This is a genomic window from Paenibacillus athensensis, assembly GCF_004514475.2.
GTDB classification, from domain to species: Bacteria; Bacillota; Bacilli; order Paenibacillales; family NBRC-103111; genus Paenibacillus_AL; species Paenibacillus_AL athensensis.
Map to the genome: position 1 here is coordinate 57,672 of NZ_MYFO02000009.1, position 115,343 is coordinate 173,014.

General features: G+C 58.4%; 89 protein-coding genes (2 of these 89 cut by a window edge). 68 read left to right on the forward strand and 21 right to left on the reverse strand.

Annotated elements, in window-relative coordinates; all coding sequences use genetic code 11:
- Positions 1-1,336, forward strand: the 3' portion of a protein-coding gene (locus B5M42_RS16635; RefSeq protein ID WP_134754043.1) for a fibronectin type III domain-containing protein. Its footprint begins 395 nt before the window's first position; only the last 1,336 of its 1,731 coding nucleotides appear in the window; the start codon falls outside the window, past its left edge; its stop codon occupies positions 1,334-1,336.
- 211 nt (positions 1,337-1,547) lie between these two features.
- On the opposite strand, the gene B5M42_RS16640 is transcribed toward B5M42_RS16635, so the two are convergent.
- The 3 genes from B5M42_RS16640 to B5M42_RS16650 all read right to left on the reverse strand — a co-directional run bounded on the left by B5M42_RS16640 (position 1,548) and on the right by B5M42_RS16650 (position 6,435).
- A complete protein-coding gene (locus B5M42_RS16640; RefSeq protein WP_407946128.1) occupies positions 1,548-4,106 on the reverse strand; it encodes a GDYXXLXY domain-containing protein in 2,559 nt (852 codons plus the stop codon).
- A 155-nt stretch (positions 4,107-4,261) separates the two neighbouring features.
- Positions 4,262-5,878 carry a cellulase family glycosylhydrolase gene (locus B5M42_RS16645; protein ID WP_134754047.1) on the reverse strand — a complete coding sequence of 539 codons (1,617 nt, stop codon included), beginning with the start codon at positions 5,876-5,878 and terminating at the stop codon, positions 4,262-4,264.
- Positions 5,879-6,144: 266 nt separating this feature from the next.
- Complete coding sequence (locus B5M42_RS16650; RefSeq protein WP_134754049.1) at positions 6,145-6,435, reverse strand: hypothetical protein; 291 nt, start codon at positions 6,433-6,435, stop codon at positions 6,145-6,147.
- Here B5M42_RS16650 and B5M42_RS16655 point away from each other — a divergent pair.
- The gene (locus tag B5M42_RS16655; protein WP_134754051.1) at positions 6,406-7,419 is read left to right on the forward strand and encodes a LacI family DNA-binding transcriptional regulator; all 1,014 of its coding nucleotides are present in this window, start codon (positions 6,406-6,408) and stop codon (positions 7,417-7,419) included. The two genes, B5M42_RS16650 and B5M42_RS16655, sit on opposite strands and share 30 nt — an antisense overlap.
- A gap of 156 nt (positions 7,420-7,575) precedes the next feature.
- Here the strand turns inward: B5M42_RS16655 and B5M42_RS16660 are convergent, their stop codons facing one another.
- From B5M42_RS16660 to deoB, 4 genes are read right to left on the reverse strand one after another with little or no spacing between them, the layout of a single operon-like run.
- Positions 7,576-8,877 carry a pyrimidine-nucleoside phosphorylase gene (locus tag B5M42_RS16660; RefSeq protein WP_134754053.1) on the reverse strand — a complete coding sequence of 434 codons (1,302 nt, stop codon included), beginning with the start codon at positions 8,875-8,877 and terminating at the stop codon, positions 7,576-7,578.
- 1 nt (position 8,878) lies between these two features.
- Positions 8,879-9,703, reverse strand: a complete 825-nt coding sequence (locus B5M42_RS16665) for a purine-nucleoside phosphorylase (protein ID WP_134754055.1) — start codon at positions 9,701-9,703, stop codon at positions 8,879-8,881.
- A gap of 22 nt (positions 9,704-9,725) precedes the next feature.
- Positions 9,726-10,541 (reverse strand): purine-nucleoside phosphorylase, encoded by an 816-nt coding sequence (locus B5M42_RS16670; protein ID WP_230632969.1) that lies wholly within the window; start codon positions 10,539-10,541, stop codon positions 9,726-9,728.
- A gap of 25 nt (positions 10,542-10,566) precedes the next feature.
- Positions 10,567-11,742, reverse strand: coding sequence for a phosphopentomutase (deoB, locus tag B5M42_RS16675; RefSeq protein WP_134754059.1), 1,176 nt, complete (start codon positions 11,740-11,742; stop codon positions 10,567-10,569).
- A gap of 697 nt (positions 11,743-12,439) precedes the next feature.
- Between deoB and B5M42_RS16680 the strand changes: the two genes are divergently transcribed.
- From B5M42_RS16680 to B5M42_RS16810, 27 genes are all read left to right on the forward strand, one after another.
- Positions 12,440-19,429 (forward strand): S-layer homology domain-containing protein, encoded by a 6,990-nt coding sequence (locus B5M42_RS16680; RefSeq protein ID WP_230632956.1) that lies wholly within the window; start codon positions 12,440-12,442, stop codon positions 19,427-19,429.
- Positions 19,430-19,517: 88 nt separating this feature from the next.
- Positions 19,518-20,732: a HupE/UreJ family protein gene (locus B5M42_RS16685; protein ID WP_134754063.1), complete on the forward strand. Its 1,215-nt coding sequence runs from the start codon at positions 19,518-19,520 to the stop codon at positions 20,730-20,732.
- A gap of 31 nt (positions 20,733-20,763) precedes the next feature.
- Positions 20,764-21,870, forward strand: a complete 1,107-nt coding sequence (locus tag B5M42_RS16690) for a permease (RefSeq protein ID WP_134754065.1) — start codon at positions 20,764-20,766, stop codon at positions 21,868-21,870.
- 35 nt (positions 21,871-21,905) lie between these two features.
- The gene (locus B5M42_RS16695; RefSeq protein ID WP_167690006.1) at positions 21,906-22,865 is read left to right on the forward strand and encodes a TIGR03943 family putative permease subunit; all 960 of its coding nucleotides are present in this window, start codon (positions 21,906-21,908) and stop codon (positions 22,863-22,865) included.
- A 36-nt stretch (positions 22,866-22,901) separates the two neighbouring features.
- Positions 22,902-23,759 carry a cupredoxin domain-containing protein gene (locus B5M42_RS16700; RefSeq protein WP_134754069.1) on the forward strand — a complete coding sequence of 286 codons (858 nt, stop codon included), beginning with the start codon at positions 22,902-22,904 and terminating at the stop codon, positions 23,757-23,759.
- A gap of 390 nt (positions 23,760-24,149) precedes the next feature.
- Entirely contained in the window at positions 24,150-25,202 is a 1,053-nt protein-coding gene (locus tag B5M42_RS16705; protein ID WP_134754071.1) for a BMP family ABC transporter substrate-binding protein, read from the forward strand.
- A gap of 100 nt (positions 25,203-25,302) precedes the next feature.
- On the forward strand, positions 25,303-26,844 hold the full coding sequence (locus B5M42_RS16710; RefSeq protein ID WP_134754073.1) for an ABC transporter ATP-binding protein: 1,542 nt from the start codon (positions 25,303-25,305) through the stop codon (positions 26,842-26,844).
- Positions 26,841-27,911, forward strand: coding sequence for an ABC transporter permease (locus B5M42_RS16715; protein ID WP_134754075.1), 1,071 nt, complete (start codon positions 26,841-26,843; stop codon positions 27,909-27,911). Before B5M42_RS16710 ends, B5M42_RS16715 begins: the two co-directional genes overlap by 4 nt.
- Positions 27,912-27,913: 2 nt before the next feature.
- Complete coding sequence (locus tag B5M42_RS16720) at positions 27,914-28,879, forward strand: ABC transporter permease (RefSeq protein WP_134754077.1); 966 nt, start codon at positions 27,914-27,916, stop codon at positions 28,877-28,879.
- A gap of 10 nt (positions 28,880-28,889) precedes the next feature.
- A complete protein-coding gene (locus B5M42_RS16725) occupies positions 28,890-29,297 on the forward strand; it encodes a cytidine deaminase (protein WP_134754078.1) in 408 nt (135 codons plus the stop codon).
- Positions 29,297-29,470: a XapX domain-containing protein gene (locus B5M42_RS16730; RefSeq protein ID WP_407946129.1), complete on the forward strand. Its 174-nt coding sequence runs from the start codon at positions 29,297-29,299 to the stop codon at positions 29,468-29,470. Before B5M42_RS16725 ends, B5M42_RS16730 begins: the two co-directional genes overlap by 1 nt.
- A gap of 101 nt (positions 29,471-29,571) precedes the next feature.
- On the forward strand, positions 29,572-30,516 hold the full coding sequence (locus B5M42_RS16735; RefSeq protein WP_134754080.1) for a sugar-binding transcriptional regulator: 945 nt from the start codon (positions 29,572-29,574) through the stop codon (positions 30,514-30,516).
- Positions 30,517-30,529: 13 nt separating this feature from the next.
- Positions 30,530-31,168 (forward strand): phosphate propanoyltransferase, encoded by a 639-nt coding sequence (gene pduL, locus B5M42_RS16740; RefSeq protein ID WP_134754082.1) that lies wholly within the window; start codon positions 30,530-30,532, stop codon positions 31,166-31,168.
- 16 nt (positions 31,169-31,184) lie between these two features.
- Positions 31,185-31,949: a hypothetical protein gene (locus B5M42_RS16745; RefSeq protein WP_134754084.1), complete on the forward strand. Its 765-nt coding sequence runs from the start codon at positions 31,185-31,187 to the stop codon at positions 31,947-31,949.
- Complete coding sequence (locus B5M42_RS16750) at positions 31,946-32,248, forward strand: EutN/CcmL family microcompartment protein (protein ID WP_134754086.1); 303 nt, start codon at positions 31,946-31,948, stop codon at positions 32,246-32,248. The genes B5M42_RS16745 and B5M42_RS16750 overlap by 4 nt, the downstream gene beginning before the upstream one ends.
- Complete coding sequence (locus B5M42_RS16755) at positions 32,245-33,687, forward strand: aldehyde dehydrogenase family protein (protein ID WP_230632957.1); 1,443 nt, start codon at positions 32,245-32,247, stop codon at positions 33,685-33,687. Before B5M42_RS16750 ends, B5M42_RS16755 begins: the two co-directional genes overlap by 4 nt.
- A 137-nt stretch (positions 33,688-33,824) precedes the next feature.
- A complete protein-coding gene (locus B5M42_RS16760; protein ID WP_134754122.1) occupies positions 33,825-34,106 on the forward strand; it encodes a BMC domain-containing protein in 282 nt (93 codons plus the stop codon).
- 32 nt (positions 34,107-34,138) lie between these two features.
- Complete coding sequence (gene tpiA, locus B5M42_RS16765) at positions 34,139-34,984, forward strand: triose-phosphate isomerase (protein WP_134754090.1); 846 nt, start codon at positions 34,139-34,141, stop codon at positions 34,982-34,984.
- A 5-nt stretch (positions 34,985-34,989) separates the two neighbouring features.
- Positions 34,990-35,481 (forward strand): ribose 5-phosphate isomerase B, encoded by a 492-nt coding sequence (gene rpiB / locus B5M42_RS16770; protein ID WP_134754092.1) that lies wholly within the window; start codon positions 34,990-34,992, stop codon positions 35,479-35,481.
- Positions 35,463-35,735, forward strand: a complete 273-nt coding sequence (locus B5M42_RS16775) for a EutN/CcmL family microcompartment protein (RefSeq protein WP_134754094.1) — start codon at positions 35,463-35,465, stop codon at positions 35,733-35,735. Before rpiB ends, B5M42_RS16775 begins: the two co-directional genes overlap by 19 nt.
- 16 nt (positions 35,736-35,751) lie before the next feature.
- A complete protein-coding gene (locus B5M42_RS16780; RefSeq protein ID WP_134754096.1) occupies positions 35,752-36,030 on the forward strand; it encodes a BMC domain-containing protein in 279 nt (92 codons plus the stop codon).
- Between the two features lie 3 nt (positions 36,031-36,033).
- Positions 36,034-36,312, forward strand: a complete 279-nt coding sequence (locus tag B5M42_RS16785) for a EutN/CcmL family microcompartment protein (RefSeq protein ID WP_134754098.1) — start codon at positions 36,034-36,036, stop codon at positions 36,310-36,312.
- 181 nt (positions 36,313-36,493) lie between these two features.
- Positions 36,494-37,141, forward strand: a complete 648-nt coding sequence (deoC, locus tag B5M42_RS16790; protein ID WP_230632971.1) for a deoxyribose-phosphate aldolase — start codon at positions 36,494-36,496, stop codon at positions 37,139-37,141.
- A gap of 159 nt (positions 37,142-37,300) precedes the next feature.
- The gene (glpX, locus tag B5M42_RS16795; RefSeq protein WP_134754102.1) at positions 37,301-38,278 is read left to right on the forward strand and encodes a class II fructose-bisphosphatase; all 978 of its coding nucleotides are present in this window, start codon (positions 37,301-37,303) and stop codon (positions 38,276-38,278) included.
- A 275-nt stretch (positions 38,279-38,553) separates the two neighbouring features.
- Entirely contained in the window at positions 38,554-39,411 is an 858-nt protein-coding gene (locus tag B5M42_RS16800) for a hypothetical protein (protein WP_134754104.1), read from the forward strand.
- 52 nt (positions 39,412-39,463) lie between these two features.
- Positions 39,464-40,282 (forward strand): hypothetical protein, encoded by an 819-nt coding sequence (locus B5M42_RS16805; RefSeq protein ID WP_134754106.1) that lies wholly within the window; start codon positions 39,464-39,466, stop codon positions 40,280-40,282.
- A 65-nt stretch (positions 40,283-40,347) separates the two neighbouring features.
- Positions 40,348-40,653: a hypothetical protein gene (locus B5M42_RS16810; RefSeq protein WP_134754108.1), complete on the forward strand. Its 306-nt coding sequence runs from the start codon at positions 40,348-40,350 to the stop codon at positions 40,651-40,653.
- A gap of 200 nt (positions 40,654-40,853) precedes the next feature.
- On the opposite strand, the gene B5M42_RS16815 is transcribed toward B5M42_RS16810, so the two are convergent.
- Genes B5M42_RS16815 through B5M42_RS16825 form a run of 3 tightly spaced genes read right to left on the reverse strand, consistent with a single transcriptional unit; the run spans position 40,854 to position 45,548 of the window.
- Complete coding sequence (locus tag B5M42_RS16815) at positions 40,854-41,519, reverse strand: response regulator transcription factor (RefSeq protein ID WP_134754110.1); 666 nt, start codon at positions 41,517-41,519, stop codon at positions 40,854-40,856.
- 4 nt (positions 41,520-41,523) lie between these two features.
- On the reverse strand, positions 41,524-44,955 hold the full coding sequence (locus tag B5M42_RS16820; protein ID WP_230632958.1) for an ATP-binding protein: 3,432 nt from the start codon (positions 44,953-44,955) through the stop codon (positions 41,524-41,526).
- Positions 44,934-45,548 carry a hypothetical protein gene (locus tag B5M42_RS16825; RefSeq protein ID WP_134757112.1) on the reverse strand — a complete coding sequence of 205 codons (615 nt, stop codon included), beginning with the start codon at positions 45,546-45,548 and terminating at the stop codon, positions 44,934-44,936. The genes B5M42_RS16820 and B5M42_RS16825 overlap by 22 nt, the downstream gene beginning before the upstream one ends.
- A gap of 290 nt (positions 45,549-45,838) precedes the next feature.
- Here B5M42_RS16825 and purM point away from each other — a divergent pair, with 290 nt between their 5' ends.
- The gene (gene purM, locus B5M42_RS16830; RefSeq protein WP_134757110.1) at positions 45,839-46,876 is read left to right on the forward strand and encodes a phosphoribosylformylglycinamidine cyclo-ligase; all 1,038 of its coding nucleotides are present in this window, start codon (positions 45,839-45,841) and stop codon (positions 46,874-46,876) included.
- Positions 46,877-47,001: 125 nt separating this feature from the next.
- On the opposite strand, the gene B5M42_RS25595 is transcribed toward purM, so the two are convergent.
- From B5M42_RS25595 to B5M42_RS16855, 3 genes are all read right to left on the reverse strand, one after another.
- Entirely contained in the window at positions 47,002-50,070 is a 3,069-nt protein-coding gene (locus B5M42_RS25595) for an EAL domain-containing protein (protein ID WP_134757108.1), read from the reverse strand.
- Positions 50,071-50,245: 175 nt separating this feature from the next.
- Positions 50,246-50,707 carry a GNAT family N-acetyltransferase gene (locus B5M42_RS16850; protein ID WP_134757106.1) on the reverse strand — a complete coding sequence of 154 codons (462 nt, stop codon included), beginning with the start codon at positions 50,705-50,707 and terminating at the stop codon, positions 50,246-50,248.
- A 274-nt stretch (positions 50,708-50,981) separates the two neighbouring features.
- Complete coding sequence (locus B5M42_RS16855; protein WP_134757104.1) at positions 50,982-51,953, reverse strand: helix-turn-helix domain-containing protein; 972 nt, start codon at positions 51,951-51,953, stop codon at positions 50,982-50,984.
- Between the two features lie 184 nt (positions 51,954-52,137).
- On the opposite strand from B5M42_RS16855, the gene B5M42_RS16860 reads away from it, so the two are divergent.
- The 5 genes from B5M42_RS16860 (at position 52,138) to B5M42_RS16880 (ending at position 58,950) form a co-directional block, all read left to right on the forward strand.
- The gene (locus B5M42_RS16860) at positions 52,138-52,875 is read left to right on the forward strand and encodes a ThuA domain-containing protein (protein ID WP_134757102.1); all 738 of its coding nucleotides are present in this window, start codon (positions 52,138-52,140) and stop codon (positions 52,873-52,875) included.
- Between the two features lie 211 nt (positions 52,876-53,086).
- On the forward strand, positions 53,087-54,220 hold the full coding sequence (locus tag B5M42_RS16865; protein WP_134757100.1) for a hypothetical protein: 1,134 nt from the start codon (positions 53,087-53,089) through the stop codon (positions 54,218-54,220).
- Positions 54,221-55,642 (forward strand): MBOAT family O-acyltransferase, encoded by a 1,422-nt coding sequence (locus B5M42_RS16870; protein ID WP_134757098.1) that lies wholly within the window; start codon positions 54,221-54,223, stop codon positions 55,640-55,642.
- A gap of 301 nt (positions 55,643-55,943) precedes the next feature.
- Positions 55,944-57,698: a copper amine oxidase N-terminal domain-containing protein gene (locus B5M42_RS16875; protein WP_167690296.1), complete on the forward strand. Its 1,755-nt coding sequence runs from the start codon at positions 55,944-55,946 to the stop codon at positions 57,696-57,698.
- A 433-nt stretch (positions 57,699-58,131) separates the two neighbouring features.
- Complete coding sequence (locus B5M42_RS16880; RefSeq protein ID WP_134757094.1) at positions 58,132-58,950, forward strand: FkbM family methyltransferase; 819 nt, start codon at positions 58,132-58,134, stop codon at positions 58,948-58,950.
- Here B5M42_RS16880 and B5M42_RS16885 read toward each other — a convergent pair.
- Positions 58,940-59,656, reverse strand: coding sequence for a DUF2652 domain-containing protein (locus B5M42_RS16885; protein WP_167690293.1), 717 nt, complete (start codon positions 59,654-59,656; stop codon positions 58,940-58,942). The two genes, B5M42_RS16880 and B5M42_RS16885, sit on opposite strands and share 11 nt — an antisense overlap.
- 142 nt (positions 59,657-59,798) lie before the next feature.
- On the opposite strand from B5M42_RS16885, the gene B5M42_RS16890 reads away from it, so the two are divergent.
- The 19 genes from B5M42_RS16890 to B5M42_RS16975 all read left to right on the forward strand — a co-directional run bounded on the left by B5M42_RS16890 (position 59,799) and on the right by B5M42_RS16975 (position 88,381).
- A complete protein-coding gene (locus B5M42_RS16890) occupies positions 59,799-61,994 on the forward strand; it encodes an ATP-binding protein (protein WP_134757090.1) in 2,196 nt (731 codons plus the stop codon).
- A 186-nt stretch (positions 61,995-62,180) separates the two neighbouring features.
- Entirely contained in the window at positions 62,181-62,732 is a 552-nt protein-coding gene (locus B5M42_RS16895; protein WP_329959324.1) for a DUF4255 domain-containing protein, read from the forward strand.
- A gap of 12 nt (positions 62,733-62,744) precedes the next feature.
- The gene (locus B5M42_RS16900; RefSeq protein ID WP_134757086.1) at positions 62,745-63,554 is read left to right on the forward strand and encodes a hypothetical protein; all 810 of its coding nucleotides are present in this window, start codon (positions 62,745-62,747) and stop codon (positions 63,552-63,554) included.
- Positions 63,555-63,718: 164 nt separating this feature from the next.
- The gene (locus B5M42_RS16905) at positions 63,719-65,449 is read left to right on the forward strand and encodes a phage tail sheath family protein (protein WP_134757084.1); all 1,731 of its coding nucleotides are present in this window, start codon (positions 63,719-63,721) and stop codon (positions 65,447-65,449) included.
- 80 nt (positions 65,450-65,529) lie between these two features.
- The gene (locus B5M42_RS16910; RefSeq protein ID WP_134757082.1) at positions 65,530-65,964 is read left to right on the forward strand and encodes a phage tail protein; all 435 of its coding nucleotides are present in this window, start codon (positions 65,530-65,532) and stop codon (positions 65,962-65,964) included.
- 95 nt (positions 65,965-66,059) lie between these two features.
- Complete coding sequence (locus tag B5M42_RS16915; RefSeq protein ID WP_134757080.1) at positions 66,060-66,437, forward strand: phage tail assembly protein; 378 nt, start codon at positions 66,060-66,062, stop codon at positions 66,435-66,437.
- A gap of 20 nt (positions 66,438-66,457) precedes the next feature.
- Positions 66,458-66,628 carry a DUF6760 family protein gene (locus B5M42_RS25600; RefSeq protein ID WP_329959325.1) on the forward strand — a complete coding sequence of 57 codons (171 nt, stop codon included), beginning with the start codon at positions 66,458-66,460 and terminating at the stop codon, positions 66,626-66,628.
- Positions 66,629-66,646: 18 nt separating this feature from the next.
- A complete protein-coding gene (locus B5M42_RS16920; protein WP_230632960.1) occupies positions 66,647-67,135 on the forward strand; it encodes a phage tail protein in 489 nt (162 codons plus the stop codon).
- A gap of 17 nt (positions 67,136-67,152) precedes the next feature.
- On the forward strand, positions 67,153-74,598 hold the full coding sequence (locus B5M42_RS16925; protein WP_134757077.1) for a hypothetical protein: 7,446 nt from the start codon (positions 67,153-67,155) through the stop codon (positions 74,596-74,598).
- A gap of 177 nt (positions 74,599-74,775) precedes the next feature.
- Positions 74,776-75,402, forward strand: coding sequence for a CIS tube protein (locus B5M42_RS16930; RefSeq protein ID WP_134757316.1), 627 nt, complete (start codon positions 74,776-74,778; stop codon positions 75,400-75,402).
- 5 nt (positions 75,403-75,407) lie between these two features.
- Entirely contained in the window at positions 75,408-76,499 is a 1,092-nt protein-coding gene (locus B5M42_RS16935; RefSeq protein WP_230632961.1) for a phage late control D family protein, read from the forward strand.
- A complete protein-coding gene (locus tag B5M42_RS16940; protein ID WP_230632962.1) occupies positions 76,496-77,227 on the forward strand; it encodes a phage baseplate assembly protein V in 732 nt (243 codons plus the stop codon). The genes B5M42_RS16935 and B5M42_RS16940 overlap by 4 nt, the downstream gene beginning before the upstream one ends.
- A 21-nt stretch (positions 77,228-77,248) precedes the next feature.
- The gene (locus B5M42_RS16945; protein ID WP_134757318.1) at positions 77,249-77,650 is read left to right on the forward strand and encodes a GPW/gp25 family protein; all 402 of its coding nucleotides are present in this window, start codon (positions 77,249-77,251) and stop codon (positions 77,648-77,650) included.
- Between the two features lie 78 nt (positions 77,651-77,728).
- A complete protein-coding gene (locus tag B5M42_RS16950; RefSeq protein WP_134757319.1) occupies positions 77,729-80,800 on the forward strand; it encodes a baseplate J/gp47 family protein in 3,072 nt (1,023 codons plus the stop codon).
- A gap of 63 nt (positions 80,801-80,863) precedes the next feature.
- A complete protein-coding gene (locus tag B5M42_RS16955; RefSeq protein ID WP_134757321.1) occupies positions 80,864-83,104 on the forward strand; it encodes a putative baseplate assembly protein in 2,241 nt (746 codons plus the stop codon).
- Between the two features lie 39 nt (positions 83,105-83,143).
- Entirely contained in the window at positions 83,144-85,264 is a 2,121-nt protein-coding gene (locus B5M42_RS16960) for a phage tail protein (protein WP_134757323.1), read from the forward strand.
- Positions 85,265-85,296: 32 nt separating this feature from the next.
- Positions 85,297-86,994, forward strand: coding sequence for a hypothetical protein (locus tag B5M42_RS16965; RefSeq protein ID WP_134757325.1), 1,698 nt, complete (start codon positions 85,297-85,299; stop codon positions 86,992-86,994).
- A gap of 343 nt (positions 86,995-87,337) precedes the next feature.
- The gene (locus B5M42_RS16970) at positions 87,338-88,036 is read left to right on the forward strand and encodes a pirin family protein (protein WP_134757327.1); all 699 of its coding nucleotides are present in this window, start codon (positions 87,338-87,340) and stop codon (positions 88,034-88,036) included.
- Positions 88,037-88,048: 12 nt separating this feature from the next.
- Positions 88,049-88,381 (forward strand): hypothetical protein, encoded by a 333-nt coding sequence (locus B5M42_RS16975; protein ID WP_134757329.1) that lies wholly within the window; start codon positions 88,049-88,051, stop codon positions 88,379-88,381.
- A gap of 212 nt (positions 88,382-88,593) precedes the next feature.
- On the opposite strand, the gene B5M42_RS16980 is transcribed toward B5M42_RS16975, so the two are convergent.
- Positions 88,594-89,166, reverse strand: coding sequence for a GNAT family N-acetyltransferase (locus B5M42_RS16980; RefSeq protein WP_167690326.1), 573 nt, complete (start codon positions 89,164-89,166; stop codon positions 88,594-88,596).
- 333 nt (positions 89,167-89,499) lie between these two features.
- On the opposite strand from B5M42_RS16980, the gene B5M42_RS16985 reads away from it, so the two are divergent.
- Genes B5M42_RS16985 through B5M42_RS16995 form a run of 3 tightly spaced genes read left to right on the forward strand, consistent with a single transcriptional unit; the run spans position 89,500 to position 93,186 of the window.
- Positions 89,500-90,870 (forward strand): aspartate aminotransferase family protein, encoded by a 1,371-nt coding sequence (locus B5M42_RS16985; protein ID WP_134757333.1) that lies wholly within the window; start codon positions 89,500-89,502, stop codon positions 90,868-90,870.
- Entirely contained in the window at positions 90,867-92,549 is a 1,683-nt protein-coding gene (locus tag B5M42_RS16990; protein WP_209280796.1) for a pyridoxal phosphate-dependent decarboxylase family protein, read from the forward strand. Before B5M42_RS16985 ends, B5M42_RS16990 begins: the two co-directional genes overlap by 4 nt.
- Positions 92,539-93,186, forward strand: coding sequence for a YczE/YyaS/YitT family protein (locus B5M42_RS16995; RefSeq protein ID WP_134757335.1), 648 nt, complete (start codon positions 92,539-92,541; stop codon positions 93,184-93,186). Before B5M42_RS16990 ends, B5M42_RS16995 begins: the two co-directional genes overlap by 11 nt.
- A 463-nt stretch (positions 93,187-93,649) precedes the next feature.
- On the opposite strand, the gene B5M42_RS17000 is transcribed toward B5M42_RS16995, so the two are convergent.
- Both B5M42_RS17000 and B5M42_RS17005 read right to left on the reverse strand, forming a co-directional pair.
- Positions 93,650-95,383: an MORN repeat-containing protein gene (locus tag B5M42_RS17000; RefSeq protein WP_134757337.1), complete on the reverse strand. Its 1,734-nt coding sequence runs from the start codon at positions 95,381-95,383 to the stop codon at positions 93,650-93,652.
- A 112-nt stretch (positions 95,384-95,495) separates the two neighbouring features.
- Positions 95,496-95,882 carry a DUF4280 domain-containing protein gene (locus tag B5M42_RS17005; RefSeq protein ID WP_134757339.1) on the reverse strand — a complete coding sequence of 129 codons (387 nt, stop codon included), beginning with the start codon at positions 95,880-95,882 and terminating at the stop codon, positions 95,496-95,498.
- Between the two features lie 176 nt (positions 95,883-96,058).
- Here B5M42_RS17005 and B5M42_RS17010 point away from each other — a divergent pair, with 176 nt between their 5' ends.
- From B5M42_RS17010 to B5M42_RS17045, 8 genes are all read left to right on the forward strand, one after another.
- Complete coding sequence (locus B5M42_RS17010) at positions 96,059-100,180, forward strand: stalk domain-containing protein (RefSeq protein ID WP_230632963.1); 4,122 nt, start codon at positions 96,059-96,061, stop codon at positions 100,178-100,180.
- 29 nt (positions 100,181-100,209) lie between these two features.
- Complete coding sequence (locus tag B5M42_RS17015; RefSeq protein ID WP_134757691.1) at positions 100,210-102,969, forward strand: HAMP domain-containing protein; 2,760 nt, start codon at positions 100,210-100,212, stop codon at positions 102,967-102,969.
- Between the two features lie 20 nt (positions 102,970-102,989).
- Complete coding sequence (locus B5M42_RS17020) at positions 102,990-103,529, forward strand: GNAT family N-acetyltransferase (protein ID WP_167690361.1); 540 nt, start codon at positions 102,990-102,992, stop codon at positions 103,527-103,529.
- 15 nt (positions 103,530-103,544) lie between these two features.
- Entirely contained in the window at positions 103,545-106,589 is a 3,045-nt protein-coding gene (locus tag B5M42_RS17025) for an MFS transporter (protein WP_134757688.1), read from the forward strand.
- Between the two features lie 117 nt (positions 106,590-106,706).
- Positions 106,707-107,150, forward strand: coding sequence for an ATP-binding protein (locus B5M42_RS17030; RefSeq protein ID WP_134757686.1), 444 nt, complete (start codon positions 106,707-106,709; stop codon positions 107,148-107,150).
- Positions 107,147-107,482, forward strand: a complete 336-nt coding sequence (locus tag B5M42_RS17035; protein ID WP_134757684.1) for an STAS domain-containing protein — start codon at positions 107,147-107,149, stop codon at positions 107,480-107,482. The genes B5M42_RS17030 and B5M42_RS17035 overlap by 4 nt, the downstream gene beginning before the upstream one ends.
- Before the next feature lie 54 nt (positions 107,483-107,536).
- Entirely contained in the window at positions 107,537-108,913 is a 1,377-nt protein-coding gene (locus B5M42_RS17040; RefSeq protein WP_134757682.1) for a PP2C family protein-serine/threonine phosphatase, read from the forward strand.
- Between the two features lie 239 nt (positions 108,914-109,152).
- Positions 109,153-110,331 carry an eCIS core domain-containing protein gene (locus tag B5M42_RS17045; RefSeq protein ID WP_230632964.1) on the forward strand — a complete coding sequence of 393 codons (1,179 nt, stop codon included), beginning with the start codon at positions 109,153-109,155 and terminating at the stop codon, positions 110,329-110,331.
- An 88-nt stretch (positions 110,332-110,419) separates the two neighbouring features.
- Here B5M42_RS17045 and B5M42_RS17050 read toward each other — a convergent pair whose 3' ends face one another.
- Positions 110,420-111,403, reverse strand: coding sequence for a bile acid:sodium symporter family protein (locus tag B5M42_RS17050; protein WP_134757678.1), 984 nt, complete (start codon positions 111,401-111,403; stop codon positions 110,420-110,422).
- A 169-nt stretch (positions 111,404-111,572) separates the two neighbouring features.
- Here B5M42_RS17050 and lplT point away from each other — a divergent pair, with 169 nt between their 5' ends.
- The gene (lplT, locus tag B5M42_RS17055; protein WP_134757676.1) at positions 111,573-112,790 is read left to right on the forward strand and encodes a lysophospholipid transporter LplT; all 1,218 of its coding nucleotides are present in this window, start codon (positions 111,573-111,575) and stop codon (positions 112,788-112,790) included.
- Positions 112,791-112,952: 162 nt separating this feature from the next.
- On the forward strand, positions 112,953-113,195 hold the full coding sequence (locus B5M42_RS17060; RefSeq protein ID WP_134757674.1) for a hypothetical protein: 243 nt from the start codon (positions 112,953-112,955) through the stop codon (positions 113,193-113,195).
- Positions 113,196-113,258: 63 nt separating this feature from the next.
- Here B5M42_RS17060 and B5M42_RS17065 read toward each other — a convergent pair whose 3' ends face one another.
- The 3 genes from B5M42_RS17065 to B5M42_RS17075 are packed head-to-tail and all read right to left on the reverse strand — an operon-like array spanning position 113,259 to position 114,489.
- Positions 113,259-113,834 carry a hypothetical protein gene (locus B5M42_RS17065; protein ID WP_134757672.1) on the reverse strand — a complete coding sequence of 192 codons (576 nt, stop codon included), beginning with the start codon at positions 113,832-113,834 and terminating at the stop codon, positions 113,259-113,261.
- Between the two features lie 16 nt (positions 113,835-113,850).
- Positions 113,851-114,150: a cobalamin B12-binding domain-containing protein gene (locus B5M42_RS17070; protein ID WP_134757670.1), complete on the reverse strand. Its 300-nt coding sequence runs from the start codon at positions 114,148-114,150 to the stop codon at positions 113,851-113,853.
- A 45-nt stretch (positions 114,151-114,195) separates the two neighbouring features.
- On the reverse strand, positions 114,196-114,489 hold the full coding sequence (locus B5M42_RS17075) for a B12-binding domain-containing protein (protein ID WP_134757668.1): 294 nt from the start codon (positions 114,487-114,489) through the stop codon (positions 114,196-114,198).
- A 115-nt stretch (positions 114,490-114,604) separates the two neighbouring features.
- Here B5M42_RS17075 and B5M42_RS17080 point away from each other — a divergent pair, with 115 nt between their 5' ends.
- A protein-coding gene (locus tag B5M42_RS17080; RefSeq protein ID WP_134757666.1) for a CheR family methyltransferase crosses the window boundary here: on the forward strand, positions 114,605-115,343 show its start. It continues 2,888 nt past the right edge of the window; 739 of the gene's 3,627 nt are visible here — the first part of the coding sequence; its start codon is at positions 114,605-114,607; its stop codon lies beyond the right edge, outside the window.

A 115,343-nucleotide genomic window follows, 5' to 3' on the forward strand; every position in this document is an offset into this window, starting at 1 on the left:
GGTCGGCAGTGTCACCGGCACGTCGTATACGAACACGGGCCTGAGCGCCGGTACGACATATTCGTACACGGTCAAAGCCAAGGACGCGGCAGGCAACGTATCGGCGGCCAGCGCTTCGGTCAGCGCCACGACGAATACGACGGGCGGCAGCGACACGCAGGCGCCTTCCGTACCGGGCGGCGTCACGGTAACCGGCACAACAACGTCCAGCGTATCGTTGTCGTGGTCGGCTTCGACAGACAATGTCGGCGTGACGGGCTACAACGTCTATAACGGCTCGACATTGGCCGTCAGCGTAACAGGTACAACGGCTACCGTCAGCGGTCTGGCGTCTGGCACGACCTATTCGTTCACCGTCAAAGCAAAGGATGCCGCAGGCAACTTGTCCGGCGCCAGCTCCGCCGTCAGCGCAACCACGAACACGACGGGCGGCGGCGGATTGCCCAAGCATACGCTGACCGGCTACTGGCACAACTTCGTCAACGGTTCGACAAACCTCAAGCTGAGCGCAGTGCCAAGCAATTATGATATTATCGTCGTCGCCTTCGCCGACATGGATCCGAGCAAGCCGGGCGGCGTTACGTTTAACGTGGACTCCGGTCTTTCGTCGGCGCTGGGCGGCTACACGAACGCCAACCTGATCAGCGATATTCAAGCCAAGCACGCGCAAGGCAAAAAAGTCATCATTTCCATCGGCGGTCAAAACGGCAACGTCAACCTTGGTAGCGCTTCCCCGAACGTGACGAACTTTGTCAACAGCATGTACGGCCTGATTACGCAGTTCGGCTTTGACGGCATCGACATCGATCTGGAGAACGGCCTGAACGTCGCCAACCTGTCCAACGCCGTACGCCAGCTCCAGCAAAAAGTCGGCTCCGGCTTCATCCTGACGATGGCGCCGCAAACGATCGATATGCAAAGCTCCGGCACGTCATACATGCAGCTGTACAACAACCTCAAGGATATTACGACTGTCATCAACGTTCAGTACTACAACTCCGGTTGTATGCTTGGCCGCGACGGCAAATGTTATTCGCAGGGCACCGTTGATTTCCTCACGGCGCTTTCCGACCTGACGCTGCAATGGGTTGCGCCTTCGCAGCTCGGCCTCGGCTTGCCGGCGGTTCCTTCCGCGGCAGGCGGCGGTTATGTGAGCCCGACCGTCGTCAACAACGCGCTGTCATGTCTGGCCAATGGCACAAGCTGCGGCTCCTACAAGCCGGTTGCCAAATACCCTTCGTTCCGCGGCGCTATGACGTGGTCGGTCAACTGGGATGCGACAAGCAGCTACAACTTTGCCAACACGGTCAAACCGTTCCTGAACTCGATGCCTTGATCGGCATCATAACAAAGGGCTGTTCCTGTCCGAAAGCTAGATAATCAATCAGGCAGGCATTCCGGCAAAAAAAATGAAAAGATGCTTCCGCAACCCCGATCCTAACGGGGCTGGAAGCATCTTTTTTCGTCATGCGCACAAGTCTTGGCGCGAATTTCAAAATCCTGTAGCAACGTGTGCTTCGCCCGCTACGAGCAGGGCTCGCGAGCCCTCACTGCTTCAGCAGGCGTACCACCAGCGCGTCGCCGGATGCCGAGACGTTCACCTCGGCAAACCGCGCATCGCGCTGCACATCGCCGCCGGTGCCCTCGGGCACGAAAAACGTCTCGATCCCGAAGCGGAACCCGGCGTAGCCGGTCCAGCGGCCATTGATCCGCACCTCACCAGGCGCAAGCGCCTCGTCGGTGCGGTACAGCCGCTGGAACCGCCAGACGCCGCCGCTATCGGGAGCGAGCACCAGCGCCGCCCGCGGCTTCAGGTCCAGCGCCGCTCGCGCCGACTCGGGCAGCTGCGCAGGCTCCGTGATGTCATAGCGCAGCTGCACATAATCGCCCTGGAGCAGCGAGCGCGGGTCCAGCGGCGCAAGCTCCAGCTTGATTCGCTGCCCGTGGCTCAGCTGCCATTCGCTGCCGGCGATTTGCGCCGCCAGAAACACCAGCTGCAGCGCGGTCAGCCCCGCTGCAGCCCACAGCCGCCGGCGGGCGTGCTTTGCCGCCCCGGCCGCGCTTGCGGCCGCGCTGTTCGCACCCGTGGCCGCATTGGCCGCGCCATTCACGCCTGCTGCGCCCATCGCGTCCATCGCGCCCGTCCAGCCGCCCGCGCCGCTATCGCCGTCTGCTGCCGCAACTCCAGCGGCCGCGCCACCGCCAACGCCGCCATCGGCCGCGCTGTCGCCACCGTCGCCGCGCGCAGCCCGCCGCGCATACCGCCGCTCCAGCCATGCCGTAGCGAGCCAGATAAGCAGGCCCAGCGCAGCAAGGCTGAAGGACTTGTGCAGCAGCTTCCACACCGTTTCATAATATTTGTACACGAGAAACGCGATCCACAAAATCAGGCTGCTCGTATAGATCGCCCTCTGACGGTAAACGTGGCTGATAAACAGCGCCGCCGTTGACACAGCCAGAAAAGCGAAATTGCAGGCGTAATACGCCGCACCCTCCACAGCAAACGTCAGGGCAAAAAAGCTCAGCAGCCAGCCCGGATACACGCAAATCAACAACGGCTTGCGCAGCGATTCCGGCATGCGCTTGAAGGCAGCGCTCAGCGCCAGCAGACCGAGAATCAGCCCCGTGACGGCAAGTCGGGTAGCTGCGCTGCGCACGGGCAACAGCTCATGGACCGTTTGCCACAGCAGCAGCTCGCCGGCCACACAATAATAACAGCGCTGCAAGAGGCCCGCGTTATACCAGCAGCCGACGGCGATCATGGCAAGCAGAATGAGCAGCGCCGGCAGCGAGTAGGAAGCGTGGTCCAGCAGCAGCGCCGACTGCGAGCCAACGATCAGGCTGATCGTCGCCAGCGTATAACGCACGACCGGATTCAAGTGACGGGCCGCAATCATCGCCGCCAGCACGACAATGCCAAGAAAGACGAGAATGTTGCGCGGATCATCGATATTCAGCACCACAACCAGCAGACCGATCAGGCTGGCAGTGCCGATGACGGTGCCGACGGCGATGGCCGCTGCCGTCAGCACGCGGGCTACCCAGCCAAAGTACACGGAGCGTTCGGCTGAAGCTTTGCGCTCGCCGCCCTTTTCTCGCGGATCGACTTCCTGCTCCGCGACTGCTTCCTGCACAGGCGGCCGGCCCTCCGCTTCGTCCTGTCCGCCTGCAAAGCGCAGGATGTACTTGAGGAACAGCACATTGCCGGCGATGAACAGCGCGACGAACAACAAACTGAACAGCATGAACGCTTCGTTGGCATAATGAAACAGCAGCTCGCCGTACTTGACGACGGCAAAGACCGATACGCCGATGCCGCTGAGCAGCAGATAAAGCTTGTTGCGCGTCCGGTGAAAGTGCCAGATGCCCGCCGCCAGCAGCGCCACGAGCGGGAAATTGAACAGCCAGCCGTAGGCTTCATTCATAAAAGAAATGCTGATCTGCAGCAGAAGCGCGTGCACCGTGATGAACGCCAGACAGCGCACGACCGGGGAATTCGGCCGCCGCAGCGCCGTTAGCGTGTACAAGGCGGCATTCCACGCCGCCAGGCCAAGCAAAATGCCGATCCGCTCCAGCTCCGTATAGGAGAAGCTGCCGTCGGACGGGAAGAAATAAAACATGTAAGCGCACAACGCCAGCAGCCAAGCCAGCACGTCAAAGGGCTGCCAGCGGGTCAGCGCCGCGAACAGCACAGCCGGCACGAACCAGACCGCAAACAGGCCGTAGCTGTCGGCGTGCGAATTGTAAATTTGTCCGACTAGCGCAACGCCAACCCCGAACAACAGGCAGCTGGACAATAACGCCAGACGGCTGAGAAATTGCCGGCCCGGTCTGCGGGCCAGCCAGACTGACGCGCCGTACAGGGCAGCAATCAGCACAAAAACGGGGAAGAGCTTGGCGAACCGGCCCATCACCCCCCAATTGGAAGCATAAAAGTAAACGATGGCCGCAAGCAGCGAACCGGCTCCGAGCGCATAGCCCAGTTGAACGTTCGTTTTCATCGGTCGTTCCTCCTTTTCAGACAAAGCCGATACGTCCTCTATTGTACCGCAACGGCATTGGCTGAAGAGTACTATTTTACCATAGTACCCGGATAGAGCCGGCAATCACGCCGCTCTTTGTCATTTGTACCCGCGCTGCGGAATGGCTGAATCACTGCTGCGCCCGCCGGACACAAGACTGCATTCATGCGAAAAAGGCCCCGGCCGTTCTCACGGCGCGGGACCTCGGCTTGCCTATAAGCTTGCCAACCTCCTGCTGTTTAAGGCGCGGAAGAAAGCGTGAATTTCTCCCAGCCGCTGATGCTGGTGCGGTTGGCGATCAGCGTAGGCGCGCCGGTGTTCAGATCGGCACAAACATATTGACCGTTGGCTACAGCTTGGAACGAAACGGTGCCGTCGCTGTTATTGATCCGGTTGAATTTCTCCCAACCTGCGATGCCTTGAGCGCGGGCAATCAGCTTGCCGCCCTGATTGAGATCCGCGGTCACGTATTTATTGTTGGCTATCGAAAGGAAGGAAACCGTATTGTCGGCATTCGTGACGACGATGAATTTCTCCCAGGCCTGCACGGAGGTGCGGTCGGCAATCAGCGGATTGTTGCCGTAGTTATCGGCGCTGACGTAGTTGTTGTTGGCTGCCGCTTTGAGGCTGGAGGTGCCGGCCAGCGCGCCGTAGGCTTTAACGATTTTTTGCAGGTTGGTATTGGCTTGGAAGTAGTTGGTCGAGAATTTCGTCAGCTTGGAGGAAATCGTCGCCGAGCTGTCGCTGTTCAGGTTCGGGAACGGGTTGGAGTTGTTGTTGTACAAGCCCCAGTTGCCGCCGCCGGTCACTTTGTAAGACCAGTTGGTCCAGGACACGTTGAGGGCGTCGAGACCGGACAAATATTTTTCCCACAAATCATTAAATTCGAACAAGGTGAACTCGCCGGCAAAGACAGGCACGTTCCAGTTATTTTGATGCCAGACGATATCGGCGAACCAGGTGTTGATGCTGTTGCTTTGGCTGTTATAGTCGTTGGAATTCCAGTCGTAGTTATGCAGCTCGTAAACGACATTCGTCCAGCCGTACGTCGACGGGGATACGATATTGTTCCAGTAGCCGAACGCTTCGACATAAATCATATGCTCGGCGTCGATGGCGCGGACTGCTTTGTACAAGCGATCGTAGAATTGGCTGATCGACAGGTTGCCATTGTTGCTGACGGGCTCGTTCAAAAGATCGTAGCCGGCAATCGTCGGGTTGCCGTTGTAATGCGTCGCCAGGCGCTGCCAGATTTGCACCGTCCAGTTCTGGTAGGTCGTGTTCGACCAGATTTCGTTGGCGCCTTCCCGGCCGCCGCTTTGCCAGCCGTCGTCATTGCCCGGCACGCCGTGCAGATCAAGCAGCACATAGATGCCGCGCTGCTGCGCTTGCGTCACCAGCCAGTCGAGCTTGCGGAACGCTACGGAATCGGGCTTCATCGAACCGTCGCGATTCATCAGGTTTTCCCAGTAGATCGGCACGCGAACGAGGTTCAGTCCGAGGTTTTTGATATTGTCCAGATCGCTGGATTGAATCCAGATATCCTGGAAGCCGGCGTAGATGCTGTCGGTCGTTCCCGAGCCGAAGCGGTTCAGCAACGTGCCGCGGGCTGTCCATTCGTCCGTTGCGCCGAGCGGAGACATCCAGTTCTCCTCCAGCAGCCAGCCGCCGAGATTCGTGCCGTGCAGGCTGACGACGCTGCCGGCTCCCTTGTTGTTTTTGATCAGAGTACCGTTGGTTTTCAGAAAATCGGACGCGCCGATGGCAGCGCTGGCCGTGCCGGGTTTGGCGACGAGCGCCCATGCCGACAGCAGGCAGACAGCCAGCAGCAGCGAGAGCAGTTTGGTCAATTTCATTATGAATTCCTCCTTGAAATGAGAGATATGAGTTGCGGCACAATGAGGGCGCCCAAGCCGGGCGCAGTAAAGCGATTTCCGTCAATCGGTCGGTCGGTTGCGGCATCCGTGGGACGCCTAAATGTATGCGCTTACATTTTGTGCGATTTGCAAATTTCGGAGCTCGTTCCCCTCCTTTCATGGATTTCGTTTCTGAAATGAAATCGATTTTATTTTCAAGCGCAGCTACCCCTTGTTGATTTTTTCGGAGTTCACCGAGCTCATTATTATTGTAATCCCATATTTTGCGCTTTGGCTAGACGGCCATTTTTCAGGTTTATTTGTACGTTTTTTCGATTTTTACTTGAAAATGGATTCCGACGAAATCCAGCAAAAAGCGCATTTTTTTCAGCAAAATGAAGGAAATTTCTTCTAAAGTAATCAATTTTTAAGCGAAAATTACGAAAATTATTGAAATCGATTTCTAAATCGAATACATTACTAATAGAAGCATGCTGCAGATCCTGTTGATGACGAGGTTGATATTGATGAGTATTCGCATAGCCGACGTAGCGCAAAAAGCTGGCGTCTCCCAAGCGACGGTATCCCGGGTGCTGAACGGCAGCGACACGGTCACGGCGCGCACCCGGTCGAAGGTGATGAAGGTGATCCACGAGCTGGATTATCAGCCGAACGCAGCCGCTAAAAATTTGCGCTCACAAAAAACGATGACGATTGGCGTGATTGTCCCGGACGTGAACAACGCCTATTACGCCGAGGTTATTAAAGGCATCGCCAACGTGGCGTATGCGCGCAAGTACAAAATTATTATTTGCGACACGGAAAACAATAAGGACAAGGAATTCGAGTTCGTCAATTTGCTGATGAACCGGACGATTGACGGCCTGGTGATGGTGACGCCGAATTTGCTGGAGGATGAAATCAAGCAGGTCGCCGCCAAGGGTTATTCGCTGGCCGTGATCGGCAAGGATATTCAGCACGAGCGGATTCCGTGCGCTTTTACAAACAACGTGAAATTTTCGATAGAGGTGATCCGTCATCTCGTGGAGCGGGGGCATCGCGACATTGTGTTCCTGAGCGGTTACGCGGATGCGGTGGACAGCATGGAGCGCCTGGAGGGCTACATGAAGGGGCTAAAGGAGCACGAGCTGCCGTTCCGGCCGGAGTATGTCGAAGACGGCAATTTCAGTGAAGAGGGCGGCTATGATGCGATCAAGCGCCTGATGGACAGCGGTCTGCCCTTTACTGCCGTGTATGCCGCGAATGATGAAATGGCGCTGGGCGTGTATAAGGCGTGCAAGGAGCGGGGGGTGCGCATCCCCGAGGATTTGGCCGTCGTCGGCGTCGATAACAACCGCATCGGCAGCTATATTCTGCCGGGGCTGAGTACGGTCGATCAGCCCAAGTATGAGATGGGCGCGGTCATCGTCGAAAAGCTGATCGATTTGATGAATACCGAAGATGGCCCTGGACAACGGATTTTTGAAATCCCCTCGCAGCTTATTATTCGCGGTTCCTCCGACTATCGCCGTGGGGAGTAGCATCGGTTTGCCGGGACAGATAGGGCCGGTATGTGCGTACTTGGGTTTTCGAAAAAAAAAGGTCGCGCGCGGGCGCTCGTAAGCCCCGGCTCGGCCTTTTTATTTTATTTGAAAAACGGTCGGCTTGCGAAGATTGGCTTCCGAACAAGCGGTGGGCTAACGCACCAGGCCGCAAATCAGCGGCGGCTCCTCGCAAGGCGTGTCGCGAATATCGTAGGCGGCGAATACTTTGCCGACCACCTCCGACACACGCAACTGATTGGTGTGCAGCATCGCCAGCAGTTCTCCGGCTTTGACACTGTCCCCGACTTTTTTGCGCAGCAGGATACCGACGGCCAGATCAATGTCCGATTCCTTGGTTTGTCTGCCGGCGCCCAGCAGCATCGCGGCAAGGCCGATTTCTTCGGCCTGGATGGCGTGCACGTAGCCGTCGGCGGCGGCGTATACGGGAATGCTATGCTTGGCTTGCGGCAGCAAATCCGGATTGTCGATCACGTCTGCCGAGCCGCCCTGCGCCGTTACGAGCGCTTTCAGGGCCTGCAACGCTTCGCCGCTGCGAATCAGCTCCTCCAGATAAGCATAGCCCGACTCGTAATCAGCCGCTTTGCCGCCAAGCACGACCATATGCGCGCCGAGGGTGAGCACCAGGCGAGTCAAGTCGTCCGGTCCGCATCCGCGCAGCGTCTCAATGGCTTCGCGCACCTCCAGCGCGTTGCCGACCGCGTAGCCGAGCGGCTGGCTCATGTCGCTCAGGACGGCAATTGTCGCCCGTCCGGTGTTGCGGCCGATTTCGACCATCGCTTCGGCGAGCTGTCGGGCCTCTTCGATATCTTTCATGAAAGCGCCCGCCCCGGTTTTGACGTCAAGCACGATCGCGTCGGCGCCGGCGGCGATTTTTTTGCTCATAATGGAGCTGGCGATGAGCGGGATGGAGTTGACCGTGCCGGTAACATCGCGCAGTCCGTAGAGCTTTTTGTCCGCCGGCGTCAGGTTCCCCGTCTGGCCGATGACCGCGGCTTTGATCGTGTTGACATTGTCGATGAATCGGTCAATCGGCAGCTCGGCATGGAAGCCGGGAATCGCTTCGAGCTTGTCGATGGTTCCGCCCGTATGGCCGAGCCCGCGCCCCGACATCTTGGCGACGGGAATGCCCGCCGCGGCGACGAGCGGGGCCAGAATCAGCGTGGTCGTATCGCCGACGCCGCCCGTGCTGTGCTTGTCGACCTTGATGCCGGCAATCGCCGACAAATCGACCGTATCCCCCGAAAAAGCCATCGCCATCGTCAGATGCGACACCTCCTCCGCCGTCATGCCCTGAAAGTATACGGCCATTGCCCATGCCGACATCTGGTAATCGGGAATGTCGCCGCAGGTGTAGCCGGCAACGATGAAGTCGATTTCTTGTTTGGAGAGCGCTTGGCCGTCTCTTTTTTTGGCAATCAGATCCACCATGCGCATGTCAGTTCACCTCGCTGACGATTGCTTTAACGAAGGAGATGAAGCCGGGGCGCGCCCGCTCGGCAACCTGCATGACCTGCTCGTGGGTCAGCGGCTCCAGTTGGTCGCCGATCGCCATGTCGGTAATGCAGGTAATGCCGAGCACGGACAGTCCGCAGTGATTGGCGGCGATAACCTCGGGCACAGTCGACATGCCGATGGCGTCGCCGCCGAGCCGGGTCAGCATGGTCAGCTCGGCCGGCGTGCAGTAGGCAGGTCCCGAGATGCTGACGTACACGCCTTGGCGCAGCGTCAGGGCCAGCCGTTCGGCCTGAGCCTCGGCGATGCCGCGCAGCCGGCGGTTGTAGGCTTCGGACATGTCCGGGAAGCGCGGCCCGAGCTCGGGCAGGTTCGGACCGATCAGCGGATTGCTGCCGGTGAAGTTGATATGATCGGTAATCAGCATCAGATCGCTTGCCGCAAAGCCCGGATTCATCCCGCCCGCCGCGTTGGTGACGATCAGCGTTTCGATGCCGAGCCGCTTCATGACATAGACGGGGAATACGACTTCCTTCATCGAATACCCCTCATAGTAATGGAAACGGCCTTTCATGACGAGCACGGTCTTGCCCTGCAGTCGGCCAATTACGAGCTCGCCGGAGTGGCCTTCGACGGTCGAGACGGGGAAGTGGGGAATCCGCTCGTACGGTAGTGTTACGGCGTTCTCCACTTCGTCGGCCAGAACGCCGAGGCCGGAGCCCATAATCATCCCGACGGTCGGCTGCTCGGCGATGCGGCTGCGGATGTAGGCCGCGGCCTCGTCCAATTTTTTCAACAAGTCATTCATGGTGTGTCCAACCTCCTGTGATTTAAAGCCGGGAAATGATAGCTTTCATATAAGATAAAAAGGATGCTTTCACGAGCTCGGCGGTTTCCATGACCTCGTGATGCGAGAGCGGCTGCGGCAAAATGCCAGCGGCCATATTGGTGATGCAGGAAATGCCGAGCACGTCGATGCCGATATGTCGGGCGGCCAGCGTCTCCGGCACGGTGGACATGCCGACCGCGTCGGCCCCGAGCAGGCGGAGCATGCGAATCTCCGCCGGCGTCTCGTAGCTGGGTCCGGACATCATGGCGTAGACGCCCTGCGCAACGTCCAGCCCTTCGCTTGCCGCAGCTTGCCGGGCGACGTCGAGCAGGCGCGGTGCATAAGGCTGCGACATGTCCGGAAAGCGGACGCCCAGCTTGCTGTCGTTAGGCCCTTTCAGCGGATTGTCAAAAGCGAAGTTGAGATGGTCGGAAATGAGCATCAGCCGGCCCGGCGTCAATCCGGTGTGCACGGCGCCGGCGGCGTTGGTGACAATGAGATTCCGCACGCCGAGCGCGTGCATCACCCGGACCGGGAAGGTCACTTTGTCCAGCGAGTACCCTTCGTAATAGTGGAAGCGACCCTGCATGGCGATGACTTGCTTGCCCTGAAGCTCGCCGATGACCAATCGTCCGGCATGACCTTGCACCGTCGAGACGGGAAAATGGGGGATTTCTTCATAAGGGACGGAGACGGCCGATTCCAGCTCGCCGGCGAGCGATCCCAGCCCGGAGCCGAGGATCAACCCGAGCGTAGGCCGCAAATCGCCCAATTTGGGCAGCAGGTGTACGGCCGATTCAAGAATGGTTGTGCTTATCAAAGGGTTCACCTCGCTCGTAAATTTACAACTGCTGCAAAAAGCTCGTACCGATCTGCGGAAGCCGCACGCGGAAATTGTCCGCGATCGTGGCCCCGACATCGGCGAACGTATCGCGCACGCCCAGCGAGCGTCCGGCTGCAAGGCCGCGGCGGAACACGAGCACCGGCACATATTCCCGCGTATGATCCGTACCCGGGTGCGTTGGATCGTTGCCGTGATCGGCCGTAAGGATCAAGAGGTCGCCGCTGCGCAGCTTGTCGAGAATGGCCGGAAGCCGGGCGTCAAAATCGCGCAGCGCCGCAGCATACCCCTGCGGGTCGCGGCGATGCCCGTACTTGGCGTCGAAGTCGACAAGATTGGTGAAGCACAGTCCCGTAAAATCGGTATCCATCGTCTGCAAAAGCCGGTCGACGCCGTCCATGTTCGACTTGGTCGTATGGGACAGCGTTACGCCTTCGCCGTCGTAAATATCGGAGATTTTGCCGATGGCGATGCACGCGTGGCCTGCGTCGGCCAAGGCGTTCATCACGGTCGGACCGTGCGGCTTGACCGAATAGTCCTTCCGGCCCGCGGTGCGCTCCCAGGCGCCCGGCCGACCGACGAAGGGTCTGGCGATCACCCGGCCGACGAAGTTGGGCTCCGTCAGCGTCAGCTCGCGAGCAATTCGGCAGATGCGATAAAGCTCCTCCAGCGGCACGATGTCCTCGTGAGCGGCAACTTGCAGCACGCTGTCGGCGGAGGTGTAAACGATTACATCTCCGCTCGTCATATGTAAGCCGCCAAATTCGTCAAGGATGTCCGTTCCGGAAGCGGGCTTGTTGCCCAATATGCCGCGGCCGATCCGTGCGGAGAGCTCCTGCATCAGCGCATCGGGAAAGCCGTCGGGGTAGGTCTGGAACGGGGTTTCCACCTGCAGCCCCATCAGCTCCCAGTGACCGGTCGTCGTATCTTTCCCGACGGACAGCTCGTTCATTTTGCCATAGTGAGCCATGGGCGCGGAAACCTCGGCGACGCCTTGAATCGGCGCGATCCGGCCAAGACCCAGCTCCGTCAGGTTCGGCAAATCCAGGCCTCCGACCGCAGCGGCGATATGTCCAAGGGTATGCGCACCTTCATCTTGATAACGCTCGGCGTCTGGCAGCGCTCCGATGCCGACGCTGTCCAATACAATTAGAAAAACTCTTTGGTATTCAGACAAACTCGCAACCTCCTTTTATAACGTAATCCCATCATAGCTCAGAAAATGAACAAATGTAAATATTTAATTTTCCTAAATTTCAATTTTTGAAAACGCTATTTTTTGCTTTTTAGAGGTATTTGTGATGGTTTCGGAGGATTTCGCAAGAATTTTAACAAAAAGCTGCGTTTTAGCTGACTTAATCCTAACATTTATCATTTAATATTAAGTGAATTGCTCAAAAGTATTTACAAGTGGAAGGTGATGAGATATATTGGGGATACAAAATGTAAAAATTGATTTTATCATTTGTTCTATTAATTTCCATTGGAGGAATGATTCTTTAAGAAAGCGCTAACATGTTTCGGTCGGCGCGTCGCGCGTCAGAGCCGTTCCGGTTGAGAGGCGCATTGAAGGAGGTGAGGGTTGCGGAGGCGCGCAGAGGAGTGCAGGTAAAGCAGGCAGGGGCGTTAGCGAAAGTCGTGCGGCAGGGTAGACAATAAAGAGCCATCTATCAATAGGCTTTTGGCGGGGCGCAATTGATAGACGGCTCGGGGACCCTTGATTTCCCGTACCTTTTTTTGGTTTGGGAAAAATAAGGGATAGGTTTAATTTACTATATTTTTGGGACTAAGACAATGAGGCGGGTCAACCGTCAACGATTCTTTTGACTATTTTTGACTGTTATTGACGAATTGAAGGTTAGGAGGACGAATAAATGCTTTCTTTCATTAATAAAAGAGGCGGCAGAAGCAAACGGTGGATGGGCATGGCGATGGCCTTGCTCCTGATGTTGGCGCTTTTGCTTCCTCCGCCGGGACTCGTTCCGGACGGGCTCGTTCCGTCGGCCAAGGCTGCGGGCGCGCTGGGCTTTAACCCCGGTGACGTGGTCATCAGCCAGCTTTACGTCAACGGCGGCAACTCGGGCGCTTTTTACAAAACCAAGTTTTTCGAGCTGTACAACCGGACGAATCAGGACATTAACTTCAACAGTCAATGGACGATCGGCTATGCGTCGTCGACGGCGACGGCGTTCAGCGCAGGCACAAAGCTGACCGGTACGATTAAAGCCCACGGCTACTACCTGGTGGCAGGCAGCTCGGGTGCGAACGGACTCGATTTGCCGGTCAAGGCGGATCAGACGACCACGATCAACCCGAGCGGTTCGGCCGGAGGGATTCTCTTTTTGGCTCAAAAAACGACGGCGCCAACCGCCGACAGCGACGGCGATATCGTCGATCTGGTTGCCTTCGGCAACGGCACGGTGACCTTCAAGCTTTCGACGACCAACTGGGGGCAGCCGTTTTTCGTCACGAACGTCGGCAGCGGCACGGTGCTGCGCAAAACCGACGAGGGCTCCGATCCACGGGGCGCGCACGGATTTTATAACGGATTTTTCTCCAAAGATAATTCGAAGGACTTCGTCATCAACGCGCCGCTGGTGCCAAGCGCTCCTGACGAGGTTGCGATTCGAACCACCAAAACATCGGCGCCGAATCCGCAGCTGATCACGCTGACCCGCTCGGGCGGCACGTCGACGGTAACGGGCGCGGCGGGAGCGGTTCCCGGCTCCGTATCGGTTTCGGTATCGACCGAAAGCGGCGGAACGCTGACGCTGCAGCAATCCGGCACGGCGCTGGCCGACGGCTCGTTCAGCATCAGCTTTGCCGATCCGGGCAGCAATTCGGTCTATGTTACACAAAAGGATACGACGCAGCCGACTCCGAAGGACAGCGGCTTTACCCGCGTCGATGCGACGGGCTACACGCCTGGCGTGACGCCGATCGGCCAGCTTCGCATCAACGATGCCCAAGGCGTTCCGATCAACCGCCGCTACACGGCGACGATCGAAGGTGTAGCAACGGCCGCCAACAAAGCGTTGGGCGCGGAGAACACCAGCTTCTATTTGCAGGACGCGACCGGCGGTATTAACGTCATCGGCGGCACGGCTCCGAATCCGGCGGTTATCGTAGGCCACAGAATGAGCATGACCGGCCGCGTAGCCCTGACGGCGGGCCTCCTGCAGTTCGTGCCAACGAGCATGACCGATCTTGGAGTGGACGCTCCTCCTGCTACGGCGGCTATTGCGGCTGCTGATCTGGGCAGCTACGCATCGGCGGAGCCGAAAGAGGGCACAGTCGTCAGCCTGAAGGGTACGGTGACAAACATTCCGGGCACGGGTCCCGACTACAATTTGACCGTTACCGATGAAGCTGGTCAAGCAGTGATCGTAAAGCTGCTCGCCAGCGCAGGCATCGACGGCAGCAAAGCGGTCGAGATGAATGAAACCTACACGTTTACGGGCGTCGTCGGTCAATCCAAAATCGCGGCTCCGTACACGAGCGGCTACTATTTGATGCCAAGAAGCGCCGCGGATATTAAAGGTCAGCTTTCCTTGAAGCACGACGTGCTGAGCAAGGTGTACAGCGGCATGGATCTGACGTTCTCCGCTCTGGCCAAAAACGCAAGCGCGGTGACGCTCTATTATAAAGCCGTCGGCGACGCTTCCTTCCGCTCGATCCCGATGCTGACGGCGGACAACCTGAACTATAACGCGACGATTGCGCAAAGCGACGTACCGGCGCAGGAACTGCTGTATTATATCGAAGCTGCGGATGGCGGCAATATCGCCAATGCCGGCACGGCGGCTGCGCCGAATCATGCCGTTGTTGTGACGGATACGGACGGTCCGTCTTATTCCGACGAGACGCCGCTCATTAACGACAGCATCGAAACGAAACATCCGGCGGTTTCCGTCAAAATTTCCGACCTGAGCGGCGTCGACAAAACGGCGACGAAGCTCTCTGTGGATAACAAGGACGTTACTGCGAAATCCGAAGTGACGGACAGCGGCATTACCTGGAAAATGACGCCTGACGACGATCTGGCCGAAGGCCTGCATACCGTTAAGGTAGAAGCGGCCGACCTTCGCGGCAATCATAGCGAGCACACGTGGAACTTTACCGTGCTGCCGCGCTTTACGGGCGGCAACCACTATCGCGGGACGACGCATAACCATACGAACATCTCCCATGATGCCGCCGGTGCCCCGGAGGACGCTTTGAAAGAAGCCCAGAAATACAAATACGATTTCTTTGCTTTCTCCGACCACTCTCACGACATCGATGCCGATCTGGTGGGAAAAGATACGGTTGAACGCAAGGACGGCTTGAAGGAGCGCGCGGGCGGCGCCAATTGGCAGCTCACGAAGGACTTGGCCAAGCAGTACACGAAAGACGGACAGTTCGTCGTCTTCCCGGCGTTTGAGATGACCTCGACGACCTGGGGCCATTCCAACGTATTCGGCACGGAGAACTTTATCGACCGTAAAGAAGAAGGCGGAATTTATCAGAATTTGAAAAGCTATTACGCTTGGGTGCTGACCTACGACAATATCGTGGCCCAGTTCAACCATCCGGACATGTCCAAGGACGCTTTTGACAACTTCATTCCTTACGATAAAAAGCTGGATCAGCTCTTTACGATGGTCGAGGTCGGCAACGGTTCCGGGAACTACGGATATACCAACGCGAAGAAAAAGTTTTTTGACGCCCTCGATATCGGTTGGCACGTAGCGCCGACCTACGGCGAAGACAACCATGACGCAACCTGGGGACAAACGAAGAAGCGCACGGTGATTGTCGCCGATGACCTCTCGCAAGCTTCTTTGCTGGAGTCGATGCGCAAAATGCGCGTGTATTTCTCGGAAGACCCGAACTTCCAGCTGGATGTGCTGGCGAGCGGCTATTATATGGGTTCGGTCATTGATACCAAAACGCTGAACTTCGATATTAAGGGCAGCGACCCTGTCGAAGAGAACGCTTCGAACCCGGACTACAAATATGTGAAAACGACGTCGGACGACCGGATCGATAAGGTCGAACTGATCACGAACGGCGGCGTTGTCATCGATACGTACAAACCTGCCGCCGATACGAAATCGTTCAACTGGAAGCCTACGCCGTTTACGGTTGCTGGCGGACAGCAATGGTTTGTCGTGCGGGTAACGCAAAAAGACGGCGACACGATTTACTCTTCGCCGATCTGGACGCCGAGCCAGGATCTTTCCGTCAAGGTCAGCAATATCGTGGCGACGGACGGAGCGGTGGTCGGCAGCACGCCGGCGCCGCTGCAAGCGGGCATTAGCAACATGGGTACCATTGCGCTGACGAATTTGAAAGCGAAATTCTACTACGATCAAGTCGATGACGATCACAAAATCGGCGAGTCGATCATTGAATCGCTGCCGGCCAATACGTCGGCAACAACCAGCGTCGTATGGGCGAATCCGCTGCCGGGCGACCGCAATATCATCGTCGTGCTGGAGGCGACGGACGGACATACGCTCGATGCCAACAAATATCAGCAGTTGTTTACGATCAAGCCGCTGCTGGGCATCAAGCTGATGATTGACGCTTCGCACGCCAACGAAAACACGACCAAGGATACCGGCACCTACAAAGATAATCTGAAGCAGTTGACCACGTTGCTGCGCAAGGAAGCGTATACGATTGTGGAAAACTCTTCGACGATTACGCCTTCCGTATTGTCCGGGGTCAACATCCTGATGGTATCGCATCCGGCAACGGATTATACCGCTCCGGAGATTACAGCCATTAAGGATTTTGTGAGTCAGGGCGGCTCGCTGCTGCTGACAGGCAAGAGCAACTTCAAGGTGAACCAAAGCCCGAACAGCTTGCTGTCCGGCATTGGCTCCAGCTTGATGATCAACAATGACGGCGCGTTTGACGAGTCGAAGACGGGCAACTTCTGGGCGACGCCGTTGACCTCGAACTACTCGGTCCGCGCGCATCCGAAGCCGGTGAGCAATTTCTTGACCGACTTCGTGACGGCATTGGATTTCTATAGCGGCGCCAGTCTCGCCAAAAACGACGGCGCGGGCAACAAAGTGCCGTTAGTTGACAGCGATAACGTCACTGTGCTTATACGAGGCAACGAAACGACCTTCCAGGACAGCGTGAAGGCCGATGCGGCTGTATACAGCGTGTACAAGGGCGGAGCGCAGCCGGGCGATTCCGTCACCGGAGGTACAAAGATTCCGCTGGTCGCATCCGAGCAACTTGGCAACGGCCGGGTCGTCGTGGCCGGGATGAATATTTTCAACGATAAGCAAATGGATCAATCCTTCGAAGCAAAAGGCAACGATCCGTTCGCGCTGAACGTCGTCGGCTGGCTGGCTCATCGGGAGCCGACCGTGACGCCGATCGGCCAGGCGCGGCAGATGCCGGAAGGGACGGATATCGTCATTCAAGGTAAAGTTACTTCTGCAGCCGGGGTGTTCTACGATGCCTTGTACGTACAGGACGAAACGGGCGGCATTATGGCCTTTAACGACGTGCCTACCGACGCCGGCATTCAGTTGGGCGACACGGTCCGTATTTACGGTCACCGCAAGGTGTTCGAAAACAATACGGAGCTGGAGTTCGACAAGTTCACCAACAGTGTTGTGAAGGTGAATACAACACCGGGTACGCCGATAGAGCCGAAAGTGGTCAGCACGAGCCAATCGGTGGCCGATGCCAACCAGGGCTTGCTGGTCAAAGTGACCGGCCAAGTGACGGCAATCCCGGACGCTACTTCGTACGTCATCAATGACGGCTCCGGCGACGTGCTCGTCTTCACGGACGGTTACATCGTGACGCAAAGCGGGCCTGTGCCTCAATTGAAGCTCGGGGATACGCTGGAAGCGGTCGGGCTCTCCGGCAAATATGCCGAAGGCAACCGGATTCGCGTTCGCAGTACAAAGGAATTGAAAAAAGTTACGGTTGACGTGGCTGTGACCGGAGTTACGCTTAACAAAAATACAGCCGCATTGACTGTTGGTGGAGTATCGGAAGCGCTTGTAGCTACTATAGCGCCGGCTGATGCGACCAATACCGCGGTTACGTGGAAATCGAGCGACGAAGCGGTCGCGACCGTTGACACTAACGGGGTCGTCACGCCGGTTGGCGCGGGAACTGCTGTGATTACGGTAAAAACGACGGATGGCGGTTTTACGGCTACAGCGACCGTGACGGTAACGCTGGCTGCGACGCCGACGCCGAGCCCGACGCCAACGCCGGAAGGAACGGCCACACCGACGCCGAGCCCGACGCCAACGCCGGAAGGAACGGCCACGCCGACGCCGAGCCCGACGCCGACGCCGGAAGGAACGGCCACGCCGACGCCGAGCCCGACGCCAACGCCGGAAGGAACGGCTACGCCGACGCCAAGCCCGACGCCAACGCCGGAAGGAACGGCTACACCGACGCCGAGCCCGACGCCAACGCCGGAAGGAACGGCTACACCGACGCCGAGCCCGACGCCAACGCCGGAAGGAACGGCCACACCGACGCCGAGCCCGACGCCAACGCCGGAAGGAACGGCTACGCCGACGCCAAGCCCGACGCCAACGCCGGAAGGAACGGCCACGCCGACGCCAAGCCCGACGCCAACGCCGGAAGGAACGGCCACGCCGACGCCGAGCCCGACGCCAAAACCAACATCGAAGCCTACTTCGAACCCGGCCCCGGCTCCGACACCGACACCGACACCAACACCAACGCCGGAAGCAACAACCAAGCCGGCTGACGGAACGAAGGAAGTGGTGGTTGTGAAGGCCGACGCATTGAGGGAGCTTGTGTCGAACGGCAAAGCGACGATCCAAGTCGGAGCGGACAGCAGACAGGTAGCGCTGCCTGCCAACGCCGGCGACATTTTGACGGGCAACCAGTTGGAAGTCGCTATGGATAAAGTGGCGTTGAACGTGCCTTCGCAGCTGATGCAGCAGCTGGCCGGCAAGCTGAGCGATGATGAGCTGAAGGACAGCAGCATCATTGTGAAGGCCGAGCCGCTGGCTAAAGACCAGCAAAGCAGCTTGCTTGCCAAAGGACATAACGCCAGTCAGACGCAAATCAAGGTATCGGGCGATGTGTTCGACATGAGCTTGTCCATCGTTACCAAGGACGGCAAAGCTGCCAAGCTGGAACGGTTCGACACGCCGATCACGCTGCGCCTGAAGGTTGATCCGACAGCGAATCCGCTGCTCTCCGGCGTATACTACATCGCCGATGACGGTACGCTGGAATATGTCGGCGGCTCCTACAAGGATGGCGAGTTCGTTGCCGACGTGTATCACTTCAGTAAATATGCGGTTCTGGAGTACAACAAAACCTTTGATGATGTTCCGGCAGCGTATTGGGCCGCAACGACCATTCAAAGATTAGCTGCCTTGCACGTTCTGGACGGCACGAGCGATACGATGTTCGAGCCTGGACGTGCGGTCACGCGGGCCGAGTTTACCGCGATGCTCGTCAGAGCGCTTCACTTGAAGGATGCGGCGCCAATGTCGTTTGCCGACGTGGCAGCCGATGCCTGGTACGCAGGCCCGATCGGCATTGCCGTCAAGGCCGGTATCGTCACAGGCAAGAGCGACACGTCGTTCGATCCGAATGCGCAGATCACGCGGCAGGAAATGGCGGTCATGCTGATGCGCGCCTATGCGAGCATCCATGATGCGACGGTTCCGGCCGATACCGAGACGTCCTTCATGGATGAAGCTGATATTGCCGGATGGGCGCTGGAAGGCGTGAAAACCGCCGCTGCGCTCGACCTGATCCACGGCCGCGCCGAAGGACAAATGGCGCCGCAGGGCATTACCGTCCGTGCTGAGGCTGCGCAAGCGATTCTCAATTTACTGGATAAATAAAACGTAAGGAATAACATGGCTTGTAGGCGGGTGCCATTCGCAAGGGTGGCACCTTGCCCTAAGTCATGATTGGAATAAGGAGGATATTATGTATAATTTTCTGCCGAAATGGAATTCCGGTCTGCTGCATCGTCCCTTGGTTCGCGTTTGCCTGTGCCTGTTCGTTTCGGTGTGTTTGTTCATTTTCCCGGCCTTGCGCTCCGCTCAGGCTCATGCCTACAGCGCAAGCTACACGACGATCAATATCGACCGCACTCAAACGGGTTTGGTCTATTCGCTGGATGAATTGTCCGTCATTGAACTGACGGCTGCAGATGCCAACGGCAACGGCATGTTGGATGAAGAAGAGTTCCAAACGATTAAAGACAAGCTGATGAAGCTGATTCAAGACCATCTTACTTTGAAAATAAACGGCGAGGAAAAGGCGTGGACTTCCGTGGAGGAGTACAAGCTGGAGCGTTCGGGCGATGCGACCAAGGTCTATTTGACGGTCGTCTACCCGGCTGCAGCTGCGGGACAAACGGTTTCCTTGACCGATACGCTATATGACAAGGATACGAAAACGAACTATGTCGATTTGCTGACGGTCAACTACGGACAGCAAAAAAGCACGGCCGCCTTATCGGGCAAAAGCCGCACCTGGAACCTGCTGATGACGGAAGCCGACTGGGCCGGCGTCGTGCAAGCGGCTCCGCCGGAAGCGCCGCAGCAAGCGGGCGACACGGGCGGAGCAGGCCAAGCGGCCGATCAGCCGGAGGCGGTATCGGGCTGGTTTTCCTTTTTCAAGCTGGGCATGAACCATATCTTGACCGGTTACGACCATTTGCTTTTTTTATTCTCGCTGCTGATTGCCCGGCAATCGTTCAAGCAGTACGCGACTGTTATCACCGCGTTTACCGTAGCCCATACGATTACGTTGACGCTGACGGTGCTGGGTATCATCGATATATCGCCGAGGATTGTCGAGCCGGCCATCGCGATCAGTATTTGTTACGTGGCGCTGGATAATATGCTGCGCAAAAACGTAAGCCATCGCTGGGTGCTGACCTTTATGTTCGGGCTTATTCACGGCATGGGCTTCGCCGATTTGCTGAAGGACATGCAGCTGCCCAACAGCGAGCTTGCGACCGATCTGATCAGCTTCAACATCGGCATTGAGACCGTACAGCTCGTGATCGTGCTGGTGCTGCTCCCGCTGCTCTTGCAGCTTCACCGCTGGAAGCATGCGCGGCGGCTGGTGTATGCCGGCTCGTCAGCGGCTCTGGTGCTGGGCGGCTTGTGGCTGATCGAGCGAATCGTATAGAATCCGTCAAAATCGGAAGGAGAGGTACGCTGTGGAAGCTGCGGGATTGAGCAACAAACGGCAGGCGCGGAGCGGACAGTGGCTCGCTTTGCTGTCCTTGGTCGGCATCGTGACGCTTTATGCGGTTTCTACCCAGGCGTCGGATTCTATTTTTCAGAGCGCAAGAATGCAAATTTTTAAAACCATGCTCATCAGCATCGTGCTGGAGGCTCTGCCTTTCATTTTGCTCGGGGTCGTCATTTCGGCGCTGCTGCAGGTGTTCGTATCCGACCGGACAATCCGGCGCTTGATCCCGACGCATCCGCTGCTAGGGATGCTGGTGGCGTGCGTGATCGGCATTATTTTCCCGATCTGCGAATGCGGGATGGTGCCGGTGATCCGCAAGCTGATCAAAAAGGGAATGCCGCTCTACGTGGCGGTCGTGTTTATTCTCGTCGGGCCGATTCTGAATCCGATCGTATTTTTGTCAACGTATATGGCGTTTCGCGGCAGGCCGGAAGTGACGTTTGGCCGTATGGGGCTGGCCGTTGCGGCAGCGCTGGCGGTCGGCTGGCTGGTGTATCGCGTTGTCCGCGGCGGCCAGCTGAAGGAGGACGGCGAAGAGACGCTGCGCCAAGCGGCCTCCGGCGGCAGCAAGCCGGCTCATCGCAAGGTGCGCGTTGCCAGGAGCGCCGCTGTGCAGGTGCGTCCGGCGGAGCGTGCAGTCGTGCGGCCGGTCGGCCGTCAGGATAGCCGGTGGATGGAATTCGTGCAGCATGCGACCGGGGAATTTTTTGAAATGGGCAAATATTTGATGCTCGGTTCGATCATTGCCGCGGGCGTGCAGACGCTGATCGCCAGAGAAAGTCTCGTTGCGCTCGGACACGGTCCGTTGGGCTCGAATTTGCTGATGATGGCGCTTGCGTATTTGCTGTCGCTGTGCTCGACCTCCGATGCGTTTGTTGCGGCTTCGTTTACGGGGACTTTTCACGCTGGCTCGCTTGTCGCTTTCCTCGTCTTTGGTCCGATGCTCAACCTCAAAGGCACCTTGATGCTGCTGGCTGTTTTCAAAAAGAAATTCGTCCTGCTGCTGAGCGGAGGCGTCGTGGCGACGGTGCTGACCGGTTCCTTGCTCCTCGGAGCGCTGTTATCCCGGTAACGGGCCGCCGATTTTGAATAAAGGAGAACTGCCGCGTGAAAAAAATCCGCTCTTCCACCCTGCATTACGGCTTCAGAACGCTGGTTTTGCTCGGGTTTGCCGTGTATATCGTTTATTTGTTCAAAACAGACAGTCTTGTGTATTACATCGCGCCGCGGATGATGATTTATGCGAAAATCGCGGCAGTCGGCTTGTACATCATTGCCGTGCTGCAAGCTTACGTGGCTTTGCGTTCGCTGCGGGAGCCGGTAAGCGCCGGCTGTTCTTGCGGGCATGACGCCCACGATCATGATCACGATCACGCGCACGGACACGATCACGAGGGCCACAGCCATGCGCCGACAGGTTCATTTGGCAAGCATGCCGCCGCTTACGCCGTATTTGTGATTCCGCTGCTGCTCGGCTTTTTGCTGCCCACTACTGCGATGTCCAGCGCTCTGGTTGCTCAAAAGGGCATCAATCTGGGCGGCCCGCCCGCAGCCGTAAACGACGCGGGGGGAACGTCCTCCGCCGGCGATTGGGCGGGCGACGAGGACCCACAGTTAAAGGAAAGATTCAAAACCGACAAATACAACCGCGATTTCGCGAAGCTGGGCATAAAGCTGTATAAACAGGACACATTGGAATTAAAGGACGAGCTGTTTATGGAGAAGCTCCAGGCTTTGAACATGTTCCCCGATAACTTTGCCGGCAAACCGATCAAGATGTTGGGTTTTGTGTACCGGGATACGGGGATGTCCGACACGCAGTTCATTGTCGGCCGCTTTGCCGTAACGTGCTGTACCGCGGATGCCTCGACTTACGGGGTCGTGGTGCAGTCGTCGAACGCCAACCGCTTTGCCGACGATACATGGGTGACGGTCAGCGGGACGATCGGGGAAATGACCTACAAAGGCAAAAAGGTGATCACCATTCAGGCAGCGAGCATCGAAAAAACGAAGCCGCCGGAAAATCCATACGTATACCCGGTCTACGACTTTGGCTCGCGCCTGTAAGCCTGCCGGGACGCTGAAGGAAGAAGGAGGACTGTCATGCTTCTGCGCATAGGCAGCATCATCATCGTTGCGTTGTTTTTCGCCTACTATTACCGGCAAACCAGACTGCTTCGCGGCCATATGTCCGCTATGCGGGCGCTGATCGGCGCTGTAGCCGTCGGAGCGCTGACAGGTTTGGTCACGGGTACTGCGCTTGGTACGATGGCGGAGCTGCGCCCTGCGTTGGCCGGGCTGCTTGCGGTATTGTCGGCCGGACTGGCGGGCTGGGTATCCGGCCGCCGGACGGAAGGGGCGTCCGTGGCCGTTTTCGGAGCCGGCGGCGGGATATTGGGGGCTGTAATCGGCCTGCTGTTCGCCAGACTGGCTTGGTCGGCCAATACGAAGCTCCTCGCTGTGGACGTGCTGTTAATTGTCGTTATGATGCTGCTTCAGCAGGCTCCCCGCGCCGGCTCCGGACGTACGGAGGCGTCCGGGCGGGCGCAGGGAGGTCGGGTGACGCTTTACGGCAGCGGTATGATGGCCGCAGGCCTGGTGCTCATAGCTGTTCTGCTGACGGCCGGATCGGGGCAAGCGGACTCCGCCCAGCCGGGGGCTACGCCGGCCGGACAGGTGGAGGTCGATGAAGAGAACGGCTTGCAGACAGCCGTTATTGAGGCCGGGGCCAAGGGCTTTCAGCCGGCAAGGCTTGAGCTGAGAGCGGGCATCATGGCCAAGCTCGATTTCAGGCTGCTGCCGGGAGGGGCGTGCAGCGGTCTTTTGACGGCTCCCGATCTGGAGATCAGCATGGAGACGCAGGAAGGCGACAATTATGTGCTGATCAAGGATTTGCGGCCGGGTATCTATACGTATGCTTGCGGGAACGCGGCCTATACCGGCGAGATTGCGGTAAAGTAATCGCAGGAAGTACGCACAAGGGCGTCTTTGGCACGGCAGCCGGAGACGCCTTTGTTGTGAAATTGTGTAAATGTTAAATGATCATAATTTCAAATAAATGGAATGTTTCTTTGTGATACTGGGACGAAAAGGACCAATTTTGCTGGTTTTCCTGAAATTTCAATGAATATAACGCGAAAATTATTTAAAACAATGTAAAATTTATTATTTACATTTGTTCAATCGTGACATATAATCAACTCATGGAACAAATGTTCAAACAATGTTTATCTAAATTTCAATTTTGTTAGGGAGGGAACGCGAGGAATGTAAGCGCTATTTTATATAATCGCGTCAAGACGTTACCAAGCAGCCTAGTAGACCAACTATATTGAGAGGGGTTTTATCGAAATGAAGATTTTTAACAAACGTTTTATGGTATCTGCCGCAGCCATGATGGTGCTGACGCTCACGCTTTCCGCTTGCGGTCAGAAGCCGGCCGAAACGACGGCTCCGGCTGAAACGTCCAAGGCGGCGGCGACGGATGCCGGCGGCAGCAAGCTGAATATCGGCATGGTGACCGATATCGGCGGCGTGAACGACAACTCGTTTAACCAAAGCGCTTGGGAAGGCTTGCAAGCGTTCTCAAAGCAAAGCGGCGCTAAAGTCGAATATCTGCAAAGCCAAAGCGACGCCGACTACGTATCCAACCTGAACCAGTTCGTCAAGGGCGGACGCAGCCTGACTTGGGGCATCGGCTTCATGATGGGTGACGCGATCAAGCAAGTAGCCGACCAGAACAAGGACGCCAAGCTGGCGATTATCGATTCGGAAGTTGACGCTCCCAACGTGGCATCCGTTACGTTCAAAGAAAACGAAGGCTCTTACCTCGTTGGCGCAGTGGCCGGCCTGATGACGAAAACGAACAAAATCGGTTTTGTCGGCGGTGCGGAAATTCCAGTCATCAAGCGCTTTGAGGTCGGCTTCGTAGCCGGTGTGAAAGCAGTTAATCCGGATGCGAAGGTCATCATCAACTACACCGGCGCATTCAACGCTCCGGACCAAGGCAAGGCCGCTGCCGCTACGATCTACAACGACGGCGCCGACATCATTTTCCATGCAGCAGGCTCCACGGGCGACGGCGTGTTTAACGAAGCAAAAGAGCGCAAGAAAACAAACAAAGATATTTGGGTTATCGGCGTAGACAAAGACCAATCGGTGACATTCGGCAACGACATCACCTTGACATCGATGATGAAACGCGTAGACGAAGCTGTGATCCGGGTTTCCGACGAACTGAACAAAAACGAGTTCAAAGGCGGTACGGTTGCGCTCGGTCTGGCTGAGCACGGTGTAGGCTTGCCTGCGAAAAACCCGAACATTCCCGATGACGTGCTGAAAAAAGTACAAGAATTCGAGACGAAAATCGCCAAGGGCGAAATTGTTGTTCCTTCCGATAAATAAACCTATATATCTTGGATACAAGGCTAGTTTTCTTTCCCGGGACTAGTCTTGTATTTTGCCAAAAATCAAGTAAAAGCAAGGAAGAGCGGGTGATGTCAAGATGCGGGAAACACAAACTGTCGTTGAAATGCGAGGAATTACGAAGCGATTTCCCGGAATCGTCGCCAATGATTCGATCAGCTTTCAAGTGAAAAAGGGCGAGATCCACGCGCTGCTCGGTGAGAACGGCGCAGGCAAATCGACGCTGATGAATATTCTCTTCGGCTTGTACGAGCCGGACGAAGGCCAGATTCTCATCAATGAGCAGCCGGTGAACATTTCCGACCCGAAGGCGGCCATTGAGCTGGGCATCGGCATGATCCATCAGCATTTCATGCTGATCGAGCCTTACAGCGTCGTGCAAAATATCATTCTCGGCAACGAGCCGAAGAAGGGCGTGACGATCGATTATGGTCAGGCTGTGCGCCGCGTGCGGGAGCTGTCGGCCAAGTACGGACTGCAGGTCGAGCCGAACCAGCTGATCAAGGATATCTCGGTCGGGATGCAACAGCGGGTGGAAATTCTGAAAACGCTGTATCGGGGTGCGGACATTTTGATTTTCGACGAGCCCACCGCCGTGCTGACTCCGCAGGAAATTCAGGAGTTGATGAAAATCATGCGCAGTCTGGTCGAGGAAGGCAAGACGATTATCCTGATTACGCACAAGCTGAAGGAAATTATGGCCGTATGCGACGGGGTGACGATCATTCGCCGGGGCAAGGTTATCGACAGCGTGCGGGTCAAGGAGACGACGCCGGATGAGCTGGCTGCCAAGATGGTCGGCCGGCAAATTAGCTTCTCGGTGGACAAGGAGGAGGCGACGCCCGGCAGGACGATTCTGAAGCTGTCGAATGTGGAAGCGCTGGACAGCCGGGGCATTCCCGCGCTACAGAAGCTGTCCTTCGAGCTGAAGGCGGGAGAAATTCTCGGCATCGCCGGCGTGGAGGGCAACGGCCAGCGTGAGCTGATCGAGGCGATCACCGGACTGCGGCGCATCGACCGCGGCGAGATCGTGCTGAACGGCAAGCCGATCCAGAATGCCCGGCCGCGCCAGATCAAGGAAGCCCGGGTCGGCTATATTCCGGAGGATCGGCAGAAGCGCGGCCTGGTGCTTGATTTTACGGTAAGCGAAAATACGGTGCTAAAGGATTATTATCAGCCTGAATTTTGCAAAAATGAATTTCTGAACTACGAGGCGATCGGCAAGCATGCGATTCGTCTGATCGAGGAATACGACGTCCGCACGCCAAGCGAAACGACGCCTGCCCGAGCCCTGTCCGGGGGCAATCAGCAGAAAATCATCATCGCTCGCGAAGTCGACGGCGACCCGGATCTGCTGATCGCGACGCAGCCTACGCGCGGACTGGACGTCGGCGCCATCGAGTTTATTCATAAGAAGCTCGTGGAGCAGCGCGACAAAGGCAAGGCCGTCCTGCTCTATTCGCTGGAGCTGGAGGAAATTATGAATCTGTCCGACCGGATTGCGGTCATGTATGAAGGGCGAATCGTCGGTATTGTCGATCCGCGCACGACGACCGAGCAGGAGATCGGCCTGATGATGTCGGGCAGCGGGAAAACGGCGCAGGGAGAGGAGAGCGCATGAGACATTTCGTCAAAGGGTTGTTTCGGGAATCTTCGTTAATTTCACTGATTTCCATCTTTTTGGGATTGTTTCTCGGGGCCTTGATCATGCTGACGGGTCAATATAATCCGTTTCATGCTTATGCGTCGTTGTTCAATAAATCGTTCGGCGATTTGTACAGCATCGGGGAATCGATCCGGCAGCTGACGCCGCTGATTTTTACCGGATTGTCCGTCGCTTTTGCGTTTCGGACAGGCTTGTTTAATATCGGGGCGGAGGGCCAGTTCATTATGGGCGCGCTGGCGGCGGATTTTGTCGGCATTCAGCTGCATCTGCCCTGGTATCTACACATTCCGCTGGCGGTTGTTGCGGGCGGTTTGCTGGGCGGTCTGTGGGGCTCAATCGCCGGATATTTGAAGGCAGTGCGCGGCGTGCACGAGGTCATCACGACGATCATGCTCAACTGGATCGCACTCCACATTTCGAACTATTTCGTCAAGGCTTATCTTCTGGAACCCGGGCAGATGCGTTCGAAGTTCATCGACAAAAGCGTATGGCTGTCGTCGCCGGGCTTGTCCGCGTTGTTCGGCAATTCCCGCATTCATTACGGCATCGTCATCGCCTTGATTTTGGCGGTACTGTTCTACGTTATTTTGTGGAAAACGAAAACGGGCTACGAGCTGCGCGCCGTCGGCTTCAGTCCCGAAGCCTCGGAGTACGCCGGCATCAACGTGAACGCCAACATCGTCAAAGCCATGTTCGTCAGCGGCATTTTTGCCGGCGTCGGCGGCGCCTGCGAGGTGCTGGGCGTGTTCCATTATCAGGCGATCAATACGTCGTTTCCCGGCTACGGCATGATGGGCATTGCCGTCGCTCTGATCGGCCGCAACACGCCGGTGGGCACGATTTTGAGCGCGATCCTGCTCGGCGTGTTGACCTACGGCGCATCCGGTATGAAGTTCGGGGCCGGCGTACCGGAGGAGCTGATCAATATCATCATTGCGCTGATCATTTTCTTCGTGGCGGCCAGCGGTATCGTGAAGCTGCTGCTCAAGCAGTTTGCAAAAAGGAATAAGGACGTGATATAGCCGTGCAAATTTTGCAATTACTGAGCGAACTGACCCATACGACGATTGTTTTCGCCACCGCGCTGGTGTTCGCTTCATTGGGCGGGCTGTTCTCGGAGCGGGCCGGCGTTGTGAACATCGCGCTGGAGGGCTTGATGACTGTCGGCGCGTTTACGGCGGCGATCGTCACCTATTTTGCCGAAACGCAGCTGCATCTCGGCGCGCTCTCGCCGTGGATCGGGTTTCTGGCGGCAATCGTCGCCGGCACGCTGTTCTCGCTGCCGCATGCAGTGGCCTCCGTGAACTTCAAGGCCGACCAGGTCGTCAGCGGCGTGGCGTTGAACTTTTTGGCCATCGGGCTTTCCATTTATTTGTGCAAGGAGCTGCTGCACGGCTCGGCGCAAACTCCGACGCTGCAGCATGTACTCAGCAAGTGGGACATTCCGCTGCTGTCGAAGATCCCGTACCTCGGGCACGCTGTATTCAGTGCGTATCCGACCAGCTATCTGGCTTTCCTGCTCGTTGCGCTATCGGCTTTCGTGCTGTATAAGACATCGTTCGGCTTGCGTCTGCGGGCGGTGGGCGAGCATCCGAAGGCGGCCGATTCTCTGGCGATTAACGTATTCAAGATGCGGTATATCGCGGTGATGGCGAGCGGCGCTTTGGCGGCGATGGGAGGCGCGACGATCGCGCTGACGACGACGAGCAACTTCTCGCACAGTACGATTTCCGGACAAGGCTACATCGCGCTGGCTGCGCTGATTTTCGGCAAGTGGCGACCTGTGGCGGGCATGTTCGCCGCTTTGTTCTTCGGCATCGCTTCCGCGCTGAAATCGGTATTTCAGCTTTACGGTATCACGAACTACATTCCGGTCGATTTTATTTATATTTTCCCTTACGCGCTGACGATTCTCATTCTCGCCGGCTTCGTGGGCAAAGCCGTCGCGCCGGCCGCGGCCGGCAAGCCGTATGAAAAGGGACAAAGGTAGGTGGCGCGAAATGCGCGAGCAACTGATCGAAGCGGCCCGCAAAGCGAGGCTAAAGGCATACACGCCGTATTCCGGCTTTCAGGTCGGAGCGGCTGTGCTTACCAAGCAGGGCAAGGTCATTACCGGCTGCAACATCGAGAACGCTTCATACGGGCTGTGCAATTGCGCGGAGCGTACGGCGCTGTTTAAGGCTTATTCGGAAGGCGACGTCGAGGTGGAGGCGATTGCTGTCGTAGCCGATTCGGAGGGGCCTGTCTCGCCGTGCGGCGCTTGCAGGCAAGTCATGCTGGAGCTGTGCCCGGGGGAAACGCCGGTGCTGCTGACCAATCTGCACGGCGATACGATGGAGACGACAGTGGACGGCTTGCTGCCGTTCGGTTTCAAATGGAACGATACTAAATTGGAGAATAACGGGTGATGGAAATGAAAGAAGTTATATTCGCATTGCTGGGCGGCGTGATTGTCGGAGCGTTGTTCAAGTTTGTCAAAATGCCGCTGCCTGCGCCGCCGGTGCTGTCCGGCGTGATGGGCGTGGCAGGGGTTTATTTGGGCGGCAAGGTTGTGGAGTGGCTGGGCAAAGCCTTTGTATGAATTGGATTGCCTTTTTTCGCTAACGCTCGTATAATGAAGATGAAATTATGTAAAACGTTGATGAACATAATTTCAATTAAAACAAATACGGGTGAGTCCATATGGCCGGAGACAAAATCGAGAAAATTATTGAAGCGGTTCGCATGTATTATCAGTTGGATTACAGCCAGCAGGATATCGCCAAGAAGCTGGGGGTATCGCGTCCTACGGTATCGCGGTTCTTGCAGCAAGCGAAAGCTGAAGGAATCGTGCAGATCAAGATCATGGACCCTACCGCCAACAACGAGCTTATCGCTCAAGAGTTGCGCGAGAGATTTGGGCTGAAGCATGCCGTCGTCACGGGAGTTCCCCGATATGACGAGAGGATTGTTAAAAAGTATTTGGGTGAGGCTGCGGCAGAATATTTACATGAAGCGGTGAATGACGGCGACACGGTCGCTACATCATGGGGGACGACGCTTTTCGAGGTTGCCACCAATCTGCAAAACAAGCACGTGAAGGATGTGCGCGTCGTTCAATTAAACGGCGGCGTCAGCTATTCGGAGACCAATACGTATGCGTCGGAAATTGTCCACCTCTTTGGTCACGCCTACAATACGATGCCGTATTTTCTCCCGTTGCCCGCCATCGTCGATCATGCCGTGGTCAAACAAGCGATTGAAGCCGACAGACATATCCGCAAAATCCTCGATATGGGCAAGAACGCCAACTTGGCCGTATTCACTGTTGGCGTGCCGACGGATGATTCCGTGCTGATCAAAACGAACTATTTTTCCAAAAGTGATCTGGACATTATTCATACCAAGGGGGTCGGCGACATTTGCTCCCGGTTCATCGACCTGGAAGGCAACATTTGCAGCGATGAGATCAACCGCCGCACGATCGGCATTGAGTTGTCCGACCTGCGCGCTAAGGAGCAGTCGATTCTGGTGGCCGGGGGCTTCAAGAAGGTTGACGCCATTTACGGCACACTGCGCGGCAAATACGCCAACGTGCTGATTACCGACCAATTCACCGCCAAGCATTTGCTGGACTACCCTTCTTGAAGGAGGTGAAACCATGAATGAAGAGGAGCTGGCCCTGCTGATCGAACGGACGGTGCGCGATACGCTGGAGCGCAAGCCGACGGATGAAATTCCGATCGGGGTTTCCAACCGCCACGTTCATTTGTCGCCGGAAGCGGTGGAGCGGCTGTTCGGCTCGAAGGACGCTCTGACCAAGCTGAAGGATTTGTCGCAGCCCGGTCAGTTTGCCTGTAACGAAACCGTCACACTGATCGGTCCCAAGGGGCGCATCGAACGGGTGCGCATCCTTGGGCCGGCGCGCGGCGACACACAGGTGGAAATCTCGCTGTTCGACGGATTTACGTTGGGCATCGCTCCGCCGATCCGCGATTCCGGCGATATCGCCGGAACGCCGGGTCTGGTGCTGCAGGGACCCCGCGGTCAATTGACCATTGGACAAGGCGTCATCTGCGCGGCCCGGCATATCCATATGCACCCGGCGGATGCCGAGGCGTTCGGTGTGCGGAACGGCCAGCGCGTGAGCGTTAGGGTCGGCGGTCCGCGCGCGCTGACGATGGATAACGTGCTGATCCGCGTATCCGAGAAGTATCGGCTGGAGATGCACATTGATCTGGACGAAGCGAATGCGGGCCGCATTCGCACCGGGCAAATCGGCGTGCTGCTCCAGTCGTAGGAGAAGGAGGCGAACTATGAATCTGGAAGAACGCGTGACCGCCATTGTTCGCCAAGCCGTGCAGGAATACCTGAGGCGTCTGGAGCGGCCGCAGGCCCGCCGTGAAAGCAAGCGCGTGCTCGTGCTGCACACGGACGGGCAGAACGCCGGCAGCGTCGACGGCTTCATTCGCGGCCTCGGCGGCGTATGCCAGGCGACGCTGGCGTATTGCGGCGTTCCGCCCGCAGCCGATGCCGCCGCGTTCGGCGCTTGCCCGGCCGTGTCGCTCGCGGGCGGCGATCGCGCCGCCTGGAGCGCCGCCGCAGCCGACGCCGATATCGTCGTCGCGCCGACGCTGCGGCTCGGCCAGCTGGCCAAGCTTGCCGGCCTGCAGGACGACGATCCTGTTTCCGGCACGCTGATAGAGGCGCTGCTGCGCGGCAAGGACGTCGTCGCGGCGAGCAGCTTCGTCCTGCCGCCGGGCGCGCAGAAGCTGGCCGTGCCGGCCGTCGTTCGTGACGCCGTGGAGGGGCACTTTCGCCAGATCGCGTCGTACGGCGTGCACATCGCGCCCTTCGCCAAGCTGGCGCAGCGGGTCCGGGCGCTTTGCAGCGCCGAGCGCAGCCTGGCGAGGCCTCTGGTCCACGCCCGGCACGTGCGCGATTGGGCGGACGAAGGGGAAACCCGCGTGACGCTGCCGCCGCGCAGCATGGTCACTCCGCTGGCCAGGGACGAAGCGAAGCTGCTTGGCATCGAATGGACGCGGGACGCAACGCCGAACGGCAAGGAGGACAAGCTATGAATATTTGCCGTGTGATCGGTACGGTCGTATCGACGACCAAGGACGAGAAGCTGATCGGCAAAAAGCTGCTGATCGTCGAGCCCGTCCATATGGCGACGCAGGCGCCGGACGGCAAGCCGCTTGTCGCGATCGATACCGTGCACGCCGGCGAAGGGGAAATCGTCATGGTCGTCAGCGGAAGCTCGGCCAGACAGACGAAGATCACCCAAGGCGTGCCGGTGGACGCCACCATCATCGCCATTGTCGATACGATTGAGTTGAATGGAGAAACCACCTTCAGCAAACATGAAACGAGGTGAGTCATTTGAGCATTTCAGAAGCGGATATCCGCCAGATCGTGGCCCAGGTCATCGGCAAGCTTGGAGGTCAAGGGCTTGAGCCGTCCGCCCCCGCCGCCGGTCCGGGCATCGCTATGGAGCACGGTGTGTTCGCGACCGTGGATGAAGCCGTGGAAGCGGCCGTCGTCGCCTTCGGCGAATTCAGCCATATGCCGGGCGCCCGGCGGGAAGCGATCATCGGCCGGATGCGAGAAACGGCGTTGGCCCATGCCGAGGAGCTGGCCGAGCTGGCCGTCAAGGAAACCGGATTGGGCCGCGTGGCCGACAAGATCGCCAAGAACAAGCTGGCTGCCGTGAAAACCCCCGGGCTGGAGGATCTGGCGTCGAGCTCCTACACCGGTGACGACGGCATGACGCTGCTCGAATATACGCCGTTCGGCGTCATCGGCTCGATTACGCCGACGACGAATCCGGCGGCCACGATTATCAACAACGGCATCTCCATGATTGCCGCGGGCAACGCGGTCGTGTTCAACCCGCATCCGAGCGCCAAAGCCGTTTCGATTCGCGCCATGCAGCTGCTCAATCAGGCGATTGTCGCCGAGGGCGGTCCGCGCAATCTGCTGACCAGCGTCGCCGAGCCTACGCTTGAAACGAGCGAAGCGCTGATGAAGCATCCGCGCATCAATGCGCTGGTCGTCACCGGCGGAGGGGCCGTTGTGAAGGCCGCTTTGACCTCGGGCAAAAAGGTCATTGCCGCCGGTCCCGGCAACCCCCCGGTTGTCGTGGACGAAACTGCGGATCTCGCACAGGCCGGCCGAGACATCGTGCTGGGCGCCAGCTTTGACAACAACGTGCTGTGCACGGCCGAAAAGGAAGTGTTCGTCGTCGAATCCGTCGCCAGCTCCCTTAAAGCCGAGATGATCAAGAACGGCGCGTACGAGGTCAAAGGCACCCAACTGGCCAAGCTGCTTGAACTGATTTTGGTCAAGATGGACGATAAAGATAAATATATGCCAAATAAACGGTATGTAGGAAAAAGCGCCGACCTCATACTGAAAGAAATCGGCGTAAATACAAATGAATCTACCAAACTTATTATAGCAGAAACAGCGGATAATCATCCACTTGTATATACGGAAATGCTGATGCCGGTACTGCCGATCGTTCGGGTGCCGAACGTGGACGCGGCGATTCAAAGCGCAATTAAAGCGGAAAAAGGCAACCGCCATACGGCGATTATGCATTCGCAAAACATTCGCAACCTGACCAAGATGGCCAAAGCGCTGCAAGCGACGATTTTCGTTAAAAATGGACCGTCCTACGCCGGACTCGGCTTCGGCGGAGAAGGCTACACGACGTTGACGATCGCCGGTCCGACAGGCGAGGGCTTGACCTCGGCCCGCACCTTTACCCGGAAGCGCCGCTGCGTGCTCGTAGACGGCTTCCGCATCGTGTAGCGGCATAGAGGAGTGTGAGGCCCATGATCGGCAAATCGACAGGAAGCCGGCGCACGGCGGCTGCCCGAAAAACGGCGGCGGCGGTGCGGCCCGGCGAGCAACAACCCCACAATGAAGCCCAAGGAGGCAGATCGACGATGAAAGAAGCATTGGGAATGATCGAAACAAAAGGATTGACAGGTGCCGTTGAAGCGGCGGACGCCATGGTGAAGGCTGCGAATGTTACGCTGGTTGGCAAAGTACTTACAGGCGGGGGTCTGGTGGCCGTTATGGTGCGCGGCGACGTAGGGGCGGTCAAGGCCGCTACGGAAGCCGGCGCGGAAGCGGCCCGCCGCATTGGCGACGTCGTATCTGTGCACGTGATCCCAAGACCGCACAGCGAAGTGGAGAGCATATTGCCGCAGGTGAAAGCGGAGTAATCCGCTAACCGGGCATATCGGACGAATAGCTTATGGAGCATGTGTTGGAGGATCAGATCCGGCGGCTGGTTGCCCGGCTCATTGACGAGCTGGGCGGGGCCGATACGCTTGTCCCGCGCCGCGCCGGACGTGAGCGGCCGCTCATTGCGGCCAATTGGAAAATGAATATGAGCCTGCAAACGGCCAACCGGTTTATCGACGGCTTGCAGCACGCGCCGTACGCGCATTGCCGCGTTGTCATTTGCCCGCCGTATCCGCTGCTGGCGCCGCTGGCCGCACGGCTTGAGCCGCTGCAGGTGGCGCTGGGCGCGCAGAATCTGCATGAAGCGCGTCAAGGGGCTTACACGGGTGAGGTACACGGCGAGCTGCTTGCCGAGCTGGGCTGCGCATACGTGCTGATCGGCCATTCGGAGCGCAGAGCGGCCGGCGAGGCTGCGCAGCGCGTGGCCCGCAAGCTGGCGCGCGCGCTGGAGACCGGGCTGACGCCCGTGCTCTGCATCGGCGAAACGCAGGCCGAACGCGACGCGGGCTTAACGGGCAGCGTGCTGCGAGAGCAGCTGTTGTCCGCGCTTGCCGATATCAAGACGGCGGCTCCCGACATCGTCATTGCGTATGAGCCCGTATGGGCGATCGGCACCGGCCGAACGGCGCTGCCGTCCGAGGCGCAGGAGACGCACCGTTATATTCGCGATGTGCTTGGCGAATGGCGGAGCTCCCGTCTTGCCGAGGAAATCCCGATTCTGTACGGCGGGTCCGTGCAGGCTCAGACCGTCGGCGAGCTTTGCGCCATGCCGGATATTGACGGGGCGCTTGTCGGCGGAGCGAGCCTGGCGGCGGACACGTTTGAAGCTATCATAACTGCGCTTCAGAAGGGGTAAGGGACATGAAAAAAACAGTCGTATTGGGATGTGACCACGGCGGGTTCGAGCTGAAGGAAGACGTAAAGGCGTATCTGGCAGAGCTTGGATACCCGCTCGTCGATTTCGGCTGCTACGATAAACAGGCTGTCGATTACCCGGATATCGCCTTTCTTGTGGCCGAGGCCATTTCGACGAACGAGGAGTACGTCGGCTTGATGATCGACGGCGTCGGCATCGGCAGCACGATGGTGGCCAACAAGGTGCCCGGCGTGCGCTGCGCGCTTTGCTGGGATTTATCCACCGTGATCAACAGCCGCGATCACAACAATGCCAACATGCTGGCGATCGGCGGACAATTTCTCGGCAAGGGGCTGGCCCGGCAAATGGTGAAGACATGGCTTGAAACGCCGTTCTCCGGCGGCCGGCACGAGAAGCGCGTGACCAAAATTATGGAAGTCGAAAGCCGTTTCCTGAAACGGTTCAGGCAGGTGGAGCCATGTTCCTCGGACAAGTGATCGGCTCCGTAGTCTGCACGCAAAAGGATGAAAGCCTGACCGGCCTCAAGCTGCTGGTGGTTCAGCCGATGAAAAATGCGGCGACGCCTGCGGGCAAGCCGCTGGTGGCGATCGATACGATCGGCTGCGCCGGATATGGAGATTTGGTTTATTTGGCCAAAAGCCGCGAAGCGGGTCTGCCGCTTGGTTTGGAACTGGTGGCGGCGGACGCCGGCATCATGGGAATCGTCGACAATTATAACGCAACCACATAAATGGAGGTATCCGCTCATGAGCAACGCATTGGGAATGATTGAAACAAAAGGGATGGTCGGCGCGGTGGAAGCGCTCGACGCAATGGTAAAGGCTGCTAACGTAACCGTCGTCGGCAAGGTGCTCGTTGGCGGCGGTCTCGTATCCGTGCTTGTGCGCGGCGACGTAGGAGCGGTCAAGGCGGCTACCGACGCAGGCGCCGAAGCGGCCCAGCGGGTCGGCGAGCTGCTCGCCGTGCATGTGATTCCGCGTCCGCATGGCGATGTGGAGAAAATTTTACCGCAATCGATCCTCTAGGCAATGAAAATCGGCAAAGTGCTGGGCAACGTCGTCGCTACGGTCAAAACGGACAGCCATCGCGGCCTCAAGCTGATGGTGGTGCAAACGCTAGACGAGCGGGGAGAGCCGCATGCCGACCCGTTGATTGCCGTCGATTGCGCCCATGCCGGCATCGGGGACATCGTCCTGATCGTCGAGGAGGGCGGATCGGCGCGAGAAGTGATGCAGCGGCCCGATGGAGCCGTCGATGCGGTGATTGTAGGCATCATCGATTATTTGAACGAATTGAAAGAGCGGTAGAATGGAGTGGATCGCATTGGATGCGGAACAACTGATTGAGCAAATAACGAAAAAAGTGCTGGCACAAATAACGAACCAGCCGGGAGCCGTCAAGACATCCGTCGAAGCCGCCGCGTCTGGCGGAACGGCCGCCGCTTCCTGGCAGAAGACGCCGGTTATTACCGGGCCGGAGATCGCCCGTATGATCGATCATACTTTGCTGAAGCCGGAATGCACCAGAGACGATATCGTAAAGCTGTGCGCAGAAGCGAGAGAGCATCATTTTGCCACCGTTTGCGTGAATCCGTATTGGGTGCCGCTTGCGGCAAAGGAGCTTGCGGGCTCGCGGGTCGGCATTACGACCGTTGTCGGCTTTCCGTTAGGGGCGACAAGCTCCTTTGCGAAGGTAGCGGAAGCGCGTGACGCGATCGCAAGCGGGGCAACGGAAATCGACATGGTGCTGAACATCGGTGCGCTCAAGTCCGGCGACCTGAATGCCGTCAAGACGGACGTTGAGGCAGTCGTGCTCGCCTGCCGGGGACAAGCGGTGGTCAAGGTGATTTTGGAGACGGGGCTGCTGACGGACGAGGAAAAGCTGAAGGCCTGCTCGATCTGCAAAATGGCTGGCGCCGACTTCGTGAAGACGTCGACCGGCTTCGGACCGGGAGGAGCGACGCCGGAGGATATCGCCCTGATGCGCAAGGCCGTCGGCCCCGATATGGGCGTCAAGGCGTCGGGAGGCGTACGCGATCTCGACACCGCGCGCAAAATCGTCAACGCCGGAGCCAACCGCATTGGCGCGAGCTCCAGCGTGGCGATGGTGACGGGCGGCAAGGGTACGGGATATTAAGCGCAAATCGGTGCAGTCTGCCGCTTGAAGGCGGACTGGCTGTAAGAAGGATGTGCAAGCAGGCATAGTGACGTTCGCAAGAGCCGTCGTTATGCCTGCTTGCCGTATATGGCCTGATCGTGCCGCAAGGGAGGACGGGCCTTACATAAGGGGGGGCCGATGGAAAGAGAATTGGCAATGGAAGTAGTGCGTGTAACGGAGCTGGCTGCTCTGGCTTCCTCAAGCTGGATGGGCAGAGGCCGGAAGAATGAAGCCGATGCGGCGGCCACGGCGGCGATGCGAGCGATGTTCGATTCGGTTTCGATCAAAGGCCGGGTAGTCATCGGCGAAGGCGAAATGGACGAGGCGCCGATGCTGTATATCGGCGAGCCGGTCGGCAACGGGGACGGGCCCGAGGTGGACGTGGCCGTCGATCCGCTGGAGGGCACGGAGTTGGTTGCGCGCGGCCTGAATAATGCGCTGGCGGTGGTGGCGATTGCGGGCAAGGGGCGTCTGCTGCATGCGCCGGATATGTATATGGAGAAGCTGGCCTGCGGGCCGCTGCTCAAGGGGCGGCTTAGCCTGAACGATCCGCTGGAGACGACGCTCATGAAGGCGGCGGCGATTCTGAACAAGGCGATATCCGATCTGACGGTTACGATTCTCGATCGCGAGCGGCATGAGTCGCAGATCGAGGTGCTGCGCCGGGTGGGCGTGCGCATCAAGCTGCTGAGCGCCGGAGACGTCGCCGGCGCGATGGCCCCGGCCTTCCCGGAGTCGGGCATCGATCTGTACGTCGGCTCCGGCGGAGCGCCCGAGGGCGTGCTGGCGGCAGCGGCGCTGTCTTGCCTGGACGGCGAGCTGCTGGGGCGGCTCGCGCCATCGACGCCGGACGATCTGGAGCGATGCCGGGCGATGGGCTTGTCCGATCCGCTGCGGATCCTGACGATGGCGGACATGGTTGGCGACGGCGACGTGATTTTTGCGGCGACGGGCATCACGCCCGGCGACTTTCTTGGCGGCGTGACCTACCTGCCGGGTTACCGGGCCGAGACGCATTCACTGGTCATGCGCGCCAAAACAAAAACCGTACGCTACATCAAAGCGCGCCATTATTTGCCGAACAAGCCGTTTTTGTCCGAAGCGGCGCTGCTGTGAGCCTATAAGCAATCATCGAAGGAAAGGGCTGTTCCCGGTCATCGCGGATGACGGGGGGCGGCCCTTTGTCGTGCGCCGACTTTGACCGTTCCTTGAGCGAGCAGTTGGTCGAACCCGGGCGGTCCCTGCCCTGGCCGTGACCTGACCCCTTACTGAAACCATGACCAAAACATGACGGACAGTAACTAACGCCAACCGGGCTTTGGGTTTAGTATGAAAAGCAAGAAGACGCGAGCGGCCAAGCCGCAGCGGACTTGCCTTACAGGGAAGGAGGTGTGAAACGCCATGTGCAAGGAGGTACGAACAGTGAACGACCCGGCGGCTTGGCGGAGCCGATGACAGACTTGCAGTTAAGGCTGGAGCAGATTGCAGCCACGGCGCTGCTGTTTCCGGCAATGATCGAAGCGGCGGATGAAACGGACCAATGTACCGGCACCCGGCCGCCGGAGGAAGAGGATGCGTCGCCCAGCTCGAAAAGCAGCAAGGGCTCGGCCAGCATTTGCGCCGGCAGCGTGATTTCCGTCGTGTCCGGCATCTGCGACACACATCGCGACGACGTGCTGGATTCGACGCTGTTTGCCCAAGGCGCAGCCAATGCCAAATATCAGCGGGAAACGCAGACCAGCCAATGGTATGGCATCTACGTGCAAACGCTGGTGCTGCTCGGCTGGAACGTCGCCGGCTTCAGCTTTACGAAATGCGTGCGACTGCCGTCGCAATTCCAGTTGAGCAAGCAATTGCTCGGATTGACGTCCCGCGTATTGCCCGCGAGCTCGCAAGCTTTGCTGCTGCAAACGGTACAAACGCTCGGAGGCTTCAAAAGCTCCGGCCGCCACATGACCTTATTCGGACAAAATGCCGTTGCCGGCGGCTCCAGCAACTTTCAGCTTGGCGTCGTGCAAGAGTCCAAGCAGGACGAGATCAGCATGCAGATGACGGCCGTTCTTTTTCAAAGTGCCGGGTTGACCGACGATCTGCTGTTCCAGAGCTTTTCCGGCAGCAAGGCCAATCTGTACGAAGCGTCGCAGACGCTGGCGCTCGACGACAATACGTATGCGCAAATGCGTGACACGGTCAAGCAGCAGTTGGCCGGTCAGACGCAGCAAATGATTCTGTCGATTCCATTAGGCTAAACTGCTTACTGCGGTTACAAGCCAATAAACTTATTTCAGGAGGGAAATTACGATGACAACAACCAATATCGACGATATGCAAAAATGGATTGCCGACACGCCGCTTTCTATCCCGGATCTTTCGGGACTGGGCCTTGACGTCGACAGCACGGCAGTAGCCGACACGACTGCGGATGCGGCAGGTACAGCGCAAAGCAGTGGCTCGGGCAGCGATGGCGGCACAAGCGCCAGTGTCGACGGCGGCAGCGTCGTTTCATTCGTGGCCGGGGTGCAGGACCAGAACCGTCAGGATGTGCTGGATTCCACCTTGTTCGCACAGTTTGCCGCCAACGCGCAGTACAATCGGCAGACGCAGGCGCAGCAATGGTATACGGTGTATTTAAGCACGCTCGGGGCGCTGGCGTGGACGGTGCAAAGCTTTAATTTTCAGCAATATCAAGTGTCCAGCAGCTCGTTCAAGCTTGACGACGTTGTGCTTGACATCATGAAGGCGGCTTTTACGCAAGACGAATACGATGTGGTCAAATCGAGCATCGACGCGCTCAAAAAGCTCAAGGACGACGACGGCCGCATCAAGCTGTTCGGTCATAACGCCGTCAGCAGCAATGCCGGCAACTTCCAGATCGGCGCGGTCACCGAATCGAACGGCGCGATTGCCATGCACACGCTGGGCGCGTATTTCAGCTCGAAGGATTCCAATACGGACTTTTTGTTCGTCCACTATAAGGGGTCGGATACGAAAATTTTCAAAGGCGTGCAAGCGATGACGCTGAACCAAACCCTGTACGGCAACTATCGCAGCATGGTGCAGCAGCGCTTGGGCAGCAGCATCAAAAGCTTTATTCTCGACGTGCCGTTGTCGGCCGGCTAACCGCTCCGATTCGATTAGAGAGTAAGGAATTGCCCATAAAACTCATATAAAAAGGAGAATAAATCATGAAATTTTCGAAAATCTGCCAATGCCAGACGCCTGAGGGCAACAATATCGTCGTGAACATTTGCATCACCGACAGCGCTTGGGACAAATGCAACGCCGACACGCAAAACGCCACGAAGGAAATTCTCGGCAAGGAGCCGATTCCGCTGCTGGGACCTTCCGGCAAGGGTGACGGGATCAAAAACGAGGGCGGTCACTGGGTCGTGCATACGCCGACGAAGCAGCGTTTGTCCACCTCACAGGGCGTTAGCTGGGGGCAACTGCAATATGAAGGGCTGACGTTCGATTCGACGTACAATCATTAAGCTTTTTTCATCGATTATAAAAAAGCTGCGCGATGGCGCAGCGTTCGCAGCGGGAGCCCTCCTGCGCGGGTAGGGCCGTCAAGCAGCCGGCGCTCCCCGCGGGAAGCGCTCCCTGCGCGGCGTTTGCGGTCTGTCAGCCGCCGTAAGGCTGGCACCGCGCTCCGGGAGTCGCGCGCGGTGTGGGAGCGTTCGGGGGACGCCTAGCGGTGGCCGGCCTGTTGAAGCATCGCTTTGAGCAAGGCGATCGCTTTGAGCCGCTCGTTCGTTCCGAGCTTTTCGTAGATGACGCTAATGTAATTTTTCACAGTGCCTTCGGTGATGTACAGCTCGGCGGCGATTTCACGGTTGCTTTTGCGCTCGACAAGCCGTTCGATCACTTCGATTTCGCGCGGGGTGAATTCCGCTTCGAGCGGGGAGGGTGCAAACGGCGCGACCGCCGACAACTGCTGGAGACGTCCGGCGAGCTTGGCGGCAATGGTCGAGGTCAGCAGCAGCTCGCCGCGGTCGGCATCGCGCAGCACGGCGATCAGCTTGGCCGCAGGCAGGTCCTTGAGTAGATAACCGCTGGCCCCGTGGACGAGCCCCTCCACAATATAACGATCCTCGGAGAACGTGGTCAAAATGAGCACGAGCGTTTCCGGAAAATCGCGCTTGATCAGCCTTGTGGCGGCGATGCCGTCCATGACCGGCATTTGAATGTCCATCAGCACGATGCGCGGACGCCATTGACGGACCAGATTGTAGGCGTCTTCGCCATTGCCGCATACGCCAACAACCTCCATGTCGTCTTCGAGTCCGATCAAAGCGGTTAAACCGTCGCGCACCAGCGTCTGATCCTCGGCAATCACAATCGATATCTTGCTCATACGGTTACCTCCTTTGTAGTGGGATGCGAATGTCCAGCCGACAGCCCGCCGTTGGCGCGGTGCCTACGCTCAGGCTGCCCTGCCAGCTTTCGACCTGCCGTTTCATGGCGGATAAGCCGAAGCCAAGCCGCTCGGCCCGATACGGCTCGCCGTCGTTATCGAGCACGAACCCGATCTGCCCGTCCTGCTGCTTGAGCTGCAGCCGGAAGCGGCGGCAACGACCGTGGCGAATGCCGTTTGTCAGACCTTCCTGCAGAGCGTGCAGGAGCAGTTGCTCCAGCTCGGAGCGCAGCGGCTCGGTAAGCGGCTCCAGCTCATGCTCGATCGTGACGTCGGCGTAGCGCTCGGTGTCTTGAATCAGCTTGATCAACGCGGAAAAAAGATCGAGCTGCAGCTCCTGCTCGTGCAGGGTATGGACAGATTGGCGCATTTCGCGTAATCCTTGCCGGACGAGCCCGGCCACAAGCTGGAGCCTGTCGCGGGCGGCGTCCAAATTCTTGTCGAGCATATGCAGGCCGGCTTCCATTTGCACAATCGAAGCGGTTAGCGTATGGCCGACCTGATCGTGGATGTCGCGGGCGATGCGATTACGTTCTTCGAGCACAGACAGCTCGGACATCGCTACGGCCGTTGCTTCCATCATGCGTTTAAGCTTGTCCGTGCGGACGGTCAGCTCGCGCTCCAGCGAGCGATTCCATTGCGCCAGCCGCAGGTGAAGATCAATGCGGGCCAGCAGCTCCTGCTTATCGGCGGGCTTCAGCAGATAATCGTTGGCACCCAGCTCGAACGCAGTCGTCAGGTCGGCAATCTGACTTTTGGCCGAGAGGAAGATCACCGGCAGCTCGCTGAAGCTGTGCGCGTTGCGGATCTGGCGGCATAGCTGGAAGCCGGAGATGTGCGGCATCATGATGTCGAGCAGCACAATGTCCGGAGCGAAGCCGTTTTGCAGCCAGCGCAGCGCTTCCTGCGGCCGCGTTGTTTCGATGACGCGGTAGCGGCCGTGCAGGAAATGAACGAGCACCTGCACGTTAATCGGGTCATCGTCGACGACCATGACCGTCGGCAGCTGCTCGTCGGCTGCGTCATGCGCTGCCGCAGGGGCGTCGGCCGGGCCGGCGTCTGGGCGCAGCGGCGCGTCGGCGGGCATCGTCGGCCAGCCGGGCGGCGCGCTCGCCCCAGGCGGCTGCGTGGCGCTGCCGCCTGGGGCGAGCGGGGGCTGGTCCGCCGCAATTGCGCCGCCCACCGCGTCCGCGCCCCGCGCCGCTGCCCCCGCGCCCTGCGCCCCCGCAACTGTGCCGCCCGCCCCCGCCCCCGCGCCCCGCGCCACCGCGCCCCGCGCCGCCGCCGCCGCGCCCCGCGCCGCCGCCGCCGCGCCCCGCGCCGCCGCCGCCGCGCCCCGCGCTACCGCGTCCGCGCCGTCCGCTGCCAGCCGTTCCACGGCCGGCAGCGTAAACGTAAACGCCGCGCCTTCTCCCGGCGCGGAGCTTACGCGAATCTCGCCGCCGTGGAGCTCGACGAGCTGCCGCGTGATCGTCAGCCCGATGCCGGTGCCGCCGTAGCGCTCCATCGTGCCGTCAAGCTGCTCGAATGAATCGAAGATCCGGCTTTGATCCTCGGCTGCAATACCGATGCCGGTATCCACGACGCGGACAAGCACCTGCTTCTCCAGCCGCTGCGCCGACAGCTCAATCGAGCCTGCTTCGGTAAATTTGATCGCGTTGCCGAGCAAATTGTGGAAGATTTGCTGCACCCGATCCTCGTCGGCATAGACGAGCAGGCCGGCGGGAATGCGGTTGACGAGCAGCAGCCCTTTTTTGGCCGCAAGCGGTCCGAGCAGCAAGACGACCAGCTCCGCTGCTTGCGCCAGGTCTACGGCAACGGGCCGCAGCTGGAGGTCGTTATTTTTGATTTTAGCAAAATCAAGAATGTCGTTGACCAGATGAGACAACCGTTTGCCGCTGACGGTCATCAGCTGGAGCATTTGCGCGGCCGGAGCCGGCAAAGGTCCGTGTACGCCTTCGAGCAGCGATTCGCCCAGTCCAATCATGCCGACAAGCGGGGTGCGCAATTCGTGCGAGGTTTTGGCCAGAAACTCGTCCTTGAGCTTGTCCAGCGACAGCAGCCGTTCGGAGAGGCGTTCGGCCTGCGCGTACGTTTTGGCAAACTTCAGCGACAGAATGACCGATTGCAGAAAAATAACAACCAGCACGCCGTGCTGCAGCAGCGTGGGCGTTTCGATCAGGCTCAGCCGCTTGACGGTATCGTTGAGCGAGACCGTCAGCAGGACGAGAAAACCGACGATGAACAGCCATGCGCCGTCCTGGCGGTCGCGCGTTGCCCGAAAGGCGGTGTAAATGCCGTAAAGGAGCAGGAAGGCCGTATATGCTTCAAAAATCGGCAGGCTGCGGTCGTACCACGAGATGTCGGCGAACACGGTCAACAGCGTCAGCCCGACGCTGAGCCAGCGCGAGACCTGCAGCACGCGGCGCGAGAAGTAGGCCGGAAACAGATGATAGATGAAAGAAGCGATAAAATATAACGCTACATACACAGTCAAATAGGATAGCTTGCCAAACCAAACCCATGAGAAATCGGGATACAGGTCCAGCAAGAACCGCGAGTTGACCAGCAGCGTGCGCACGGCGATGCACAGACAGAAGCAGGCAAAGTAGAGCGGAGATACGTCCTTGCGCCGCAGCAGGTAGAGGATCAGGTGATAGATCGTCATGATGACCAGCGCCCCGAAGACGAAGCTGTCCTGCATGACCTCGTTTTGCTTCATTTGCCGCAGCTGCTGCGTCGTGCCGAGCAGCAGGGCGTTGTTGATGCCGCCTCGCGGATAGCTGAAATTGGCGACCTGGATGACCAGCTCCAGACGCGGACCGGGATCGCCGAGATCGACAACGGCCGAAGGAGCGAAGCGGGGAACGGTTGAAGCCGCAGTCGTACCTGGTTGACCGATCGTGTACAGCCGCTTTCCGTTGACCCACAGCGCCGCAGAGGAATAAATATTGCGCAGCTTCAGGCTCAGCGGCTGATCCCCATTGTAGTTCGTCACCACAAGCCTGTAGGTTGCGAAGCCGAAATCGGGCAGCGGCTGTCCGTCCACGCGATATTTCCGCCAAAAGGAAGGAACGGCGAAAAGCCCCGTGCGTTCCGGCGCCGACGAGGCGAGAAAATCGCGGGGCTCCAGCAGCCGCCCCCAGATCAACTCCCAGCCGTCGTCGAGCTCAAGGAGGCTGCCTGCTGCTGCATCCCAGCCGGACACATCCAGCGTTCCGTTGATGGGAGCCGGTGTCGCGGCGCTGGCCGCAGATGAACCGCTTTCCGTCAACAGGGCTGCAGACAGCATTGCACATATAAATAGAAACGTAATCCAACCGCCAGTCCGCTTCATCATGGGCGTCCGGACGATCAGGGCTTGATGAAGCAGCATTCGCCCAGAGACGCCCCGCTGATCAGCTTGACGCTGCCGGCCGGCGTGAAATCCTTGGGCTCATAGTCGTTGGGCGGCCTGTCTTCGCTGAGCAGTCCCATCTGGATATAGGTGGCGGCCAGCAGCTTGCTGCAAAAGAAATCCTTGTACGAGGTCTTGATCCCGACCTTGCCGGCAAGCACCTCGGCGTACATGCGGGCCGTTCCCGGAAATTCAGCTTCATATACTTCTCTGAAAAAAGCGTTCATCGCCTCCAGCATGGCCGGCGTGCGCTCAACCTGCAGCTTGCGGATCCCGAACAACGTGTCCGTATCATTCGAGACATCGGTGGAAATCCGGTCGATCAACCGGACCAACTGTGGCCCCGGGGCCGTATCGTGAAATCGAACGTCCTGTAAATTGTCGGCAGAGGTCGATTCCCAGATCAGAATTTCTTCGGCGTCCAATCGCACGACCATAGCGACATGCGACCATTCGCAATCCTCCAGCTTTTCGATCCGTTCGCTGCCCGTCACAATGCCGTGGCAAAACAGCAGATCGCCCGTTTGCAGTTCCCCCGCAATTTGTTCGTAGGTATAGCTCGGAATAGCCATCGTCAACCCTCCCAGGAATAAGCGAAGCTGATCATTTGTCTAGTAAAACTATCAAAATATTGCTACTTTTCTAATACTGTACGAATCTAAAATATTTGTCAAGAACCGCAGAATTAGCGGGAAAATGGCTGATTTTTGCAGATAAACCTCAACATTCTGGCTGTTTTTGCGCCGATGGCCCGCGCACTCTAGCTTAATCCGGTTTGTGGTAGTATACTTTTTGAAGAAGATTTTGGTTATAATATTGGTTATAATGAAGAGTAACTAAACAAAGTGGAGGAATCATTACAATGACAAAAGAGCTTTCCTACGAATCGTCCGGGGTGAATATCGATGTGGCCGACGCCGCGAAGCGGGAAATGGCGGGCAGCATGGAAACTTCGGATACGCGTGTTTTAAATAGACCGGGCGCGTTTGCGTCACTGTTTGAAGCGAAATTCGAGGGCGTTGAGAATCCGGTGCTGGTGCTCAAGGCCGAGGAGCCGGGCTCCAAGCAGCTGCTGGCGTTCCAGCATGACAAAGTCGAGGGCGTCTGCTACGACCTGATTAACCATCTGGTGAACGACATTATCGTGATGGGCGCGAAGCCGGAAGTGGTGCTGGACATTATTTTGTGCGGCAAAATGGAAAAGGATATCGTCGTGCGCATTGTGGACGCGATCTCCAAAGCGTGCCGCGCTCAGGATTGCCAGCTGATCGGCGGCGAAACGTCCGAGCAGCCGAAGGTGCTGCCGGCCGGCGGTTATATGTTGAACGCCAGCGTGCTCGGCGTGGTCGACAAATCGAAGATCATCGACGGTTCTGCGATCAAGAAGGGCGACGTGGTGCTGTCGATCGCCTCCAACGGTCTGCATACGAACGGCTACTCGCTGGTCCGCAAACTGATGGAGGAGCGTCCGGAGATTTTGAACGAAACTGTGGATGGCGATTCGTTCATCGACGCGATCCTGCGTCCGCACCAATGTTATTATCAGCCGCTGAAGGAGCTGTTCCCGACCGGCAAGATTCACGGCTTGGCCCACATTACTGGAGGCGGCGTCGAGGGCAACCTCAACCGCATCCTGCCGGAAGGGCTTTCGGCAGCCGTCGATTTGAGCCAAATCGAAGTGCTTGAGCTGTTCAAGCTGATCAAGCGCTACGGCGGCGTGAACGACAAAGACATGATGCGCACATTTAACATGGGCGTAGGCATCGCGCTCGTGGCCGACCCGGCCGATATTCCGGCGATTTCCGCTCATCTGACGGCCAACGGCTGCGCAGTGAACCCGATCGGCCAAATCGTCGACGGCGACCAGACGGTAACGTTTACCGGCGAGCTGCGTTACTAGGCGAGTCGACACTGGCGGCAACGCGGGGAACGGACCCGCGCCGCTGCTCATCAGAACCTCAAAAAAACCTGCTTTGACCCGCGCAGCCGCGGTGATCAAAGCAGGTTTTTTCGGTTCGGGCGGGCTCAGGCTTCCGCCGCCGACGCTTCGCCGTCAGCCAACGGCTCGGCCAAATATTGGTGATAAAAGCTCGTAAATTGCTCCGACGGCATCGGCTTGCCGATATAGTAGCCTTGAATAAAGTCGCAATCCAAGCTGCGCAGATTGTCGAGCTGCTGATGAATCTCCACGCCCTCTGCCGTTACAGACAGGCCGAGGCTGTGCGACATCGCAATAATCGCTTTGACGATCGCGGCGTTCTCGTCGTCTTCGGTCATATCGCGGATGAACGACTTGTCGATTTTGACCGTATGAACGGGCAGCCGTTTGAGCACGCCAAGCGAGGAATAGCCGGTGCCGAAGTCGTCAATGGCGATATGGATGCCCATTTCGACCAGCTCGCTGAGCATTTGCACGCTGCGCTCGATGTTGCGGATGGCCGTCGTTTCGGTAATTTCCAGGCATAGATGGGCCGGAGCGACGCCGGTCTCGGCCAGCACCTCCTTGACCATTTGCACGAAATTGTCCATATGGAACTGCTGGGCGGAAATATTTACGGAAATAATCATCGGCGGCAATCCGCTGCCGAGCCATTCCTTGACCTGCAGGCAGGCCTGGCGCAGCACCCACGTTCCAATTGGCACAATCAGCCCCATCTCCTCGGCCAGCGGGATGAAATCCATCGGCGGAATCATGCCCTTGTCCGGCGAATGCCAGCGGATCAGCGCTTCAATGCCGAAAAACCGTCCCGTGCGCAAGTCAATTTGCGGCTGGTAGTGCAGCGAAAATTCGCCGCGTTCAATCGCTTTACGCAAGCTGTTCTCCAGCTCAAACCGCTGAAGCGCTTTGGAGCTGAGATCGGGCGTGTAGATTTCCACCTGACCGCGGCCGTTTTCCTTGGCAGTATACATCGCGATATCGGCGTATTTGATCAGCGAATCGGCGTTTGTTGCATGGTCTGGATACAAGCTGACGCCGATGCTGCCGGAAATGCGAATCTCCTGGTCTTCGAGCAGGAAGGGTGCGTTCAGGTTGGTAAGGATGCGTTCGGTAATTTTGCTCATTTCCCGCAGGTCGTGCAGATGAGTCAGCAAAATGATGAACTCGTCCCCGCCAAGCCGGGCGATCGTGTCGCATTCGCGCACGCTGATATTGAGCTTTTGCGCCACATGCTGCAGCAGCTTGTCGCCGGCTTGATGGCCCAGTGTATCGTTGATGTTCTTGAACCGATCGAGGTCAATCAGCAGGACAGCCAGCTTGAATTTGTAGCGGTTGGACTGCGACATGCACAGATCGAGCCGCTTGTGAAACAGCAGCCGGTTCGGCAGACCTGTCAAGGCGTCGTGGTAGGCGAGCTGCGTGATTTTCTGCTCGTCTTCCTTTTTGGCGGTAATGTCCGTGACAGACCCGATCATGCGGATCGGCTTGCCCGAATCGTCGCGAACCGCGTCGCCGGCGAGGAACAGCCACTTGATTTGCCCGTCGGCGACCAGAAAGCGCAGCTCGATATGAAACGGAACGTTGGATTTGTAATGCGCCTCCAGCGCTTGCACGAACAGCGGGTAGTCGTCTTCGTGAATCATCGATAGCAGCACGTTGGGATTGGAGGTGTCGGGTATCGGCAGATCGCCGAAAATGCTGCGCACCCGCGAATTCCATTCCACCTTATTGCTGACCAGATCCCAGTCCCAAATGCCGTCGTTGGTCGTACGCGAGACGATTTCCAATTGCTCGGCGATGGTGCGGATGCGATTGAACAGCGATTCCCGTTCCAGCGCTGCGGACAGAATCGTATAGCTATGCCGGGCGATATCGCCGGAAAACAAGCGATTCAGCCGGTTTTTAGGGCCGACGAGCGCCAGAAAGCCCCATTCGTGTTCCTCCGAAATAACCGGATGCAAAATAATATGATCCGCGCCTCCGTCCAGGGTGGAGGCTGGCAAATAATCGATCGGCGGGAACGACTCCAGCCGGCAGCGCGCGCCAATGGGCGGCGTCGGGTCCTGATGCTGGCTGAACGTCTGATGAATAATCAGATGACGGCCCCCGCCGTCCTCGTCGTCCTCCCACAGCGCCAGACAGCCCCAATGGCATTCGTTCCAGAACAAATTCGCGAAGTCGATTTTTTCGCCGGAGGTGGCCTGAACCAGTCCTTGTACAAGCATGTAGTTGTTAATCGACATGCGGTTGAGCGACGCCTGATGCTCCAGCAGCTTTTTCTTCAGGGAGCTGTAATCCTCCTGCGGAAACAGGTCCGGCGCATGGTCGCAGCCGCACGAAGCGCGTACGATCAGCTCGGCGGGCAGGCGAATCAACGAGTTGGCGTGCACATGGCCGTCGAGCATGCGAAAAAGCAGCTCCATCGCCGTCCGCGACAGCTCCGGGAACGATTGGCGCACCGTGGTGAGCGGGATGCTGTGCGTGGCGGCTTGGTCCATATCGTCGAAGCCGACGACGGCCAGATCGCCCGGCAAGCGCCAGCCTTGCGCTTCAACCGCATCCATAAAGCCGATGGCGTTCATATCCGTTCCGGCAGCCAGTGCGGTGAACGCAACTCTGCGCTTGAGCAGCTCGCGGGCGGCCCACTCGCCGCCTTCGATGCCGTTGTCCGTCAGCTCCACGATCAACTCCTCGCGCAGTGGCAGTCCGCGCTCAGTCAAAGCGTCGCGATAGCCGGCGAACCGTTCGCGCAGCTCGTACTGGCCCAGCCAGCCGATGAAGGCGATCTCGCGGTGCCCGTGGTCGATTAGATGCAAGACGGCGCTTTTCATCCCGCCGTAATTATCGATCATAACCGAATGGCACGGGATGCTTTCCAAGTGATAACCAAGCGATATGACCGGCTTGCCGGTTTGGCCCAGCACCTGGAGCACCTCTTTCGTGGCGCATTCCAGAATCAGAATCCACGCATCAACGTGGTCCATCGCGACCGGATAGGTCATTGTGTAGTCGAGCCGATGCTCAATGACTGTCTGCAACGCGAACATTTGCGCGCCGTGTTCTTGAATGACCGTGTGTACGGTCTCGACGATTTTGCCGAAGTACTCCCCGTCCAAATAGGGAGCCATTACCCCGATGCGATATGGTTTGCTCATGGCTCAATCCCTACTTTCCTGATTGCATGCTCCCGATGCTCTGATAATAAAAGATTCCATAAGCGGAGAAGAGAATCCTCCTTTGTTGAAGCTGCGGGCAAGCCAATATCAGGAAAGCCCCCGACGAACGCCCGAGGGGGCGACAGCGGAGGCTTGAAGGAGGCGGGTCACGCCTCTATTGCAAGGGCTTCTCGTAAATCAGCACGTCGAAGCCGTCGATTTGCGCTGGCCCCTTGGGGGCGTAGCCGTTATTTTGAAATAATTTTTGTGCGCCGTACTGGTTGACCAACGTGTCGAGGTACAGCTGGCGGATGCCCAGCTCGCGGGCCCGTTCCTCCAGCCGCGACAAAATCATTTGCCCGTAGCCCAGCTTCTGATAATCGGGGTGAACGCGCAGGCGCTTGATTTCGGCACGGCCATCGCCGAGCAGCTTCAGCCCACCTATGGCAAACACGGTGCCGTTCTCGCCTGTGCCGACGAGAAATTCGCCGCCCGGCTTCAAATACTCCTCGTCGATGTTCAGAATGTCGTGGTAGTGCTTGTGCGTCGGCTCCACGCCGGCTTCGGCAATGACGAGCAAATGCACGCGCCACACATCGTCATGGTCTACGGTTGAATATCGGCGGATATGAATCATGAGCAATTCCCCCTAAACGTAAAATGGATGATGCCAGATTCTCGCTGAAAAGATAGCTATAAATGTAATATAACCTAACATTTATCGATCATCAAATAACTTTTTCTTATAGAATAAGCGGAAAATGTATATAAATATCGTATTACGATATAAAATTAGTGAATTTAATGTAATAATACATGACATAAATAAACGAAAAACACGCAAGCCCGATGTAATCCGGTGCTTGCGTGCTTGAAAGCCGTTGCTTCGGAAGAAGCGGCTTGTCCGTCCGTTACCAAATGTCCGCGGCCGCTGCTCCCCGGCGGGATCGCGCGGTCGCCTGCGCTGCCGCCGCCGGCGTCTCGCTGCGCATGCGCTGCTTGAATTCCTTGGGCGAAATTTGATTATGGCGCTTGAACAGCTTGTAAAACTGCGCCATATTGGCGATGCCGACCTCGTAGCTCACCTCGATAATGCTCAGGTCGCCGGTAAGCAGCAGGCGCTCGGCTTTTTTGATCCGCTTGTAGTTGACGTAGTCGACGAACGACATGCCCATCACTTTTTTGAAATACTTGATAAAGTAATGGTAGCTGAGGTTGAGCAGCTTGCAGACATCCTCCACGGCGATTTTGTCGCCAAGCTGGCGGTCGATATAGTCCAGCGCCGGACGCAGCCGGTTCAGGCCGCTTTCCTCGCCGGAGCTTTCCAGCAGGCCGCGCGAATCGTTGCGCATGAGCAGCAGCAGCAGCCGTTTGATCGCTGCGCCGATAGCCAGCTCATATCCGGGCAAACGCGTTTGAGATTCGTTGAATATTTCCATAATAAGAGCGTGGCCCTCGCTCCGGGCTGCCGTGTTTTCCTGGAAAATATAGTTGATCTGCTCCAGCGGCCGCGTCAGCTCAGAGAAGCTGTGCAGGTACGGCATCGTGCTCAGATCGAAATGCTGGGCGAGATCAATTTGAAAAACGACGTAGCGCAGCGGTCCGGGATGATGCTTGTAGGTCCGGTGCAACTGGGAGGAGCCCAGCACGCGCACGTCGCCGGCCGACAGGACGCTGAAATCGTTTTTGGTTTGCAGCGCAAGCTCGCCTTCGATGAGCGCCAGAAACTCCACCTGCTCGTGGTAATGCCACGGCCACGGCTCGGGCAGCCCGGCCGCGGGCGCAGCGACGTTCATTTCCCAGATTTTGAGAAACAGCAGCGGGTTCTGGTACACCACTTCTTCTTTGATCGGTTCGGTTCCGGCTGCTTGCAGTGTCCGCATGCTGAATCACCTCGTTACGAAAGCATTTTACCTATCCAGTCGAAGTATATCACGTTTTGACCTGCAGGACACTTTTGCATAAGAAGTCGGCAGGATCGGGCATAGTTTTCCCAAGCCGGGGTGCTATACTCGAAGCATGAAGCAAGAGCGACTTGCGAATCGAATATACGGAGGGAATTACACGATGACTCAGAAGCTGCGCGTTACTGTATGGAATGAATACCGCCACGAAAAGGAAAGCGACATCGTCCGCGAGGCTTACCCGCAAGGCATTCACACGGCGATCGGCGAAGGGCTGGGCGAGAACGTCGAGGTGGCTTACGCGACGCTGGACGATCCTGAGCACGGCTTGAGCGAGGAGCTGCTGAACCGGACCGATGTGCTGATCTGGTGGGGCCACAAGGCGCACGACGAGGTGCAGGACTATATTGTCGACCGCGTTCAGCAGCGTGTTCTGCACGGCATGGGGCTGATTGTGCTGCATTCCGGTCACTTCTCGAAGGTATTCAAGCGGCTGATGGGCACGGGCTGCGATCTGAAATGGCGCGAAGCGGACGAGAAGGAGCGCATCTGGGTTGTAGCGCCGAACCATCCGATCGTCGAGGGCGTGGGCGAATATATCGAGCTGGAGGCCGAAGAGATGTACGGCGAGCATTTTGACATCCCGGCACCGGACGAGCTGATCATGGTCAGCTGGTTCGAAGGCGGCGAAGTGTTCCGCAGCGGCTGCACGTTCTCGCGCGGCCAAGGCAAAATCTTCTATTTCCGTCCCGGCCACGAAACGTACCGTACGTACTATAACGAACAGATTCGCCGCGTGATCCGCAACGCCGCTCATTGGGCCGCGCCAACGACGCGCGAATATCCGAAATACGGCAATCATCAGCCGCTCGAAGCGATCAAGGGCCGCGGGCACGCCTGATTAGTCCGCTTTGCCGAAAACGCCTGTCTCCGCCAAGCCGGAGGCGGGCGTTTTTTTTGCGCGCTGCGCCGCTTCCCGCGCCTGCGGGAGCCAAGCGCTTTCGGCGGCTTGCGGCTCTATTTTCCCCTATCGGCTGGAGTTTACATTTATAGTAGTTTGATGTAGTATGATTTTGGTTCGCAAACCATAGATGGGAGACATTCAACCGGTCATGAAAGCTGCGAAATACGTCGTGCTATATGTGCTGCTGCTGCAATTTTTAATTCCCTACCTCGTACCCGCCGATGTGCTGTACGGCTATCGGATCAACTATCCGATTTTTCAAAACAACGTTAATAACTATGATGTCGTGCTCCAGCAGATCAAGATGGAAATCGACCGCGACAAGCTCAAGGATTATGTGATCATTCTCGGCGACTCGGTCGCGTTCAGCTCCCCGGGCGATTCGCAGAATGCGATCAACAAATATATGGAGGATTTTGCCCTGCCGTCGTCCAAGCCGCCCGTCCGCATCTTTAATCTTTCGATGCCGGCGATGCAGACCGGGGATTTGTACACGCTGCTGCTGATGCTGGACGAGTTCGGCATCTCGACCGACAATTTGATGCTAAATGTGCGCTATTCCGGCTTCACGGCGCGCAATCCCGATCCGCCGGCCGTCTTTTGGCTGGCCGATTCGCTGCAGCGGCTGGACAAGCCGAGCTTCGAGCGGGTCAAGAACCAGTTGGAGATTAACGGCAAATACAAGGAGCAGCCGAACTGGGTGCTGAAGCTGCATCCGTTTTTGGCCAATCATGTGCTGACGCACGTGTCGCTGTTCCGCTACAAGGACGTTATGCTCCAGGAGGGCAAGCTGCTGTATGCGCGTTATGTCAAAGGCGAGAAGGAGCAGTCCGATGCCATCGGGGATCCGCGGAGCTGGCGGGAGAAGGAAGGGCTGCGCGGCTTCCTGGAGAAGCCGGAGTACCTGAACGGGTTTAATCCGCAGCCGTTTGATATGAGCGAAAACAATCCGGACGTCTACTTCTGGGACCGGATCATCGACCACCAGCAGGGGACCAAGACGCTGGTCTTCCTGACGGGCGTGAACGAGGAACTGATGAAGCCGGAGTTCGACAAGCCGGGCTACGCGGCCAATTTGCGCGCGATCGACGCGTTTTTTGCCGCCAAGCCGGTTGGCTATGTGAATCTGCAGGGCCGTATTGACGAGAAGCTGTTTACCGACCACACCCATTACACGGGCGAGGGCTATAAGGAGCTGGCCAAGCTCGTGTGGGATAAGTGGCAAAGCATGGACCGGACCTCTTCGGGATCAGGCGAAGCAAGCTCGAAGGAGGCGAAATAGATGCTGTTCCACACACCGGAGTTTTTTGTGCTGCTGACGGTCATTCTGATTTTGTATTACGCGATGCCCAAATCGCGGATTGTCATTATGGCGCTGGCGAACGCCGTGTTTTATGCGGCAACGGGAGCGGCGTATTTCGTGCTTTTTTTCGGGATCGTTTCGCTGGTGTACGCGCTGTCGCGGCAATTGCATAGCAAGTACGGCAAGCTGGTGTACGGCCTTTCGCTGGTCATCGTCATCGGCAACCTGGCGTTTTTCAAATATTCGTTATTTGCGCTGCATAATGTCGAGCGGGCGCTGGGCATCCAGTGGCTGGCGATGGACTCCTTTCTGGCGAAGGTGGCGCTGCCGATCGGCATTTCCTTTTACACGTTCCAGTTGATCGCGTATCTGGTCGATGTGCGCAAGGGCAAGCTGCAGCCCAGCCGCTCGTGGATTGAGTTCTGGGTGTTCATCTCGTATTTCGCCCATTCGCTGGCCGGACCGATTTTGCGGGGAAGCGATTTTCTGCCGCAGCTTGAGCGTGTGGCCGAAATCCGCTTCTCGCCGTCGCGCTTCAAGCTGGGCCTGGCTTATCTGTGTATGGGTCTGGTCAAAAAAGTCGTGCTGGCCGACTGGATCACGCCTTATGCCGACAGCTTCTTCGCCAAAGGCGCGGCGATGAGCGGCGGCGAAGCTTGGGTCGCGGCGTATTTGTTCGCGTTCCAGATCTATTTCGATTTCTCCGCGTACAGCGAGATGGCGGTCGGTATCGGCTATATGATGGGCGTGCGCCTCGATCTGAACTTCAAGACGCCATATTTGAGCGGCAGCGCAACCGAATTCTGGCGGCGCTGGCATATCACGCTGTCGAGCTGGATTCGCGATTACATCTACATTCCGCTGGGCGGCTCGCGCAAGGGAGAAATCCGCCAATACGCCAACCTCGTCGCGGCGATGGCTATTTCGGGGCTGTGGCATGGCGCGGCGTGGACGTTCGTCGTGTGGGGGCTGTTTCACGGCGGCTTGCAGGTTGCCCATAAAATGTACACCGGCCTGCTCGGCAAGCTGGGACTCGGCAAGCTGCCGGAATTCCGCTTATACCGCTGGCTGACGATTGCGGTGTTCTTTCACCTCGTCTGCATCAGCTGGGTGCTGTTCCGCGTAGAGGGCATTCGCACGGCCTTGCATCTGATCAAAAAAATGCTGCTGCTGCCGCAGCTCAGTTTTGCCGGCTTGGCGCCGTATCTGGCCGTTGCCGCGGGACTGTTCCTGCTCCATATCGCGGAATACAACGTGCGCAAGCGCGCAGGGACGATTTCAATTTACTGGCACCGCTACGTACCGGCTTTTCTGCGCGGCGCGGTGTACACGGCGTTTATCGTCGCGGTCATTCTGATGATGAAATCAGGTCAAAACAATTTTATTTATTTCAAATTTTAAAAGTCCGGTGAAAAACCAGTGTCCTCCGGTCGATAGCGGTTTCCACTCGCTGTTGTAGCCGAATTTTTCGATGGAATGACCCCGTTTGGGGTGAAAATCCGTCTACAAAGGCGACCGCTGACGCTGTTCCAACTCCCTATCGACTCTCCGGCCACTTTTTCACCAGACTTCTAAAACGATAGTAAGCAGCCGGCGCCGGCTGCTTTTTTTCTCGTCGTCGCTCACGCAACCTTCGCCTGCTCCTGCGCGTCTATATCATTCGATAGACGATCTACATAGGCACAGAGAGGAAGAATCGGGAGTGAAGAGCAAGCTAATCAAATGGATATCGACCGCGGCGCTGGGCTCCGCGCTGCTGGCCGGGACGCTGCCTGTCACGGCGGCGGGAGCTGCCGGCAGCTACGCCCACGTTCTGGTATATGCGGAACGCACGACGGCGTTTATTGGCGACCGCAAGGTGGAGATGAGTCTGCCGGCGACCTTGTTAAAGGGCCGGATGTACGCGACCGCCGAATTTCTCGGCGAAGCGTTCGGATTTCCTGTCGTTTGGGACCCGGCGACCGGCAGGGTAACGATGCAGCTGCCCGGCCATACGCTGGTCCTCGATGCAGTTGGTCGTACGATCGAAGCTGACGGAACGGCTGTGCCGTTTGATTCGGCAGCCGCCGTGGTGCGCGGCCAGCTGCTGGTTCGCGTGACGTGGATTGCCGATTATCTGGGTGCGACCTATGCGTACAATGACGAGCTGCGCAAGCTGGAGCTGGTTCCGGGCAAAGCGGCGCTTGGGGAAGCCCATACGAAGCCGGTGGCCAAATTCGCATTGTCCAAGCCGGTTTACCGGATCGGCGAGCCGATCGTATACAGCGATTTGAGCTACGATCCCCAAGGGGGCAGCATCACTTATTTGTCGTGGACAGGCAAGCAGGAGGCGTTCTTCAAAGCCGGGCAATATCCCGTCTCGCTTGTGGCGACCAATCAGAGCGGAGAGCGCAGCGCTCCCTACACCGCGACCGTAACGGTCGAGGACAAAATCTACATGTCCGAATTTGAGTATCCGTTTTATTTCAAGCCGGTTGGCGAAACAATTCCGACGGACTGGTCGTACATCTGGAACAACTTCGACAACATTCCCGTGCTGCCCAAGACCGTCACGCAGGATACGAGCCGCAAGCTGCTGGTCAGCGACAGCCCGGAGGAGTTTACGGAGCAAGGCGTGCTGTATCGCGATGTGATCAACGGAAAAGCGCGGCTGTATGCCGATCACATCAATGCCAGCGGCAAGCCGATGACGTTTGCGATTGTCGCCAAAAACAACGAAGACCAGCCGGTCAAGCTGGTCACTACGGGCAAAGGCGAGGTGTGGCCGTCAATTTACGCCCTGCTGCTGGGCAGCGAAGCGTCGGTCGATTTCCTGCGCAGCCGGGGAACGCTAAACGAAACGGTGACGGTGCCGCCGCACCAGACGATCGTGTATCGGCAAATGCCGGTTTTTTACCCGAATCAGGGTACGAACGTCATTTACGATGTCGAAACCGACGGCGAGCTGGAGATGTCGTTTGTCGCGGTCGACAAGCTGAACGCCTATACGCTGGGCACGCTGCCTGACCTCAGCTCGCCCAAGCATGTGCGCGGCACGTTTCCGTTGTCCAGCGTCAGCTGGGACATGGAAGCGAACGGCTTTACCAAGCCGGTGAAAATCGTGATCGGCGACGGCAAGACAAGCGATCCGTTCCTGCCGGGCTTCGATGCGATGCGCGGCAAGGAGACGAGCAACTTCGGCAATTGGGGCGTCGACTATAAGCTGCATCTGAACCGTCCGCGTGCCATGACGCTGATGCTTGTTGCCAAAGGCGGCTACTTCAAGGGGCCGCTGCGCATCAACGGCGCGATGCGCGTTGTGCCGCAATCCGGCTTGCTGACGGCGTTTGGCGGCATGCAAATTCTCGCCCGCACCAACGGCACCGAGGAGGCGCTGGATATCGAGTTCACGCCGCCGGCCGGCTCCTCGTTCCCGATTGATCTGGTCATGTATCCGCTGTCTGCGCTGCCGGAATAGTCGGCGGCCGCGGACTGGCCAGATTGCTGCTCAAGAACGATGGTTAAGCGAAGCGATGGTGCGCCGCTCCCGTACGGAGCGGGCTCTCAGCCCCCTGGGCGAGCGGCCCGCCCGCGCGGCGGGCGGCTTTTTGCTATAATCGGCGATCATAGCGGATGAACGGGGAAGGCGGGGCCTGGTGCAAAAAAAACGCCTCGGCCGGAACGAGCTGCGTCATATGCGCGGCGCGAGATTCATATATTTTAAAATCGGGGAACGCAACTCTAGCTTTCTGTCTTCCTTTTATTGTAAAATGGTAGAGGGGGTGGAGCCGGACAAGGCACATCTCTGCCACATTGATTACTTTTGTAAAATATAATGGTAACAATAATAATGATGATCGGAGTGGGGATGGCTTTGCCGTTCTCTCGAACGACGATCAAAGGAGGCTGTTATGGCAATCAGCGAACTGAGATGGCTGCGAAGACTGGTGCTGCCTGCCTTGAAGCGCTTTGGGCCCGGCGATATGACGATTGCGCATCACTATACGAAGGAGCCGCTGCGGCTGCACGGATTCCGGCACAAGGGTTATTGGTACTACGGCAAAAAGCGCGAGCGCGAGACGATGGCCGGCTTTGCCCGGCTGATCCGGCCCGGCGATACGGTGGTAGAGGTAGGGGGCCATATCGGCTACATGAGCTTGTATTTTGCAAGGCTGGCCGGTCACACAGGCTGCGTGCACGTGTTTGAGCCCGGGCCGAACAATTGGCCGTACATCGCCGGCAATGTCGCCGGCAAGCGCAACATCGTGCTGGACCGGCGCGGCGTCGGCAGCGCGTGCGGAGCATTGACGCTGTATCTGGACGATTTGACGGGGCAAAATAATTCGTTTGTTCCGCATTTCGAAGGGTTCGCAGCGAATTGCCGCAACGCCTATGTTGGGCAGCCGCCCGTCGAAGAGGCCCGGGTCGAGGTAGTGACGCTGGATGCGTATGCGGAAGCCGCCGGCGTGCGCCCGGATTTCATCAAGATCGACGTCGAGGGCTTTGAGCTGGAGGTCGCGCGCGGCATGACCGGACTGCTGGAGCGGGACAAGCCGGCGCTGATGATCGAGGTTCAGCGGGACCGCGAGAAGCTGTGGGAGCTGCTGGCGGCCCGCGGCTACCGGGCGTTTCGCGCCGATTTCTCGCCGGTGCGCACGCCGGAGGAACTGGAGCTGAACACCTTTTTCCTGCATCCCGAGTCGCGGCAGGCGCAAGCGCTTATCTGGTGAAAAACGTGCGGATGGAAAACCAGATTTTTTGCGCTTCATTTTTCCATCTGTAATACGAGCTGCCGTAAGGGGAATTCGTCCCTGCGGCGCTGGACGGCTTCCCGCCGTCGGGTTCTCCCGACGGATAGCAGATCAGCACCGGCACCTCGCCGAGCGGCTCGACCGTCTCGCGGCCCGGATGCAGCGTAATTGCCGGGTCCAGCTCCACCTGCCGCCGGCCTTCCTCGGTAAACAGCATGTATTCGTCGGCCGGCACCGAATTTTTCAGCAGCTTATGCACGAGAATGACGTCCACCCCAGACAGCTCCCGGAACGCCCCGATTTGATAGCTCAGCACAACCCCGCTGTGCACGATGACCTTGAGCTTCAGCTTGCCGACATTGCTGCAGGCGCTGCAGCCGCACATGTTGGAGTCCGCATATTCCCGTACTTTTTCCCCGAACGCTGCAAAAAACGCAAACAGCCGCTCGCCGATCGTCCGCTGCGCTTCCTGCCAGCTCTGCGGATCGTCGTGACGGAACGCATACAGAAATACAGCATCCCCCTCCAGCTTCGCCACCTCCAGCGGCAGCTCGATCCGGCTGAGAATCGTTTGCGTCAAACCGGTAATAATCATTTGGCTGTGGGCCAGCGATTGCCGGTTCGACAGCATAAATTGCGTGTATCCGCTAATATCCGCGATGACGAGCAGCGCACTTTTCTCCATGATTGTCGAATCCCCCTTCATTCCTGACGAGTCCTTACCGATATTGTAGAAATAGAAGGCTCTTTTTGACAAGAGGCGCGCCGGATGCAGGGCTTTCCCAAGGGAGCCTGCGCGCCGAAAGCGTCCGTGACGGGGGAGGATTATGACGATACAACCTTATTCGCATGCGTGGGAGCATTATGCCGACGCGCTGCGCTTGCTGGATAAACAGCTCCAGCTGCTTTACCTGCGCCGCCAGGTCCAAACGCCCGATCCCCAAACCGACGCGTTTCGCGGCATGTTCGTCTCGGAGGACGAGTTCATGCGCCTGATCGGCAAGATAGGCGGCGAGCTGGACGCGCCGGAGGAGGCGGAGCTGCTGCAGGATATCGAGTCCTGGCAGCAGCACATCGCCCAACGGCTGGGTGCGAGCCGGCAGACGACCGTGTTCCTGCCGCTGCCTTATTTGGCGGCGCGATTCGGATTGTCCCCGTCAGAGGAGCGGATCGTGCTGCTGGCGCTGGCGCCGGAGCTTGACCGCAAATATGAGCGGATCTTCGGCTTCCTGCAGGACGATCTGACGAACAAGGCGCCGAACGTCAGCCTGACGCTGCAGCTATCCTGCTCGACGCCGGAGGAGATGCGCGCCGCGCGCATCGTGTTCACACCCGAAGGCAAGCTGATGCGCTACTTGCTGCACAAGGACGAGCACGAGTCGGGCTTCCGTTCGCTGCTTTCCAAGCCTGTCGTGCTCGACAAGCGCATCGTCGCTTTCCTGCTCGATACCGGCGAACTCGATCCCGGCCTCAAGCCGGCCGTCGATATCGCGTATCCCGACGACGGGCTGCAGCCGCTGTACATTCACGAGGACTTCCAGCAGCGGCTCAGAGAGTTCATTCGCGCCTCCTACGAGGGCAGCGACCGCCGCCGCTTGGCGTTCTTCCTGTGGGGCGCGTCCGGCGCGGGCAAGCAGCTGCATGTGCGTCACTGCTGCAGCGCGTTCAACAAGCCGCTGCTGCTTGTGGATCTGTCGCTGCTGCCTGCGGACAATATGGCGTTCCATGAGCGGCTGAAGGCCGTGCTGCGCGAAGCGATTTTGCATCAGGCCGTGCTTTGCTTCAATCGATTGGAAACGCTGTATCCGGAGGAGCCGGATGTGATGTCGGAACGTCGTCTGCAGCTGTTTCACGAACAGCTTGACGCTTACGGCGGTCTGCTGTTCCTGCTTGCCGGCCACCATATGCGGCTGTCGTGGAAGCCGAAGAACCGGCTCATCGTCGAATATGAGCTGAAGGCTCCCGACGAAGCGGCGCGCGAGCAGCTGTGGACGCTGTGCGCCGAGGAACTGGGCGTGGCGGCCGAGCTGGACTGGTCGATTGTCGCGGCCAAGTTCCGCTTCACGCCCGGACAGATTCGCCGTGCTTTGACGCAGGCGGTCGGCTACTCGGCGTGGCAGCGCACGGAAGCCGCGCCGGACGGACAGCAGCTGTACGGGCTGCAATCCGCTGCGCTGTACCGCGCCTGCTACCTGCAGGTGCAGCACCGGCTGGAGCGCAAGGCGACGCGCATCGAGCCGCGCTACGGCTGGGAGGATGTGATTCTGCCGCCGGAGCAGAAGGACCAGCTGCGCAACGCCTGCAACCAGGTCAAGTACCGCGGCGTCGTCTACGGCGAATGGGGCTTCGAGAAGAAGCTTGCTTACGGCAAGGGACTTAGCATGCTGTTCGCCGGACCGCCCGGTACAGGCAAAACGATGTCGGCCCAGGTCGTGGCCGGCGAGCTGCAGCTGGAGCTGTACAAGATCGACTTGTCCCAGGTCATCAGCAAGTACATCGGGGAGACGGAGAAGAACCTCCATGAAATTTTTCAGGAGGCCCAGCTCAGCAACGCCGTGCTGTTCTTTGACGAAACCGACGCCTTGTTCGGCAAGCGCTCGGAGGTCAAGGACTCGCACGACAAGTACGCGAACGTCGAAACCGCCTATTTGCTGCAAAAAATGGAGGAATACCAAGGCATTACCGTGCTGGCGACGAACCTGCTCAACAACATTGACGAAGCGTTCCTGCGCCGGATCAACTATATCATCAAGTATCCGTTTCCGGATCCTGAGTACCGGGAGAAAATCTGGCGTTCGATGTTTCCGCCCGCCGCGCCGCTTAGCGACGACGTCGACTTCAAATATCTGGCCCAGAAATTCGAGATTGCCGGCGGCAACATCAAGAACGTTGTGCTTTCGGCCGCGTTCCTTGCCGCAGAATCCGGTGAGCCGATCGGCATGCGCCATTTGATTGGATCGATTCGCCATGAGCTGCAAAAGTCGGGAAAAATCGTTGCCCGTCACGATTGGGAGACCTATTGACAAGATGCGAACGCCCGCTCGCTTCCTAGTAAAACCGAAAGAAACCAGTAGTCACCGCAGCAAATTGCAATTATAATAGAAAAAGGTACATGATTTGACAGGAAACGCGCCATTATGGCGGCAGATGTCCGAACAACGCCCATTTTGATGAGGCAGGAGTGAATTCCTATAGGCGACTATTCCGTAATAGCAGATGTAAGTGCAACCTTGCTCAAGCTGCTCAGAGAGAACATGACCCCCGATCCGATTCCGCAGCCGGAGATGATCGGGCTGGCTTCGCCTGTCGATAAAGGGGATTTCTACCTGTCTCTTTTTCTGTACAGCATTCGTGAAAGCGGAGACAACAGAAGAACCCAGATGATCGCCAGAGGATCCAATGAGATTCAATACCCGCCGATGGTCGTCGATCTGCAGTACCTGCTGACCGCCCAATCGCCCGCCGAGCTGTCTTCCCGCTCGCTGGACGAGCACCGCATTATGGGCAGAGCGATTCAGGTGCTTTATGATAATTCGATTTTACGCAGTCCCCAGACGCTGGGCACCTTGGCCGATAACGGCGAAGAAATTCGTATTTTCATGAATCCGATGTCCGGCGACGCCCTGCTCAACATGTGGAACTTTGCCGATACGCCGTACCGGCTTACCGTCGGCTACACTGTCGGGCCGGTCAACATCGATTCGACCCGCGTCAAAACGACGAAACGCGTTGTCGAGCGCGATATCCGCATTCAGGGGTAGGGGGCGTTTCATTTGGAAGAGCTGCGCATGACGCGGTTGAAATCCCGCGTATCGCTTGTCGTGTCCCTTTCCGATGCTTATACGGGAGCTGCTCCCGTCGGCTTGCGGGACATGCAGGTTCAATTGGAAGGTATCCGTTCGAAAGCCATAGGCAAATCGGACGGTTCCTATATATTTAGCGATTTGCAGGAAGGCGATTACCGGCTTCTTGTACACGCTGAGCATTACTTCGCGCTCGCCGCGCCTATACGCGTCGACGCGAATCACCTGATTCAGCACTTGTCGCTGCAGCCGCTGCCGTCTTATCCGTTCCAGCAGGGCACGACGCTGATCCGTCTCGGTCTTCGCGATGAAGCCGGACGCCCGGTTGCGGGAGCCCAGCTCACCGCCGCCGTACTTACGGAAGATTGCGTCAAGGCCAGACTGATGCAGGATCGGGCCGAACCCGGCACCAGCGAACTGGCCGTAGGCTCGCTCACAGGCAGAATCGGCATCGGCGATCTGTTCACGCTCCGCGGCCGCGGGCTGAAGGAAGTCGAAGAAACCGTCCGCATCGCACAGGTGCTGGAGTATCAGAAACGGTTCTTGCTGGACAAGCCGCTGACCGAGAGCTACGCCCGGGGAGCCTTGCTGCTGCCCGTAGCGCAATCCTGCTCGACGGCCAACGGGGAAGCGGTCATCGCTTTGGCGGGCTGCCGCGTCCGAACGTTCCAGGTGCGGCTGGAAATCACGCCTGCGAACGGCGGTAACGCCCCTACCCTCGTGAAGGAGGTGATGGTGGAAGAAGGACAAGCCACCAGCTTGGGCACCGTCGTCGTATAACATTCGCAAGCGACAAGCAATTTCAGGCTGTCGCGCGCAGCAAACCGACTTTTTTTAGCAGATTGGATCACGTCCATTCTCTATACAAAACACAAACAGAAAGGAGAGAACTGGTATCGAGTCTGTGACACTCCCAGAGCGTATGCAGGCAGAACCGGGGAACAATGGCTGAGTATTTATCACCTGGAGTCTATGTGGAAGAGTTTGACAGCGGTGCACAGCCGCTAGAGGGTGCAAGCACAAGCACGGCCGGGTTCATAGGTCTGGCGCAAAGAGGGGAAATTGAGGGCATTCCGCAATTGATCACTAGCGTAGCGGATTTCCACCGCATTTTCGGCAGCTACCTGTCGGAAAGCGAGTTTGGCGAATACCGTTTTCTTTCCTACGCAGTTGAGCACTTCTTCTTGAACGGAGGAGCCCGCTGTTTCGTTATGCGCGTAGCGCCAAGCGATGCCAAGCTGGCCGACAACACCGGCAACAAAGAAGAGAAAATTCTCGGTCTGACCTCCAAAAACCCGGGCATGTGGGGTAACCAAATCCGCGCCACGATCATGCCGGCAAGCAAAGCAAAAACGCAAATCTATGAAGCTATCGACGATACGCACTACAAGGTGAAAAGCAACGTCGGCTTCCATGTGGGAGACGTTGTCGCTTTCGAAGCCGAAGGCAAAAAGCAGTACAGCAAGGTTGTCGGCTCCCAGGACAACATCATCGAGCTGTCCGTGAAGCTGGACGGCGACGTGGTTGACAAGGAGCTGCTGCCTAAAAAGGTACTGACGACTTGCGAATTCAACATGGTCGTTGCTTACAAGGACGAGGTTGAGGTATACGAAAGAATGTCCCTCAACGTGACTTCCGCGACGCACATCGAGAAAGTCATGTCCCGTTCCAACATCGTTAAAGTGAAAGATCTGACAGACGGCGTGGACCTCGGTCCAATTCCTCCGTTTGAAGTGATTTCCGGCGACAAGGAAGCTGACAACGCGAAGTTCACGATCGCTTTGGCCGGCGGCAGCAACGGCACGAAAGACAGCATTGCCGCTTCCGACTTCATGGGCGTAGACAACGGTCCTGGCAAACGTACGGGCATCCAGTCGTTCATCGACAACGACGTCGTCAGCATCATGGCGATCCCGGGCGTAACCGACCCGAACGTTCAGCTGTCGCTCGTTGCGCATTGCGAAAACCTCGGCAGCCGTTTTGCCGTCCTGGACATTCCGCGCGAAAAAACGAAAGTGGCGGACGTCATGACGCACCGCAACATTTTCGACAGCCAGTATGCCGCGATGTACAATCCGTGGCTGCAAGTATTCGATCCGCTTGACAAGCGCAACATTTTTATCCCGCCATCCGGTTCCGTGATCGGCATTTACGCTCGCTCCGACCAAACGCGCGGCGTACACAAAGCTCCTGCCAACGAAGTTGTCCGCGGCGCCGTCGGTCTCGACTGCCAATACAACAAAGGCGAGCAGGATATTTTGAACCCGCTGGGCGTCAACCTGATCCGCGCCTTCGCCGGTCAAGGCATCCGCGTATGGGGCGCACGCACTTGCTCCTCCAACGGCTTGTGGAAATACATCAACGTAAGACGCTTGTTCATCTTCCTCGAAGAGTCGATCAAAAACGGCACGAACTGGGTCGTTTTCGAACCGAACAACGAGCAATTGTGGGCTCGCGTACAACGTACGATTGATGCGTTCCTGACCCGCGTATGGAGAGACGGCGCACTCATGGGCGGAAGTCCGGCTGAAGCGTTCTACATCAATATTGGACGCAGCACGATGACGCAGGACGATCTGGACAACGGCCGTCTGATCTGCGTAATCGGCGTAGCTCCGGTTAAACCGGCCGAATTCGTCATCTTCCGCATTACGCAGAAAACGAGCGACGAATAGAGCGTAATCGGCTCATCTTAACTAAACCGGAGTTATTGGAACCGGAATTATTCTTCTAATGAGAAGGAAAGGGGTATTATATGCCAGGCGAACGTCACGATCCATACCGCAATTTTAGATTCAGAGTGGAAGTAGAAGGAATTCAACAGGCCGGTTTCAGCGAAGTTTCCGGCTTTGACGCATCCTTGTCGGTTATCGAGTACCGGGAAGGCAACGAAACCATTACTCCCCGGAAGCTTCCGGGTCTGGCCAAATATGGCAACATCACATTGAAATGGGGCACAACCGACTCCATGGATATGTACAACTGGCTGGCTGATGCCCGTCAAGGCAAAGTGGCCCGCAAAACCGTTACGATCATCGCCATCAACGAAGAGGGTGCAGACGTAGCGACTTGGCAGGTCATCGAAGCTTGGCCGTCCAGCTACAAAGCGCCTAACTTCAACGGTACAGGCAACGAGGTTGCCATTGAAAACCTTGAGCTTGCTCATGAAGGCATGACGCGCACGAAGTAACCGCATGTAAGAGCAGGCGCCGGGGCTAAGGGGTTCCGGCTCCTGTCTCTTCTTCATTAATATTGAATATTACCCTGAAGCGGGAGGAATGAAACATGGCTTTTCAAACGGAATACGAATTTACGCTGCCAAGAGGCTACGTAGACGAGCAAGGCAACTTGCACAAAACAGGAACCATGCGTCTGGCTACCGCGGCGGATGAAATTTTACCGATGCGCGATCAGCGCGTACAGCAAAATCCCGGATACCTCAGCATCATCCTGCTGGCTCGCGTCGTTACACATTTGGGCGACCTGCGCGCCATCGACACTCGCGTTATCGAACGCTTGTACACAGCGGATCTGAGCTACCTGCAAACATTATACCGGCAAATCAACGAAATCGAGCTGCCCAAGGTTCACACGGCCTGCCCGCGCTGCGAGCATGAATTCCAAGTGGATGTCTCTTTTTTATCCGAGAGATCCGGGGCATAGCCGGATATCCCGTTGACAAAATCTATGAAGAGGCGGGATTTATCGCCTACTATTTTCATTGGAATCACGATGAAGTCATGTCAATGGACCATAAGGAACGGCGCAAATGGTGCGAGGAAATTTCACGGATCAACCGCAATTTGAACGATGACGGCAAGCGAAAGCCGGATAATCCGTTTGACGTATTCTAGGAGCAGGAGGCTGGCACAGTGTCGATTTCGAAAACGGCCGCCAAAGCGGTCAAGGCAGTCAGCGATATGCTGTCTCGCACGTACGATGTGGGCGCGTCCCTGCGCTTTCAAGTAGAGCTTGACGGGATGATTGCCGCCGGTTTCTCCGAAGTGAAAGGATTGCAATCGGAGACGGAGGTCAAGCCGCATTGGGAAGGCGGGCTGAACACGCACCCGCATTATTTGATTGAGCATACGAAGTATCCGAATCTGATTTTGACTCGGGGCATCACCACATCCAGCGAGCTGTGGAGCTGGTATGCCGACGTCGTCGCGGGTACGATCAAGCGCAAAAACGGCGCGATTATTTTGAACAATTTTGCCGGCAAAGAGATTTGCCGCTGGAATTTCTACGATGCCTTTCCTGTCAAATGGTCCGGTCCCGATCTGAGCGGGATGAGCAATAACATTGCGGTGGAAACCATTGAGCTGGTGCACGGCGGTCTGAAAGCCACCTTCAAAAAATAAAGGCAGGGGGATTCGGCATGAAAACCCGACAACCGTATATCCCCCGCATCCGGCGTTTTCAGGGAACCGTGAAGGAGGTCAAGACGACTTTCCGCGCGGAGGGGCAATCGGCTCATGATGCGAGTTTGTTTGCTTCCGGCATTATGGGCAAATACGGTTTTTGGCGTCACCCTTACTTGGGGGTGCTGTCGTTAATTTTTCGCAAGCTGGGCGTAGACGACCAGGAAGGCATGGCGATGCTGGAGCATCCGCGCAGCCGGGAAGTGATTGTTCGTCTGCAGACGCAGCTGCAAAGCTTGCAGCATGCGGACAATGCGCACCTGTCGACAAGCAGGGAGACGCGTTATCGGCTGGAGCAATGGATCAAGCATTACGGCCATGTGCTGCCGCAAGCGGCTATGGCACCGGCGGGACCGACGGCCAGCGCGACGAATGTTGCCATTGGCAGACCTGTGACGAATCCGCAGCAAGGGGATCGGGCCGCAGTAGCGACCCCGATGGAATTGACGAAGCGGAAGCCGGCGACTTCGGCTGAAGCAGAGAAGCAGGCTTCGGAGCAAGCGACGCTCAAGTCGGAAATCAGCGAGCTGCGCAGAAAAATCAGTGAGGATATTCAACGCATTCGTCAAGCGCAGCAGGAAGGGCTTATCGGTGAGCCGAATCGCCAAGCGGCGACTGGGGCGGACCAATTGCAGACCTTCGGCGAAGCAGGTGCAAGCAGCCATGAAGCGGCGGCAAGGACGCAGCAGGTGGAGCCAGGTCTGGAAGCACAAGCCAGCGTGCAGCGGCAAGCGGCAGGCGAACCGGACAGTCAGAACGCAAGCGCAAGTCGTACAGCTGATCCATCGGATCGTCACAACGAAGACGCCGCGCAGCGGGAAGACGAAGCATTTTACACAAATGAAGGCTATGAACCAAGCAATGACAGCTCGATTAGCAGCGCTACAGAGTTATCGGACACAACAAACACTACAGTCAGCAGCAGACCGGAGCAGGATGAAGGTGTTGTTCAGGCCGGGCCGGCCACAGGCCGCGTTACGGATGCCCAAATACAACCCGCAAGTGACCAGCCGAGCTGGAAGACAGCTCCGGCCGTACGTGCCACAGGCACGATCGTTTGGCCGGGATCGCCGGAAAGCAGCGCAGCCGCTCAAACGGGCAGCGTTGAGCCTACGCTCGGATTTCCGTGGATGCGGGCGGTTGAGCGGATTTTCCGCAAGCAACACACCGACGAATCCACAGCATGGGAAACGCCGGATTTTGGCAAGTCATGGATTTATTCTAAAATCGAAAACTACGCAGGATTGCCGATCGTGCAGCGTGCCAGCGCTCAGCTTGCTGCTGCGCTAGCGATGCCGGCCGGAGCTGCAAGCAGCTCAGCCGGAAGCCGGGAAGCGATCCGATTTGATCATAGTCCTTTTTCTTCCACATCGTTTTTCACACCTATATATAGAAAAGCAAGCGGAGACTCCCTGGAGGAGTCCCAAGCCGCAACGGCGCGAGGTTTCCTCAAGGCAGCCGGCGACCGTGCGGAGGCAGAAAGGGTCCAAGCCGTTGCAGAGCTTGGCCGCGCGCGGGCGGAGGCCGCAGCAAGCCGTCGAACGATGCGTGAAGGCAGTGCGGCGGGTGAAATGGCCGCTGCATCGGCGGCAGCTTCCCCAGCTTTCCGTAACTCGAATGACGTAGGGGGCGTTTCGCTAGAGCAGGGAACAGCTGCTTTGCATGGCGCGATTGTGCGGCGTTATGCCGTGGGACGCTCCGGGCAAGCAAGTGTAGCCGATTACGTAACAGAGCTGCAACAGAGCGGACGGGCAGCGTCAGCTGGCCTACGTCGCCCCGATGCCGGATGGACGGCTTCGGGCTTGTTGTTTCGCAAGGAGCGAAGCGTTGAGCGGGCTCCGGGCGAGCAAGGCGCTGCCGGCTTGCTGGAGCAAGCACAAGCGTATTTGCACAATCGCCTGATCCGGCGGCAGATGCTGGCTGAGCATGCTCAGCCGGCGTGGAGTCCCGAGTTACCGGAGCCTGCCCAAGCCGGTTCGCGCAGCTTTGCAGCCAAGCTGGGAGAAGGCCCGTTTGCCGGTGCAGTCGATCCGGTAACGCTGCTGATCATGCGCCGGGCGGCGCGTGCAGCCGCAGCGGAGGAATCGGGAGCCGCTGCGCGGGTCGGGCGTGCCGATGCCGGCTCGCTCATTTATCGGCAGGCTCTGGAAACGGGCGAAGCCGATGCCGCGCAGCCTCCAAACGGAGCTATACGCAGTCAGGAAGTTGCCCCAAGCGTCTTGGACACTGCTCGTCGTCAGGATGTAGCACCAGGCTTTCCTATCGCTGCAAGCGAAGGAGGGCCGGACCGCAAACCGGGCATCGCCGGACTTGTACAGCAAGCGACACAGCTATCGGGGGATTCGTCCCGACAGCTTCACCGCAGCTTGAGCGACATCCGCGTCAGTCAACTAACCAACCGCGAAATCCGCAAAATAGCTGAAGCCTCGCTGCAGTTGCGCCGACAGGATGCAGCGGCCCGCGAGCGTGCGGATGCCGTTACGCGAAACAATGTGTCCGCTGTATCCAGTGTGCTGTCGCCGGTCAGCAGGCCGGAGCCGATCACACCGGCAGCGGCCGGAGCTTCGACAAGCGCAGGCGTCTCGGCGGTATCGCCGACGCCTGCGGCTACGGCAGGTTCAGCGACGAACGCGTCCGCGGCAGGGCATGCAGTTGCCCCGGGGCCGGCGACGAATATTGCTTCGCCGGAGCCGAAAGGCGGTGTATCAGCCGCCGATCGGGCGAGTAGTGTCGTACCGCCCGAAGCTCCGTCGCCAACAGGCGGAATTGGAGAAACGGGAGCGGTTTCCCCGCAGCCGGCTTCTCCTGACGCTATGTCTCCGCCGCCCGTACGGGCAGATCAGCTTCAAGCGGGGCAAGCTTCGTCTAGGGGAAGTGCTTCGGCAAACGAGCCTCCGGCAACGGGAGGAGCAAGCGGGACGGGCGCGGAGCCATCGGGCGTTTCTGGCCCGGCTGCCACCGGACCATCTCCTGGTTCGCTGTCGCCGAGTCCAGTGCAACGCGGTTCAGTTTCAGCCGAAGGCGATGAAGCTTTGGCAGAGACGGAGCGGTCAGCGCTGACGGGAGGCACGGAGGATTCCGGCCTTGTCCGGCGCTCGCTGCAAGCTGAGACGTCTGCGGCACCGCAGTCAGCGAATGCAAGCTTTGTGGAAAGCCCACAGACCTTTGAGAACGAAGGACGCGATGAAGACGGTGTTGCCGTTGGGCGGTCGGAAGACGTTCGGCCAAGCCAAATGTCGTCGCCGGCAAGCGAACAAGCGCCGCTATTAGAAAGCGAACAAACCGGGCTTGATGCAGACGGCAATGACGCAGCTGGAGTCGGTTCGGACCGCTTGCCGACAGTTGGCGGTTTAACCGGAGCTGATCTGCCGCAAGCTGACCAAGCCGCCGCATGGCTTGCCGATGAGGAATCCGGCCAGACGCCGGAAGCTGTCGACGGATTCCCGCGGTCTGCAGCCGTCCGGGCTTACTGGCGCAGCGCAGCTTTTGCGGCAGTTCCGCTAATTGCCCGCCGCGCCCCGCGTTTTTCCGAGTTGCCGGATGACGCTGCACCCGTAAGACGAACTGCGGCTGATCCGGCGACTTCTGCCGGAGCTGCTTCAGCTCCGGCCGGTCCGGCCGGCATTTCTCCGGCAAGCAGCTCGACAGCTGCGACGCCGGACGGCGTCGCGGGAGCGGCCGCTGGGAGATCGACTGGGGCCGCTGGAGCATCGGGTGCCGAGACGGCTAATCCGCTCGTTAACGGGGCGCTGCCAAATGCATCTGCTGTGCAGGGCGCTCCAGCGGCGCAGCCCGGGAATGGGAACGGAGCATCAGGTAACGCTGCAGTTGAGCATCGAGCTGCAAGTACCGATCCAGTCGTGACAGAATCTTCCGCGGCTGATGGGCGCGGAGGAGCGACGATTGAAAGCGACAAGATGAGCGCTTCAGGGTCCATCGGCACGCCGCCTTCGGGTGCCAGCCCGCAGGCAGATTCGGGAGGCGCTGCAGCGATTCCGGGACAAGCGGGAGCCGCTGACCGGCCGGAGATTTCGTCATTTGCTGCCGAGACAGTCGGAGGAGCGGGCCTGCTGTCGGCCGAGACGGTCCGGCAAGCGAGTCCAGAAAGTACCGTCGGCGGTTTGGCCGGCGGTCCGGAAGCAGGTATAGGTGAAACCGGACCTGCAGGAGCTGCTGCCGGGGGCTCGACGAACGCAGGCGTGGCAGCGGCTTCCGGGGCTGCTGCAGCAGTGCTGACGAGCGGAGCGGGTGCAGCTTTGACCGATGCGATTCAGCGCCGGGCGAGTGCGCTTCAGGGAGCAGATCTTCCTGACGGCTTGAGCATTGACCCGGAAACCGGAGAGGTGTTTGCTTCTTTCGCGGGAAGCAAACAGGGCCTGCGCGGCGTGCAGCGCAGCGTATGGCCGCAAGCGATGCAATTGGCCAGACAGCTGGCGAGGCGTTGGGGCCATACGAGGGAAATGCGTCGTGTCGCTCCGGCAGCTATGGAATTTGCGCGCAGCCAGCGTGAGCTGGCGGCGGAGCAAGCGCCGGGAGCGACAACAGCCGCAGCTATGACCGCTCCAAGATCGGGAGCGACCAGCGGAAATTCCGGCACGCCGCCTGCTTCATCGGCTGCCAGAACCGCTGACGGCGCAGCAAGCGTTGTTGGCAATAGCGGAGCGGCGGGAGTCGCTGCGTCAGCGGTCGGTGGAACGACGGCAGGGGTTAGCGGGGCGGCAACGGCGGGTGCAGGGACAGCAGCGGGGACAGCGGCGATCACTGCAGGAGCAGTCCTTGCCGGCACTACAGCAGCGAACGAGGCGCGAGGCGGACTGGCGATAGCCGGTGCGACGCCTGCGCTGTTGCGTGTGGTGCGACCGTCGCCGATGCGGCTCGCACAGCTTGCCGCCCAGCCGCAAGGTGTTCGCGAAGCGAATGCACCGATTTTTGTTTCGCCGACGCTGCTTTACCGGCGCGAACGGCAAGCGGCCGCGGAGCCGGGAGGGATGCAAGCGGGAGCCGGGAAAGCGCCATTGAATCGCTCATGGCTGATGACGGACGATCCCGCCCCGATGGGCGCTTCCGCCGAGCGGCTGCAACGCAGCGCGGAACGGCGCAATGAAGCTGCAGCACAACGTTCGGTGAATGTACAGCGGGCGGCAGCAGATACCACTGCCACAGTTGTATCTGCCGGCGCTACTGAGCAACCGGCTGCGGCGGACCGCTTGTCGGTTGCGCAAGCGGATTTGGCGAGTCTGGAGCGGGCAAGGTCGAAGGACTGGCTGACGGATGTGCCGGATGACGAAATAAGCGATTCCGGATCCATGTATCGCAGCTTCAACATAAGCAAGCTTGCCGGGCTTACGGCGGAAGCGGCCGCTGCAGCCGTCACGATTATGCGTAACAGCTTGTTGACGGCTGCTTCCCAGCGGGGGATGCCAGCTGCAATGGCTGCAGCGGCCCATGTGTTGCTGCATTCGGCAGGTTTATCGGCAGGCATCGGAATGCCTGGATTTACGGGTAGCGCGGCTGCTGCCGCGGTAGAGCCGCAAAGCTGGTGGCGTCAGGTTGATTTAAGCTATGCCCAAGCGTCGACGGACGAAGCTTGGTCCGGCTGGATGCAGGAATCCGAGCTGGGCAAGGCGCTGCGCGCGGCGCTGGCGAAGCGGAACGAATCGGCGCAGCCGCAATCTCCTGCGACGTCGGGAGGAGCCGGAGGCAGCACCGATGTGCGTAACTCGGCTGGAGCCGCTGCCGGCAGCATGCTTGAGGCATCAGGAGCGTTTGCTCCAGCCAGCGGCGGGGGCGCGGCTGCGAGAGGTGCGGCCGGAGCGTTTGCGGCAGAGAAACGGCTTGGCGAAACCTCGGCCTTGTCCGGCACTGGCGGCCATGTGGCTCAAGTGCTGGCCCGCCAGCGTCGGTTGCCGTCGCGCGTATATTTGGACGGGCTGGATATTGCGGAAGCGCTGGCAGCCAGAATCAACGAACGCGCAGGTACCGCGACCGACGTAAGGAGCGGCACAGCGTCCGGCACGACAGGACAAGAGGCAGTCAGCAGCAGCTTGTCCGGCTGGAGCCGCGATCCGGTGACGCGAATTTGGCGCAGAACGCTGCCTGAGACCGCAGCGGCTTCTGTGCCGAATCGCGGAGCCATTGGTAGCCCGGTAACGGCTGCCGCAGCAACTGAAGCCACAGGTACGACGGCATTGTCGAGCGTTGCGCCTGTTGCGGCGGAGGCCGGTCAGCCGCTTGAGCCAGCTTCCGCAGAAGCGGCAGAGCCGGCGGCTTTTACGGATGTAGTGATGGGCAGGCCGGTTGGTTCAACGCCGTTTGAGGCAGGCGTGCCGCTCGTCCAGCGGGCTTGGACGCCGTCGGCGTTTGGGCAGCCTGCCTATGGAACGACGGGTGCGGGTAGCTCGTCTGCGCCAGCAACGACAGCGGCTGCCGCTGGATCGCTGGGCACAGCGCCTGCGCCGCTTCGGCTCACGCAGCGCACGGGCGTCGCTGCCGAAGCAGCCGCGCTGGCTGAGCGCGCCGCGCAGCGCTCGCGGCCGATGACGGCGTTGCGCGGACCGCAGCAACGGTCCGCCCCGCAGCGGCCTGGCCCCGGCGCCGCGCCGGGGCGGGCTGGCGGCCTGCGGCCGCAGCTCACCCAGCGCGCTGAGGGCGCGCTGGCGATCAGCGAGGCCGCCACAGCCCGTTGGGCTGCGGCCTCGTCAATGACGCGGCCCGCCCCGGCGGGGGCCGCGCCGACCGGCGCAGCGTCCGGTGGCGCTGCGGAGCTGACGGTCGCCCGCTCTGGCGGCGACCGCAACGGCTTCGGGCCGCTGCCGGGCGCGGGCGGCCCCGTTCTCGGCGCGCCGCAGGCAGGCGCGCCCGCATTGGCGCTGCAGCGCCGCGCCGTCGTCGACAGCGACGGCTATGCGCCGGCAGCGCCCGGCGTTTACGCCGCCGAGCGCAGTATGCGCGGGGCGGCGTCGGCTGGCGCGGGCTGGCCGCAGGCGCCCGCGCTGGGCCGTCATGCCGGAGCGGGCATGACGCTGCTCTCCGCCGGCGCGCAGGGCCTGCCGGCGCCGATGGCGGAGCCGCCGCGGCAGATGGCGGCGGCTTCGCTGGAGCTGCTGCAAGCAACGCAGCTGCAGCATAAGCAGCCGGCGGTTTACGACGATGACGATGATCACGACGTCGACACCGGGCTGATGCAGCCGCTGGAGATGAACTGGCTCCGGCAAGTCAGCGCAGATGAGCCGGCAACGATCCAAACAACGCCGGCAGAGGCACCGCCTCCGCAGGTCAATATGGAGCAATTGCGCGAATTGGTTACGCAGCTGCCGCAGTTTGACGTAAACAAAATCGCCGACCGCGTCTACCGTGAAATCGAAAAGAAACTCAAATTCGAGCGGCAACGGCGCGGTATGTAGTGAAATAAAGCGAGTCCGCCGCAGGCGCACCCGGCGACCGCGCGAAGCCGCCGTCACCCGCCGCAGGCGTACGCGGCGACCGCGCAAAGCGGCCGCCACCCGCCGCAGGCGCACCCGGCACTCCGCCGCGCCAGACGCAGCCGCGGCAGCACATCGCAAGGAAAGGAAGAGACCCCGATGGCGTTGAAAAAAGCGATGATTATTATCGACAAGGGCAACAGCAAGGAAAACGTCGAGGTGCTATTTAATCCGGCCCAATATGTGCTGGACGCCTCGAATACGTACAAGTTCGAGCCGGTACCCGGCCTGTCCATGCCGATTGGACAGTTTGTCAGCGGGGGATCGACGACCTTGTCGATGGATTTGTTTTTCGACACGTATGAAAAAGGCACGGATGTGCGCACCTACACGAAGAAAATCTCCGGTCTGCTCGATATCGAAAAGGAGCTGCACGCACCGCCCGTATGCCGGTTTGTGTGGGGCTCGCTCGATTTCAAGGGCGTGGTGGAGAAGGTCAACCAGACGTTTTCGATGTTTCTCGATACCGGCGTGCCGGTGCGGGCCAAGCTGAACGTCACCTTCAAGTCGTGGTACTCGAAGGAAGAGCAGCTCAAGGGCATTCCGCGTCACTCGGCGGACCGGACGAAGCAGAAGATGCTCAATCAGGGCGACCAACTGTGGCTGATTGCGGCGCAGGAGTACGAGGACCCGTCCAAGTGGCGGGAGATCGCCAGAGCGAACGGGATTGACAACCCGCTTAAAATGCAGACGGGACGGCGGATTTCGGTGCCGAGATTGGACTGAGGCGCATGGCAGACCTGAAGCTGGATACCGCATCGTATACGATTGATCAACTGGAGAAAAAATACCGCAACTTTTTTGCGCCGGCTTACGAAATTTCGGTGAACGGCAGCAAAATATCCGATAAGCTCGCGGTCACTGACCTGCGTGTGGAAACGTCGATTGAAGCGACGTCCGATTCGTTTACGTTTCGGATTGTCAACGCCTACGATATTGCCAACAGCGAGTTTGATTATCTCGACACGTTCGAGCTGGGCAAGACGATAGACATCAAGCTGGGGTATGTGGACAAGCTCGTCGCTGTTTTTTCCGGCTATATCACTTCGGTGATCGCTGAATTTCAGGAGGGCCAGGCGCCGGCGCTGATTGTGCGCGGGATGGATGTGTCTTATCTGATGATGAAGGGCAGCAAGTCCCGTTCCTGGAATAAAAAGAAATACAGTGATATCGTCTCGGAAATCGCCAAGGAGTATGGCGCCAAGGCGGTGGCCGATGCGACGACGACGCAGTTTCCGACGATTTCGCAAAGCCGCGTCAACGATTATCACTTCATTCAGCAGCTGGCGAATCTGGTGAATTACGATTTTTTTGTCGTCGGGAAAAATGTTTACTTCCGCAAGCCGCTGACGGCGATGACGCCGGTGCTGACGCTGGAGCTGGGCAAAACGCTGCGTTCGGTGTCCGTAGACTGGAATCTCGCCGACCAGATCACCGAGGTGACGGTGCGCGGCTGGAACGACAAGGAGCTCAAGACGTTCGAGGGCAAGTCGGCGACGGTGACAAAGCTGGGCTCCAACTCGAAAACGGGCAAGGACGTGCTCGCTTCTCAGGGTAAATTTGTGGAAAATATTTATACGAACGTGACGTCCCAGGACGAAGCCAAAAGCTACGCCGACGCGATTCTCAGCCGCCGCTCGATGAAGCTGGTGTCCGGCAACGGCGAATGCATCGGCATTCCCGAAATCCGGGCCGGCCGGTACATCAAGCTGGACGGCTTGGGCAAGAAGCTGAATCAACCCTACTATCTGATTTCCGCAACTCATGTGTATGACGATGACGGTTATATTACGCGATTCGAGTTAGGGGGCAATGCCGTATGATTTTTGATCTTCCGAATATATCGACGGACGGCAGCGGACGCGATTTTGCCGGGCAGAAGTTCGGCGGAGTGATGGTGGGCGTCGTGTCAAACAATACGGACCCTGACAAGCTGGGGCGCGTCAAGCTGAAGCTGCCGATGCAGGAAACCGAAACGGAAACGGATTGGGTGCGTATTGCCACGCTGATGGGCGGCAACGCGATGGGCACGCTGTTCATTCCCGAGGTTGGGGACGAGGTGCTGGTTGCTTTCCATCTCGGCGAGCTGCGCCAGCCGTTCGTGATCGGCATGCTGTGGAACGCCAAGCAAAAGCCGCCGACGCCGGCGGACAAAAACGATTTGCGGCAAATCAAATCCCGCTCGGGTCACGAGCTGAGCTTCAATGACAAGAGCGGGGAAGAAACGATTACGATCAAGACGAAAAAAGGCCAGAAGGTCGTCATGGCCGACAAGGACGATTCGATTACGATTTCCGAGCAAAGCGGCAACAATGTCGTGGCCATCAAGGGTGGCTCGGCCAATGAAATTTCCATCAAGAGCAGCGCCACGAAAATTACCATTAACGCCAAGGGCGAGGTTTCCATCGAAAGCGCGAAGGAGATCAAAATCAAATCGACGCAGGTGAACATCGAAGCTTCGGCAACGATGGCACTGAAGGCGTCGGCTACGCTGGATATCAAATCCGACGGGATCATCAACATCAAGGGCAGTATGGTCAAGATCAATTAACAGCCGAAAGGGGCGGTAATCGTGTCAGAAGCCTTTTTGGGACGAGGGTGGAAGTTCCCGATTCAAGTGGATAAAGCGACGGGTCGGATCAAGATGTCCGAGTACGAAGAGGATATCGGCGAAGCGATCCGCATTATTTTGGGAACGACGCACGGGGAACGGTTGATGCGCAAGGATTTCGGCTGCGGGGTGCAGGAGTTTGTGTTCGGACTGACCGACGCAACGACGCTGCATTTGCTGCGAAGCGACATTGAAGAAGCGATTCGCCAATGGGAGCCGCGCGTTCATGAGGTGGAAGTGGACGCAAGACCCGACTCCGGCTCTAACGGCCGGGTGAATATTCATATCAAATATGTCGTGCGCACGACAAATAACTTGTTCAATCAGGTCTATCCGTTCTACTTATATGAGGGTACGAAATAAAACGCCGTGAGGCGATTCGATAAATTTGGGATAAAGAGGGTAAAGCATGACGATGCGCATTAGAGAGGGGGTGGAGCTGTGCTGCCTCCAAAAATCGATCCGCGCGAAGTTTCCGATCTGATTGCTCAGATGAAGGAAATGGCGCCGTATTATACGCCCGAATGGCGATTTACGCCCGAGGACCCCGATCCCGGCTCGGCCCTGTTCCTGATGTTCAGTCAAATGTTTCATGAGAATATCAAGCGGTTGAACCGGGTGCCGACGAAAAATCTGATTTCGTTCCTCAATATGTTTGACGTAACGCTGCTGCCGGCTCGTCCGGCCAGCGCCTACGTGACGTTTGCGCTCAACGAGGGGACGCGGGAAGCGGTGCTGATTCCGGCGGGAACGAAGGTGACGGCTGCCGGCGACGAAGGGGATATTCTGTATGAAACCGATCGTACGGCGCTGCTGACGCCGGCTGTTCTGAAGACAGTGTATTTGTCGAGCCGCAAGCAGGATGCGATCATTCGCATACCCGACGAGTTTCTGGGCTTGTCCGCGCAAGGACAGGCGCTGCCGACACAGCTGTTCCGCTTTCAGGGCCGGGTCAATTTGCAGGAGCATACGCTCTATCTGGAGCATGACTCGATGTTCACTCTCTCTGATACGGCGCGCATTGAAATCGAGATTTCCAATTCGACCAAGCGGTACGAGGAAGCGCGCATTTGCAGCCAACTGGCCGACGACCGGCTGGTGGAATGGCTGTATGCGACGGAGGAGGGCTGGGCGCCTTTCGATCGCGTAGAAGCCAGCGACAACCGGATCGTGCTGATCAAGGGGCACCGCCGCGAGCTGATCGAATCCGAAGTGAACGGCGTAGCCGGACGCTGGATTGCCTGCCGTCTCAAGCCGGTAAGGCCGGGCAGAGGGGCAAAGACGCTGGCGGACAGCCGGCTGTCGCTCGACAAAATCGCCGTCAAAAGCGATTACGCCGATGTGCTGCAAACCGGCGGCATCGGGCCGGAGCAGATGTTTTTTAACGATATCGAATCCGATCCTTCGGGCTTTTACCCGTTCGGCGACCAGTTCGCCGTGTACGGCACGTTTTATTTGTCCAGCCGCGAGGCGTTCAGCAAACGAGATAGCGATATTACGATTTCGTTTAACCTCAAGGCGATTCCGCATCGTTTTCAGCCGGAATACGAGGAGCCGGTCGACTGGAAGCCGGTCATGAAGAAAAATACGTTTGATAAAACGCCGGACCCCGAGGTGACGATTTCGCAAGTGGTCTGGGAGTATTGGAACGGGATGAGCTGGGTGCGTCTGGCGGTCAGCAAGGAAGCCGAGCGGCTGTTCACGGTGACGCAGGAGGGCCACAAGGAGCTGACGTTCCGCTGTCCGGAGGACCTGGAGCCGACGTATGTGAACGGCAACGAAAACTGGTGGATTCGCGTGCGGATTTTGCAAATGGACAATGCCTACGCGCCGCAGGCGATTTATCAATCGCCGTGGATGGACAGTGTTCGGATGACGTACAACTACGGCCAGCGGCTGAAGCCGCTTATGCGCTGTTTGGCGCTGAACAATACGGTTTATGCGGATTTGACCCGGCACAGCCGGCAATTGGAGGGCGGGTTTGAGCCCTTCCAGCCGCTGCCCGGGCAGCATCCGACGCTGTATCTGGGCTGGGATACGCCGCCGCTCAAAGGGCCGGTCTCGATTTACGTGTCCGTGCGTCCGCAGCGGCTGACCGAGCGGGATATTCCGCTGCTGGAGTGGGAGTATTTGCGGGCCGGCATGCCGGGCGTACCGTCGGAGTGGGCGACGCTCAAGGTGATCGACGGCACGAACGGGCTCACGCAAAGCGGGACGCTGCAATTCGTCGGCCCGGCTGATTTTGCCGCAGAAACGTTGTTCGGTACAGAGGGCTCGTGGATTCGCGCGGTCAACCGCGACGACAAATACGAGGACAAGACCGGCCTGGTGCGGGTGCCGACGGTCAACGGCTTATATTTGAACACGGTGCGCGTCGTGCAGCAGGAGACCATTGTCAGCGAGGAGCCGCTGCAGCGCAACGATGACATGGGCGGCTACCAGCTGTCCCGCGGAAATGTCGTCTCCGAGGAAGTGTGGGTGGACGAAAGCGGCTATTTGAAGGATGAGCAGATCGTGCAATACGAAAACGCCGGCACGCCTGTGCTGGACGTGTATCGCGATACCGATGGCAATGTGCAGCACGTCTGGGTGCTGTGGACGGCGGTGACGAATTTCGGCGATTCCGGCAGCCGCGACCGTCATTATACGATTGACCGCACGTTTGGCCGCATTCGCTTCGGCGACGGCATTAACGGCATGGAGCCGCCCGTGGGCGGTCTCGGTCAGGTCGAAGTGACGTACAAGGTGACCTCCGGTCAGGTCGGCAACGTCGACGCGCGGCAAATCATCAATCTGCAGGATTCCATCGCTTTTGTCGGCGAGGTGTACAACCCCGAACCGGCGTCGGGCGGCTGCCAGCCGGAGTCGATGGATTCGGCGCTGGCGCGCGGGCCGCAGATGCTCAAGAATCGCGATCGCGCGGTTACGGCGGAGGATTTTGAATGGCTGGCGCGCGAAGCGTATCCAAATATCGCCAAGGTGAAGTGCATGGCGAATTACAATGCGTACATGAGCAAGGAAATCGGCTCGATGACGCTGGTGATTTTGCCTAAAGAGGGTCAGCAAGGCGGAGCGACGTTCCCGGCGCTGAAAAAGCGCGTCGAGTCGTATTTGCTCAAGCGGGCGGCCAGTCTGGTCGCATTCCCGGAACGGATTCAGGTCATTGAGCCGGTGTATATGGAAATCTCGGTGTCGGCGATTGTGGCTGTCGAAGGGATGGATGCGGTGGTGCCGACCGAGCTCGCCGCGCTGGACAAGCTGCAAAGCTTTCTCAATCCGCTGAGCGGCAATTTTGACGGAACGGGCTGGCAAATCGGCCAGCAGGTGCATCCGTCGGTATTTTATGCGCTGCTTAAATCGATTCGCGCCATCAACCACGTGGAGAAGCTGTATATGACTGTATATAAGGTGGAGGACGGCGTCCGCACCGAGCTGGATGTGAATAACTTGCCGGCGCTGCCGCACGCGATTGTGATTAGCGGACGCCATAATGTCGTGGTGAATGCGCTGTAGCGCGCAGTGCGAATGCGATGAATAGCAACAACGTGATCACGCAAAAAAAGGAGGTGAATCGGCGTGCTGCCTTTACCGAATCTGGACGATCGAATGTTTGAGCAAATGATGGACGACGCCCGCAAAACGATTCCGAAGCTGTTCCCGCAGTGGACGGACGAAAACGCGCATGATCCGGGGATTACGCTCTTGGAGCTGATGGCCTGGATGACGGAAATCCAGCAGTATTACATGAACCGCATTACGGAGCAAAGCGAGCGCAAGTTTCTCAAGCTGCTCGGCGTCTCGCCGCGTGAAGCGACTTCCGCGGTTTGCGAGGTGACCTTTTCCGAAGTCGGAGACCAGGCGGTGCTGCCCAAGGGAACGCCGCTGGTCGCGCACGACTTGCGGTTTGAAACTGTGGAGACGCTGCGCCTGATCCCTTCGATGCTGCAAAAGGTGCTGGTGCGCAGCGAGACGGGCTCCGCCGACTTTACCTCCAATAATCGGTCGGGTATCCCCTATTATGCGTTTGGGCCCGACGGCGAGCAGGGCGCATCGCTGTACATCGGCTTTGATACGCCGCTTCCGGTGATGACGGAGATTACGCTGTCGATCAAGCTGTTTGAGGATTATCCGGTCAAGGTGGGCCGCAGCGCCGACGGCACCGCTCCGCTGATTTCCACGGCCGAGGTGGAGTGGACGTTCTGCGCCGACGGACAAGGGCTGGTCTGGCAGCCGATCGACGTGGTGCGCGATAATTCCGTGCAGCTTTCGCAAAGCGGCGATGTGGTGTTCAAGCTTGCGTCGGATATGCAAAAATGCATCATGTATCCTGCCGACGACCAGCGGCGGTACTGGCTTTGCTGTACGCTCAAGCAGGACGGCTACGAGCTGCCGCCGAAAATCGAGCATATTTGCCTGAACGCGGTAAGGGCTGAAGAGCGGCACAGCTACAGCGAGATTGCCGTCTTCGACTCCAGCGGCAAACCTGATCTCAGCTGCGTGCTATCTTCACATCTGGCTTATACAGGCAAGCATACCGTACAACTAAGAGATAGCAGAGGCTTCTGGCATGACTGGAAGCGGGTAATCAAGCTGAGCTCGGCCGACGCCGAGGATACGGTATTTGAGCTGGAACAGCACAAAGCCGACCATACAACGCATATCCGTTTTGGAGACGGCGAGTATGGCAGCGTGCCGCCGAAGGGCAAAGACAGCATTCGCGTTATCTCGTTTGCTCCGGAATTTGAAGACCAACGCTGGCTTGGCAGCAGCAACGGCTTGCCGAACCAGACGTTTGAGGTGCCGAAAGGGCAAATTTACAAGCGCAGCACAATGATGCTGCAAGTAGGAGTTTACAGCGTCGAGCGCGAAACGATGGTATGGGAGGATTGGCAGTCCGTCGAGGATTTCGACAATTCTTTATCGACCGATCTGCACTACGTGTACGATATGGGCGCGGGGCTGATACGATTCGGCAATAACGAAGAAGGGGCCATTCCCGAAAAATCCGCACTGCCGAACATTCGCTTTATCGTGCTGCAGTCGGGCGGTGGCGTGCAGGGCAATATCAAGGACAATATGATCAGCGGCTTTGCTGACGACGCGCTGATCACTGCACCCGCGGTTACGCTGACCAATCCGTTTCCGGCACACGGCGGTCTGGAGGCGGAAAGCGTGGAGCAGGCCAAGCTGCGCGTCCAGCATGAGCTGAATACGCCGTCCCGCGCGGTCACGGCCGAGGATTACGAAGAGATTGCCTGTGGCACGCCGGGGCTGCGCGTAGCGCGGGTAAAGGCGATCCCGCTGTACAAGCCGGGAATGAAGGATTATCCACGGGTGAAGGCGCCGGCCCAAATGACCGTAGCCGTCGTGCCGTACGGCGAGACGGACAAGCCGATGGCCGGCAGGGGCTTTTTGGAAACCATCCGCAAGCATCTGGATTTGCATCGGCTGCTGTCCACGGAGCTGCACGTCATTCCCGCTGATTATGTGTGCATTACCGTTCATGCTGTCGTCGTGGTCGAGCCGCGCTACAAGGATGAAGAGAGCATGATTCTGACCGAGCTGCGCAGATTGCTGCAGCCGATGGGGCACGCGGACGGAACGGAGGGCTGGCCGTTCGGGCGTACCGTGTATAAAGGCGATATTTACGGCGTGATCAGCCGCTTGAAGGGCGTTGTGTATGTACAGGATTTGTGGATCGATGCCGACGGCGAGAATTACGCCAAGGACAGCGCCGGCGATATTCATATTCCGCCATACGCGCTCGTGTATTCCGGCGAGCATTCGATCGAGCTGATCAGTCAGGCCGATGTCTAGCAGCAGGCGCAGCAAGAAGCAAACGAAGCAGGGGGGTGAATGACGGTGGAGGATGCACGGCAATTTTTTTCATTAAACAAGCGCAAGGATTGGCAAAAGGGGCAGGCCTACAACGTACAGATCACGGATACGGGCGTAGCTGTCCAGCAAACGGAGAAGTACGGCGTCTACCGCCTAATTCGCCCTGAGGACCTGCCCGGCGTGCCGGCGGTGACCGATTTGGCCGTTGCGCACGGCGAGAAGATTTATTTGCTCGACGAAGAAGCGAATATCTGGATGTACGATTACGAGAACCGTCATCGCGAGCCGCTGTTCGTTGCCGGGCACGATCTGTTTACAGGTCAGGCGACGATGGCGGCGCAAAACGGGCTGCTGTTCATCGCCGAAACGCAAGGAACGATCAGACTGGCCGCTTATTCGACGTCAAACGGCCAAATGATGTGGGAGGCGGGCGAATGGAACGATCTGGAGCTGTACCCGCTGGCCATCGATACGTCGGGTGCCGGGCAGTGGGAGCTGCATGCTGCGGTGCCGCTGGACATTACGGTTGGTTTGAGTGGAAAGCCGCATGTGCCCAAGGGCGGGCGCATCGCCGTTCTTCATTGGATCGCAGGGCAGGTGGCGCACGTCTATGAAGACGATTCGCTGACATTGGATGAAGATACGCCGGTTTCCGAGCTGGAGGAGCGCTTCTTCATCGCCGTTGCTTCCCAAGGAACGCTCGGCATCTTCGACCGCCAGCGCAAACGCGTGACCGTTTTCCGCAAGGAGGGCGGCGAAGCGACGCAATTCGAGGTCGAGCTGCCGGGCAGCTTTGCCGGCATTTCCATTGATACGAATCATAATTTCTATATCGGCAACAGCGGGATGGTCCAGCATGACAGCACGGGAGAACGCTTTATTCTCAAATATCGCGCCGACGGCGAGCTGCTGGAGCGCATTCATGGCTTCCGCGGGCGCAGCGACAAGCTGGTGCACGATACGCGCGATCGCTTGTACGTGCTGGACCGGCATAGCGGGCAGATCAGCCTGCTGGATTTGCAGGTACGCACCATGCTTCAGGACAACAGTGGACTGCCCGAGGGCATCTATTTCTCGGCGGAGCTGGATTCGACCGAATCGGAAATGGTCTGGCACAAAATCAGGCTGGAAGCCGACATTCCCGACGAAACGCAAATTCGCATCAGCTACTTCGCTTCGGACTGGGCCGAGGGCTACGTCGGAGAGGACTATGTCAACTATACGAAGTATTTGACCAGTCCGGACATTCCGCTGGCGAACAAAATATTGGCGACGCAGGAGCTGTTCGACAGGCACCCGACCATTGTCAATCCGCGCGATGCGCTGCTTGACGCCAAGGGACGCTACCTCTGGTTCCGACTGGAGCTGGTCGGCAGCGAGCTGCGCACGCCATTGCTTCGCAAGCTGCGCGTCTATTTTCCTCGAACGTCGCTGATCAGCTATCTGCCGCCGATCTATCAGCAGGACGACGAGCATAGCCCGTTCCTTGAACGGTTTCTGGCGTTATTCGGCACTTTTTTTGACGATATGGAGGAGCAGATCGAGCGGGTGAGCAAGTTTTTCGACGCCGATGCGGTTTCGGGACCGTATCTGAAATGGCTGGGCCGCTGGCTGGCCATATCCGACGCCGATTCCTGGGGCGGAGACAAGCTTCGCGAGCTGATCAAGCAGGCGCCGCTGCTGTACCGGCTGCGCGGCACGCGCGACGGTTTGCTTCGCATGCTCCAGCTGTACACCGGCGAAAAGCCGTTCCTGCTGGAATATTTCCAGTTCAAGCGGATGCAGGAGACGTCGGAGCTGCGCGAATTGTTCGCCCATTTGTATGGCGATAACCCGTACGTTTTTTGCGTGATGGTGTCGCCGGAGGCCGTTCGCACAGACAAGCAGCGGCTGATTATCGAGCAAATTATCGAGGATCAGAAGCCGGCTTATACCGAAGGCAAGCTGTTCGTGCTGCAGCCGCGTATTTACACGGACATGCACACCTATCTGGAGGTCAATACGTATCTCTCCGAGCCGACATACCTGAGGCTGGATCAACGTTCTTCACTGCCGTACAACACGCTGCTTACGGATGTCGACCGCGACAATCGCATGGATTTGCATACCCGTTTGGAGCTTGATTCCGAATTAGAATAAAATTTGGCCTGGGAAAGGTGAGGGGGATTTTCATGAAAAAGACACGCTATTATCCGTTTGAACGCAATCGGTACTTTTATGGCAAGCTGCTGACGGTCCGCGATTTTGAGTCTGAGCAGCAGTATTTCAACGACAAGCGGAGAATGATGAACCGGCTACTGCACGGTAGCGGCATCATTACCGGGCTGCAGGTCGTAGCGGTGGATACGAAAAACGTATCCGTCGAGATGGGCGCAGCGATCGATGCGCTCGGGCGGGAAATTGTCGTGCCTTCCCCGCTCACGTACAAGCTGAGCTCGATCAAGGGCTTCACCAACAACGAATATACGAAAAACGTCTATCTGTGCCTGGCCTATGAGGAAAAAGGCAAGGAGCCCGCGCATTCGCTGGCGAACGCTTCGGCCCGTTCCGATGAGGTGGGCGAATATAATCGCATCCTTGAGGGCTTCAAGCTGTTTATCCGCGAGCAGGCGCCGGATCCGTCCTCTCTGCCGTATGCCGATCTGATCGGCAATACGGTGGTGCTGTGCGATAACAGCCAGCTGCGCGTCCTGCTGACAACGCCGCGGTATGTCAATCCCGGCGAGCTGTTCGAAGCGACCGTGCGCTTTGAGAAGACGCTGCTGGCCGGTCAGGTCTCGTTCTCCTTTGAACTGGATACCGAACGGCTGGAGCCGGTCAACGGCGCGAAGGTGACGTTCTCCGAGGAGCAGGAGCCGCAGCTGTCGATGGGCTATGAGCGCAAAATTATGCTGCGCGCCGACAGCACGGTCTCCGAGACCGGCCTGATCGGCATTCGTTCGGGCACCGCGGTGCTCAAAATCGGCGATAAGCAAGTTGACGGCGTATCGACCGATCTGAGCGAGGTGGAAATCATCAAGGGCTCGGTCCCAGAGCGCCTGATGGACGATTTCCTCAAAAGCTCGCTGGACGACGCGCTGGATTCACCGGCCGAGCCTTGCATTTATTTGGCCAAAATCGGGCTCCAGCAGTCCGGTCCAACCTATGTCATTGAAACGGTCGAGCAGGTGCCGTTTAATGAATACGTGTATAACACGTCGGTCATGTACCGCTTGAGCCAGTTGACCGGCCAGCCGGCGGCAACGGGCGGCGGCGCGGCGAAAATCGTGCCTAAGGCCAAGCTGCGCACGCCAGGACCGGGCGGCAAGCCGGAGTTTAAGGTGAGCTATAACAGCGACAGCAGCGAGCTGTCGTTTGATGTGGCGATTCCGGCAAGCTCTTCGGCGGCGACGGATATCCGCACAGGCGTGGTCGACATTCCCGTCACGCATTTCAACAAGCTGGGCGTCTCGCCATTTGGCAAAGCGCACAAAAGCTTCTTCTCCGACGAGATTACGCATAATCTCGGCGCAGGCAATGTGCTGATCGTCACCAGCATCGAGGAGACGAGCAGCGATACGTTCTCCGAGATGCTGTCGAGCGGAGAACGGGTGTATTTTGGCTCGCCGGACGTCTTCAAGGGGAGCGAGTTTGAGCCGGACGTGCCCGATATCAAGGTAGGCGCCATCGCCTACCCGCAGAAGGGGACGTTCCGCGTTGGCGCCAACGTGCAGCATGTTGGCGAAGGCTTTACGCTGCGCGTGCGCTGGTGGGCCTACAAGGAAGGCGCAACGATCCCGCGCAGCGGCAGCGGTGGCGGCGCGTCGGTTGACGCGGCGATTTCGGGCATGCTGGAGGCCGCACCGGCCGACAGCGGCGAGCAGCATTAGGAGCGCGATGAGAAGGAAGCTGCCTGCGATCGGTACGGGCTTTAACTAACTCTCTGGCAACTTTTTCACATGCACACAGAAGGCGGACAACAGGTCAAGCCAAAGGGTGTTCTTGGGCCATAATCGTGGCTGCAGGAACACCCTTTTTATTTGCGGGCAGGGGAATGTCCGTCTTGGCCGCACGTGTATTGGCGGAGCTATCAAAAAACAGGGAAAGCTCTGACCGCCGCGGAACGGGCAGGCTGTTGTCGCAGAGCGGCCCGTCGAAGCCCTGAGTTGAAAATGCGCAGCGCGGAGAGTAACATGAAGAGTAAATACGAGCAAGCCAGAGGAGGAAAAGCATATGCTGCAACTGTTTCCTGCCGCTTCGCGCAGCGAGATCGATTTGGGCTGGCTGACGAGCCGGCGTTCGTTTTCGTTTGGCGATTATTTTGATCCCGCCAATACGGCGTTTGGCGTCATGCGCGTCTGCAACGACGACGACATTGCGCCGGGCCGCGGCTTCGGGCCGCACCCGCACAGCGACATGGAGATTGTCACGGTGGTGCTGAGCGGCAGCATCAAGCACGAGGACAGTCTTGGTCATACGGCGGTGACCGGCTATGGCGGTGTGCAGCGGATGACCGCCGGCACGGGCGTCGTCCACGCCGAATACAACGCGTCGGAGACCGAGCCGCTGAGCTTGCTCCAGCTTTGGTTTATGCCGGAGAAGCGGGGGCTTGAACCCTCGTTCGAGACATCCGCTTACGACACGGGGGCGCTGCGCAACGCGCTGCTGCCGGTGGCTTCGGGTACGCCGGGCGAGCAGGTCGCCAAGCTGCATCAGGACATGACGATATATTTGAGCCGTCTGGAGCGGGGGCACGAGCTGACGTTCCGTCAGGCTGATGGCCGGCGGGTCTTCCTGTTCGTCATTGACGGCGAGTTGGACGTCAATGACGCCAAGCTGCAGGCCCGCGACTCGGCGCGGATCGAAGCGGAGCCGAGCCTGACGCTGGCGGCGGGAGCCGACGCTTTTTTCATGCTGATCGATTTGCCATAGGAGGCGCTGAACATGAACGAAACTTTGCTGATCAAACACGCCGTCGGCGGACGGACGTTTATCGATACGTCGGCTCGACCGCTGATTTATGCTGTGGAAGCGGAGGGGGATGGCTGGCGGCTCGCTGTGCAGACGCCGCTGACCGGGGACGTCGAGGAACTGCTGCGCTGGAAGGACGAGCTGAACGTGTTTCTGTTCCAGACGTTCGCCGACCGGCCGACGCTGAAAATCTGGTTTTACGTCAAGGATAACGGCGTTGCTTATGACGAAGCGGGAGGCGTATTGCATATTGCCGCGTCGTCGCGGATCGACTATGTGCCGGATGAGTTTGGCGGGCCGAAGTGAGGTCGTAGGCGGTAGATGGTGCTGTGCTGGAGATGAGCAAGGTCGATAGCATGCTTTCATGGCAGAGCAGGAGGATTTTGATCACGATAGAAGCGCTTCACGTTCCACGGATCGTTGTGGGAAGGGGGGCGTTTTTTTCTAATGGAGCAGTACAAAAAAAGAGCGTGAAGCAGCGGCTTACGCTCCCTGTTCGATGTCGTGATGTCACGTCTTCAAGACGTCAACAACGCCAAAATAATCACGTCCATAAAAACTCGGCTGACCTCGTGCAGCAAATATTGCTTGAGCATGCCTTCCTGGCGGAAGCCGCATTTCTCCAGCAGGTGCAGCGAGGCTTTGTTCTCGGGCAGCACCTCGGCCTGCACGCGGTGAACGTGCAGCTTCTCGCGGCCGAAGGCCAGCACCGCGCGCAGCGCTTCGGACATGAGGCCCTTGCTCCAATAGCTGCGGGCCAGCTCGAAGCCGACGGTCACGGGGAACAGCGGTTCGTCGGCAAATGTGCCGCGTACCGGCATGTACATGATCGAGCCGATCAGGCGATCTTCTTCGTTCAGCGTTATGCCCCACGGGCATAGCCGCATTTCGGTAAACTGCCGGTTCCAGGCGGCAATCAGCTCTTGGGCTTGTTCCCGCGAGACAGGACCGTTCCAATCGAGAAACCGGGTCAATTGCTCGTCCGAATAAAATTCAAATAACGCTTCCGCATCGGCAGGCCGCATTTGACGCAGCGTGAGCCGCTCTGTATGCAGCACGGGAAATTGGGTAAATACCTCATGGACATTCATCGCATCCGCACCCCCGGAACCATGCATAGTCGCATGTAGCTTGATTACCTTCATCATACGCCAAGAATATGAAAATAAAATGAAGAAACGCAAAAAATTATTCGGCGCAATCGGCAAACCGCCAAGCGCGCAGCAGCGAAAGCGGCCGAGAGCGGCACAAGAGCGGAACAGTCGCGGCAATGGAGGAACGCGTAAATAAATTGCTTGATTTATCCTGAAACTAACAATTATGGAGACGTTGCAAATGTTCATTTTTTGACGGCTTGCATATAATTAGGTCTGCCGAATAATGGCGAAAAAAGTTGAATAAAAAGTGAATTTGGAGCGTGTCAAGTGAGTCACACATCGTACACAGAAAGTCAGGCTTTAAGAGAATCCAATGCGAGAAGCTATCCGCGCAAGTTTCCGATGGCAATCGCGAAGGCGAAAGGGGTTGTACTCACGGACACGGAAGGGCGTACGTATCTGGATTGCTTGGCCGGAGCGGGGACGCTGGCGCTAGGACATAATCATCCCGCTGTGGTGGAGGCGATTCGCGAGACGTTGGACAGCGAGCTGCCGCTGCATACGCTGGATTTGACCACGCCGGTTAAGGAGCAGTTTGTAGATGAGCTGTTCGCGCTGCTGCCGGAGGAGCTGCGGAAGCATGCCAAAATTCAATTTTGCGGGCCGTCAGGCGCCGATGCCGTCGAAGCTGCAGTCAAATTGGTCAAAACGGCCACCGGCCGCCGGACGATGCTCAGCTTCCACGGCGGGTATCACGGCATGACGCACGGGGCGTTGAGCTTGACAGGCAATTTGGGACCTAAGGAAGCGATTGCCGGGATGATGGCGGATGTGCATTTTTTACCGTATCCGTATGCGTATCGCTGTCCGTTTGGTATCGGCGCAGAGGGGCATCGTACGGGGAGCACCTATATTGAACGGCTGCTCGATGACCCGGAGAGCGGCATTGTGAAGCCGGCCGGTCTTATTCTGGAAGCGGTGCAAGGCGAAGGCGGCGCGATTCCGGCGCCTGCGGAATGGCTGCGGGAAATTCGCCGCATCACGCAAGAACGGGATATTCCGCTTATTCTCGATGAGATTCAGTGCGGTATTGGCCGGACCGGCAAGCTGTTTGCGTTCGAGCATGCGGGTATTGTGCCGGACGTGCTGATTATTTCCAAGGCGATTGGCGGCAGCTTACCGCTGTCGGTCGTTGTGTATCACGAGCGGCTCGATTGCTGGAAGCCGGGTGCGCATGCCGGTACGTTCCGCGGCAATCAACTTGCGATGGCGGCCGGTACGGCGACGCTGCGCGTCATTCGGGAGCAGGGGCTGATGGAGCACGCCGTTGCAATGGGCGAGCGGCTGAGCGCCGAACTGCGGCAGACGCAGCAGGCAAGTCGCTGCATCGGCGAGGTGCGCGGACTTGGTTTGATGATCGGCGTCGAGATGGTCGATACATCGCGGCCTGCTGATCAGCTCGGCGCCTACCCGGCCTTTCCGGAAATGGCCAAGCGCGTGCAAAAGGAATGCTTCGAGCGCGGCCTGATTCTGGAGCTTGGCGGGCGTCATGGCAGCGTGGTGCGCTTTTTGCCGCCGCTGATCATTACAGCCGAGCAGATTGATCGGGTGAGCGCGATTTTCCGCGAAGCGGTTGAGGCGGCGGAACAGGCGCTAGGGCTGCTGGCCGGTGCGGCTGAAGGAGGCGGACAAGCATGAGCGGCCTTGACATGACGGGCCTTAGCTTCGCAGACGCCGAAGCGGCCGGGGCCGAACGTCGCGCTGCCAGCGGCGATACGGCTATGGCAGACGCAACGCGCCGGGAGAACGCGGCGTCCGGCGCTTCCGGCAGCGTGCCTGCAGCGCTGGAGGCATTGTTCATGACCGGCGGGGCAGCCAGCTGGAACGCTTACCAAGCGGCCGTAGGGGAAGCCGATGAGCAGCTGGAGCGGCATTTTGCCGGTCTCAAGCGGCCGTACAGCGGGCTGGAGCCGCAGGAGCTTGGGCAGCTGATGGATCATGCAGCAGAAATTACGGCCGAGGGGCGTCCGCTGGCCGAGGTGCTGGATGCTGCAGGCCGGCATGTGCTGGCCCATTCGATTGCGGTGTCGCATCCGCTGTGCATCGCGCATTTGCATTGCCCGCCACTTATTCCAGCGCTGGCCGCCGAGGCGATGATCGGCATGACGAATCAATCGATGGATTCGTGGGATCAGAGCTCGACGGCGACACTGGTGGAGGAGCGTCTCGTGAACTGGCTGTGCCGCGAGGTGTTTGGCAGCGGAGGCGGTGAGGCCGACGGCGTGTTTACAAGCGGCGGCACGCAGTCCAATCTGATGGGCCTGCTGCTGGCCCGCGACGATTACGCACAGCGCAAGCTCGGCTGGAACATCCAGCAGCTCGGCTTGCCGGAGGAAGCGCGGCGGATGCGGATCGTCTGCTCGCAGGCGGCGCATTTCACCGTGCAGCAATCGGCGGCGCTGCTGGGACTCGGCCATGCCGCTGTCGTGCCGGTCGCAACCGACGAATCGCAGCGCCTGTCGCTTGCGGCGCTGGAGGAGACACTGGACCGGCTGGAGCGGGAGGGACTGCTGCCATTTGCTATCGTGGCCACGGCGGGCACGACGGATTTTGGCAGCATAGACCCGCTGGCCGAGCTGGCGGAGCGAACGCGCCGCCGCGGCTTGTGGCTGCACGTCGACGCCGCTTACGGCGGCGCGCTGCTGCTCAGCGACCGTCATCGCGGCATGCTTCGGGGACTGGAGCTGGCCGATTCGGTCACGGTCGATTTTCACAAGCTGTTTTACCAGCCGATCAGCTGCGGAGCTTTTCTGGTCAAGGACCGGGCCAAGTTCGAGCTGCTCAAGCTGCATGCCGATTATTTGAACCCGGAGGGCGATGAAGACGACGGCGTGCCGAATCTGGTGACCAAGTCGCTGCAGACGACCCGGCGGTTCGATGCGCTGAAGCTGCTGATTTCGCTTCAAGCGCTGGGTACGAGGCGTTTTGGCGAGATTGTTGACTACACGCTTGATTTGGCCGCTGCTGCCGCTACAACGCTGCGTTTGCATCCGCGGCTGGAGCTGCTCAACGAGCCGGCGCTCAACGCCGTAGTGTTCCGCTATCGGGCGGACCGCTCATCCGTCGGCGAGGCGGCCGTGCAGGAGCTGGACAATCGGCTGAATGCGGCGATCCGATCCGAGCTGCTGCGCAGCGGAGAAGCTGTCATCGCCCGCACGCGCGTAGCTGGTCAGGTCTGCATGAAGCTGACCCTGCTGAATCCGCTGACGACGATGACGCATCTGGAGGCCCTGTTCAACCGCATCGACGAAATTGGAGCCGATCTGGAGCAGCGCGAGCTGGCTGCGGCGGAGGGCGGACGTTCGTATGGCGGATAAGCGGCTGCTTGCCGTCAGCCGATCCGCGGCTGCGGCGTGGGGCCGACGGGCGGCGTTGATGATAGGCGGAGCTTTCATTATCGCCGCGGGCTCGGTGCTGATGATCAAGGTGTCGCATTGGGGACTGCATCCTTATGATGTATTGGAATACGCGCTGACAGACCGATTTGGCTTATCGTTCGGCATCTGGCACTGGATCGTTGGCTTGACGATGGTGCTGCTATCGCTGGTGCTGACTGGAAGGCTGCCGCGATTCGGCGTATTTCTGGAGTTTTTTCTCGTTGGGGGATTTATCGATGTGCTGCTGGAGCGGGGCATCGTCCCCGACGTACAGCAAACTGCTGCCGAACTGATGTATCTACTGGCGGGCATAGCGCTCGTCAGTCTGGGTACGGCGCTGTATATGAGCGCGGATATGGGGGCTGGGCCAACTGATTGGTTCAGTCTGGTCATCAGTGAAAAATGGGGGCTGTCCTTCGGCCTACTGTCCATTGCGACGGAAGCGCTGGCCGTAGTTGGCGGCTTGTTGCTCCACGGCCCCGTACAGCTCGGCACGCTGCTGTTTTGCTTGGTCTACGGGCCGATTACCGGCTTTTTGCTAAAAAAGCTCGCTTGGCTGCGCGTGTCCGGGGAATAAGACGCACAGAACTTAAAAATGCGGTGCAGGGCGAAGCCAGAGACGGGATCGTCGGTCTGGTACCCGCTCAGGACTGACGCGACATCTGCAAACGAGGGCGCAGCTCCGGCAGATACAAGCAGATGAACCTAAGCTGCAAGGTACAGCTTTAAGCAGGCTGGGTGGAGCAGACATTGCCGAAAAAGCCCGGCAGTCCGCGGCATCCGTGGTTCCGCGGCCCGGTTCGCGACAGCCGCCGTACGGCCAGCACCACGCTTCGGGAGTAGCCGCTGCGGCTATAGCCATGCTGAGAAATGCCGCAACACGGCCCCTTTCCCTCAATAATCAAACGGGGCTGTCCCAAAAGTCAATTTATGATTTTTGGAGCCCCACTTAGCGTGGCAAAATGCCCATAAAAAATGACCCCTCTCTCCACTTGACTGTGGATTTTGGGGTCATTTTTGGGTTGTCCTTATAGTGCGTCTTACGATTTCGGATCGAGGCCGTCATTCGGTTTGGTCGAGTTGACCTGGAGCAGATGAGCGGCCGGGATGTTATAAAAATGCGTGAAGCGATAAATGTTCGTGTCGCGGTAATAGCTGTTGGCGTAAGCGTTGGCTTCGGCGGCCGGCTGATTCAGCTCCAGCACACGGTAGCCCTCGTCGTTCGGTTGACTTGGCTCCTTGACCGTCTCGATCAGCGGCTGGAGCACCGACAGCGGCTTGCTGCCCCAAATGCTCAGCGACGTGACGATCGCTTCCTTCGGATTGGCCGCCGAAGGCTCCACCAGCAGCGACAGCTGATAGTCCGGGTAGCTCAGCAGCAGCTTCACCCCGGCATCGGCTGTCGCCGCCGGAGCCGCCGCAGCGCCGGCGGCCGAAGCAACAACGCCCGCACCTGCGGTCGCGTTGTTGCTCGCGTCCACGGCCGCTGCCGCGTCGGCCGTAGCAGCCGTGGCGACGGCACCTTCGTCGCCGGCCAGCAGGACGGTGGGGTCGACCACCGTCACCTCGCCCGGCTTGCCGAGCAGGTCTTCGACCTTCTTGCTCGGCAAGCCGAGGAAGCCCTCCAGCGCCACATGGCCGCTGGAGAAAAACGATTTGAGCACCAGCGTGCCCTCGGTGTCAAATAACGTGCCCAAGCCGTCGTAAGCTCCGGCCTTGAACGAGCCTTGATACAGCAGCTTGCCGCTGGCATCATAGGCTTCGCCGGCTCCGTTGAACAGCCCGTTCTGGTAGGTGCCCTTGTACTGCGGAATCGCGGCGTCGGTGAACGACTCGCCTGCCCCGTTGTACGCGCCGACCAGAAACTGCCCCTTGTATTTGACGAAGCCGTTCGGGTAATACTCCGTGCCATCGCCGGAGTACTGGCCGTTTTTGAACCCGCCCTCGTAAATCAGTTGGCCGTTCTCATCAAACAGCTTGCCGGCTCCATTGTATTGCCCGGCCGCGAATTCGCCGTCGTAGACCACCTTGCCGCCACTGGCGAACACCTTGCCCGCCCCGTTGTACAAGCCGGCGTTAAAGCCGCCCTCGTAGACGATTTCGCCCTTGTCGTCGAACAGCTTGCCGGCGCCGCCGTATTGGCCGTTCTGGAACTCGCCGATATATTTGACCTTTTGGCTGGAGTCGTACAGCGTAGCCGCGCCGTTATACGTATTGCCGGCAAAAGCGCCCTTGTACACGAGCTTGCCGCTGTCGTCGTACAGCGTGCCTTCGCCGTTTTTTTCACTTTTATCGAAAGCGCCCTCATAAATCACGACGTTGCTGTCGTTGTACAGCTTGCCGTTGCCGGCATATTGGCCGTCTTTGATTTCGCCGACGTACAGCACCTTCTTTTTGTCGTTCTCGGCGACGACCTTGGCCGTTCCGGAGTATTTGGCCAGCTTGGCCGAGTTCTCCTGCAGCACGGTCATCCGGCCGAACCATTTGTCGACAAACGCCGGAGGCTTGATGAACAGAAAGTAAATGAGCGCGATCAGCAGCAGCGCCACGATCAGAATCGCCCGTTTGGAAATATAATAATTGCCGACGAGGACATAGTCCTTCAGCGAGGTATCTTTCGCCTTGAGCATCGTTTTGAGCAGCTGCTGGAATTTGGCGATAAGCAGTTTGGGCAGCTTGGGTATGCTCGCGATCGCCTTTTTCAGTGGTTCGAACAGGGGAGCGATGACCGGCTTTAATATTTTTTCCATAGTTTTGACGGGTTCGATACTCAAGCCTGCTTCAATCCTCCTCTAAAAAGTTCGATGAAAAACCTGAGGGCCTCCGGCCGCGTCTTCAACGGACCTCCAAGCGTCTGTTCTCCACTGTATATACATCGGTTATCCGCTACGGAACCTGAATAGTCATTTGGCCCGGCTGTTGAATCGAAATCACGCCGCCCCAGTTGCACATGCACTTGGACGAGTTGTTGAGCGCAGGCATGTTGGCGACAAGCACGGTCGGCGAGCCTGGAACCCACGGCGCAGCCGTAACCGGAATGCAGGGCATCGGGGTCAAAACGCCAAGCGCAGCGGCCGTCGCAGCGGCAACCATCGGGTTGGACGGCGAATTGCACATCCCGAACGGCAATATGTTGACCATCGGCTTGTTATCCATGATGTTGGCAATCGGCATCGCCGTCATCACCATGTTGGCCGGAAGCACCATCAGTGAGCTGGGCGCGGCACCGAACGTGCATTGCATCATCGCGCCTCCGCATACAACGTTTCCCATGTCGCATCATCCCGTCTAATAGAGGATTTACAGCTAGTTTCATAGTACTAGAAAAAGCACAAACCGGCAATAAGCACCTAATTTCGAGTGATTTCGCTAAAACTCCCAAAAAGGTGGGTGCGGGTTCACCACATATATTGTACTATAAAAATATAACCGCATGCGGAGGGATTTATTTGAAAACAACGGGTCGCATTCGACTGGCGCTGGCGCTGCTGCTGGCTGCAGGCAGCACGTTTCCGGCAGTGACGGCAGTTCATGCCGCGACAGTCAAGGCGCTTTCGATGCAGGAGGCTATCGATCGCGGCGTCAAGACGAGCTCGGACATTCGCGATGCCAAAAGCGATATACAAAAGAAACGGCTGGAGCTCCAGCAGGCGCAGCAGGCTGTCAAGGCCGAAGAGGACAAGGCGCGCGGACTGTTCGCCAAGCCCCGTAATTTAAGCCAGAGCCTGCAGACGAAGCTGAAGGTGCCGCAGGCAAGCAAGGATTACTATTTGGCGCAGGAGAAGCTGCGGGCGACGACGCTGCAGGTGCAGAAGGACGTAGAGAAAGCGTACCTGCAAGCCGTGCAGGATATGCTCGCCGAGCAAGCGTCGCGGCTCAAGGTGGAAGCAGCCCAACGGGCGCTGGACGAGACGATCAAGAAGCGCAAGCTGTCGCTGGCGAAGGAAGCCGATCAGGAAGCCGCGGAGGATGCGCTCAAGCAGGCGACGTCGGATTACAAGCAGGCGCAGCTGGCGGCCAAAGCCAGTCGGCTCGCGCTTGGCGGCAAAACCGGCCTGACGATGGAGAACCAGGTGGAGCTGCGTTTTGAGCCGGACTACGCCGATTTGGGCCAAAGCCGGCTGCCCGCTTATATCGCCGGGGCGCAGCGGACGAATGTCGGGCTTTTGAGCGATCAGGAAGACCGCAGACTGGCCGACGAGAAGCTGAATGTCACGCGTTCGTTGTATACGTCCAAGTTCGGGCAAGGCCGGATGATGGTGATGGACAATTTGTACAAAATGCAGGATATCGACATGGATTTGTTCATGGCCAGCTACGATACGACGCTCGATCAGGTCAAAAAGGACTGGGAAGGCTACTTCATGCTGTTCGGATTTATCCCGATTCCGAAATCACTCTTGCAGGGGGAATTTGACGGACTGCGTTATTTGGACGACCTGCGCAACGGCTTGCCTGTCGCCACGATGGAGCAGAACAAGGCGGTGCTCAAGGAAAAAGAGAGCCGGACGGCCGTGATCGACGCCGTGCGCCAGTCGTATCTCGCGGCGAAGGGTGCCGAGGAGGCTTACGCCCAGGCGCTGCGCGCCAAAGAGAAGGCCCAGACAGCCGCCGACAAGGGGGCGAAGCAGGCCAAGCTCGGCTTGCTCAAAAGCGATGAGCTGCAGCAGCTCAAGGACGACGTGACCGCAGCCGATAAGCAGATTTTTGCGGCGCAAATCGCGTACAAGCTGGCAATCAGCAAGCTGGACCTCGATACGGGGGGCCAAGTGGCGCGGACGCTGCGGCCGGGGATTCTGCCTTACAAGAACATCGACGACGGGCTGTCGCCGGTGACTGCGGCCAAGGAGAAGCCGCCGCTCGGCAAGTGGACGCTGAAGCCGGCGGTCGGGCCGCTGCTCAGCGATTTTACGGCTACTGTTAACAAATCGCTCAAAGCGACCGATTATGCTTTATATACGAAGGATGGCAAACGTCTCGGCAAAAAGACAAAAATCGGCAAGCCGCTGCGTTATTTGACGGTTGCGTTCAGCGATCCGTCGAGCCTGAAGCTCGTCATTTATAAGAAAAAAGTGGCGGTAGCCGAAGCGCCCCTTGAGGGCAAAGGCAGCTCGGGTACGCTGACGGCTCCCGAGCCGGACGCTCCCGCGCCAATAACCCCACCGGAACCGGCCGGGGGCGAGGATGCGGGGGCCGGAGGGACTTTTATCCTCGGCAGCTACAAGGTACAGATGGATGCTTTGACGCCTGCGGCTTACAATGCCGCGGTGGTCACGATGACGGAAAGCGGACAGGGCATGTTTTTCAAATCGGATGCGCCGGGCGCTCAGTGGGTCGGCATGGACAACGCCAATGACGTGTCGGCGCTGACCGATCCGAATAGCAGCGCAGCTGTCAAGCCGGAAGCGGTGGCGGCTTTGAAGCTTACGGTGAATATCGCCAAGCCCGGCGAGATCGCTTCGCTGGAGACGTCGGCGGCGCTGCAAGGCAAGATCGACACGCTCGTTAAAGACAAGCAGCAGATGGAAAAAGACAAGGAGCAGGCGGTTTCCGATAACAAGGTGTCGCAAATCGCCGATCTGGCTGTACAGATCAAGGATGCGGAAGCGCAAATCGGCATGCTGCAGGCGCTGCTGAAGGGTGATCAGAAAGCGGCGCTGGCGCAGATGCAGCTGGTCAACAACGCCGATTCGCTGATTCAGTCGATTGCCGAGGACAGCGAGAAGGCTGAAGCCGGCGGAGACGGTGGCGATGGTGGCGGAGACGGAACCGGAACGGGCGATGGAACGGGTACTGGCACAGGTACGGGTACTGGTGACGGCACGGGAACAGGAACCGGCACGGGTACTGGTGACGGCACGGGTACTGGTGACGGCACGGGAACGGGGACCGGCACGGGAACGGGAACCGGCACGGGGACAGGAACCGGCACGGGAACGGGAACCGGCACGGGAACGGAAACCGGCACGGGAACGGGAACCGGCACGGGGACAGGAACCGGCACGGGGACAGGAACCGGCACGGGGACAGGGACCGGCACGGGGACAGGGACCGGCACGGGGACAGGGACCGACACGGGAACGGGAACCGGCACGGGAACGGGGACCGGCACGGGAACGGGGACCGGCACGGGAACGGGGACCGGCACGGGAACGGGGACCGGCACGGGAACGGGGACCGGCACGGGAACGGGGACCGGCACGGGAACGGGGACCGGCACGGGAACGGGGACCGGCACGGGAACGGGGACCGGCACGGGAACGGGGACCGGCACGGGAACGGGAACCGGCACGGGAACAGGAACCGGCACGGGAACGGGGACCGGCACGGGAACGGGAACCGGCACGGGAACAGGAACCGGCACGGGGACAGGAACCGGCACGGGAACAGGAACCGGCACGGGAACCGGAACCGGCACGGGAACCGGAACCGGCACGGGAACGGGAACCGGCACGGGGACAGGAACCGGAACGGGGGCAGGAACCGGCACGGGAACCGGAACCGGCACGGGCGATGGAACGGGCACGGGAACGGGCGATGGAACGGGTACTGGTACTGGTACTGGCACTGGTACTGGTACTGGTGACGGTACAGGAACCAGTGCGACAGCGAGTGAAGAGGAGCTTACGGCGCAAGCCGAGCTGCAGCAGGCTGCGCTGGAGCAAGCCATTGCAGCCGGCAATGCCAAGGCCGCAGTCGCAGCAACCGCTGCTTTGCTGGCTACACAAGCGCAGCTGGCCGATGTGACGACTGGCGCGACGTCTTCGCTGGAGGCGCTGAGCGACGCGCAAGCGAAGCTGGCTGCTGCACTGGAAGCCGCGAAGGCTCAGCAGGATAGCGACTCGGCTGAATCGCTGGCCCGGTCGCAGCAGGCAGCGGCAGATGCCGTCGTCACTGTCGGCAAGAATCTGCTCTTTGCTCAGCTGGAAGCCGTACAAGAGCTGCAAGCCGAGCTGCAGGAGCAAGCGGAAGCGGTTGGAGCAGGCGACGGAAGCGGAGCAGGCAATGGCGCAGGAGCAGGCGACCCTGCCGCCGCGGCAGTGGTACAAGCCGAGGTAGACAAGCTGTTGGAGCAGCAGATTGCGAAGCTTTTGGAAGAAATCAAGCAAAAAGAGAATGCCAAATATACCGCAGAGGAGCTGGCAGCGCTCGCTGAAGCGTCCGCCGAGCTGGCCGGCGCGAAAACCGATGCCGGAGAGACGATTACGCCGGTACCGGCCCAGAATGTCATTTCGCCAAACCTGTTAATCAAGCTTGATGTGCCTCCGGTTATGATTGACGGCAATGCCTATTTGCCAATCCGGCCGATTTCCGAATCGTTTGGCGCAGCGGTAGATTGGGACGAGGATAGCTACACGGTCACCGTCAGCACGGACTACGCAACGGTGCAATGCAGTATTGACAGCCCGATCGGGTATGTCAACGGCGAGCCGGTGCAGATCGAAGTGCTGCCGCGGCTGATCAAGGAGCGGACGTTTGTGCCGCTGCGGTTTATAGCGGAGTCGCTTGGACTTCAGGTGGATTGGAATACGCCGGCGCAGACGATCCAGATTACTTCGGACGGCGAATAAAGTTGGATGAAATCGAGGCGAAACGAACGATGAAAAGGTCGATCGCGGCATTGCTGCTGACCGTGCTGCTCCTTGGAGCAGCCGGTGCTTACATCTACAATCACAAGACGCTTCTGCAGGAAAGTCCGCTCCAGCGCGAAGAGCTGTTTGGCAGCTTGTCCAAGGCTGTCGTTGGCGCGGACCACCATCTGTACGTGGTCGTCAATTCGCGCAAAACGATTTATAAGCTCAACGAGGAAGGCACGATCGTACAGTCGATTTCCAACGAGCGCGACCCGAGCGGTCTGGCATACCGCTTCAACGACATGGCTGTGGACGACGAAGGGTATCTGTATGCGATTCGCGCTTCGCTGGACGCATACGGGCTGACGGTCAAATCCGAAGAAATCGTGCGGTTCAAGCCGAACGGCGAGTTTGACGGCATGCTGTTTCAGCAAAATTATGTCAATGCGACGCCGAGATTTTACCGCTTCGGCAGCTTGCGCAACGTCGAGATTCACGACGATACGCTGTACTTCTACAACAATGAAGTCAGCCAGTTTACGATGTACAAGGTGCCCAAGGACGCCGACAAGGCCGAAGCCGTCTTTACGGTGCCGCTGCCGACCGGCAAGTATTTTACGACCGCAGACGGGATTACGCCTGAGCATATTTATTATTCCACTCGCAGCGGGGAAATCTACCGCGCCAAGACCGACGGCAGCTCGGAGATGGTCTATCCGCTCCCGGGTCTGGACCGCACGCGGCGCAACTTCCCGGAAAGCCTGCGAATGGATCAGCAAGGCCGCCTGGTGTTCGTCGATTTCAACAATCGGGCGATTACACGCTTCGATCCGCAAAATCCGTTCATGGTGGAAGCGCTCGTCACCGACAAAACCGCTCAGGCCAGCGGCATTGAGCTGAGCTTCGAAACGACCTCCAGCAGCGTAGCCCCCGACGGCAGCATCCTGATCGTCGAGGACGGACAAATCGTACGCCGTCAGCCCGATGGCAAGCTGAGCGAGCCGCTGCTGGCCGCCCGATATTCCAAAGAGTATATAACTACCAAATGGCTGGTATGGGCGGCTGTCGCCGCTTCCGCGCTGCTGCTGCTGTATGCGCTCAAGCTGATTTATTTCAATCTGATGCGCCGCCGGCTGTCGATGATGGCCAAGCAGGTTCTGATCTACGTGCCGATTATTTGTGCGGCGATGATTTTGCTTTCGACCGTTATCTATACGTCCTTTGCCAGAAAAATGGAGGATGAAACGGATAGCGAGCTGGTGCTGCTGGCCAAAAGCGGGCAGAACCTGATCGACGGCGACAAGCTGGAGAGCCTGACCTCGCCGCTCGACTATCGCGGTCCGGTGTTCCGTTCCTTCCGCCAAAAAATCAAGGCGGTGTTCGACAACAACACGCGCGATGACAATCAGGGCTTTTACAAAGCGGTATATAAATACGAGAATGGCCAAATTTACCGCATTATGGAAGACGACGACGAGATGCATATGTTCAACCCGTTCCCGGCAACGGACAAAAACCAGCTGGTCGTCAAGGAAGGTAAGGTCGAAACTGACAAATGGGAGGACGATTCCGGCGTCTGGCGGTATGCGATCGCTCCGATTTACAACAGCTCGGGTAAAATCGTTGGTATTTTTGAAACGAGTAAAAATATGGAGGGGCTGCTGCAGCATCGCCGTACAGTTCTGAAATCGATCGAGCATAACATCGCGTATATGTCGGCTGGTCTGCTGCTTGTGCTGATGCTGACGACGTTCCTGCAATTGCGGCCGATCCGCAAGCTGCGCAACAGCGTGGGCGAAATCGCCAAGGGCAACTGGGATACAAAGGTGGAAATCAATACCCGCGACGAAGTCAACGATCTGGGCGACAGCGTCAATGTGATGGCGGCGCACATCCGCGATTATATCACCAAGGTGGAGAATTTCAGCCAGTCGTATTATCGTTTCGTACCGCAGCAGTTCCTGCGCTTTCTGGAAAAGGAGAGCATTCTGGAGGTCGAGCTGGGCGATCAGGTGGAAGAGAATATGTCGGTGATGATGTTCAACATCCGCAATTTTTTCACCTTGTCCAAATCGCTTACGCCGGAAGAAAACTTCAATTTCGTCAACTCGTATTTATCGCGGTTCGGCCCTTTTGTAAGGGGGCGGCAGGGGATGGTCAACAAATATCTCGGCTCGGGCTTCATGGCCCTGTTTCCGGATAAGGCCGACGAGGCGTTGACCGCCTGTATCGAAATCCGCAAGGAGCTGGAGATTTACAATATGCATCGCGGCAATATGCGCTACGCTCCGGTCGAGCTCGGTCTGGCTCTGCATAAAGGACCGTTGCGGCTGGGCATTATCGGCGAAGGTCAGCGGCTCGAAGGCAACGTCATTTCCGACGGCGTCAACCTGACCAGTGTGCTGGAAAAGCTGACCGATCCGCTTGGCGCATCGATTCTCATTACCGACAGTGTGGTCGGCGCGCTTGGCGATGCCAGCCGTTTTCAATACCGCAGCCTGGGGCTTGTACAGTTGGATGGCTTTAAGGAGCCGCTGCAGTTGTATGATGTCTACCAGGGCGATCCCGACACGTTCCGCGTCCTGAAGGAAAAGACGAAGGCGCTGTTCGAGCAAGCCGTCACGTATTACCAGGTCGGCCGCTTCTACGACGCACGCGAGGCTTTCCTGATGGTCATCAAGCAGAATCGTCTGGATAAAGCGGCGCAGCTGTATTTCTACTTATGCGACGAGTTTTATCAGCACGGTACGACAGAAGGCTGGAACGGCACGTTATCGGTTTCTTAAAAGTTGGGGGGCGACGAAGTATGAATGCGATCAATAAGCTGGAAGCAAGCTGGGTGCCGCGCGTGCAGGAATTGAACAGCGAGCAGAACGCAACGCGGGTAAGCGAATTCTATTTGTCGGAAATGTCGTTTGACGATCAACGCCACACGCCGGGCGAGCTGGAGCACTTTCGCCGAGCGCCGCTGGCCAGTCTGAAGGAGCGCAATCATCGCCACTGGTATATAGAAAATGAGGAGGGCCGCATTATTGCGGTCACCTCCTGCAAGGAAAACGAGCATCGCACCGACGGCTATCTCTGGGATTATCTCGTGGTGCATCGCGATTACCGCAGACTGGGTCTGGCCAGTCTGCTGTTTCAGTCGCTGGAGGCGTTCGTACGCAAGATGGACGGACGTTATATTTTGACATATACGTGTGATTTGCCGGAGTACAAGCCGGTGCAAAAGCTGTTCGTGATGAACGGCTTTGTGCATATCGGTACATATCCCGATTATTACTATGAGGGTGAAGCGAGGCTCGCGTTCCACAAAAAGCTGTCCAGCGGGCTTCAGATTGTATAGATAGGACTGGGGTTCATGCGTGAAAAAGTAACGGGATGGCTGGGTCTGCGCAGCGAGGATTTACGGAAGCTATGGATCATGCTTCCCATTTTCTATTTTAGCGGAATTGCCGAGTCGCTGAACTATACGGCTTTCATGGCATTTTTTAACCAACGGTTTGGTGTGCAGTTCCTGCCTTACGTGTACATAGCGGAAGCAGCGATTATGCCGGCCGAGGGCTGGCTGCTGGCCAAGCTGACCGAAAAGCTGCCCAAGGCCAAAATGATGAGAACGCTTTATCTGATCATGATCGGCGCGTTGTTGTTTAACGGTATTGTGCTGCTGATTTTCCGGATTGGCGGCTTCGATTTTCGCTTTTATTATCCGATTTTGTTCCTTACGTCCAATTTTGTTGTGCGGCAGCTGACGCTGCTGCTGTGGAGCACGGCGTTTGATTTGTGCCCGACGCAGCAGGCCAAGCGCCTGATGCCGATTTTCGTCGCTTCGACGACGACCGGAGGCATTACCGCAGGCTTGATCGCCAGCCAGATTGGCCGGTTCTTCGGTACGGAGGCGGTATACGCGCTTGCGCCGCTCATGATGATTGCGGGATTTATCTTTTTCCGCAAGGCGCTCGCCCGCTATCTGGTGCCGCTAACGATTCGCGAGGATAAGCGGCTGGCGGCAGCGGCTCCCGAGCCGGAAGCGCGCTCGTCAGGCTATTATTTGCGGCAGATCGCGCGCAGCCCGTTCCTCTTATGCGCAGTGGCGCTGATGACGCTGATGCCGGCGATTTATTTTATGATGGAATATCAGTACTTTACGGCTGCTGAAATCCATTTTCCGGAGGAGCGGGAGCTGACCTCGTTTTACGGGATGATTACGGCGATCCAGTTTACGATTTGCCTGTTGTTCCAGGTGGTGTCGACGCGGCTGATGAACTGGCTGGGCGCAAGCAATATGCTGCTGGCCATTACGATTATTTTCCTCGGCGGCTTCGTGCTGACGGCTGCTTTTCTGGGTACGTCGCTGGGGCTGGGCATGGTGTCGGGCTCGTACGCGATATTCTACATTCTGTTGTATTATATTGCGGAGCCGTGCTATCAGCTGTTCTTTAAAATGATGCCGGTCAACGAGCGCGACGGCTATCGCTATTTTGCCCAAGGGTTGGCCGCTTCCGGCGGGATTCTGATCGGTTCGTTTTTCTCGATGCTGTATTCCTTTGGCTGGCTGGAGCTGTCGCCGCTGGCGTGGATGGGCGTCGGGCTGGCGGTGCTGCTGATTGCCGTTGCCTGGTTCGGCCGCCATCTGTACATTCAGGAGCTGGTTAAAAGCGTGCAGTCGCTGCATGCGGACCTGTCCGAAATCGCCGCGTCGTTTATCGGGGGGATGCGCAGCTCGAAGGCGCTGTCCGGTGTGCTGGACTATTTGCAGCATCCGAACGATTACGTGCGCGAGCTGGCGCTGGAGATGATCGGCAAGGCCAAGGATTCGGCGTTTCTGCCGCATCTGATCGGCATGATCGGGGAAGGCAACTCGCGGATTCGCATCGCGGTGCTGCGGGCGATGAATCTACAGGGCGCCACGATTCAGGATTTGGTGCAGGTGGCTTCGTTCCTGGAGGACGAAGACGCCGGGGTGCGGGCCGAATGCGTCAAGCTGATCTCCAAAGCGACGCATTTGAAAAGCCAGTCGCATTTCTTCATTCGCGTCAAGCTGCTCGATAACGCCCCGAGCGTTGTCGCCGAAGGCGTGAAGGCGCTATATGCGCTGGAAAGCGAGGAGAGCTATGCCGCATGCGATGAGGCGATTATCAAGATGCTGGACAACGGCGGCGAATGGGCCGTGTACGGCTGCCGCACGGTCGGCGAGCTGAAGCTGGCCAGCTACAGCGCTTGGGTTATGTCGCTGCTCGATGACCACAGACCGGCCGTCAAGGTGGCGGCTGTCGACTGTCTGGGTCAGCTGCAAGCGAGCGAAGCGCTGCCGATGCTGCTCGGTATGTATCCGATGGCCGATCAGGAGCTGCGGCGGGCGATTCTCGAAGCGCTGGTGGAGATGCGCGAGAAGGGACTGCCGGCGCTGACCGACAGCTTGCAGCATGCCAACCCGTTTATTTGGAACGCAGCGGTAACGGCGCTGTCTTCGCTGCTGGACGAGGCGCGGGTGCGCGCGGAGCTGGTCGAGCCGTGCGTGCAGCGGATGCTCGATTCGAGCTCGGAGCGCGATTTGCCCGCGGCGCTTGGCGCGCTGGGACTGAAGGGGCTGGCCGAGCTGGCGGAGCAGCGCTGCAGGGAGCTGCACGAGGCGCTGTGCGACGGCGCTTGGGCCGTGATGGCCAAGCTCGCCGACGAACGCGTTGTGCAGACGCTGCGCGAGGCGATTCAGGACGAAAGCGAAGAGGTTCGCGACAACGGTCTGGAGGTGCTGGCCGAAGGGCTGGGCGACCGGAGACTGGCCGCTGCGCTGCTGGAGCTGCTGCGGCAGGATACGGGCGGCGCGCGTCAACTGGCGGACGGGCCCGAGGCGGTGCTGCGCGAGGCGGCATCATGGTCGGACGATTGGCTGAAGCAAATTGCCACTTATGCGTCAAGCAGATTGGAGCGCGATGAGATGAAGGAAGAACGCAAGTTTTTGTCGATGCTGGACAAGGTGATTTTCTTGAAGCAGGTGTCGCTGTTCGCTGATCTTTCCGTGGATGAGCTTGGTTTGATTGCCGGCATCGCGCAGGAAGAGATACATGACGATATGACGTATTTGCTGCGTCGCGGCGAGCGGAACGGCACGATGTATTTGATTATCGAGGGTAATGTCGAGCTGAGCAACGAGACCGGAGGCGAAGAAGCCGGAACGATCGGCGTGCTGGGGCCGAAGATGGCGTTTGGCGAAACGACGGCTCTGGACCAGTCGCCGTCGGCGGTGACGGCGCAGGCGATTTTTGACGAGGTGCGGGTATTGGCGCTGCAAGGGGAGAGCTTGTCGCGGCTGGTGCGGCTGTATCCGGAGATCGGCATCGGTCTGCTGCACGCGTCAAGCGCCCGGGTCCGGCTGCTGGAGAACATGCTGTTGAAAATGGCGTAGACCTGCAGCCGGCTGCAGCGTGTGCTCCGGCGCAAGCGGAGTCTCCGGCCTGAGCCGGAAGGATATGGGTAAACCGACGAAGTCCGCCCCGCCGGGCGGCAGAAGGAGGAGGGGCGATTGACGGAAGCGGCGATTACCCTGGGCAACGATTTGGGCGAGCTGGACCGGCTGACGGCTTTTTTGAACAGCTGTGCGGAACAGTTCGGCATCGATGCGCGGACGTGCTTTCAACTGAATCTGGTCTGCGACGAGCTGGTAACCAACACGATTATGTATGGCTACAAAAATGAAGCGCCCGGCACGAAAGCAATTGACGTTGTACTGGGCGTGAGCGGCAGCGGGCTGACGCTGTTGCTGGTCGACGAAGGCATAGCCTTCAATCCGCTGGAGCGGGCCGAGGTGCGAACCGACCTGAGCGTCGAGGAGCGCGGGATCGGCGGCTTGGGCATTCATTTCGTACGTCAGGTGATGGATGAGCTGCATTATGAACGCAAGGACAATCAAAACAGATTGCGGCTGAGCAAAAAGCTGCAGGCCCCTTTGGAGGAGAATGAGCTATGAATATCAATGAACAAGCGCAAGGCGACGTAGTATTGCTGACGATTGGCGGACGATTGGACGGCAACTCTTCCAGCACGCTGGAGGCGCGGTTCCTGCAACTGGTGGAAGCGGGGAAAAGCAGGTTTGTATTCGATCTCGGCGAGCTGGAATACGTGAGCAGCGCCGGTTTGCGCAGCTTGCTGGTGGCCGCCAAGAAAACCAAGACGATTCAGGGGAAGCTGGCGCTGACTCGCATGACGGACAATGTGAAGGAAGTATTCGATATGTCCGGTTTCAGCGCGATTTTCTCCATTTACCCGACAGCGGACGAGGCGCTTGATGCGGTACGCTAACGGCGCTGAAGCACTGCGGCGTTGAGGCGTTGCAGGAAGAGGGGGAGCGGTGAGATGTACATCATAGCGGCAGGATTGATGGTGCTGGCGGTAGCGGCGCTGGCGGCGTGGGGCTGGAGCGAGCGGCGGCGGCAGGCGGCGGAGCGTGAGCTGACGCGGACGCTGCAGCTGTTCGAGGTCAGCCTGGAGGTAAACTCGACGATTTTAAAGCGCGATCTGCTGCAAAAAATTATGGAAACGTCGGAGCGCATCATGGACGCGGAAGCGTCTTCGGTCATTCTCGTCGATGCCGAGAAGGGCGATTTGTTTTTCGAGCTGGCGTTGGGCGGCAAGGGCGACGAGGTGCGGGAAATCCGGCTGAAGATGGGCGAAGGCATTGCCGGCTGGGTGGCGCAAACCGGAGAGCCGGTCAAGATCGACGATGCGGCCCGTGACGAGCGCTGGTCGTCCAAGGTGGCCAACCGCGTCGATTACGCCACGCGCACGATGCTGTGCGTGCCGCTGATGAGCAAGGGCGAGGTGATCGGCGTGCTGCAGGTGCTGAACAAGCGGGGCGGCAAAATTTTTAGCGACCGCGACTTGAAGCTGCTGCAATCGGTGGCTTCGCCGGCGGCAATGTCGCTGGAGAACGCTATGCTGTACGATGCGCTGGAGAAGTCGCTGCATGCGCTCAAGGACACGGTTGCGGCCAAAGAACGCATGGAGAGCGAGCTGCGCATCGCCAATCAGATCCAGATGGGCTTCCTGCCGCGCAGCGGCACGGCGTCTGCTCCGGCAGGCGTCGATGCGACGATTCGGCCGGCCCGCGAGGTTGGCGGCGATTTTTACGACTTTTTCCCGTTGGGGGATCATTGGTTGTTCTTTACGCTTGGCGATGTATCGGATAAGGGGATTCCGGCCGCGTTGTTCATGGCTGCCACGATGACGCTGATCAAGGGCAAGGTGCGCGAGGGCATGACGCCGGGCGAGCTGCTGACTCAGGTGAACCGCGAGCTGTATAAGGATGACTCGGCAATGTTTGCGACGATTTTTTGCGGGATGCTCGATACGGATTCGGGCCGTTTGCTGTATAGCGACGGCGGGCACTGCACGCCTTATGTGGTGAGGAGCGACGGTACAGTCGAGCCGCTGCGCGGGCGCAAAGGGCTGCCGCTGGGCGTCATGGACGACACGGAATATGCCGACAATGAAAACAGGCTGGAGGTGGGCGAACGGCTGGTGCTGTATACGGACGGCATTTCCGAAGCGGAGGATCCGCAGCAGCTGCAATACGGCACGGCGCGTTTGCAGGAGCTGCTCAGCCGGGAGCGGACCGGCGGGGCAACGCTGCTGAAAAGCATTGTCGCCGACGTCGACCGCTTCGCCCGCGGAGCGGTGCAGTCCGACGATATCGCGGTTTTGGCGATTGAGCGGACGCTGAGGGCGGGATAGACGACAGATTCGTGCGGTTTGACTTTGGAGGTCAATCGCCGGTGCCGTGGTGCCGGAAGCGAGCCCAAGGGCGTGCTGCAAAAGAGTCATTACGCACGTTATTGCGTCGGCGGACGGCAAAAAATGGCTCTCTCCAAAATTGCTAAAGTATGGTATAATGCTAGAAGAATGAACGAAGCGCCCGGAACGGATCGATGAAGGGGCGCTTCCGGTGTCCGATTAGGCGAAGGGGGATCTACATGCCGACCAACCACACACGAATCCAAAGAAGTCAGGAAGCCGCCGACATGCAGCGCAAGTCGACGGCTCATCAGTCTGAAGCAGCTGCTGCGGCGCGGACCGATACGGCTCCGTCATCCGGCGTGATGAACCTGCAGCGCTCGATCGGCAACCGGGCGCTGGGCAGCCTGCTCGGCTCGAAGATGACGATTCAGACGAAGATGACCGTAGGTCCGGTCGGCGATGTGTATGAACAGGAAGCCGACAAGATGGGCAAGATGGTAGCGGACCAGATTTCGGCGCAGGGAGCGGCGGGCGGCGGCGATTCGGTACAGCGCGACGATATGGAAGGCGAGGAAATCGCGACGAAGCCGATTGCAGGCATGGTGCAGCGCGAAGCGATGGAGGACGAAATCGCAACGAAGCCGATTGCAGGCATGGTGCAGCGCGAAGCGATGGAGGACGAAATCGCAACGAAGCCGATTGCGGGTATGGTGCAGCGCGAAGCGATGGAGGACGAGATCGCAACGAAGCCGATTGCGGGCATGGTGCAGCGCGAAGCGATGGAGGACGAAATCGCAACGAAGCCGATTGCAGGCATGGTGCAGCGCGAAGCGATGGAAGACGAAATCGCAACGAAGCCGATTGCAGGCATGGTGCAGCGCGAAGCGATGGAGGACGAAATCGCAACGAAGCCGATTGCAGGCATGGTGCAGCGCGAAGCGATGGAGGACGAAATCGCAACGAAGCCGATTGCGGGCATGGTGCAGCGCGAAGCGATGGAGGACGAGATCGCGACGAAGCCGATTGCGGGCATGGTGCAGCGCGAAGCTATGGAGGACGAGATCGCGACGAAGCCGATCTCGGGCATGGTGCAGCGCCAGGCGATGCCGCGGTCTGAGGACGGGTTTGATGCATCCGCGGGTGTTGAGTCCGAAATTAATTCGATGAAGGGCGGCGGCCAGAAGATGGACGGCGCGATTCAAGCGAAGATGGAATCGGCCTTTGGCGCGGATTTCAGCAATGTGAACATTCACACGGGCTCCAAGGCCAGCGAGGTGTCTGAATCGCTGGGCGCCGAAGCCTTTGCGACAGGGAATGATATTTTCTTCCGCGAGGGCAACTACAATCCGGATAGTCATAAAGGGCAGGAGCTGCTGGGACATGAATTGACGCATGTGCTGCAGCAGGGCTCGTAAGACCTAGCAGAGTAGATGATTGCGCCGAGCGCGTGCGCGCGGCGCGCAAGCATAAACCAACCGCCTGACGGTTCCCGACATGGGACGGTCAGGCGGTTTCTTCATGCGCGCGCGCCGCGGCGGGTTCCGCTGCCGCCGAGCGGGCAAAGCGGCTCAGGGCAGCCCCGAAGAGCGAGGCCAGCGATTGCTGGAACAGCATGGCGAGCACGACGGGGATGGCGACTGGCGGTGGGAAGTAGGCCACCGCCAGCACGGCGCCGGCGCTGATATTGCGCATGCCGGCGTTGAAGGTGAGCGCGACGGTCGTCTCGCGCGAACTGCGCATCAGGCGCGCCGCGAGCCAGCCGAGGACGTAGCCGAGCGCAGCGAGCGCGAGCACGAAGGCGGCGAGGCCGAGCAGGCGCGCATCGAGGCTGCGCAGGTAAGGGGCGACGACAGCGCCGTTGATGGCGACGACGAGGCCCATGCCAAGCTTGGAGAAGGGACCGAGTCGCGGTCCCCAGATGTCCTTGACGCGCCCATGCGTCCATTGATTCAGCAGCATGCCGAGCAGGGAAGGCAAGACGATCATCAGCACGAGGCCGCGCATCATGCCCAAGATGTCCATGTGCACGCGCGCGCCGACCAGCAGCTCTAGGGTGTAAGGCACAACAAAAGGGGCGAGCAAGGTGTCCAGCAAGATGATCGATAGCGTTAATACCGTACTGCCGCGATGAATGGTCACCCAGACGAAGCTGGTGATGCCGGTTGGAATGGCGGCGGCAAGCAGCAGGCCGGTGACCGTCAGCGGCTCGTTGCCATAGGCGGCATGCCCGAGCGCCCAAGCGAGCAGCGGCATGATGCCGTGTAGAATCAGCAAAGCGACGAATAACGGCGCAGGCTGGCGGAACACGCGAAGAAATTCCCGCAGGCTGGAGCCGATGCTGCCGGAAAAGGTCATGAAGGCAAAAATCCACGGGGACAGAAACGTATAGGGGGATAGATGACCGGAAGCGAGCACGCCAAGCGCAACGCTGAATGGCGTAATCAGCGGCAGGATGCGTTCAAGACGGCGGTTCAATTGTGTTAGCACAAGCCATAGCCTCCTTCAGCCGATCGAACAAGCTTCTCTGAGTGTAGCACAGGAAGAGGCATTCATAAATCCTTTCCGGCGTTGCTCGCTCATGCTATGATCGATTTTGCGTTCACAAAATGATACGCTGTACAAATACCTGACATTATTTTCGAATGGGGGAACAGGCATGAAGCGCAAACAAACGGCGCTGAATTCACTGTATTGGACGCAATTTCTGAGCGCGTTTGCGGACAATCTGAACTTTTTTATTATCATCGGGATTTTGACGCACCGCGGGGTTGCCAATCCGGAAGGGACGATTACGAATATCCAGATCGGATTTTTGCTCGGTTATGTGCTGTTGGCTCCGGTTGTCGGAGCGCTGGCCGACCGCAGGGCCAAATCGCAGGTGCTGTTGCTGGGCAATCTGTTCAAGGGAGCGGGCATGCTGCTGCTGATGCTCGGCGTATGGCCGATCCTCTGTTATGTGGTGCTCGGCATCGGCGCTGTGGTATATTCGCCGGCTAAATACGGCATTTTGACTGAATTGACGGACAGCGAGGACCAACTGCTGCGGGCCAACGCAATGGTGGAGGGATCGACGATTTTTGCGATTCTCCTTGGCACGGTCGTCGGGGGATTCCTCGCGACGGTGTCCGATGTGCTGGGCGTGGCTGTCTGTCTGGCGCTGTACATGCTTTCCCTTGCACTGACCTATGCGATTCCGCGTAAAGCCGGCAACCCGACGATTCGCTACGGGGCCTCGGCACGGCAGTTTTTCGGTGATATGCGCAAGGTGTTCGCGAATCCGCGGGCCCGCTTTTCGCTGATCAGCACCGGATCGTTCTGGCTGACAGCCTCCGTGCTGCGGATTGCTTTGATAGCCTGGCTACCGGCCAATCTCGGCATTGTCAAGACCTCGCAGCAGTCGCTGATGCTGGGCGTAACCGCTGTTGGCGTCGTGCTGAGCGCGTTCTTTATCCCGCGGCTGGTACCGGCCGGCAAGCTGCATCGCGCCTATATCTTCGGCTACGTTATGGTCGGCGCGCTGATGGCAACGGCGTATCAGCACAGTCTCGTGCTGACGATTATCCTGCTGATGCTGATCGGGATGTCCGGCGGCGTGTTTCTGATTCCGATGAATACGATGCTGCAGGAAGAGGGCAAAGCGCTGATCGGGGCGGGCAAAGCGATTGCGATTCAAAATTTCGTGGAAAATTCACTGACGGTGCTTGGCCTTGGCTTCTTCACAACGTTAAACGCACTGCACGTAGCCATTGACTTGTCCGTGGTCATTATGGGCTGTGTGCTGCTGTTGTTCTTATTGTATGTGCATTCCCAGCTGGGCAAGGTCAAACGCTGGGTTGCTGCGTCAGAGCGACCGGAGCGGGGGCATGGCGGCTAATGTCGCATGCGCTGACAGCTAGTAGGCCGAATGGGGGGTAAATTTTTTTCGACACTGTCATTTCGACAATGTTCGAAGGGAATGTTTAGTATGATCATTTCGGAGTTGGGGTCAAGCGTAATAGCAACATCTAATGAACAAGCAAAAGGATGGAGTCGACAGATGAGAGAGAGAGATTGTGCACAGTTCATGTTTTCGCGGCTTGAGGTGATTTCCCAAAAGCATGAACGGCTGATGACGCAGCTAAGCGTCAATCTGGAGCGCATTGAAATTTCGCAGCGGCTGCTCTCGCTGAACAAGGAAAAAATGAATTTGCTTCGCCAGCGTATGCATGAAATCCGCAAAATCCAGCCGCTTTCCGATAACGTGCTGGAGCAGCATTATGAGCTGCAATGGTCGAAATAGATGTGAAAAGCCCGGCGCTGCCGGGCGTGGCGGATCAGCGCCGGGCCGGTCGCAAGCGCAGCTTCAGGTTGTATGCAGCTGTCTGGACACCTGATCCAGTTGTTCCAGAATTAAATTCACGTACATATCTTTATGGGCTTCAATCAAATCCGGGCGGATCACAGCAAACCATTCTTTGATCAGCTCCAGTGAACGGAGCGCCTCCCGCTGCTGGTCGCTGCCGATGTTGGCTGCAGACGGCATAACGGCTTTCTGCGGCTGTGGAGCCGCCGCCGATTCGGCGAGCTTCAGCGCAAAGCGCGGCGACAGCAGTCCGATCTCGCTGCGGCTGGTCTGTTCAAGCCGGCCCAACTGCTGACGCAGCTCCTGAATCGTAACTTCAATGTCGGAGAGGCGCTCCTGCTTCGGGATCAGCACGAGGTGGCCAACGGCAGCGCTCGTCTGCCCATCCCCCGGCTCCCAGGTCTGATACACCTCAAACGAGCGCAGCGGCCCGTCGACGGTCGGCCAATTAAGCTCAAGCTGCAAGCCGGAGCAGCCGGGCTGCACATACTGCCGGGCTTTGCCGACGGAGCCGGGGTCGAGCCAGTCGGCGAGGCCGGTTCCCGGCGCAAACAAGCGCTGCGCGGACTCAGACATCGCCAGAACCTGCCACTCAGGGGTCACGCATAAATAAGGAACCGGCATGGCCGGGAAGCGGCTGATGTTGGTAGGCGATGTTAAGCATCCCGGTCAGACGGCCGCCCACCATAACCAGCGGTTTGTGGTGCAGGCTCTCCAGCTCGTTGATGTAAGACGTGATTTGCGGCAAATGGTAGACGATCGACACGGAAAGACCGATCACGCCCGGCTTCCAGCCCAAAGCCGATTGTACGGCGTATTCCAGCGGCAGATTAGGTCCCAGATACCTGACCTCCCAGCCGAATTCCTGAAAGCTGGAGCTGATGATTTTCAAACCGAGTTAATGCTGCTCGCCTTCCAGGCAAAAAAAAATCGCCTCCTAGGCAAAAAAAAATCGCCTTCCGGCGTCCGGCGCATAAGAGTCGGGTTCGATCAGGGCATTGTAACGGGCGATCATCATGTCGCAAAGCGCAGAAGCCAGGTGCTCATCGGCAACTGTGATCCAATTCTGCTCCCACAAGTAGCCGATATGACGCATGGCGTCGCTAAAAAGCTTGTCAAAGATATACAGGCTATTCTTGCCGGCATCGATATGCTCCTGCACGAAGTCCCAGATGTTTCGGGCATTCCCCGCAAGCAAAAGCCCCGACAACTGCTCGGCTGTTGAATACATGGGGATGTCACACCTTTGTATAAGGATTGGATATTTATTCGTTTGACTATCTACCAGCACTTAGCTATCATTGTAAATACAACTAATCGTTTCCGTATAAAGGAGTTAAAACGTAATGTCCACTCATAGACTTGCTGCTGACTCCGCGGTACCGAAGAATAAGGCTCAAACCGCCGAGGGGCAGATACATAACGCATATATTGTAGGAATCGGCGCTTCGGCCGGAGGGTTGGAGGCTCTGGAGCAATTCTTCAATCATATGCATCCGCGAAGCGGCATGAGCTTTGTCATTATTCAGCATTTGTCTCCCCATTATAAGAGCTTTATGGCGGAGTTGCTAGCTTCACATACTTCCATGAATATTGAATTGGCTGAAGACGGCATGATCATCCATCCGAATCATGTCTATTTATTGCCGCCGAGTAAAAATATGACCATCCAGCAAGGTAGGCTGGCATTGATTGATGTTGTCCCGAAAGCGGGGCTCAATTTGCCGATCGACCTTTTTTTGCATTCTCTGGCACAGGAGCGCGGGGCGCATGCTATCGCGGTCATTTTGTCGGGAACCGGCAGCGACGGCTCCAAGGGGATTGCTGCGATTAAAGAAGCGGGCGGTCTGGTGTTTGTCCAGGACGAGGAAACGGCCAAATTCGACGGCATGCCGACGAGCGCCCGCCTGACCGGACATGTCGATGCCGTGCTGGCGCCCGGAGAAATGGCCGACAAGCTGCTGGCCATTAGCCGAAACCGGACGACGTCGGCGCAGATCGAGCTGGATTTCTCCTCAAAAAATCAAACCGATTTATATATCAAACAGATTTTCGATCTGATCAAGCAGACGAGCGGCATCGATT

Bases quoted from the DNA above. Each gene is read 5' to 3' on its own strand.
- B5M42_RS16645 (WP_134754047.1), bottom strand. From the start codon at position 5,878: ATGAAATTGACCAAACTGCTCTCGCTGCTGCTGGCTGTCTGCCTGCTG.
- B5M42_RS16655 (WP_134754051.1), top strand. From the start codon at position 6,406: ATGAGTATTCGCATAGCCGACGTAGCGCAAAAAGCTGGCGTCTCCCAA.
- B5M42_RS16660 (WP_134754053.1), bottom strand. From the start codon at position 8,877: ATGCGCATGGTGGATCTGATTGCCAAAAAAAGAGACGGCCAAGCGCTC.
- B5M42_RS16665 (WP_134754055.1), bottom strand. From the start codon at position 9,703: ATGAATGACTTGTTGAAAAAATTGGACGAGGCCGCGGCCTACATCCGC.
- B5M42_RS16680 (WP_230632956.1), top strand. From the start codon at position 12,440: ATGCTTTCTTTCATTAATAAAAGAGGCGGCAGAAGCAAACGGTGGATG.
- B5M42_RS16685 (WP_134754063.1), top strand. From the start codon at position 19,518: ATGTATAATTTTCTGCCGAAATGGAATTCCGGTCTGCTGCATCGTCCC.
- B5M42_RS16700 (WP_134754069.1), top strand. From the start codon at position 22,902: ATGCTTCTGCGCATAGGCAGCATCATCATCGTTGCGTTGTTTTTCGCC.
- B5M42_RS16705 (WP_134754071.1), top strand. From the start codon at position 24,150: ATGAAGATTTTTAACAAACGTTTTATGGTATCTGCCGCAGCCATGATG.
- B5M42_RS16710 (WP_134754073.1), top strand. From the start codon at position 25,303: ATGCGGGAAACACAAACTGTCGTTGAAATGCGAGGAATTACGAAGCGA.
- B5M42_RS16715 (WP_134754075.1), top strand. From the start codon at position 26,841: ATGAGACATTTCGTCAAAGGGTTGTTTCGGGAATCTTCGTTAATTTCA.
- B5M42_RS16725 (WP_134754078.1), top strand. From the start codon at position 28,890: ATGCGCGAGCAACTGATCGAAGCGGCCCGCAAAGCGAGGCTAAAGGCA.
- B5M42_RS16730 (WP_407946129.1), top strand. From the start codon at position 29,297: ATGGAAATGAAAGAAGTTATATTCGCATTGCTGGGCGGCGTGATTGTC.
- B5M42_RS16735 (WP_134754080.1), top strand. From the start codon at position 29,572: ATGGCCGGAGACAAAATCGAGAAAATTATTGAAGCGGTTCGCATGTAT.
- pduL (WP_134754082.1), top strand. From the start codon at position 30,530: ATGAATGAAGAGGAGCTGGCCCTGCTGATCGAACGGACGGTGCGCGAT.
- B5M42_RS16745 (WP_134754084.1), top strand. From the start codon at position 31,185: ATGAATCTGGAAGAACGCGTGACCGCCATTGTTCGCCAAGCCGTGCAG.
- B5M42_RS16750 (WP_134754086.1), top strand. From the start codon at position 31,946: ATGAATATTTGCCGTGTGATCGGTACGGTCGTATCGACGACCAAGGAC.
- B5M42_RS16760 (WP_134754122.1), top strand. From the start codon at position 33,825: ATGAAAGAAGCATTGGGAATGATCGAAACAAAAGGATTGACAGGTGCC.
- tpiA (WP_134754090.1), top strand. From the start codon at position 34,139: ATGGAGCATGTGTTGGAGGATCAGATCCGGCGGCTGGTTGCCCGGCTC.
- rpiB (WP_134754092.1), top strand. From the start codon at position 34,990: ATGAAAAAAACAGTCGTATTGGGATGTGACCACGGCGGGTTCGAGCTG.
- B5M42_RS16775 (WP_134754094.1), top strand. From the start codon at position 35,463: ATGTTCCTCGGACAAGTGATCGGCTCCGTAGTCTGCACGCAAAAGGAT.
- B5M42_RS16780 (WP_134754096.1), top strand. From the start codon at position 35,752: ATGAGCAACGCATTGGGAATGATTGAAACAAAAGGGATGGTCGGCGCG.
- B5M42_RS16785 (WP_134754098.1), top strand. From the start codon at position 36,034: ATGAAAATCGGCAAAGTGCTGGGCAACGTCGTCGCTACGGTCAAAACG.
- deoC (WP_230632971.1), top strand. From the start codon at position 36,494: ATGATCGATCATACTTTGCTGAAGCCGGAATGCACCAGAGACGATATC.
- glpX (WP_134754102.1), top strand. From the start codon at position 37,301: ATGGAAAGAGAATTGGCAATGGAAGTAGTGCGTGTAACGGAGCTGGCT.
- B5M42_RS16805 (WP_134754106.1), top strand. From the start codon at position 39,464: ATGACAACAACCAATATCGACGATATGCAAAAATGGATTGCCGACACG.
- B5M42_RS16810 (WP_134754108.1), top strand. From the start codon at position 40,348: ATGAAATTTTCGAAAATCTGCCAATGCCAGACGCCTGAGGGCAACAAT.
- B5M42_RS16815 (WP_134754110.1), bottom strand. From the start codon at position 41,519: ATGAGCAAGATATCGATTGTGATTGCCGAGGATCAGACGCTGGTGCGC.
- B5M42_RS16820 (WP_230632958.1), bottom strand. From the start codon at position 44,955: ATGCTGCTTCATCAAGCCCTGATCGTCCGGACGCCCATGATGAAGCGG.
- B5M42_RS16825 (WP_134757112.1), bottom strand. From the start codon at position 45,548: ATGGCTATTCCGAGCTATACCTACGAACAAATTGCGGGGGAACTGCAA.
- purM (WP_134757110.1), top strand. From the start codon at position 45,839: ATGACAAAAGAGCTTTCCTACGAATCGTCCGGGGTGAATATCGATGTG.
- B5M42_RS25595 (WP_134757108.1), bottom strand. From the start codon at position 50,070: ATGAGCAAACCATATCGCATCGGGGTAATGGCTCCCTATTTGGACGGG.
- B5M42_RS16850 (WP_134757106.1), bottom strand. From the start codon at position 50,707: ATGATTCATATCCGCCGATATTCAACCGTAGACCATGACGATGTGTGG.
- B5M42_RS16855 (WP_134757104.1), bottom strand. From the start codon at position 51,953: ATGCGGACACTGCAAGCAGCCGGAACCGAACCGATCAAAGAAGAAGTG.
- B5M42_RS16860 (WP_134757102.1), top strand. From the start codon at position 52,138: ATGACTCAGAAGCTGCGCGTTACTGTATGGAATGAATACCGCCACGAA.
- B5M42_RS16865 (WP_134757100.1), top strand. From the start codon at position 53,087: ATGAAAGCTGCGAAATACGTCGTGCTATATGTGCTGCTGCTGCAATTT.
- B5M42_RS16870 (WP_134757098.1), top strand. From the start codon at position 54,221: ATGCTGTTCCACACACCGGAGTTTTTTGTGCTGCTGACGGTCATTCTG.
- B5M42_RS16880 (WP_134757094.1), top strand. From the start codon at position 58,132: ATGGCAATCAGCGAACTGAGATGGCTGCGAAGACTGGTGCTGCCTGCC.
- B5M42_RS16885 (WP_167690293.1), bottom strand. From the start codon at position 59,656: ATGGAGAAAAGTGCGCTGCTCGTCATCGCGGATATTAGCGGATACACG.
- B5M42_RS16890 (WP_134757090.1), top strand. From the start codon at position 59,799: ATGACGATACAACCTTATTCGCATGCGTGGGAGCATTATGCCGACGCG.
- B5M42_RS16905 (WP_134757084.1), top strand. From the start codon at position 63,719: ATGGCTGAGTATTTATCACCTGGAGTCTATGTGGAAGAGTTTGACAGC.
- B5M42_RS16910 (WP_134757082.1), top strand. From the start codon at position 65,530: ATGCCAGGCGAACGTCACGATCCATACCGCAATTTTAGATTCAGAGTG.
- B5M42_RS16915 (WP_134757080.1), top strand. From the start codon at position 66,060: ATGGCTTTTCAAACGGAATACGAATTTACGCTGCCAAGAGGCTACGTA.
- B5M42_RS16925 (WP_134757077.1), top strand. From the start codon at position 67,153: ATGAAAACCCGACAACCGTATATCCCCCGCATCCGGCGTTTTCAGGGA.
- B5M42_RS16930 (WP_134757316.1), top strand. From the start codon at position 74,776: ATGGCGTTGAAAAAAGCGATGATTATTATCGACAAGGGCAACAGCAAG.
- B5M42_RS16935 (WP_230632961.1), top strand. From the start codon at position 75,408: ATGGCAGACCTGAAGCTGGATACCGCATCGTATACGATTGATCAACTG.
- B5M42_RS16940 (WP_230632962.1), top strand. From the start codon at position 76,496: ATGATTTTTGATCTTCCGAATATATCGACGGACGGCAGCGGACGCGAT.
- B5M42_RS16960 (WP_134757323.1), top strand. From the start codon at position 83,144: ATGACGGTGGAGGATGCACGGCAATTTTTTTCATTAAACAAGCGCAAG.
- B5M42_RS16965 (WP_134757325.1), top strand. From the start codon at position 85,297: ATGAAAAAGACACGCTATTATCCGTTTGAACGCAATCGGTACTTTTAT.
- B5M42_RS16970 (WP_134757327.1), top strand. From the start codon at position 87,338: ATGCTGCAACTGTTTCCTGCCGCTTCGCGCAGCGAGATCGATTTGGGC.
- B5M42_RS16975 (WP_134757329.1), top strand. From the start codon at position 88,049: ATGAACGAAACTTTGCTGATCAAACACGCCGTCGGCGGACGGACGTTT.
- B5M42_RS16980 (WP_167690326.1), bottom strand. From the start codon at position 89,166: ATGAATGTCCATGAGGTATTTACCCAATTTCCCGTGCTGCATACAGAG.
- B5M42_RS16990 (WP_209280796.1), top strand. From the start codon at position 90,867: ATGAGCGGCCTTGACATGACGGGCCTTAGCTTCGCAGACGCCGAAGCG.
- B5M42_RS16995 (WP_134757335.1), top strand. From the start codon at position 92,539: ATGGCGGATAAGCGGCTGCTTGCCGTCAGCCGATCCGCGGCTGCGGCG.
- B5M42_RS17005 (WP_134757339.1), bottom strand. From the start codon at position 95,882: ATGGGAAACGTTGTATGCGGAGGCGCGATGATGCAATGCACGTTCGGT.
- B5M42_RS17015 (WP_134757691.1), top strand. From the start codon at position 100,210: ATGAAAAGGTCGATCGCGGCATTGCTGCTGACCGTGCTGCTCCTTGGA.
- B5M42_RS17020 (WP_167690361.1), top strand. From the start codon at position 102,990: ATGAATGCGATCAATAAGCTGGAAGCAAGCTGGGTGCCGCGCGTGCAG.
- B5M42_RS17025 (WP_134757688.1), top strand. From the start codon at position 103,545: ATGCGTGAAAAAGTAACGGGATGGCTGGGTCTGCGCAGCGAGGATTTA.
- B5M42_RS17035 (WP_134757684.1), top strand. From the start codon at position 107,147: ATGAATATCAATGAACAAGCGCAAGGCGACGTAGTATTGCTGACGATT.
- B5M42_RS17040 (WP_134757682.1), top strand. From the start codon at position 107,537: ATGTACATCATAGCGGCAGGATTGATGGTGCTGGCGGTAGCGGCGCTG.
- B5M42_RS17045 (WP_230632964.1), top strand. From the start codon at position 109,153: ATGCCGACCAACCACACACGAATCCAAAGAAGTCAGGAAGCCGCCGAC.
- lplT (WP_134757676.1), top strand. From the start codon at position 111,573: ATGAAGCGCAAACAAACGGCGCTGAATTCACTGTATTGGACGCAATTT.
- B5M42_RS17060 (WP_134757674.1), top strand. From the start codon at position 112,953: ATGAGAGAGAGAGATTGTGCACAGTTCATGTTTTCGCGGCTTGAGGTG.
- B5M42_RS17065 (WP_134757672.1), bottom strand. From the start codon at position 113,834: ATGTCTGAGTCCGCGCAGCGCTTGTTTGCGCCGGGAACCGGCCTCGCC.
- B5M42_RS17075 (WP_134757668.1), bottom strand. From the start codon at position 114,489: ATGTATTCAACAGCCGAGCAGTTGTCGGGGCTTTTGCTTGCGGGGAAT.